95 protein-coding genes and 5 pseudogenes are annotated in these 115,343 nt (G+C 68.3%); 46 read left to right on the forward strand and 54 right to left on the reverse strand.

Translation table 11 applies throughout. The annotated features are described in order from the left end of the window. From sctD to LGN10_RS23565, 5 genes and pseudogenes are all read right to left on the reverse strand, one after another. Positions 1 to 1,237, reverse strand: a pseudogene (gene sctD / locus LGN10_RS23545) (type III secretion system inner membrane ring subunit SctD); the annotation flags it as partial. Beyond that, positions 1,218 to 3,257 carry a type III secretion system outer membrane ring subunit SctC gene (sctC, locus tag LGN10_RS23550; protein WP_226225163.1) on the reverse strand — a complete coding sequence of 680 codons (2,040 nt, stop codon included), beginning with the start codon at positions 3,255 to 3,257 and terminating at the stop codon, positions 1,218 to 1,220. The gene sctC and the pseudogene sctD, both read right to left, overlap by 20 nt. After that, positions 3,257 to 3,535: a type III secretion system export apparatus subunit SctS gene (gene sctS, locus LGN10_RS23555; protein ID WP_226225164.1), complete on the reverse strand. Its 279-nt coding sequence runs from the start codon at positions 3,533 to 3,535 to the stop codon at positions 3,257 to 3,259. The genes sctC and sctS overlap by 1 nt, the downstream gene beginning before the upstream one ends. Continuing rightward, positions 3,532 to 5,739, reverse strand: a complete 2,208-nt coding sequence (gene sctV, locus LGN10_RS23560) for a type III secretion system export apparatus subunit SctV (RefSeq protein ID WP_226225166.1) — start codon at positions 5,737 to 5,739, stop codon at positions 3,532 to 3,534. The genes sctS and sctV overlap by 4 nt, the downstream gene beginning before the upstream one ends. A 249-nt stretch (positions 5,740 to 5,988) precedes the next feature. Next, the gene (locus tag LGN10_RS23565; protein WP_226225168.1) at positions 5,989 to 6,822 is read right to left on the reverse strand and encodes a helix-turn-helix transcriptional regulator; all 834 of its coding nucleotides are present in this window, start codon (positions 6,820 to 6,822) and stop codon (positions 5,989 to 5,991) included. Positions 6,823 to 7,105: 283 nt separating this feature from the next. Between LGN10_RS23565 and LGN10_RS23570 the strand changes: the two genes are divergently transcribed. After that, complete coding sequence (locus LGN10_RS23570; RefSeq protein WP_059585107.1) at positions 7,106 to 8,014, forward strand: helix-turn-helix transcriptional regulator; 909 nt, start codon at positions 7,106 to 7,108, stop codon at positions 8,012 to 8,014. A gap of 114 nt (positions 8,015 to 8,128) precedes the next feature. Here the strand turns inward: LGN10_RS23570 and LGN10_RS23575 are convergent, their stop codons facing one another. Together LGN10_RS23575 and LGN10_RS23580 are read right to left on the reverse strand one after the other, a co-directional pair. Beyond that, positions 8,129 to 9,775: an NRAMP family divalent metal transporter gene (locus tag LGN10_RS23575; RefSeq protein ID WP_226225170.1), complete on the reverse strand. Its 1,647-nt coding sequence runs from the start codon at positions 9,773 to 9,775 to the stop codon at positions 8,129 to 8,131. A 121-nt stretch (positions 9,776 to 9,896) separates the two neighbouring features. Further along, positions 9,897 to 10,034 carry a hypothetical protein gene (locus tag LGN10_RS23580; RefSeq protein WP_185716495.1) on the reverse strand — a complete coding sequence of 46 codons (138 nt, stop codon included), beginning with the start codon at positions 10,032 to 10,034 and terminating at the stop codon, positions 9,897 to 9,899. A gap of 1,079 nt (positions 10,035 to 11,113) precedes the next feature. Between LGN10_RS23580 and LGN10_RS23585 the strand changes: the two genes are divergently transcribed. Together LGN10_RS23585 and LGN10_RS23590 are read left to right on the forward strand one after the other, a co-directional pair. After that, a complete protein-coding gene (locus LGN10_RS23585; RefSeq protein ID WP_059584699.1) occupies positions 11,114 to 11,380 on the forward strand; it encodes a hypothetical protein in 267 nt (88 codons plus the stop codon). Positions 11,381 to 11,465: 85 nt separating this feature from the next. Next, on the forward strand, positions 11,466 to 12,953 hold the full coding sequence (locus tag LGN10_RS23590) for a carbohydrate porin (protein WP_226225172.1): 1,488 nt from the start codon (positions 11,466 to 11,468) through the stop codon (positions 12,951 to 12,953). A 103-nt stretch (positions 12,954 to 13,056) separates the two neighbouring features. Here the strand turns inward: LGN10_RS23590 and treA are convergent, their stop codons facing one another. Together treA and LGN10_RS23600 are read right to left on the reverse strand one after the other, a co-directional pair. After that, positions 13,057 to 14,775: an alpha,alpha-trehalase TreA gene (gene treA, locus LGN10_RS23595; RefSeq protein WP_226225174.1), complete on the reverse strand. Its 1,719-nt coding sequence runs from the start codon at positions 14,773 to 14,775 to the stop codon at positions 13,057 to 13,059. 135 nt (positions 14,776 to 14,910) lie between these two features. Next, positions 14,911 to 15,540 carry a TetR/AcrR family transcriptional regulator gene (locus tag LGN10_RS23600; protein ID WP_089465687.1) on the reverse strand — a complete coding sequence of 210 codons (630 nt, stop codon included), beginning with the start codon at positions 15,538 to 15,540 and terminating at the stop codon, positions 14,911 to 14,913. A gap of 381 nt (positions 15,541 to 15,921) precedes the next feature. On the opposite strand from LGN10_RS23600, the gene LGN10_RS23605 reads away from it, so the two are divergent. The 4 genes from LGN10_RS23605 to LGN10_RS23620 all read left to right on the forward strand — a co-directional run bounded on the left by LGN10_RS23605 (position 15,922) and on the right by LGN10_RS23620 (position 21,158). Continuing rightward, positions 15,922 to 17,310 carry an MFS transporter gene (locus LGN10_RS23605; RefSeq protein WP_059584688.1) on the forward strand — a complete coding sequence of 463 codons (1,389 nt, stop codon included), beginning with the start codon at positions 15,922 to 15,924 and terminating at the stop codon, positions 17,308 to 17,310. Positions 17,311 to 17,707: 397 nt separating this feature from the next. After that, positions 17,708 to 18,478, forward strand: coding sequence for a polyprenyl diphosphate synthase (gene uppS, locus LGN10_RS23610; RefSeq protein WP_059584686.1), 771 nt, complete (start codon positions 17,708 to 17,710; stop codon positions 18,476 to 18,478). A gap of 53 nt (positions 18,479 to 18,531) precedes the next feature. Further along, entirely contained in the window at positions 18,532 to 19,611 is a 1,080-nt protein-coding gene (locus LGN10_RS23615) for a terpene synthase family protein (protein ID WP_099317680.1), read from the forward strand. Between the two features lie 335 nt (positions 19,612 to 19,946). After that, entirely contained in the window at positions 19,947 to 21,158 is a 1,212-nt protein-coding gene (locus tag LGN10_RS23620; RefSeq protein ID WP_059584682.1) for a winged helix-turn-helix domain-containing protein, read from the forward strand. 60 nt (positions 21,159 to 21,218) lie between these two features. Here LGN10_RS23620 and fabI read toward each other — a convergent pair whose 3' ends face one another. The 4 genes and pseudogenes from fabI to LGN10_RS23640 form a co-directional block, all read right to left on the reverse strand. Further along, positions 21,219 to 21,980 (reverse strand): enoyl-ACP reductase FabI, encoded by a 762-nt coding sequence (gene fabI, locus LGN10_RS23625; RefSeq protein WP_059584681.1) that lies wholly within the window; start codon positions 21,978 to 21,980, stop codon positions 21,219 to 21,221. Between the two features lie 28 nt (positions 21,981 to 22,008). Continuing rightward, complete coding sequence (locus LGN10_RS23630; protein ID WP_124657763.1) at positions 22,009 to 23,130, reverse strand: alpha/beta fold hydrolase; 1,122 nt, start codon at positions 23,128 to 23,130, stop codon at positions 22,009 to 22,011. Positions 23,131 to 23,138: 8 nt separating this feature from the next. Continuing rightward, the gene (locus LGN10_RS23635; RefSeq protein ID WP_226225176.1) at positions 23,139 to 24,347 is read right to left on the reverse strand and encodes an acetate/propionate family kinase; all 1,209 of its coding nucleotides are present in this window, start codon (positions 24,345 to 24,347) and stop codon (positions 23,139 to 23,141) included. A 10-nt stretch (positions 24,348 to 24,357) separates the two neighbouring features. After that, a pseudogene (locus LGN10_RS23640) lies at positions 24,358 to 25,356 on the reverse strand (phosphate acetyltransferase); the annotation flags it as partial. 121 nt (positions 25,357 to 25,477) lie between these two features. On the opposite strand from LGN10_RS23640, the gene atpG reads away from it, so the two are divergent. Together atpG and atpC are read left to right on the forward strand one after the other, a co-directional pair. Continuing rightward, entirely contained in the window at positions 25,478 to 26,347 is an 870-nt protein-coding gene (gene atpG / locus LGN10_RS23645; RefSeq protein ID WP_059584676.1) for an ATP synthase F1 subunit gamma, read from the forward strand. Positions 26,348 to 26,357: 10 nt separating this feature from the next. After that, entirely contained in the window at positions 26,358 to 26,816 is a 459-nt protein-coding gene (atpC, locus tag LGN10_RS23650) for an ATP synthase F1 subunit epsilon (protein ID WP_060968671.1), read from the forward strand. A 25-nt stretch (positions 26,817 to 26,841) separates the two neighbouring features. On the opposite strand, the gene LGN10_RS23655 is transcribed toward atpC, so the two are convergent. Both LGN10_RS23655 and LGN10_RS23660 read right to left on the reverse strand, forming a co-directional pair. Further along, entirely contained in the window at positions 26,842 to 27,060 is a 219-nt protein-coding gene (locus tag LGN10_RS23655) for a DUF1653 domain-containing protein (RefSeq protein ID WP_006480837.1), read from the reverse strand. Positions 27,061 to 27,116: 56 nt separating this feature from the next. After that, positions 27,117 to 27,560, reverse strand: a complete 444-nt coding sequence (locus tag LGN10_RS23660; protein WP_226225180.1) for a GNAT family N-acetyltransferase — start codon at positions 27,558 to 27,560, stop codon at positions 27,117 to 27,119. Positions 27,561 to 27,722: 162 nt separating this feature from the next. Between LGN10_RS23660 and LGN10_RS23665 the strand changes: the two genes are divergently transcribed. Both LGN10_RS23665 and LGN10_RS23670 read left to right on the forward strand, forming a co-directional pair. Then, entirely contained in the window at positions 27,723 to 28,346 is a 624-nt protein-coding gene (locus tag LGN10_RS23665; RefSeq protein ID WP_226225182.1) for an HAD hydrolase-like protein, read from the forward strand. Between the two features lie 385 nt (positions 28,347 to 28,731). Beyond that, positions 28,732 to 29,310 (forward strand): DUF4142 domain-containing protein, encoded by a 579-nt coding sequence (locus LGN10_RS23670; RefSeq protein ID WP_059584671.1) that lies wholly within the window; start codon positions 28,732 to 28,734, stop codon positions 29,308 to 29,310. 111 nt (positions 29,311 to 29,421) lie between these two features. Here LGN10_RS23670 and LGN10_RS23675 read toward each other — a convergent pair whose 3' ends face one another. After that, positions 29,422 to 30,021, reverse strand: a complete 600-nt coding sequence (locus LGN10_RS23675) for a GNAT family N-acetyltransferase (protein WP_059584669.1) — start codon at positions 30,019 to 30,021, stop codon at positions 29,422 to 29,424. A gap of 60 nt (positions 30,022 to 30,081) precedes the next feature. Beyond that, the gene (locus LGN10_RS23680; RefSeq protein ID WP_226225183.1) at positions 30,082 to 30,996 is read right to left on the reverse strand and encodes a LysR family transcriptional regulator; all 915 of its coding nucleotides are present in this window, start codon (positions 30,994 to 30,996) and stop codon (positions 30,082 to 30,084) included. Between the two features lie 108 nt (positions 30,997 to 31,104). Between LGN10_RS23680 and lysA the strand changes: the two genes are divergently transcribed. Continuing rightward, a complete protein-coding gene (gene lysA / locus LGN10_RS23685; RefSeq protein ID WP_226225185.1) occupies positions 31,105 to 32,373 on the forward strand; it encodes a diaminopimelate decarboxylase in 1,269 nt (422 codons plus the stop codon). A 131-nt stretch (positions 32,374 to 32,504) separates the two neighbouring features. On the opposite strand, the gene LGN10_RS23690 is transcribed toward lysA, so the two are convergent. Beyond that, positions 32,505 to 33,392, reverse strand: coding sequence for a DMT family transporter (locus LGN10_RS23690; RefSeq protein ID WP_226225187.1), 888 nt, complete (start codon positions 33,390 to 33,392; stop codon positions 32,505 to 32,507). A gap of 124 nt (positions 33,393 to 33,516) precedes the next feature. On the opposite strand from LGN10_RS23690, the gene LGN10_RS23695 reads away from it, so the two are divergent. Next, positions 33,517 to 34,980, forward strand: coding sequence for a PLP-dependent aminotransferase family protein (locus LGN10_RS23695; protein ID WP_226225189.1), 1,464 nt, complete (start codon positions 33,517 to 33,519; stop codon positions 34,978 to 34,980). Positions 34,981 to 35,022: 42 nt separating this feature from the next. On the opposite strand, the gene LGN10_RS23700 is transcribed toward LGN10_RS23695, so the two are convergent. Together LGN10_RS23700 and LGN10_RS23705 are read right to left on the reverse strand one after the other, a co-directional pair. After that, on the reverse strand, positions 35,023 to 36,456 hold the full coding sequence (locus tag LGN10_RS23700; RefSeq protein WP_226225191.1) for a nicotinate phosphoribosyltransferase: 1,434 nt from the start codon (positions 36,454 to 36,456) through the stop codon (positions 35,023 to 35,025). Positions 36,457 to 36,529: 73 nt separating this feature from the next. Beyond that, on the reverse strand, positions 36,530 to 37,570 hold the full coding sequence (locus LGN10_RS23705; RefSeq protein ID WP_027789549.1) for a bifunctional nicotinamide-nucleotide adenylyltransferase/Nudix hydroxylase: 1,041 nt from the start codon (positions 37,568 to 37,570) through the stop codon (positions 36,530 to 36,532). Between the two features lie 191 nt (positions 37,571 to 37,761). Here LGN10_RS23705 and LGN10_RS23710 point away from each other — a divergent pair, with 191 nt between their 5' ends. The 3 genes from LGN10_RS23710 (at position 37,762) to LGN10_RS23720 (ending at position 39,657) form a co-directional block, all read left to right on the forward strand. After that, positions 37,762 to 38,214 carry an SRPBCC family protein gene (locus tag LGN10_RS23710; protein WP_059584660.1) on the forward strand — a complete coding sequence of 151 codons (453 nt, stop codon included), beginning with the start codon at positions 37,762 to 37,764 and terminating at the stop codon, positions 38,212 to 38,214. Between the two features lie 147 nt (positions 38,215 to 38,361). Continuing rightward, on the forward strand, positions 38,362 to 39,249 hold the full coding sequence (locus tag LGN10_RS23715) for a DUF4261 domain-containing protein (RefSeq protein ID WP_060310626.1): 888 nt from the start codon (positions 38,362 to 38,364) through the stop codon (positions 39,247 to 39,249). A 225-nt stretch (positions 39,250 to 39,474) separates the two neighbouring features. Beyond that, positions 39,475 to 39,657 (forward strand): hypothetical protein, encoded by a 183-nt coding sequence (locus LGN10_RS23720; RefSeq protein ID WP_221622688.1) that lies wholly within the window; start codon positions 39,475 to 39,477, stop codon positions 39,655 to 39,657. 78 nt (positions 39,658 to 39,735) lie between these two features. Here the strand turns inward: LGN10_RS23720 and speD are convergent, their stop codons facing one another. The 4 genes from speD to LGN10_RS23740 are packed head-to-tail and all read right to left on the reverse strand — an operon-like array spanning position 39,736 to position 43,241. Next, a complete protein-coding gene (gene speD, locus LGN10_RS23725) occupies positions 39,736 to 40,119 on the reverse strand; it encodes an adenosylmethionine decarboxylase (protein ID WP_226225193.1) in 384 nt (127 codons plus the stop codon). Continuing rightward, positions 40,116 to 41,777, reverse strand: a complete 1,662-nt coding sequence (locus tag LGN10_RS23730) for a DUF4178 domain-containing protein (protein ID WP_226225195.1) — start codon at positions 41,775 to 41,777, stop codon at positions 40,116 to 40,118. The genes speD and LGN10_RS23730 overlap by 4 nt, the downstream gene beginning before the upstream one ends. Positions 41,778 to 41,786: 9 nt before the next feature. Further along, positions 41,787 to 42,827 carry an SPFH domain-containing protein gene (locus LGN10_RS23735; protein WP_226225197.1) on the reverse strand — a complete coding sequence of 347 codons (1,041 nt, stop codon included), beginning with the start codon at positions 42,825 to 42,827 and terminating at the stop codon, positions 41,787 to 41,789. 27 nt (positions 42,828 to 42,854) lie between these two features. Next, positions 42,855 to 43,241: a DUF350 domain-containing protein gene (locus LGN10_RS23740; RefSeq protein WP_099317695.1), complete on the reverse strand. Its 387-nt coding sequence runs from the start codon at positions 43,239 to 43,241 to the stop codon at positions 42,855 to 42,857. 121 nt (positions 43,242 to 43,362) lie between these two features. Between LGN10_RS23740 and LGN10_RS23745 the strand changes: the two genes are divergently transcribed. The 4 genes from LGN10_RS23745 (at position 43,363) to LGN10_RS23760 (ending at position 47,830) form a co-directional block, all read left to right on the forward strand. After that, entirely contained in the window at positions 43,363 to 44,877 is a 1,515-nt protein-coding gene (locus LGN10_RS23745; RefSeq protein WP_069617304.1) for a polyamine aminopropyltransferase, read from the forward strand. Then, positions 44,877 to 46,496: an NAD(P)/FAD-dependent oxidoreductase gene (locus LGN10_RS23750; RefSeq protein WP_059584649.1), complete on the forward strand. Its 1,620-nt coding sequence runs from the start codon at positions 44,877 to 44,879 to the stop codon at positions 46,494 to 46,496. The genes LGN10_RS23745 and LGN10_RS23750 overlap by 1 nt, the downstream gene beginning before the upstream one ends. Before the next feature lie 124 nt (positions 46,497 to 46,620). Further along, positions 46,621 to 47,385, forward strand: a complete 765-nt coding sequence (locus LGN10_RS23755) for an N-acetylmuramoyl-L-alanine amidase family protein (protein WP_226225198.1) — start codon at positions 46,621 to 46,623, stop codon at positions 47,383 to 47,385. 55 nt (positions 47,386 to 47,440) lie between these two features. After that, a complete protein-coding gene (locus LGN10_RS23760) occupies positions 47,441 to 47,830 on the forward strand; it encodes a lysozyme inhibitor LprI family protein (RefSeq protein ID WP_059584645.1) in 390 nt (129 codons plus the stop codon). A gap of 133 nt (positions 47,831 to 47,963) precedes the next feature. Here LGN10_RS23760 and LGN10_RS23765 read toward each other — a convergent pair whose 3' ends face one another. The 3 genes and pseudogenes from LGN10_RS23765 to LGN10_RS23775 all read right to left on the reverse strand — a co-directional run bounded on the left by LGN10_RS23765 (position 47,964) and on the right by LGN10_RS23775 (position 51,330). Further along, positions 47,964 to 49,310, reverse strand: a complete 1,347-nt coding sequence (locus LGN10_RS23765) for a glutamine synthetase family protein (RefSeq protein ID WP_226225199.1) — start codon at positions 49,308 to 49,310, stop codon at positions 47,964 to 47,966. Positions 49,311 to 49,467: 157 nt separating this feature from the next. Then, positions 49,468 to 50,025, reverse strand: coding sequence for a helix-turn-helix domain-containing protein (locus LGN10_RS23770; RefSeq protein WP_059584641.1), 558 nt, complete (start codon positions 50,023 to 50,025; stop codon positions 49,468 to 49,470). A gap of 17 nt (positions 50,026 to 50,042) precedes the next feature. Next, a pseudogene (locus tag LGN10_RS23775) lies at positions 50,043 to 51,330 on the reverse strand (NAD(P)/FAD-dependent oxidoreductase). A gap of 155 nt (positions 51,331 to 51,485) precedes the next feature. Between LGN10_RS23775 and LGN10_RS33825 the strand changes: the two are divergent. From LGN10_RS33825 to LGN10_RS23795, 5 genes and pseudogenes are all read left to right on the forward strand, one after another. After that, positions 51,486 to 51,602 (forward strand): annotated as a pseudogene (locus LGN10_RS33825) (IS5/IS1182 family transposase); the annotation flags it as partial. A gap of 401 nt (positions 51,603 to 52,003) precedes the next feature. Further along, the gene (locus LGN10_RS23780; RefSeq protein ID WP_124657755.1) at positions 52,004 to 52,327 is read left to right on the forward strand and encodes a hypothetical protein; all 324 of its coding nucleotides are present in this window, start codon (positions 52,004 to 52,006) and stop codon (positions 52,325 to 52,327) included. 223 nt (positions 52,328 to 52,550) lie between these two features. Then, positions 52,551 to 53,225, forward strand: a complete 675-nt coding sequence (locus tag LGN10_RS23785) for a hypothetical protein (RefSeq protein ID WP_226225200.1) — start codon at positions 52,551 to 52,553, stop codon at positions 53,223 to 53,225. Beyond that, positions 53,222 to 53,869 carry a hypothetical protein gene (locus tag LGN10_RS23790; RefSeq protein WP_124859842.1) on the forward strand — a complete coding sequence of 216 codons (648 nt, stop codon included), beginning with the start codon at positions 53,222 to 53,224 and terminating at the stop codon, positions 53,867 to 53,869. The genes LGN10_RS23785 and LGN10_RS23790 overlap by 4 nt, the downstream gene beginning before the upstream one ends. Positions 53,870 to 54,032: 163 nt before the next feature. Further along, entirely contained in the window at positions 54,033 to 54,176 is a 144-nt protein-coding gene (locus tag LGN10_RS23795; RefSeq protein ID WP_226225201.1) for a hypothetical protein, read from the forward strand. A gap of 16 nt (positions 54,177 to 54,192) precedes the next feature. Here the strand turns inward: LGN10_RS23795 and LGN10_RS23800 are convergent, their stop codons facing one another. Beyond that, entirely contained in the window at positions 54,193 to 56,475 is a 2,283-nt protein-coding gene (locus LGN10_RS23800; protein ID WP_226225202.1) for a TonB-dependent siderophore receptor, read from the reverse strand. A gap of 505 nt (positions 56,476 to 56,980) precedes the next feature. On the opposite strand from LGN10_RS23800, the gene LGN10_RS23805 reads away from it, so the two are divergent. The 3 genes from LGN10_RS23805 (at position 56,981) to LGN10_RS23815 (ending at position 59,491) form a co-directional block, all read left to right on the forward strand. Further along, positions 56,981 to 57,484 carry a sigma-70 family RNA polymerase sigma factor gene (locus tag LGN10_RS23805; protein ID WP_059585104.1) on the forward strand — a complete coding sequence of 168 codons (504 nt, stop codon included), beginning with the start codon at positions 56,981 to 56,983 and terminating at the stop codon, positions 57,482 to 57,484. Beyond that, a complete protein-coding gene (locus LGN10_RS23810) occupies positions 57,481 to 58,464 on the forward strand; it encodes a FecR family protein (RefSeq protein WP_226225203.1) in 984 nt (327 codons plus the stop codon). Before LGN10_RS23805 ends, LGN10_RS23810 begins: the two co-directional genes overlap by 4 nt. Before the next feature lie 277 nt (positions 58,465 to 58,741). Continuing rightward, a complete protein-coding gene (locus LGN10_RS23815) occupies positions 58,742 to 59,491 on the forward strand; it encodes a response regulator transcription factor (RefSeq protein ID WP_124859838.1) in 750 nt (249 codons plus the stop codon). A 947-nt stretch (positions 59,492 to 60,438) separates the two neighbouring features. Here the strand turns inward: LGN10_RS23815 and LGN10_RS23830 are convergent. Beyond that, positions 60,439 to 60,660 carry a hypothetical protein gene (locus LGN10_RS23830; protein ID WP_226225204.1) on the reverse strand — a complete coding sequence of 74 codons (222 nt, stop codon included), beginning with the start codon at positions 60,658 to 60,660 and terminating at the stop codon, positions 60,439 to 60,441. Between the two features lie 101 nt (positions 60,661 to 60,761). On the opposite strand from LGN10_RS23830, the gene LGN10_RS23835 reads away from it, so the two are divergent. Beyond that, entirely contained in the window at positions 60,762 to 61,514 is a 753-nt protein-coding gene (locus LGN10_RS23835; protein WP_226225205.1) for a thioesterase II family protein, read from the forward strand. A gap of 8 nt (positions 61,515 to 61,522) precedes the next feature. Here the strand turns inward: LGN10_RS23835 and LGN10_RS23840 are convergent, their stop codons facing one another. After that, positions 61,523 to 61,684: a hypothetical protein gene (locus tag LGN10_RS23840; RefSeq protein ID WP_226225207.1), complete on the reverse strand. Its 162-nt coding sequence runs from the start codon at positions 61,682 to 61,684 to the stop codon at positions 61,523 to 61,525. Between the two features lie 89 nt (positions 61,685 to 61,773). On the opposite strand from LGN10_RS23840, the gene LGN10_RS23845 reads away from it, so the two are divergent. Further along, positions 61,774 to 62,436, forward strand: coding sequence for a helix-turn-helix transcriptional regulator (locus LGN10_RS23845; RefSeq protein WP_124657749.1), 663 nt, complete (start codon positions 61,774 to 61,776; stop codon positions 62,434 to 62,436). Positions 62,437 to 62,480: 44 nt separating this feature from the next. Here LGN10_RS23845 and LGN10_RS23850 read toward each other — a convergent pair whose 3' ends face one another. The 4 genes from LGN10_RS23850 to LGN10_RS33745 form a co-directional block, all read right to left on the reverse strand. Then, the gene (locus LGN10_RS23850) at positions 62,481 to 63,737 is read right to left on the reverse strand and encodes an MFS transporter (protein ID WP_226225209.1); all 1,257 of its coding nucleotides are present in this window, start codon (positions 63,735 to 63,737) and stop codon (positions 62,481 to 62,483) included. After that, entirely contained in the window at positions 63,734 to 76,339 is a 12,606-nt protein-coding gene (locus tag LGN10_RS23855; RefSeq protein WP_226225210.1) for a hybrid non-ribosomal peptide synthetase/type I polyketide synthase, read from the reverse strand. Before LGN10_RS23855 ends, LGN10_RS23850 begins: the two co-directional genes overlap by 4 nt. An 88-nt stretch (positions 76,340 to 76,427) precedes the next feature. After that, positions 76,428 to 78,167 carry a non-ribosomal peptide synthetase gene (locus LGN10_RS23860; protein ID WP_226225242.1) on the reverse strand — a complete coding sequence of 580 codons (1,740 nt, stop codon included), beginning with the start codon at positions 78,165 to 78,167 and terminating at the stop codon, positions 76,428 to 76,430. Continuing rightward, positions 78,095 to 80,443, reverse strand: coding sequence for a condensation domain-containing protein (locus LGN10_RS33745; protein ID WP_226225212.1), 2,349 nt, complete (start codon positions 80,441 to 80,443; stop codon positions 78,095 to 78,097). The genes LGN10_RS23860 and LGN10_RS33745 overlap by 73 nt, the downstream gene beginning before the upstream one ends. 218 nt (positions 80,444 to 80,661) lie before the next feature. Between LGN10_RS33745 and gntB the strand changes: the two genes are divergently transcribed. From gntB to LGN10_RS23915, 10 genes are all read left to right on the forward strand, one after another. After that, entirely contained in the window at positions 80,662 to 81,669 is a 1,008-nt protein-coding gene (gntB, locus tag LGN10_RS23870) for a guanitoxin biosynthesis L-arginine gamma (S) hydroxylase (RefSeq protein WP_226225213.1), read from the forward strand. 530 nt (positions 81,670 to 82,199) lie between these two features. Beyond that, entirely contained in the window at positions 82,200 to 83,348 is a 1,149-nt protein-coding gene (locus LGN10_RS23875) for an acyl-CoA dehydrogenase family protein (protein ID WP_226225215.1), read from the forward strand. Between the two features lie 35 nt (positions 83,349 to 83,383). Then, complete coding sequence (locus LGN10_RS23880) at positions 83,384 to 83,788, forward strand: thioesterase family protein (RefSeq protein ID WP_059584619.1); 405 nt, start codon at positions 83,384 to 83,386, stop codon at positions 83,786 to 83,788. Between the two features lie 17 nt (positions 83,789 to 83,805). Further along, complete coding sequence (locus LGN10_RS23885) at positions 83,806 to 84,825, forward strand: NAD(P)H-dependent flavin oxidoreductase (RefSeq protein ID WP_226225217.1); 1,020 nt, start codon at positions 83,806 to 83,808, stop codon at positions 84,823 to 84,825. Then, positions 84,822 to 85,964 (forward strand): prephenate dehydratase, encoded by a 1,143-nt coding sequence (gene pheA, locus LGN10_RS23890; protein ID WP_226225218.1) that lies wholly within the window; start codon positions 84,822 to 84,824, stop codon positions 85,962 to 85,964. Before LGN10_RS23885 ends, pheA begins: the two co-directional genes overlap by 4 nt. Further along, complete coding sequence (locus LGN10_RS23895) at positions 85,961 to 86,632, forward strand: hypothetical protein (protein WP_226225220.1); 672 nt, start codon at positions 85,961 to 85,963, stop codon at positions 86,630 to 86,632. The genes pheA and LGN10_RS23895 overlap by 4 nt, the downstream gene beginning before the upstream one ends. Beyond that, complete coding sequence (locus LGN10_RS23900) at positions 86,629 to 87,153, forward strand: shikimate kinase (protein ID WP_226225222.1); 525 nt, start codon at positions 86,629 to 86,631, stop codon at positions 87,151 to 87,153. The genes LGN10_RS23895 and LGN10_RS23900 overlap by 4 nt, the downstream gene beginning before the upstream one ends. Positions 87,154 to 87,314: 161 nt before the next feature. Beyond that, complete coding sequence (locus LGN10_RS23905; protein WP_226225224.1) at positions 87,315 to 88,760, forward strand: efflux transporter outer membrane subunit; 1,446 nt, start codon at positions 87,315 to 87,317, stop codon at positions 88,758 to 88,760. Beyond that, positions 88,757 to 89,956, forward strand: coding sequence for an efflux RND transporter periplasmic adaptor subunit (locus LGN10_RS23910; RefSeq protein ID WP_059584610.1), 1,200 nt, complete (start codon positions 88,757 to 88,759; stop codon positions 89,954 to 89,956). Before LGN10_RS23905 ends, LGN10_RS23910 begins: the two co-directional genes overlap by 4 nt. A gap of 2 nt (positions 89,957 to 89,958) precedes the next feature. Next, the gene (locus LGN10_RS23915; RefSeq protein WP_059639816.1) at positions 89,959 to 91,497 is read left to right on the forward strand and encodes a DHA2 family efflux MFS transporter permease subunit; all 1,539 of its coding nucleotides are present in this window, start codon (positions 89,959 to 89,961) and stop codon (positions 91,495 to 91,497) included. 204 nt (positions 91,498 to 91,701) lie between these two features. On the opposite strand, the gene LGN10_RS23920 is transcribed toward LGN10_RS23915, so the two are convergent. Genes LGN10_RS23920 through LGN10_RS23940 form a run of 5 tightly spaced genes read right to left on the reverse strand, consistent with a single transcriptional unit; the run spans position 91,702 to position 95,284 of the window. Next, entirely contained in the window at positions 91,702 to 92,013 is a 312-nt protein-coding gene (locus tag LGN10_RS23920; protein WP_226225226.1) for a DUF1330 domain-containing protein, read from the reverse strand. Next, on the reverse strand, positions 92,010 to 92,360 hold the full coding sequence (locus tag LGN10_RS23925; protein WP_089489772.1) for a non-heme iron oxygenase ferredoxin subunit: 351 nt from the start codon (positions 92,358 to 92,360) through the stop codon (positions 92,010 to 92,012). The genes LGN10_RS23920 and LGN10_RS23925 overlap by 4 nt, the downstream gene beginning before the upstream one ends. Before the next feature lie 14 nt (positions 92,361 to 92,374). Next, positions 92,375 to 92,902: an aromatic-ring-hydroxylating dioxygenase subunit beta gene (locus tag LGN10_RS23930; RefSeq protein WP_059639818.1), complete on the reverse strand. Its 528-nt coding sequence runs from the start codon at positions 92,900 to 92,902 to the stop codon at positions 92,375 to 92,377. Next, positions 92,903 to 94,162 carry an aromatic ring-hydroxylating oxygenase subunit alpha gene (locus LGN10_RS23935; protein WP_050018149.1) on the reverse strand — a complete coding sequence of 420 codons (1,260 nt, stop codon included), beginning with the start codon at positions 94,160 to 94,162 and terminating at the stop codon, positions 92,903 to 92,905. 15 nt (positions 94,163 to 94,177) lie between these two features. Beyond that, positions 94,178 to 95,284, reverse strand: coding sequence for a 3-deoxy-7-phosphoheptulonate synthase (locus LGN10_RS23940; RefSeq protein WP_063896793.1), 1,107 nt, complete (start codon positions 95,282 to 95,284; stop codon positions 94,178 to 94,180). Positions 95,285 to 95,491: 207 nt separating this feature from the next. Between LGN10_RS23940 and LGN10_RS23945 the strand changes: the two genes are divergently transcribed. Next, positions 95,492 to 95,932, forward strand: a complete 441-nt coding sequence (locus tag LGN10_RS23945) for an acyl-CoA thioesterase (RefSeq protein WP_060011819.1) — start codon at positions 95,492 to 95,494, stop codon at positions 95,930 to 95,932. Positions 95,933 to 95,973: 41 nt separating this feature from the next. Here the strand turns inward: LGN10_RS23945 and LGN10_RS23950 are convergent. The 3 genes and pseudogenes from LGN10_RS23950 to LGN10_RS23960 form a co-directional block, all read right to left on the reverse strand. Next, positions 95,974 to 96,171, reverse strand: a pseudogene (locus LGN10_RS23950) (LuxR C-terminal-related transcriptional regulator); the annotation flags it as partial. A gap of 306 nt (positions 96,172 to 96,477) precedes the next feature. Continuing rightward, entirely contained in the window at positions 96,478 to 97,416 is a 939-nt protein-coding gene (locus LGN10_RS23955; RefSeq protein WP_059584601.1) for a LysR family transcriptional regulator, read from the reverse strand. Positions 97,417 to 98,442: 1,026 nt separating this feature from the next. Then, positions 98,443 to 98,880 (reverse strand): hypothetical protein, encoded by a 438-nt coding sequence (locus LGN10_RS23960; RefSeq protein WP_059584599.1) that lies wholly within the window; start codon positions 98,878 to 98,880, stop codon positions 98,443 to 98,445. Between the two features lie 297 nt (positions 98,881 to 99,177). Between LGN10_RS23960 and LGN10_RS23965 the strand changes: the two genes are divergently transcribed. Beyond that, positions 99,178 to 99,915: a sulfite exporter TauE/SafE family protein gene (locus tag LGN10_RS23965; RefSeq protein ID WP_059584597.1), complete on the forward strand. Its 738-nt coding sequence runs from the start codon at positions 99,178 to 99,180 to the stop codon at positions 99,913 to 99,915. A 280-nt stretch (positions 99,916 to 100,195) separates the two neighbouring features. On the opposite strand, the gene LGN10_RS23970 is transcribed toward LGN10_RS23965, so the two are convergent. The 5 genes from LGN10_RS23970 to ftrA all read right to left on the reverse strand — a co-directional run bounded on the left by LGN10_RS23970 (position 100,196) and on the right by ftrA (position 105,576). Beyond that, positions 100,196 to 100,774 carry an NnrU family protein gene (locus tag LGN10_RS23970; protein WP_059584596.1) on the reverse strand — a complete coding sequence of 193 codons (579 nt, stop codon included), beginning with the start codon at positions 100,772 to 100,774 and terminating at the stop codon, positions 100,196 to 100,198. A 301-nt stretch (positions 100,775 to 101,075) separates the two neighbouring features. Beyond that, a complete protein-coding gene (locus tag LGN10_RS23975; protein ID WP_226225228.1) occupies positions 101,076 to 101,723 on the reverse strand; it encodes a TfoX/Sxy family protein in 648 nt (215 codons plus the stop codon). Further along, positions 101,720 to 102,829 carry a malate/lactate/ureidoglycolate dehydrogenase gene (locus tag LGN10_RS23980; protein WP_059584592.1) on the reverse strand — a complete coding sequence of 370 codons (1,110 nt, stop codon included), beginning with the start codon at positions 102,827 to 102,829 and terminating at the stop codon, positions 101,720 to 101,722. The genes LGN10_RS23975 and LGN10_RS23980 overlap by 4 nt, the downstream gene beginning before the upstream one ends. Before the next feature lie 60 nt (positions 102,830 to 102,889). Next, entirely contained in the window at positions 102,890 to 104,344 is a 1,455-nt protein-coding gene (locus LGN10_RS23985; RefSeq protein WP_059639823.1) for a M20 family metallopeptidase, read from the reverse strand. A gap of 269 nt (positions 104,345 to 104,613) precedes the next feature. Beyond that, positions 104,614 to 105,576, reverse strand: coding sequence for a transcriptional regulator FtrA (ftrA, locus tag LGN10_RS23990; protein WP_226225230.1), 963 nt, complete (start codon positions 105,574 to 105,576; stop codon positions 104,614 to 104,616). A gap of 114 nt (positions 105,577 to 105,690) precedes the next feature. Here ftrA and LGN10_RS23995 point away from each other — a divergent pair, with 114 nt between their 5' ends. Then, the gene (locus tag LGN10_RS23995) at positions 105,691 to 106,110 is read left to right on the forward strand and encodes a rhodanese-like domain-containing protein (protein WP_226225231.1); all 420 of its coding nucleotides are present in this window, start codon (positions 105,691 to 105,693) and stop codon (positions 106,108 to 106,110) included. A 90-nt stretch (positions 106,111 to 106,200) separates the two neighbouring features. Further along, the gene (locus LGN10_RS24000; RefSeq protein ID WP_059584586.1) at positions 106,201 to 106,527 is read left to right on the forward strand and encodes a superinfection immunity protein; all 327 of its coding nucleotides are present in this window, start codon (positions 106,201 to 106,203) and stop codon (positions 106,525 to 106,527) included. Positions 106,528 to 106,557: 30 nt separating this feature from the next. Here LGN10_RS24000 and LGN10_RS24005 read toward each other — a convergent pair whose 3' ends face one another. The 7 genes from LGN10_RS24005 to LGN10_RS24035 all read right to left on the reverse strand — a co-directional run bounded on the left by LGN10_RS24005 (position 106,558) and on the right by LGN10_RS24035 (position 113,065). Next, positions 106,558 to 107,718 (reverse strand): cytochrome P450, encoded by a 1,161-nt coding sequence (locus tag LGN10_RS24005; RefSeq protein WP_226225232.1) that lies wholly within the window; start codon positions 107,716 to 107,718, stop codon positions 106,558 to 106,560. Between the two features lie 111 nt (positions 107,719 to 107,829). Then, positions 107,830 to 108,096, reverse strand: coding sequence for a YodC family protein (locus tag LGN10_RS24010; RefSeq protein WP_059584584.1), 267 nt, complete (start codon positions 108,094 to 108,096; stop codon positions 107,830 to 107,832). Positions 108,097 to 108,441: 345 nt separating this feature from the next. Then, a complete protein-coding gene (locus tag LGN10_RS24015; RefSeq protein ID WP_226225233.1) occupies positions 108,442 to 109,302 on the reverse strand; it encodes an isocitrate lyase/PEP mutase family protein in 861 nt (286 codons plus the stop codon). 144 nt (positions 109,303 to 109,446) lie between these two features. Beyond that, the gene (locus LGN10_RS24020) at positions 109,447 to 111,114 is read right to left on the reverse strand and encodes an ankyrin repeat domain-containing protein (protein WP_226225234.1); all 1,668 of its coding nucleotides are present in this window, start codon (positions 111,112 to 111,114) and stop codon (positions 109,447 to 109,449) included. 201 nt (positions 111,115 to 111,315) lie between these two features. After that, complete coding sequence (locus LGN10_RS24025; protein WP_059584579.1) at positions 111,316 to 111,741, reverse strand: GNAT family N-acetyltransferase; 426 nt, start codon at positions 111,739 to 111,741, stop codon at positions 111,316 to 111,318. A 54-nt stretch (positions 111,742 to 111,795) separates the two neighbouring features. Continuing rightward, positions 111,796 to 112,656, reverse strand: a complete 861-nt coding sequence (locus LGN10_RS24030; RefSeq protein WP_089465703.1) for a MurR/RpiR family transcriptional regulator — start codon at positions 112,654 to 112,656, stop codon at positions 111,796 to 111,798. Positions 112,657 to 112,711: 55 nt separating this feature from the next. Continuing rightward, entirely contained in the window at positions 112,712 to 113,065 is a 354-nt protein-coding gene (locus tag LGN10_RS24035; RefSeq protein ID WP_060310603.1) for a NirD/YgiW/YdeI family stress tolerance protein, read from the reverse strand. Positions 113,066 to 113,298: 233 nt separating this feature from the next. Between LGN10_RS24035 and LGN10_RS24040 the strand changes: the two genes are divergently transcribed. Further along, a complete protein-coding gene (locus tag LGN10_RS24040) occupies positions 113,299 to 113,961 on the forward strand; it encodes a response regulator (RefSeq protein ID WP_226225235.1) in 663 nt (220 codons plus the stop codon). Beyond that, positions 113,958 to 115,334: a sensor histidine kinase gene (locus LGN10_RS24045; RefSeq protein ID WP_060968636.1), complete on the forward strand. Its 1,377-nt coding sequence runs from the start codon at positions 113,958 to 113,960 to the stop codon at positions 115,332 to 115,334. The genes LGN10_RS24040 and LGN10_RS24045 overlap by 4 nt, the downstream gene beginning before the upstream one ends. Positions 115,335 to 115,343: the final 9 nt, after the last annotated feature.

Consider the following 115,343-nt stretch of genomic DNA (forward strand, 5'->3'; position numbering starts at 1 on the left):
GCGCCACGGGCGGCGCGCTTGCCTGCTCGGGCGCGCTCGCCGGCGCGCCGCCGAGCGGCATCGTGATGCGCTGGCCGTTGCGTGCGAACACCACTTCGTCCGGGCCGATCGACACGACGGTCGCGCCTTCCTTCATCCGCGCACCTTCGAAATAGCGGCTGCCGTCGACCGTCTCGATGTAGCGCTAGTCGCCGTCGCCGGCGAACACGGTCGTGATCTCCGGAATGCCCGCCGTGCCGCCGAGCGTCGTCGCCGTGCGCGGCGCGGCCGCGTCGGCATCGCGCACGTGATCGACCACCTCGAGCGCCGGGCGCGCATCCTTCATGTAGTTGCGGATGCGCGGCTCGATCTGCGCGCGCGCGGCCGCGCCCGTCAGCTCGATCCGGCCGCGGCCGAGATACGTGACCGTCAGCGCCGTGTCGCTGAAATAGGTCTGCGCGGTCGCGACCAGATCGCTGACCACGTAGATGTTGCCGAGCGCCGCGTTGTCGACGCCCGCGACGATCTGCGCGACGCGCTCGCGCGCGGCCGGGTCGCTCACGTAGCCCGACACGATCACGCCGTCGTCGCGCGGCGCGACCGCCAGCTCCGGATACGCGTGCAGCAGTTGCTGCAGCCGGTGCGTGCGCGCGAGCACCGATTCGTGCTGCCACGGCAGCCGCCCCGACCACGCGACGAAGCCGTAGCCGAGCGCGCCGAGCAGCACGCCGACCCACAGCGCGACCAGCGCGATCACGAGCCGCCGGCTGCCCAGCCGCCGCAGCCCGCCCGTGAGCCAGCCGAGCCACGCGGCCTCGCGCGCGGCGTCCGGCGCGTCCGTTTCGTCGGGCACCGCGACGCTCGCCTGCGCATGCCGTGCGATGCCGAGCCGGATCGAGCCGACGGTCACGACGTCGTTCGGCGTCAGCGAGCGGCGGCCGGCGCCGAGCGGCTCGTCGTTGAACAGCACCGGCGCGCCGGTGTCGCCGCCGTGGTTCTGCACGGTCACCGCGAGCGCGCCGACCTGCAGGCACACCTGCTTCGCGCCGATCTCGCGATCGGGCAGGATCACTTCGCAGTCGGCCGCCGTGCCGACCCAGTTCGCGCCGCGCGCGAGCGACATCGTGCGGCCGTACATCGGCCCGCTCAGGAAGCACAGGTTCCACGGCGACGCGAGCGCGGCCGAACCGGCCCCGGCGCCTGCCGCGCCGCCGGGCAATGCGCCGTCGCCGTGCGGATCAATGATGCTCGTCGACATGCGTGACCACTCCTGCGGTCGTCGCCGCCGGCTGCGACGCCGCGCCCACGGGCGGCGGCAACGCGGGCGGACCAAACTTCGTGCCGGGCAGCGGCTTCGGCGTCAGCGGCACCGTGACGTCGTTGTCCGGCGGCCGATACATCGACATCCCTTCCGGGTTCGCCGGACCGTCGACGCCCGGGTTCACGGGCGAGCCGTCCGGCGCATACATCGACGCGTTCGTCACGACGCGCGGCGTCAGCAGGTAGAAGCGCTCCATGTGGTTGCCCGACTTGTCGGTGTACTTGAACAGGTTGCCGATCAGCGGGATGTCGGACAGCCAGGGCACGCCGCTCTTGTTCAGCCGCACCTCGTCGTCGTTGAAGCCGGCGATCAGGAGGCTCTTGCCTTCGTCGATCATCGTCTTGGTGACGATGTTGCGCTGCTGGATCACCGGCACGTTCGACACGGCCTGCCCCGGCACGATGTTGCCGTCCTGGATGTCGATCGACATCATCACGCTCTGCGGGCTGCCGGACACGGCCGCGGCGTTGCGGATCGCCTCGTCGACGATCATCGGCGTCACCTTGATGCTGGTGCCGGTCGTCACGCTGTACAGCGACGAATCCTGGTAGCCGGGCACCTGCACGTAGAACTGCGTGAGGTTCTCGAGGATCGCCTCGGTGTTGTCGAGCGCGAGCACCTTCGGCTTCGATCGCAGTTGGGCCTGACCCTTCTGCGCGAGCGCGTTCACGCGCGTGAGCAGGTAGTTGCGCAGCGACCCGCCGATCGACGCGGTCAGCGCGATGCCGGTCGGCATGAAGGTGCCCGTCTGCCCGGTTTCCGACGTGCCGATGCCGAACGTCAGCGGCGGGTTGCCGACGCCGTTGTACTGCGTGTTGCCGTTCAGCGGGTTCTGGCCGTTGCCGATCTGCACGTCGCCGTGCGTCGTGTGCAGGCGCCAGTCGATCCCGAGGCTGTCGAGCGAATCCTCGTTGATGTCGATGATCGTCACGTTGATCTCGACGATGCGCGGCCGCTCGTCGAGCTGGCCGATCAGCGACTGGTAGCGATACATGTTCTCCGGCAGGTCGCGCACGATCACCGCGTTGATCGCCGGATCGGCGACGATCTGCGGCAGCGTGTCGCCGCCGCCGGTCGAGAACGGCGAAAAGCCGCCGCCCATGCTGCCGTCCGTACCGCCATAACCGCCCTGTCGCAGGCCGCCGGAGATGTCGGGGAAGTCGAGCCGCGGCACCGCGATCGTCAGCCCCGAGCCGAGCTTCACCTGTCGCGCGGCCTGCCCGAGCGGCGTGCTCGCCGGCGCCGCGGCCGTGTCGCCGGTCTTGCCGAACAGCCGGCGCAGGATCGTCGCGACGCCCGGCACCGTCACTTCCTTGCCCGAGCGGTTGATCGTGAAGTCCGACGCCCAGCCGTATTTCAGCCGGAATGCGCGGATATCCGCATGCGCGCCGTTCGCCGACGGATCGCCGACCGAGCCGATCGCCTGCCGCACGAGTTCGACATAGCGGCGCGGGCCGGCCACGTACACGCTGTTCGAGCGGTCGTTGATCACCAGCGTGTAGCGCTTGTCCGGAATCTGCATCGCCTGCAGCGCACGGCCGATTTCGCCGGATGCGTTCGGCGGGATCGGGATCATCTGCGTCTGCGACTGGTCGGCCGGATCGACGTACAGGAACGAGCCGTCGTAGTACCACGTGAGCCCGTAGGTCGAGCAGATCGTGTCGAGCGTCTGCTGCGGCGTGCCGGAAAAGCGGCCGCTGATCACGCCGTCGACCTTCGGGTCGACCACCGCCGTCACGCCCTGCGACGACGCGAGCTCGCGGATGAAGTCGCCGATCTTCTTGCCGTTCGCGACGATCGTGAACGGCTTGTTGCGCCAGCGCAGGTCCGCGGCGCACGCATGCTGCGCGGGCGCCATGCACAGCGACGCCGTGAGCAGCGCGGTCGCGCACACGGCAAGCGCGGCCCGTTGCAGGCTGCGCGGTTGAAACCGGATCGAGGCGACGCGTCGACGCATCAAAGGACTCCTGTTGAAGAAACGAACATGCGTTCCAGCGCCTGCTGCGCGAAGCGCAGCACTTCGCCGCCGAGCCAGCCCGACAGCAGCACGAGCGCGACCATCACGGCGATCAGCCGCACCGCGATGCCGATATTGGCGTCCTGCACCTGCGTGACGGCCTGCAGGATCGCGACGACGAGGCCCGTGACGGTCGCGATCAGCACGATCGGCAGCGACAGCAGCAGCACGAGCATCAGCGCCTGGCGCGTCAGGTCGAGGATCGTCCAGTTCGTCATTGCACGGCTCCCGGCGCGCGCACGTCGGCGCCCGCGCCGACCGTGCCGTCGTCCGGCGGGTTCTTCACCCAGCCGACCGTATGCAACTGCACGTCCTCCTCGACTTCCTGGTACGACAGCACCGCGAGGTCGGGCAGCACCGGCTGCAGGATCGTCTTCACGTAGCGGCGCGCGCCGAGCGCGACCATCACCGCGAGCCGCGCGGCGCCCGGCGCGTTGCCGTGGCCGCCGGGGCCGGCCGCCTGCGCGGCGTGCACGATCGCGCGCACCTGTTCGCCGATGTCCTGCTTGACCGCGCTCGACAACGCGAGGAAATTGCCCTGCTTCGTGCGCATCACCGCGCGCTCGATCCGCTCCTGCAGGTTCTGCTCGAACAGCACGACACGCAGCTGGCGCGCCGTGCCCGCATGACGGTCGGTGATCATCCGGCGCAGGTCGACGCGCACGAGTTCGACCAGCGCGATCACGTCGTCGGGCTCGTTCGGCGCCCACGTGATCAGGCTCTCGAAGATCACGCGCAGGTTGCGGATCGGCACCTGTTCGGCGAGCAGCCGGCGCAGCACTTCGGTCACGCGCTGTAGCGGCACGAGCCGCGTCAGTTCGCCGACGAGCTCCGGATGATCGCGCCGCACCAGATGCACGAGCGCCTGCGTCTCCTGGATGCCGAGCAGCTCGTCCGCATGCTGGCGCACGATCTGCTCGACGTGCGCGGCCAGCGCGCTTTCGCTCGACAGCCACTTGCCGTCCGGCGCCGCGCCGTCGGGCTTGATCCACAGCGCGGTCGCGAACGGGCCGAACGCCTCGGCCGGCTGACGCTCCGCACGCTCCGGCAGCGGCGCGACGCCGTCCCACAGCAGCCAGCCCGGCTTCAGCGCGCCGTGCGCGGCGAGCACGTCCTGCAGGTAGATCCGGTACGTGCCGGCCGGCGCGCCCTCGTCGTCGTTCAGCGTGATGCGCGGAAACACCGTGCCGATGTCCGCGTCGACGCGCGCCTTCGCGCTCGACAGCGCCGCCTGCAGTTGCGCGAGGTTCAGGCCCGTACGCAGGTCGTCGGACAGCGACACCGCGATCAACGACGTGACGCCGGCCGCGTGCGGCACCTTCGCCGGCTGGCCGTCGTCGGCCGCGCCGACGCGCCCCGCGACATGAATCAGGTTGAAGCTCGGCGCGGACGTCTTGCGCTTCAACTGCGTGAACGCGAAGGCGCCGAGGCCGAGCGCGATCAGCGCGAACGACCATTTCGGAAAGCCGGGCACGACCAGAAAGCCGCTCAGCACGAACGCCGCGATCAGCAGCGCGCGCGGGTGCGCGCCCAGTTGCTCGCCGAGCTGTTCGCCGAGCTGGCGCTGCCGCGCATCGCGCGTCGCGACGCGCGTCGTCACGATGCCGGCCGCGATCGATACCAGCAGCGACGGAATCTGCGACGCCATCCCGTCGCCGACCGTCAGGATCGCGTAACGCTGCAGCGCCTCGCCGATGTCCATCCCGTGCATCAGCGTGCCGACCGCGATCCCCGCGACGATGTTGATGAACGCGATCACGAGGCCCGCGATCGCGTCGCCCTTCACGAACTTCATCGCGCCGTCCATCGCGCCGTGCATCTGCGATTCCTGCTCGAGCTTCTCGCGGCGCTCGCGCGCCTCGTCGGCGCTGATGATGCCCGCGCGCAAGTCCGCATCGATGCTCATCTGCTTGCCCGGCATCGCATCGAGCGAGAAGCGCGCGCCGACTTCGGCCACGCGCTCCGACCCTTTCGCGATCACGATGAACTGCACGACCGCGATCACGAGGAACACGACGCCGCCCACCACCACGTTGTTGCCGACCACCAGCCGTCCGAACGCGTCGATCACGTGGCCGGCGTTCGCATGCAGCAGGATCAGCTTGCACGACGCGATGTTCAGCGCGAGCCGGAACAGCGTCGTAAACAGCAGCAGCGCGGGAAACGACGAGAAGCTGACCGCCGACGGCACGTAGGTCGACACCGTCAGCAGCACGACGCTCGCCGCGAGATTCAGCGAGATCATCCCGTCGAGCGCGGCCTGCGGCAGCGGCAGGATGAACAGCGCGACGACCGCGACGATGAAGGTCGCGAGAAACAGGTCGGCGCGCGGCGAGGCGCCTCCGAGGCGCCGTCCGGACACGCCGCGGCCGGCGGAAAACAACCGCTGCCAGTCGCGGGGGAGCGCCTTCGGTTCAGCCATCGTGCCGTTGTCCTGTCGTTATCGCCGGCTGGCACGGGCAACCCTTCCCGTGCTGCGCGGACCGTTGAATGGGACGAGTGTAGCGACGGGAAACCGCGGAAAAAGAAGCGCGCCTCGTAGCGTGAAAGCGCGTTTTCCTCAGACGATCGAATCGGACTACGAAACCCGGCGGCCCGCTCGGGCACGCGCCGCCGGAACCGCTTCCATCGCGCGCCGCGGGCGCCGGCGCGCGTGTCCGGCAGGCTTACGTCAGGACGGCAGCCGCCGCGCGGCGAGGTACGCGAGCTGCGCGCGGTTCTGCACGTTGAAGAGCTTTTCCAGCGAGCGGATATGGTGCCCGACCTTGTGCAGCGACGTGCGCAGCGCGCTCGCGATCTCCTGGTCGGACAGCCCGTGCACGAGCCGGTCGAGCACCTGCTGCTGCTCGTCGGCGAGCGCGAAGCCGCGCATGCGCGCGACGCGCGCCTCGAGGAACGGCAGCGCGACGCGATGCACGGCAAGGCTGACCGACAGCGCGCCGCCGATCACGCGATCGTCGATCCATTCGGTGCCGTGCGTTTCCGACGTCAGGTTCACCGCGACGCGCAGGTCGAGGCGCGGCGCCGACAGGCTGAAGATCACGCCGCTGTTCATCGCATGCGCGCGCAGATGGCCGGCGAGCGCCAGCACCTTGCGGTCGCCGCTGCCGTGCGCGGCCGCCTCGATCTCGTCGAGCCGCCACGCGACCGGAAAGCCGCTCTGCCGCACCTGCGCGAAGCGCGGGTCGCTGTCGTACAGCATCCCTTCGATGAACGGCTGCATGAACGTCGCCGGCGCGAGGTCGCGCAGCAGATGCGCGCGCAGAATGCGCCGCCCGATCATTTCGTAGGCGCCGTAACCGAGCGTACTGAATCCGATTTGCCGCAATCGCGCATGGCATTGCGCGAAATCGAATGACGCGAGGTCGGTTTTACCGGGTGCTATTTGAATACCGGTAAAAAAGTCGCGCTCGATTGCGTGATATTCGTTCGAATAAGCGGCAGCGGCCGCTATATCGGCTTGTGAGAACCATTCGACGCGTGGTGCGCCGTCAGCATATGTCATGAGGAGCCCGCCCTTTCCCAATATGTGAAACTGCGCCCCGTCACGATCTGGTCTTTTCTTTATGATTTTCTGGTCGTCGTTATATGCGCGCGAACATGAACCTTTCGCCGACATTAGTATTACGGCATATTACCCACACACCGGCATTTTTGTACAATGCCCCCGCGTTTCGTCAGGGATGACGGTCGGCGCAGATCACAACGATGCTCGGTCGCACCGCCGCGAATGCCGTACACGATACGGCCGCCGCCAGGCGATGCGCGTCGATTCCGAGGGATGGCTCATGTCCGATATTGCATTGCACGAAGAAGCGGTCGCCCCAACCACCTTGCCGCGCGCGTCGCGCGGATCGGACGCAGGCGCGGACGCGCTGCGCGAGCGCACCGTGCAGGTCGTCTGGTGCGACGACGTCAAGCGCGGCGACGTCGCGCAGCCGCACGCGCCGAAGCTCGGCGTGGCCGATACGCTCGCGCACGCGCAGAGCACGGCCGAGCGCAACCGGATCGTCACGAGCCTGCTGCATCTGACAGGCTTCTCGACGTTCGCGTACTTCGCACTCGAATTCACGCGCGAGCGCGTCGAAAGTCTCTACCTGCACGAGGCGTTCACGCCGGCCACCTATCGCGGCGACTACGTGCGCCACAACCATCATGACGTCGATCCGCGCACGCTCGGCGCGCGCGTGTGCAACATGCCGATCGTGTGGGATCTGCAGCAATTGCGCCGCGAGCACCGCGAGCGCGACGACGCGCCGCGCGTGAGCCCTGCCGCGCTCGACGGCTTCCTGCAGACGATGCAGGACGACGGGATGTGCAGCGGCATCATGTATTCGATGGCCGTGCCGGGCACGCGGCTGCACGCGTTCATGAGCTTCACCGCGCCGCGCCGCACGCGCGAATGGATCACGCCGGCGACGATCGAGCAGGCGCTGTCGATCGGGCTGTCGGTACACAAGTTCGCGTCGCCGCAATTGATCTCGACGTCGCGCGAGCGCGCGGTCAACGGGCTCACGCCATTCGAGCAGGAACTGCTGCTCGGCATCGCCGAAGGCGCGTCCGACAAGGAAATCGGCCGGCGTCTCGACACCAGCGCGCACAACGTCGACTATCACCTGCGCAAGCTGCGCAAGCGCTTCGGCGTCGCGAACCGGATCCAGCTCACCTATCTGACGTCGAAGCTCGAGTTGATCTGACGACGGCGGCGCAGCGCGGTTTCGCGCCGACGAACGCGTCAACGCACATGCCGGCCTCGCGGGCCGGCATGTGCGGGTGGCGGCGCGGCGCCGCTTGCTGGCGGACGATCGCCGTTACTTCATCAGCGTCATCTGCACGACCTTCACGATCACGAGGCCGACCGCGATCACCAGATAGCCGCGCAGCACGGCCATCCAGATCCGCGTCGCGAGCGTCATGTTCTGCGGTTCGAGCGTATCGAGCGGCGGCATGCGCCACGTGTCGCGCAGCGAACGATCGACGGCCGGCTCGACGACGCGCCTGTTGCGGCGAATCAGTACCGTCGCGAGATAGCCGGCGATCGCGAGCACGGTGCCGCCCACCAGCACGTCGACGATCGCCTCGCCGCTGATGTCCGGATACATCACCGATGCGGTCAGGATGATCGACAGCAGCACCAGCACCCAGATCACCGCGCCCGTAAATATGTTGAGCTTCGTCGAGTTGACCCAGGGCCCAAGCACCTGGCGGTCGTTGCACAGCACCAGCAGGAACACCGTCGCGCTCGGCAGCAGCACGCCGGCCAGCGTCTGCACGGCTTCGGTCAGCAGGCCGAGCGGGCTGCCCGGGATCAGCACGAGCGCGGCCGCGGCCGCGACGATGCCGAAATAGACGAGATAGAACCCCTTCGCGTCGGTCACGCCGCGGTGCAGCGAGTGGCGGATCCTGAATACGTCGCCGATCGCGTACGCGGTCGACAGCGACACGGCCGCCGCGCCGATGATGCACGCGTCGAGCAGCGCGACGGCGAACAGCGTCGCGCTCGTGCGGCCCGCATACTTCTCGAGGCCCGCGATGACGCCGCCCGCGTCGGTGAAGTTGCCGGCTTCCGGATGGCCGCCGAACAGCGCCGAGCTGAAGCCGATCATCGCGACCGCGCCGACCAGCACGAACGCGATGCCGATCCACAAGTCGGCCTTTTCATATTTCATGAAGCGCGGCGTGATGCGCTTGTCGATCACGTAGCTTTGCTGGAAGAACAACTGCCACGGCGCGACCGTCGTGCCGACGATACCGATCACGAGCAGCATCACGTCCGACAGCTTCGCGTGCGCGGGCCAGTTCGGCACGAAGAAATCGCGCGTCATCTGCGCGACGGGCGGGTGGATCGACACGAGCACCGGCACGAGCAGCAGGCTCAGCACGCACAGCCCGATCGCGAACCGCTCGAAGCGCCGGAAATCGCCGGTACTCACCGCGGCCATCGTCAGCGCGGCGGCCACGCACACGCCGGCCACCTTCGGCAATCCGAAGAAATCGAGCACGAAGGTGATGCCGATGAACTCGGTGACGATGGTCAGCGCGTTGAGCAGGAACAGGTCGATCACGCTGAACGCGCCCCAGAACTTGCCGAAGCGTTCGAAGATCAGGCGCGCATGGCCGACGCCCGTGACCGCGCCGAGGCGCAGCACCATTTCCTGGTTCACGTACAGCACGGGCACGAGCAGCAGCAACGTCCACAGCAGCGTCGTGCCATAGTTCTGGCCGGCCTGCGTATAGGTGCCGAATGCGCCGGCGTCGTTGTCGCCGACCATCACGATCAACCCCGGGCCGATGATCGCGAGCAGCGTGCGCAGGCGCGCCCACCACGTGCCGCGCGCGCCGGTATCGTGGTGCGAGATGGTGCCGAGCGCACCGCGGATGTCGCCCAGATGGGCTTCGTCGAGCACGGCGCCGCGCTCGACCGCGATCGGTGGAGAGACGTTGGAGGGCGTGGACATGATGTGTTCCGTACGGCTAAGGGTTATGCGATTCGATGAGCGTGCGACCTTGGAATGCGCACGGGGCGGCCGCTCGAAGGCGGCCCGCGTGCGCATGCCGAGGCGCGCTCGGCGCTTCTTTTCAGTGGATCAATGCTTTGAGCTGGTCCAGCAGACGGGCGAACACCCGCGGACGGGCGTCGAGCGTCAGCATCGCGTCGTAGTGCTGGCGCGATTCCGTGACGTGCGGAAGGTTCGACAGCAGAAGGCCGAAGTTCATGGTCTGGCTCCGTGCGGCGACGGCAGCGTGCCGGCCGCGTGATGGGCGCGGGGCCAGTCCGGGGCCTGAACGGCGTATCAGGCTAGTCGGCCGGATTGTCCCCGCGACCCGGGTTCAAAAGGGTCTGCGTATGCAACGGACATAAGGGACAACTGTCACTGTCGTTCATGGCGGCTCCTGTGCGGTGTTCCGGGGAACACGGTTGACCGCCGTCCGGCCGGCGGGCCGGCATTCGCGCGCCCGGAGATCGGATGCGCGAACGCGGCCGCCTGCCTGGCGGCGGCGAAACCGGGCAACGCATGCGAGAACGCATCACGCTAACCGGCGCGAATCAGGGTGCACGTAGGGAATGGCTGCGGAATACTGCTGCGCGCACCGTTTGCCTGGCAGACAAACGGCGGCTTCGATGAGGCGCGGACGTCGGTCGCTCAGGCGGAAATTTCGTTCGAAGATCGACTACTGCAGGCGTCCAAGGCGGCGGCCCCAAGAGTGAAGATGGCGGATTCTATGGATCGCGCGAAAGCGAAGTCAACCCCTTGAAACCCCATTTTTCGAAATAAATTCCCCGCGTGACGCGGCTGAAAGATTTGCCCTTGAATTGACGTTCTGAAACCTTTCAGCGTCGTCACGACGCAACGATGCGCCGATGCGCGGGAGCAACGGCCCGACCTGCGCCGCGCGCCCTCGTCACGCTCGCGGAGCGGGTACGTGGCCGCCGCGCGCCGCTGCGACACGCACACCACGCAGCGCAACCGTCATGCGTTTTTTACTTGCGCCGCAGCAAAAGTCGCGACTACAATCCGCCCCAATTCATTACGGGAGTCCCTCCGTGGACGCATGCTCTAGTTGCAGTTCGATGCCGGTCCAGGCCGGCCAAGCCATCGCGAGATAGCAGCCAGACGCATGTCTTTCGCCGCTAGCTCGCACTCGTCGGGTTAGCGCGCCTCCATCCGGGCCGGCCATCGCCGGTTCGTCAGTCGCACGCTTCGCCATGTTCCACCCTCCGATCGCAGGCCGCGTCATGCACCCGCGCTCGATCACGTCGTCCGGCGTTCGCCGGACGGAACGGAGGCAGCGTCATGTTCTTTCAATCGTTCGCGTTCAAGTTCAAGCGCGTCGTGCACGTCGCGTGCGACCGCTCGTTTTCCGGCTTCTCGCCGCTCGCCCGGGCATTCGGCCGCTGGCGTGGCCTGGCCCTCGCCCACGTCCCCGCGGCGCCCCGCCCGCTCGATTGCGTGCTGATCGCCGCGACGGCGGCCGCGGTCGCGCTCGTCGCGCTACTGTGCTCGGCCGCGTCACACGTCGGCTTCGCGCAGGTGTGGCGCGTCGGCGGCTGGCTGCCGTAAGTCCTTCCCCATGCGGGCCGTCTCGCCATGCGGCCCGCATCACGTTCCCGTTTCTTCAGCCAACCTGATCAAACTGCCAACCCAAATGAAGAACCCGCTCGCTCCCGTCCCGCGCAAGCTTCGCCTCGACGCGCTCGCCGCGCTGCTGCTGTCGCTCGCCACCGCATCCGCATTCGCGCAAGCCTCGGCTGCCGCCGCCGAACCGGCGGCCGGCACGAACGATGCCGCCGCCCCCACGCAACCACCGGCCGCCGATGCCGCCGCGCCCGCGCCCACCGGCTTGTGGGAGCGTTCGAACCTCCTAGGCAACATGGGCGGCCTGCGCGACGTGCTCGACGAACACGGCGTCACGCTGAGCCTTCAGGAAACCAGCGAATACCTGTACAACGCGTCCGGCGGCACGGGGCGCGGCGGCGCGTACCAGGGGCTCACGCAATTCGGTTTCAACGTCGATACCGGCAAGGCGATCGGCCTGCCGGGCGGCACGTTCAACGTGTCGGGGCTGCAGATCCACGGCACCAACCTGTCGCAGCGCTACCTGCAAACCTTGCAGACCGCGACCGGCATCGAGGCCAATTCGACCACGCGCCTGTGGGAGCTCTGGTATCAGCAGTCGCTGCTCGACGGCAAGGTCGACGTGAAAGTCGGCCAGCAGAGCGTCGACCAGGAATTCATGGTGAGCGAGAACGCAGCGACGTTCATGAACGCGACGTTCGGCTGGCCCGTGCTGCCGTCCACCGACCTGCCGTCCGGCGGCCCCGCGTATCCGCTGTCGTCGCTCGGCGTGCGGCTGCGCGTGAAGCCGGCCGACGCGTGGACCGCGATGGTCGGCGTGTTCGACGGCAACCCGGCCGGCCGCACCGACGGCGACGCGCAGGTGCTGAACGCGCACGGCACCAACTTCAATCTGCGCAGCGGCGCATTCGTGATCGGCGAAGTGCAGTACGCGCTGAACGCGCCGCCCGCCGACCCGAAGGCGCCGCAGCCGGCCGGCCTGCCCGGCACGTACAAGCTCGGCGTCTGGTATCACTCGCAGCACGCGAACGATCCGCGCTACGGCACCGACGGGCTGTCGCTCGCCGATCCGGCGAGCAACGGCACGCCCGCCACGCATCGCGGCAACTACGGCTTCTATGCGGTCGCGGATCAAATGGTGTGGCGGCCGTCGGCCGACAGCCCGCGCTCGGTCGGCGTGTTCGCGCGCGTGATGGGCTCGCCCGGCGACCGCAATGTCGTCGATTTCGCGGCCAATGCCGGCGTGACGCTGAAGGCGCCGTTCGCCGGACGCGACAACGACGTCGCCGGCATCGCGATCGGCTACGCGAAGATCGGCTCGCATGCGCGCGGCCTCGACGGCGATACCGGCGTGTACACGACGCCCGGCTATCCGGTGCGCCGCGCGGAAACCGTGATCGAGGCGACCTACCAGTATCAGGTCGCGCCGTGGTGGCAAGTGCAGGCCGATCTGCAGCACTTCTTCCGTCCGGGCGGCGGCATCCCGAACCCGAACACGGTCGGCGCGCGCATCGGCGACGAAACCGTGGTCGGCGTGCGCACGACGATCACGTTCTGATGCGAGCCGCATGAAGACCCGGGCCGGCCGGCCGCTTGCGCGACGGTCCGGCCCGTGCGATGGCTTGCGGTACGGGCATGCGGCCCCTCCCGCGCGCTACACACTATTCGCCGTACAGCCCCAGCAGTTTCAGCGTGACGCCGTTGGTCCAGCCGAAGCCGTCCTGCAACGGATATTCGCCCCCTCCGCCGCCGCCCGTGCCCGTGCCTTCGACCACGTACTTCTCGACCAGCTTGCCTTCGGTCGCGTACACCTGCTTCACGTCGGCCAGGAATCGCGTGCCGATGTCCTTCGCGAGCGCCGGTTCGCCGTAACGGCGCAGCCCGTCGATCGCGATCCACTGCAGCGGCGCCCAGCCGTTCGGCGCATCCCATTGCTGGCCCGTGTTCTCGGTCGTCGTCACGAGGCCGCCCGGCTGCAGCAGCGTCTTGCGCACTTCGCGCGCGGTCGCCTTCGCGCGCTCCGGCCACGCCACGCCCGCGAACAGCGGATACAGCGCGGCCGCCGTCACGCCGTCGCGCGGCTTGCGCAACTGCCAGTCATAGTCGCCGTAATAGCCGCGGCGGTTCCACAGGTAGTGATTGATCGCGGCCGCGCGCCGTCCAGCCCGCGCCGAGAAATCGGCCACGCAGCCGATGTCGCGCGTGAGCGCGCAGCCCTTCACGATGGTCGTCTCGAGATGGAACATCAGGCTGTTCAGGTCGACCGGCACGATCGAGGTCGTGCGGATCGTCGCGAGCGTCTTGCCGTCTCCGAACCAGCGCGAGCTGTAGTCCCAGCCGCTTTCGGCGCCCGCGCGCAGGTCGCGGTACACCTCGTTCGCCGGACGGGACGGCACCGATTTCGCGGTCGTCACGTCCTGGAGATACGATTCGTCGCGCGGCGTGTCGCTCGCATCCCAGTAGCGGTTCAGCACCGCGCCGTCGGGCATCGTGACCACGTGGCGCGCGGCCTGCCCGCGCGGCGTCGTGGTTTCGCCCTGCATCCAGTACGCATGCTCCTTGCGCAGCGCCGGCAGGTATTTCTGGTAGACCTTGTCGCCTTCGACCTGCGCGGCGAGCGTGACCATGTACGCGAAGAACGGCGGCTGCGAGCGGCTCGCGTAGTACGTGCGATTGCCGTTCGGGATGTGCCCGATCGTATCGATCAGGTATGCGAAGTTGTCGAGCATGTCGTCGACGAGGTCCTCGCGCCCCGACACCTGCAGCCCGAGCATCGTGAAATAGGTATCCCAGTAGTAGCCTTCGCGGAAGCGGCCGCCCGGCACGACGTACGGCTTCGGCATCGGAATCAGCGAACTGTACGGGGGCGCCGTGACGCTCGTGCGCGTGAGCTGCGGCCACAGCCAGTCGATGTGCTGGCGCAGCGTCTGGTTCGGCGGCGGCGTCACGCCGCCTGCCGCGGGCGGTGTGAAATGCTGGTCGACGAACGCCTTCAGCGAGAAACCCGGCTGCGATTTCTGTTGCTGATACAACTGCACGATCGTCGCGGGATCGGTGTCGGGCGTGGCGTCGACGAAGGTCTTCTGGTCGGGATAGAGCTGCGCGGTCTGCACCGCGACGAACAGGTCGCCGTAGAGCTGGCTCGGCGGCGGCAGCAGCGTGCCCGACACGGGCGCGGAAGCGGCCGCGGTGGTGGCCGGCAACGCCGACTGGCTGGCCGCTTGCGCGGCGGCCTGATGCGCATTGTCGGCCTGCGCGGCGCAGCCGGCGACGGCGAGATAGGCGATGGCCAGCGCGGCGGCCCAGCGCAGACGCGGCGCGGGCGGCGACTGACGCGACGAGAAACGAGATGCAAGCGGTGCGGCACGACGTGACGTCATGGCGTGTCCCCTCCTTTCGATGGTGGTGGATCGGCACGAGGTCTCGTTCGCGCGCGCGTTCGTCTCGATGGCCTTCGATCGATACGCGTCATGTTGTGGTGTGAATGGGCCCGACTGTCGCACGAAACATGCGTGTCAAGCAAGTTTCGATTCGCGCGACTCCCGCAGATAACCGTGCACCGCCCGCCACGCGCGCACTTCGAGCGCATCGGCATCGGTCTCGCCGCGCGCGCCTGCCGCATCGACGATGCCTTTCACGATCGCGAGCAGATCGTGCGCGACCACGTCGGGCGCGGCGACGCGTGGCGCATCGCGCAGCCCGAGCGCATGCAGCAAGGTCGCGTGGATGCGGTCCGCGACGCGCTCGGTGCGCGCGCCGAGCGGCAACCGCGCCTCCTCGAAATCGATCAGCCGCGCGAGCACCGGCCGGCGCATCTGGTGTGCGACGGCCCCGCGCACCAGCGCGCGCAGCACGTCGTCGCAGGACGACCGCGCGGCCGCGCGGTCGACGTCGTCGAGCAGATGCGCGCTCTCGCGCTCGACGAGCGCGGCCGTCAGCGCATCGCGGTTCGGGAAGTATTGATAGAGGGAGCCGATGCTCACGCCGGCCAGCGCGGCCACGGCATTCGTCGTGTAGCCATCGAAGCCGTCGCGCTCCAGAACGCGGGCGGCGGCCTCGACGATCGCATCGACGGTGGCCATCGAGCGGCGCTGGCGCGGCGCCTTGCGGGGCAAAAGCGGGATGCGCGAGGACGATTCGGACATGGCGGGAAGGCGGCTTTTGAATATGAGCAAGTGCTCATATTTTAGAAACGCACCGCCGCACCGTCAAAAGGAATCGACATGGCCGGCCGACGCGCCGCTCGTCGCATTCAAGCGCAAGCGCGCGGTCGATTTACCGTGCGACACGCGGTTGGGAAATCACCGCGTCGACATCCTGCCCGGTATCGAAAGCGCGCGCGCCCCGCTGCGACGATGCGGGTTTGTTCACCGGGCAAGCAGCGCACTGCTCGCGCGTGCGCAGTCATCCCTTCCGCGCCACCCGTCAGAAAAGACGACTGTTGCAACATGCGGAACAACTGTTGTCATACGTGACGCAGCGCTCACATTATGGGCATAATGGCGTCTTTACCGCGCCCCCTCCTCATGTCGCCCGTCTTTCTAGCACCGCTCATCGTTGCCTGTGCGTTGTTCATGGAAAGCGTCGACGCGAACATCATCGTCACCGCACTGCCTGCGATGGCGAGGGACTTCGGGCACAACCCCGTCACGCTGAACATCGCGATCACGGCCTACGTGGTCGGTCTCGGCGTGTTCATCCCGATCTGCGGCTGGCTCGCCGACCGCTTCAGCGCCCGCTCCGTGTTCCGCACCGCGATCGGCATCTTCGTCGTCGGCTCGCTGATGTGCGCGGCATCCAACTCCCTCGGCGTGCTCACGTTCGCGCGCTTCATCCAGGGCGTCGGCGGCGCGATGATGGTCCCGGTCGGCCGCATCATCATCTTCCGCGCGGTGCCGCGCGCCGATCTCGTGCGCGCGATGAACTACCTCGCGATTCCCGCGCTGTTCGGGCCCACGGTCGGGCCGCTCGTCGGCGGCTTCATCACGACCTACCTGCACTGGCGGATGATCTTCTTCATCAACGTGCCGATCGGCCTTTACGGAATCTACCTCGCGAGCAAGCACATCGCGAACACGCACGAACCCGATCCGGGCCCGCTCGACTGGTTCGGCTTCCTGCTGTCGGCCAGCGGTGCCGCACTGCTGCTGATGGGCCTCACGCTGATCGACGGCTCGCTCACGTCGCGCTCGAACGCGATCATCATGTGCGCGGCCGGCGCCGCGATGCTCGCGCTGTACGTGCCGTACGCGCGCCGCAAGACACGTCCCGTGCTCGACCTCGGTTTCCTGAAGATCCCGACGTACCACGCGAGCGTCGTCGGCGGGTCGCTGTTCCGCATCGGCCTCGGCGCGGTGCCGTTCCTGCTGCCGCTCGCGCTGCAGGAAGGGCTCGGCATGAGCGCGTTCCACTCGGGGCTCATCACGTGCGCGTCCGCGCTCGGCGGCGCGGTCAGCCGGTCGACGGCCACGCATACGCTGCGCCGCTTCGGCTTTCGCACGGTGCTGATCTACAACGCGGCATTCGCGGGCCTCGCGATCGCCGCATACGGTGTATTCCATCCCGGCATGGCGACCTGGGCGATCTGGCTGATCGTGCTCGTCGGCGGCATCTTCCCCGCGCTGCAGTTCACGAGCCTGAATTCGATGATCTATGCGGACATCTCGCCGCGCGACGCCGGCCGCGCGACGAGCCTCGGCAGCGTCGTGCAGCAGATGTCGCTCGGCCTGGGCGTCACGGTGGCCGGCCTCGTGCTGCACGTGTCGCACTGGCTCCAGGGCCATCAGGCGATGGTGTGGTCGGATTTCTGGCCCGCGTTCCTGGTGGTCGGGCTGTGCTCGTTCGCGTCGATTCCGATCACGCGGCGGCTGCCGCCCGGCGCCGGCGACGAAATCGCGCGCGGCAAGCGGCAGTAAACGGTCGCCGGTCGATTGCGGCCGAAGCGTTTTTGCCACAATCGATCGTCCGGGTATTACGTCGCTTTTATTTTCCAATTCCGCGATTTATTCAATCGCGTGAAACACACAAACCGCTCGCCGAATCCTCTTGCCGAAATAACATCGGCTCGAAAATCGATCGCGCATCACCGCTTTCGATATCCGCCGGCGCCGCGCCACGCCTGCGCGGCCGCTTGCGCGCCCGGGCGCCCCGATATCGTGCATGCGAACGACTTGATAATCCGAAATCCATTGATCGATAATGGTCGCTCGCATCGGCGCGAACAGAATCCCCCCGCCGGATTGCAGCAGTCGCGATAACCATCCCATCCGCTGTTTCACGTTTCGATCGCTATCTCGCCTCGAAGGAGTCTCCATGACTCGAGAGCTGATTCTGCGCGCGCCGGAAACATTCGCCATCGACTCGCCCGCTGAACCGGATGCGGCCCGGCCGCCGTTGCCGACCCATCTTGCCGTCATTCTCGACGGCAACCGGCGCTGGGCGGAGCGCCTCGGCCTGCCGGCCGCCGACGGCTATCGGGCCGGCGGACGCAACGTGCATGCGCTGCTGTCGTGGTGCGAGGAAGCCGGGATCCCGCTCGTGACGCTGTGGCCGCTGTCCACCGAGAATCTCCAGCGCGACGCCGGGGAATTGCGCGGCCTGCTCGCCGTGATCGCCGACGTCTTCGACGAGCTCGCCGCCAGCGGCCGCTGGCGCCTGCACGTGATCGGCGACCTGACGCAGCTGCCGCCCGCCACGGCCGAGCGCATCGGCGCCGCGCAGCAACGCACGGCCCGCGCGCGCGGGCTCGACGTGAACATCGCGGTCGCCTATAGCGGCCGCCTCGACCTGCTGCACGCAGTCCGCTCGCTGATCGCGGAGCACGTCGCGGCCGGCACCGTCGATCAGTTGCTCGCGCAACTCAGCCCGGAGTCGATCGCGAGCCGGCTGTATACGGCCGGCCAGCCTGAGCCGGACCTCGTGATCCGCACGTCGGGCGAACAGCGCCTGTCGAATTTCATGCTGTGGCAAACCGCTTTCTCCGAGTTCTATTTCACGCCGACGTGCTGGCCCGATTTCGGACGCGACGATTTCGAACAGGCCATCGATGCGTACGGCAAGCGCGCGCGCCGGTTCGGCAAGTAGCCCGGCGCGCTCCTCACGACACCTGTTGTCACCCGCCATCCGCGAGGTACGCCATGTCCACCGTCGAAACCGTTGCCGCCGAAGCCGCGGCGCCCACGCTGGTGCTGCCGCACCTGTTCCACCCGTTCGAAACACCCGTGCATCCCGATGCCGAGCGCGCCGAAGCCGACCTGTACGCGTGGATGAACAGCCACGGATTGCTCGACGATCCGCGCTGGGCGCACGGCATCCGTCACGGCAAGGTCGGCGAATACTGCGCGCGCGTCTATGCGCACTCGTCTTTCGACGGACTGTGCACGACCGCCCGCGCATACGGCTGGATCTTCGCGATCGACGACGGCCTGTGCAGCCTGCACGGTGTCGCGCGCGCCCCGGGCGAGCTCGGGGCGCTCTACTTGTGGCTGTACGAAATGATCGCCGATCCGACCGGCCATGACCCCGCGCCGCTGCGCGCCGCGCTCGCGGCGCGCCTGCCGCACCTGGCCGCGTTCCTGCCCGCCCTGCAACGCGCGACGCAGGACATATGCGCGCGTATCGCCGCCGTGTCCACGCGCGTGCAATACGCCCGCTGGGTGGCGGGGATGATGACGTTCCTGTTCTCGACGCTGTGGGAAGCCGGCCGGTTCGCGACCGACGTCGTGCCCGGCGAGGCCGAATACCTGTCCGGTCGCACGTACAACGGCTGCGGCGAGGGTGCGTTCGCGCTGATCGATATCGCCGCGGGCTACGAAGCGCCGGCCGCGTTCTACGCAGACGAAGCGGTCGAGCGCCTGCGCAGGCTGTCCAACGCGATCCTGTGCCTGTGCAACGATATCTTCTCGTATCCGAAGGAGGCCGGCGAGTCGAGCAGCAATCTCGTGTGCGTGCTGATACACGAACGCGGGCTCTCGCCGCAGGCCGCGCTCGACGCGGCGGCGGACATCCACAACGGCTATCTGGCGCGTTATCTCGATCTGGAAAAAAAGGTGCGCGCGCGCACCGACGATCGTGCGTCGCTGCGCCTGCTCGACGAGGCCAGGACGTACATTCGCGGCAACTACGACTGGCACTTCGGTTCGCCGCGTTACGGCGCGGCGAAACACTACGACCTGTCCCGCGCGCTGCGGCCCGGACAGACGAGCGCCGCGGCATGACCTGTCGCGGGCAATGGAGGAAAAACCGGAAAAACAAAAAAATCAGCGGACATCCACACGGGGCCGGTGCATAGCCGCATGGATGTCCGCTCAGGGCTCCGGGTCTCCCGATGGGGGTTGGGAAACCCGAATTCGCTTCCTGCGTGCCATGGACATATGTGCGTCGGAAGCGGAATCGTTGCGCGCACGTGTCGTCGCGCCATGAACCGCACTATAGGGAAACTTGCGAAACGTATCTGTCAACCATTGTCAGACGCGTTGCACCCGCACGTCGCGCGCGCGCGCTGCTTTCGCGCTAAAGTGGTTCCCGATCGCCACCCTCGACCGTCCTGCCGATGCTCACGCTTTCGTCCGCCGCCGCCCGCGCCCTGCATCTCGCCGCACAGGGCCTGCTCACGCCACCCCGCCGCAAGGCGACCAAGTCCGACGTGCTCGACACGATCCGCCGGATGGCGCAGTTGCAGATCGACACCATCCACGTGGTCGCGCGCAGCCCGTATCTCGTGCTGTACAGCCGTCTCGGCGATTTCCCGCCGCACTGGCTCGACGAACATCTCGCCGAGGCGCGCCTGTTCGAATACTGGTCGCACGAAGCGTGTTTTCTGCCGATCGAGCAGTTCGGGCTGATGCGCTACAAGATGCTCGACCCGTCGGGAATGGGCTGGAAATACGCGGCCGAATGGCACGAGCAGAATCGTCCGGAGATCGAACGGCTGCTTGCGCGGATTCGCGAAGAAGGCCCGGTGCGGTCGGCCGATTTCGCACGCGAAAACGGCGTGAAGGGCAACGGCTGGTGGGATCGCAAGCCCGAAAAGCGTCATCTGGAAGTGCTGTTCACGACGGGCGACCTGATGGTGTCGGAGCGCCGCAATTTCCAGCGCGTGTACGACGTGCGCGAACGCGTGCTGCCCGACTGGGACGATGCGCGCGACCTGCCGCCGCGCGAGGCCGTGCTGCCCGCGCTGCTCGACTACACGTGCCGCGCGCTCGGCGTCGTGCGCGCAGACTGGGTGGCCGACTACTATCGGCTGCCGCGCCGCTCGTACCGCGCGGAGCTGGAGCGGCTCGCCGAGGCCGGCGACCTGATTCCGGTGCGGATCGACGACTGGAAGGAGCCGGCCTACGTGCATCGCTCGCTTGACGCACTGCTGCCGGCGGCGGCGGCCGACACGCTGCGCTCGACGGTCACGACGCTGCTGTCGCCGTTCGACCCGGTCGTCTGGGACCGGCGGCGCGCGTCGACGCTGTTCGGGTTCGATTACACGATCGAGTGCTATACGCCCGAGCACAAGCGGCGCTACGGCTATTTCTGCCTGCCCGTGCTGCATCGCGGCCGGCTGGTGGGCCGCGTCGATGCGAAAGCGCATCGCACGCTCGGCACGTTCGAACTGAAGGCTGTGCACGTCGAGCCGGGCGTGCGGTTCGGCGCCGGGCTCGCGGCCGACGTCGCAAAAGCCGTGAAGAAACTCGCGGCGTGGCACGGTACGCCGGAGGTGACGGTCGCCCACGCGCCGCCGGCCCTCGTGCAGGCATTCGCGCGCACCTGAGCGCTGCGTGCAGCCGGCGCGTCAAGCCCTGTTCACGCCAATAACGGGCTTGCGTCGACCCTAGCCGAGCATGTGCATGCCGGCGTCGATATAGTGCGTACCGCCCGTGATCGCCCGTGCGCCGTCGCCGGCAAGAAACGCGCAGAACGCGCCGACGTCGTCGATGTCCAGCGCGTGATGCAGCGGCGCGCGGCGCGCGGTGTCGTCGAGTAGCCGGCCGAAGTCCGGCAGGCCCGACGCCGCGCGGGTCGGCAACACGCCCGGCGAAATCGCGTTGACGCGAATGCCCGCGCCGCCGAGTTCGGCCGCCAGATACCGCACGCTCGCTTCGAGCGCGGCCTTGACCGGCCCCATCACCCCGTAATTCGCGACGACCTGCTCCGCGCCGAGATAGCTCATCGCCATCAGGCTCCCGCCGCGCGTCATCAGCGGCTCGGCGAGCCGCGCCATCCGGATGAACGAATGGCACGAGGTATCCATCGCGAGCGAGAAGCCTTCCGGCGAACTGTCGACCACGCGGCCGTGCAGGTCCGCCTTCGGTGCATACGCGACCGAATGCAGCACGAAGTCGATCTCGCCCCATTGCGCCGCGATCGCGTCGAACACCGCCGCCATCTGGTCCGGCCGCCCGACGTCGAGCGCCATCCGGATCGGCGCGTCGAGTTGCGCGAACAGCGGCTCGACGTGCGGCAGGGTCTTGTCGGACTGCCACGTCACCGCGAGCGTCGCGCCCGCCCGGCAAAACGCGCGCGCGCATCCCCACGCGATACTCTGTTCGTTCGCGATGCCGACGACGAGCCCGCGCTTGTGTCGCAACGTCATGTCGCTCTCCGTAACGATCCGCGCCGGCCTAGCGCTGCGCCGCGATCCATTGCGCGATGTCCGGCCACACCGTCTTCAGCGTGCGCGTCCCCATGAACAGGCCGATATGGCCGCCCGGCACGAGCCGGCTCTCGATGCGCGACGCGGGCGTGCCGAGACGATCGCGCGCCCCGAACACCTGCTCCGGCGTCGTGATGTCGTCGGCCTCGCCGGCGAGCAGATAGACCGGGCACGCGACATCCTTCAGGTCGAGCGTGCGCCCGAGCGCGACGAACGTGCCCTTCGCGAGCCGGTTCTCCTTGAAGATCTGCACGATCGCCTGCAGGTACCAGCGCCCCGGCAGGTCGATCGGGCTTTCGTACCAGTTCGCGAACACCTCGCGCTTGCGCAGGTATTCGGGATCGTCGAGATGCTCGTACAGGTCGACGTGCTCGGCGAGATAGTGCTGGTCGGGATGCATGTTTTTCCAGCCGCGCAGCATGAAGCGCCCGCGCATCAGCCCGCCGCCCATCGTGACGAGTTCCTCGTAGAACGACGTCGGATACGTGTGCACCATCTGCCTGATCGGGCCGTCGCCCGCGTCGGTGTCGATCGGCGAGCCGGCCAGCACGAGACTCGCGACCTTGTGCGGGAAACGCGCCGCGTACATCGCGGACATCCAGCCGCCCTGACACAGCCCGACGAGATTCACGCGGCCGCCGAGTTCGTCGACGCACACGTTCAGTTCGGCCAGATACTGGTCGATCTCGAGATCCTTCATGTCCTCGGTGGCCGAGCGCCAGTCGGTCAGGTACAGACGCGTCACGCCGTGCTCGCCCAGCGTCTGCATCAGGCTCTGCCCCGGCTGGTAGTCGGCGATCATCGCGCTGTGCCCCGCGTACGGCGCATCGACGATCGTCGGCAGCCCGTGCGCCGGCGCGGCCGAATAGTCGCGAAACGTCATCGTGCGCAGTTCCAGCAACGGCCGGTTCGGCGACGCCAGCGCCGGATGCGCTTCGAAATGGAGCTTCTCCTCTTCCGCAAGGAAGCGGAGATTGCGCGCCGCGATCTCGGCGCCGGCCGCGAACATCGCGTTGGCGGCGGCCATCGGCCAGAAAATCGGCAGCGCGAGAGCGCTGGCGGCAGGGGAAAGCGTGTCGCGTGCTGTCATCGAAGGTCTCACCGGGTCGGATACGGCGTGGAAGGGATCGCGTCGTCCAGCACACGGCGCGTGTGCCGCGCGATCATCAGATTCTCGTCGGTCGGGATCACGCGCACCGTCACGCGCGACGCGTCGCCCGAAATCACCGGCAGGCCGGCGGCGTTCGCCGCGTCGTCGAGCACGATGCCGAGCCACGCCGCACGGCTGCAGATCCGTTCGCGCACGCGCGGCGCGTGCTCGCCGATGCCCGCCGTGAACACGAGCGTGTCGAGGCCGCCGAGCACGCCGGCCAGCGCGGCGAGCTCGCGCGCCGCGCGATAGGCGAACAGTTCGACCGCATGCGCGGCCGACGGCGCGTCGCTCGCGAGCAGCGCGCGCATGTCGCTCGACACGCCGGACACGCCGAGCAAGCCCGATTCGGCATAGATCAGATGCTCGACTTCGTCGAGCGACCGGCCCATGTGACGCTGCAGGTACAGGATCACGCCGGGGTCCAGCGCGCCCGTGCGCGTACCCATCGGCAGCCCGTCGACGGCCGTGAACCCCATCGTCGTCGCGACGCTGCGGCCGTCCGCGAGCGCACACAGGCTCGCGCCGTTGCCGAGATGCGCGATCACCGTCAGGTGCCGCCCCCACGATGGATCGAGGGCCGCGAGCGCCGTCGCGATGTACTCGTACGACAGCCCGTGAAACCCGTAGCGCACGATGCCCTGCTCGGTCAGCGCGCGCGGCAGCGCGAACTCCCGTTCGAGCGCCGGCACCGTCGAATGGAACGCGGTGTCGAAACACGCGACCTGCGGGAGGTTCGGCGCGACCGCCGCAACCGCGCGAATCGCGTCGACGTGATGCGGCTGGTGCAGCGGCGCGAGCGGCGAAAGCGACGCGATCGCATCGAGCACGCGCGCATCGATCCGCACCGGCGCGGTGAAATACGGGCCGCCATGCACGACCCGGTGCCCGACGCCGTCGAACGCGGCCTCGCGCCCGACATGAGCCGCGAACCACGCGTGCAGCGCCTCGATCGCGCCTTGATGCCCCGGTTGCGCGACGGGGCTGTCGGCGAGCGTCGTGCCGTGCGCGTCGGCCACGAACAGATGCGGCGTGTCATGCAGGTTCTCGACCTGCCCGTGCAGGCCCGCATCGAGCGAACGATCCTCGCGCGTGTCGTAGACCGAGAACTTGAGGCTCGACGAGCCGGCGTTGAGCACGAGGACGGGATGTCGCATCGCGGCCCCGTCAGCGTGCGTCGGCGGCAAGCGCCGGCGCGGCCAAGGGCGCGGCCGTGGCGCGCGCCGCCGCCGCGACGAGCGCCGCGACCGCGCAGCTCGCCAGGCGCGTGCGTTCGCTGTCGGCGCGACTCGTCAGGATCACCGGCACGCGCGCGCCGAGCACGATGCCGGCCGCATCGGCATTCGCCAGGAACGTCAGTTCCTTCGCGAGCATGTTGCCGGCCTCGAGGTCGGGCACGAGCAGGATGTCCGCATCGCCCGCCACCGCGGAACCGAGATGCTTGAGCCGCGCGGCCTCCGGGCTGATCGCGTTGTCGAGCGCGAGCGGCCCGTCGAGCAGCGCGCCGGTGATCTGGCCGCGCTCGGCCATCTTGCACAGCGCGGCCGCGTCGAGCGTCGACGGCAGCTTCGAGCTGACCGTCTCGACCGCCGACAGGATCGCCACCTTCGGCCGGGCGATGCCGAGCGCATGCGCGAGATCGATCGCGTTCTGCGCGATGTCGGCCTTTTGCTCGAGCGTCGGACGGATATTGACGGCCGCGTCGGTGATGAACAGCGGCTTGTGGTAAGTCGGCACGTCCATGATGAACACGTGGCTCAGGCGCCGCCCGGTGCGCAGCCCCGTATCGGCGCGCACCACTTCCGCCAGCAACTCGTCGGTGTGCAGGCTGCCCTTCATCAGCGCCTGCGCGTCGCCCGCGCGCACCAGTTCGACCGCGCGCGCCGCCGACGCATGGCTGTGCGGCGCATCCACGAGCCGATAGCCGGACAGGTCGACACCGAGCGTCGCAGCGAGCATCGTGATCCGCGCCACCGGGCCGACCAGCACGGGCACGACGATACCGGCCCGAGCGGCGGCGGCCGCCGCGCGCAGCGATACCTCGTCGCAAGGATGCGCGACCGCGACCGTCACCGGGCGCAATGCGCGGCAACGCGCGATCAGCGCTTCGTATTTCTGATGCGTGCGGAACTCGGTCATCGGCTGCCCCTTCGCAAGGATCACGTGAACGGATTCTGGTGCGGGACCGGGCGAAGTCGTTTGATTTCAGTCAATCGTTTCAGGTGAAGTCCCGATAGCATGAAGTCGCACGATGACATCCGGATGGCCGCGACGCCTCCCCCCTGACATGCACACACGCGAAATCCGCGCGAAGATCGCCAGTACCTCGTCCACGCGCAAGATCACCAAGGCGATGGAGATGATGGCGCGCACCAAGATGGCGAGCGCGCAGCGACGCGCGCGCGAGTTCCGCCCGTACGCGGCGCGCATCGGCGCGATGGCGGAACGCGTGCTGCGCGACCGCCCCGACCACGTATCGGCGCTGATGGCGCGACGCGATACCGTGCGCCGCGTCGGCCTGATCGTCGTCAGCACCGATCGTGGGCTGTGCGGCCCGCTCAATGCGCGATTGCTCGTCGAATGCGTGAATGCGCTCGAACGCTGGGACCGGGCCGGCGTCGCCTGCGAACTGAGCGTGATCGGCGCGCGCGGCCTCGCGCCGCTGCTGCGCCACGGCGCGACCATCGCGGCCCGTGCGGGCGGCCTGGCCGCCGAGCCGCACTTCGAGCAGTTGCTCGGGGCGCTGCTCGTGCCGCTGACCGCGTTCGTCAACGGCGAGCTCGACGAAGTGCACGTCGCGTACAACCGGCTGACGAGCCCGCTCGCGTACGAGCCGCGCATCGACGCGATGCTGCCGATCGCGGGGCTCGACACCGGCGCGCCGACCGACGGCGCGGCCGCGTCCGATTATCTGTACGAGCCCGCGCCCAAGCCGGTCGTGGACACGTTGCTGCTGCGCTACGTCGAGGCGACGCTCTATCAGGCCGTCGTCGAAAACTACGCGTGCGAGCAATGCGCGCGGATGTTCAGCATGCAGACCGCGACGGACAACGCCGACCGCGTGTTGCGCGAACTGCGGCACCTGTACCAGAAGACGCGACAGGCGCAGATCACCACCGAGCTGTGCGAAATCGTCGCCGGCGCGGCGGCAGTCTGAAGGAGTACGCATGAAGACGTCGATGCGGCTCGACATCGTGAGCGTGGAAGCGGTGCTGTATGCCGGCGACGCGCATTTCGTCGTCGTCCCGGGGGAAAGTGGAGAACTGGGGATCTACCCGCACCACGCGCCGCTGCTCACGCGGATCCGGCCGGGCGTCGTGATGCTCGTCGATGCGCCGACCGGCGAGCATCGCCGCCTGCTCGTCGCGGGCGGCGTGCTGGAAGTCAGCCGCGAAGGCGTGACGCTGATCGCCGATCACGCGCTGCGCACGCCCGAACTCGACGATCTGCGCGCACGCGAAGCGCGACATGCGGCCGACGACTGGCGCCGGCGCTACGCGCACGAAAACCGGCGTGCGTTCGATTTCGCGTCGGCCCGCGCGGAATTGATGGAGGAAATCCGGCGCTTCTTTGCGATGGCGCTGCGGCAACAGGCGCCGCACGACAAGCCGGGCGGCGCCGGCTAGACGCCTGCTCCGGTGACGCGCCCGCTCAGTCGCGCAGCTTGCGAAAACGCGGCGTGCCGTCTTCGAGATTGCCGTTGAACATTGCTTCCGGCCGCACCCAGAGGCCGCGCGCATGCGGCCACAGATGCTCGTAGACGACCACCGATTCCTCGGTTTCGGAATGGCGGGCAACGCCGATGTAGCGGTACAGGCCGCCCTTGTAGTGGCGGTGCGTCGCGAGCTGTTCGGCTTCCTGTTCGGTCATGGGGGTTTCTCTTCGGCAAAAACGGAAAGCGCGTATTGTATGCGCTGCGCCGCACGTCAGCGTTTCGTGTAGATATCGGGGCGGCGAATCTCCATCAGCCGCTCGGGGTTCGCGGACGGACCGAAACCGACCGGCCGGTACAGTTCGTGTGCATCGGTCGTCACGAGCATGATGCGGCGCAGGCGCTGCACCCACTCCTGCGCGAATATATGGTCGATCAGCGCGCGGCCGTAGCCGTTGCCGCGTTCGGCCGGCAGCACGAACACGTCGCACAGGTACGCGAACGTCGCATGATCGGTGACGAGCCGCGCGAAACCGACGAACCGGCCGCCGACATACGCGCCGAAGCACAGCGAACCCTCGATGGCCCGCTCGACCACGTCGCGCGGAATGCCCTGCGACCAGTACGCGTCGCGATGCAGGAAGTCGAAGATCGCGTCGACGTCGAGTTCGCGCTTGTCGGTGGAAAATCTCAGCGTGGCGGGGGTGGCTGCGGGCACGTCTGTTCTCCGGTTCGAGGGGCGGAAGGCGGAGCATCGACGATACCGCGCTGTCGGGTGGGGGACAAGGGGTACCAGGGTCCGCCGTGGACGAACAGCCGCACTGCCCACCCTCGATTCGGCGACAATGGGATCCGCCCAATAAACCCGCGACGCTGCTTCATGACCTACCGCCTCATCGCCTTCGACTTCGACGGCACACTCGCCGATTCGCTCGACAGTTTTCTCGCCGCGCTGTCGGAAGCGTCACGCCTGCACGGCTTTCGCGACGCCACGCCCGAACTGCGCCCGGCGCTGCGCGGCATGTCGGCGCGCGAAATCATCCGCGCGCTCGACGTGCCGATGTGGAAAGTGCCGCGCGTGACGATCGACATGCGCCGCCTGATGCGGCCGCGCGTCGCGAACGTGCAGTTGTTTCCCGGCGTCGACGCAACGTTCGACGCGCTCGCCGCGCGCGGCATCCGCATCGCGATCGCCACGTCGAACACCGAGGAAATCGTGCGCGACCGGCTCGGCCCGCATGCCGGCGCGCGCGTCGACCATTTCGCATGCGGCATTCCGCTGTTCGGCAAGGCGCGCCGGCTGCGCGCGCTCGTTCGCGAGGCCGGTGTGCGCGCCGACGAAGTGCTGTACGTCGGCGACGAAATCCGCGATGCCGACGCGGCACGGCGCGCACGTATCGCGTTCCAGGGCGTCGCGTGGGGTTACACGGCGCCCGACGCGTTGCAGGCGCATTGCGCGATGCCGTTGCTGCCGCGCCTCGATGCGCTGCTCGAGCGCGTATAGCGCTTTCACGCACGCCACGCACCGACGCAGCCCGCTCGCGCGACGCCATCACGCCCGTCAAATGCCGATGACACGCACGCGCATCTCATGCATTGCATGCGCCACGCGCACGCAAAAATTGCCGCCACGGCATGCGCATCAGGTACGCGCTACCTGCCTGCGCGCATGCCGACCGAATCGTCTTACCAACCGTTACACAAGCCACAGCACGGTTGCACCTGCTACCCGACCGCTCTCCTAGAATCAGTCGGGCCGGGAAACACTTCGACCGACGCCGCGGCAGAGCGGCGGTCGACTCCGGTCCGGGCGCGCCCGGTCTCTCTCGCACAGCGACGGATCGCACGATCCGTTTTTCAACCAGAGCCCCGATCGAAAGGAGGTCCCCATGAACCGCTTCCCCCACATTTCGCGCGTTGCCTTGTCTGCCGCCGGCCTGCTTCTCGTCGCCGTGACGGCGACCGCGCAAACCGCGCAGCCGGCGCCCGGCGCATCGGCCGCGCCGGCCGCGACCGCGACGCGCATCCACGAAGCCGACCAGACCTTCATCACCGACGGCACGAAGACCGTGTCGACGCAGCACGACGCCGCGCGCATCGCCGATTCGCGCACGTCGGACAGCCAGGTCAAGGCATTCGCGCAACGCGTGTCGACCGACGATGCGAAGATCATCCAGGCGATGCGCGCGGCGAGCCCGCGCGGCGTCGACGTGCCGGCCAACGACCCCGACACGACCGTGCTGAACAGCATCAAGAGCCTGCGCGGCGCCGAGTTCGACAAGGCGTATATCGAACAGGTCGCGCTCGCCGGCCAGCAGAAGGCGATCTCGGCGTTCCAGGCCGAAATCGCGTCGGGCCGCGACACCAAGCTGAAGGAAGTCGCCCGCCAGGCGCTGCCGATCCTGCAGGCGCACTACGCGGACGCGCAAAAGCTCGCGCAGCGTCATCACCTCGCATCGGCGCAGTAACCCCCGCGATGCCGCGCCGCGCCACGTGCGCGGCGCACCGTTTCCCCCGCCGTCGCGCGGCCGCCTCCCCTGCCGGCAGCGCGACGCACGTCAAGCATCAAGCGTCCCGCGTTACGTCGCCAGCTTCGCCTCGAGCCGCGCCCGCACTTCCGGCCATTCGTCGTCGATGATGCTGAAGCGTACCGAGTTGCGCTTGCGGCCATCCGGCATGATCCGTTCGTGACGCACGATGCCCTCCTGTTTCGCACCGAGCCTCAGGATCGCCGCGCGCGATCGCTCGTTCAGTTCGTCCGTCGTGAACTGCACGCGCACGCATTGCAGCGTGTCGAACGCATAAGCCAGCAGCAACCACTTCGCTTCGGTATTCGCACGCGTACGCTGCGCCGATTCGCTTAGCCACGTATGGCCGATCTCGAGCTTGCGGTTCTTGCGATCGATCTTCCAGAAGCGCGTGCTGCCGATCGCGCGGCCCGATGCGCGATCGACGATCACGAACGGCATCACGGTGCCGGCCGCCCGCCCCTGCAACGCCGTATCGATGTACGCGTCGACCGTCTGCACACCCGGCACGACCGTGACCTTCAGGTTCCACAACGCGCCGTCGGCCGCGGCGTCCAGCAGCGCCTGCCGATCGGATGCGTCGAGCGGGCGCAGGACGACACGTTCGCCGGTAAGGGTCGGTTGTTCGAGGAAAGACGATGCGTCGGTCATGACGGGATTCCGGAGAAATGACGGCGATGGCGGTGAAGCGCCCATCATACGGCGATGCCGCTAGCCGAGGTGTGCGGCGAGCCGGCGGCGGATCGCCTTCGCTTCGCCGCGCAGTGCATCGGCGAACGCGTCGACGAGCAGGTTCTTCGGCCGGTGCTCGGGCACGATCAGGCTGACGCGGTACGGAAACGAACGCGTCAGCGGCCGCACGTGCAGGTCCCGGCCGACGAAATCGAGCGCCGTGAGCGGGTTGACGATCGCGGCCCCGAGCCCTTGCCGCACGAACGCGCATACCGACACGGCCGACGGCGTGTCGACCACCGAGCGCGGCGCGACGCCGAGCTGCGCGAACGCCTCGTCGATCAGGATGCGGTACGGATCGTTCAGTGACAGGCTCACGAACGGACGGTCGGCGAGATCCAGCAGGTCGATCGCGTCCTGCGCGAGCAACGGATGACCGTCGGGCAGCACGCACACCTCGTCGACTTCCAGCAGCGGCGTGAGCACGGTGCCGGCCGGCGCGACATCGTGCTCGGTCAGCCCGAGGTCGTAACGCTGCGCGGTCAACCACTCCTCCAGCACCGGCGACTCCTGCGTCGCGACCGACACGCTGACGTCCGCATGCGCGTCGTGAAAGCGCCGGCACGCACCGGGCAGGATCGCATGCGAGAACGCGGGCAGCGCGATCACCGACAATTGCCCGTCGCGAAACTCGCGCAGGCGCGCGGCCGTCGCCGCGACGCGTTCGAGCCCCACATACGCGAGCCGCACGTCGTCGAACAGCGTGAGTGCGGCCATCGTCGGGCGCAGCCGACCGTGCGCGCGCTCGAACAGCGCAAAGCCGACGACCTGCTCCATCCGCGCGAGCTCGCGGCTGATCGTCGGTTGCGACGTGTACAGCATCTCGGCCGCCCGGGTCGTGCTGCCGGTGACCATCAGCGCGCGGAAAACCTCGATATGACGGTGCGTCAGCATGATCGTATATATCAGAAATGAATCGAGTATCGATATATAGGCATTTTACTGTATAGGCGATCAGGCGCATCATCCGGCTATCCGTTCATTCGATCCGATTCATCCGCCATGTCCCTCGATTCCCGCCAGCTCGCAGCGCTCGCGCAGCAATACGGCACCCCGCTGTGGGTGTACGACGCCGACGTCATCCGCGACCGCATCGCCCAACTGCGCCAGTTCGACGTGATCCGCTATGCGCAGAAGGCGAACTCGAACGTCCATATCCTGAAGCTGATGCGCGAAGAAGGCGCGTGCGTCGACGCCGTGTCGCTCGGCGAGATCGAGCGCAGCCTCGCGGCGGGGTTCAGTCCGGCAGGCGATCCTGCGGCAGGCGGTCCTGCGGCAGGCGAGCCGGAAGGCGTCGTGTTCACGGCCGACCTGATCGACCGTCCGACGCTCGCGGCGGTGCTCAAGCACGGCGTGACCGTGAACGCCGGTTCGCTCGACATGCTCGCGCGCATCGGCGAGCACGCGCCCGGCCACCGCGTGTGGCTGCGCGTCAATCCGGGCTTCGGCCACGGCCACAGCAACAAGACCAACACCGGCGGCCCGCAGAGCAAGCACGGCATCTGGATCGACGACGTACCGCGCGCGATCGAGATCGTGCGCCAGTACGGGCTGAAGCTGGTCGGCATCCACATGCACATCGGTTCGGGCGTCGACTACGGCCACCTGTCGCAGGTGTGCGATGCGATGGTCGATCTCGTCACGTCGCTCGGCCACGACATCGATGCGATCTCGGCCGGCGGCGGCCTGTCGATTCCGTATCGCGACGGCGAGCCGCGCGTCGACGTCGGCCACTACTTCAGCCAGTGGGACGCCGCGCGCAAGCGCATTGAACGGCATCTCGGCCACCCGGTGCGCATCGAGATCGAACCGGGCCGCTTTCTCGTTGCCGAAGCCGGCACGCTCGTCACCGAAGTGCAGGCCGTCAACCGTCGGCCGAAGCACGATTTCGTGCTGATCGACGCGGGCTTCAACGACCTGATGCGCCCGTCGATGTACGGCAGCTACCACGCGGTGTCGGTGCACGCGCATGATGGCGCGCTGCCTGCCGGCCGGCCGCTCGTCGACCTCGCGATCGCCGGGCCGCTGTGCGAATCAGGCGACGTGTTCACGCAGGATGCGGGCGGCGTGGTCACGCACCGCAAGCTCGCGCAGCCGCAGATCGGCGACCTGCTGTTCCTGCACGACGCGGGCGCGTACGGCGCGTCGATGTCGTCGAACTACAACAGCCGGCCGCTCGCGCCGGAAGTGCTCGTCGATCGCGGTACGCCGCGGCTGATCCGCCGCCGGCAGACGATCGGTGAATTGCTCGCGCTCGAAACGTTCGAGTAATCCGCGTCCGGCGTGGCGAACGCCCACGGCCAGGCTTGCCGCGACCGGCAGCCTGCCGTTCTGCGTTGGGTCGCCGCCAGCCGCGCACCGGGTGATGTCAGCCCGATGTCCGGCAAGCCGCGGTACCTGCGTCAACCCGCGCGCTGCACGGGCGCCATCTTCGAGAAATACTTCGCGCCCGCCACGCAGCCCACCACCACGACCGTCACGACGACCATCGACGGCGGTACCGTCTCGTGCAGCAGTCCGGCCGCGAGCAGGAAGCCGAAGAACGGCTGCAGCAGCTGCAACTGGCCGACGCCCGCGATCCCGCCGAGCGCGAGCCCGCGATACCAGAACACGAAGCCGATCAACATGCTGAACAGCGACACGTACGCGAGCCCCCACAGCGCGGCGGCATCGACGCCGTCGAACGACGCGGGCCAGGTCAGCCACGCGAGCGGCAGCATCAGCGGCAGCGACAACACGAGCGCCCACGAGATCACCTGCCAGCCGCCGAGCTGGCGCGACAGCCGCGCGCCTTCCGCATAACCGAGCCCGCACGCGACGATCGCGGCCAGCATCAGCGCATCGCCGACCACCGACGCCTGCCCGCCGTTGCGCAGCGCGAACGCGGCCACCGCGCCGCTGCCGACGATCGAAAAGATCCAGAACGGCAACCGCGGCCGTTCGCCGCCGCGCCACACGCCGAACAGCGCGGTCGCGAGCGGCAGCAGCCCGACGAACACGATCGCATGCGCCGACGTCACGTGCTTCAGCGCAAGCGCCGTCAGCAACGGAAAACCGACCACGACACCGAGCGCGACGATGGCCAACGAGGCGGCCTCGGCGCGCGACGGCCGCCGCTGCTTCAGCACGACGAGCAGCAGCAGGCCGAGCGCGCCGGCGATCGTCGCGCGGGCGAACGTAAGGAACAGCGGGTCGAGCCCTTGCACCGCGACGCGCGTCGCGGGCAGCGAGCCACTGAAGATGATGACGCCCAGCAGGCCGCTGAGCCATCCGTCGGTCGTTTTCTGCACGGTCGATCCTGATGGGAAAGGGGATGACCGATGATCCGCCGCCGGCCAAAACGGCGTAAGCTACAGCCCAATACAATTCAGACAAACTGTACTGGACAACCGGCCGTACAGTTCATCGTTCGCCATGCGCCATTCCGCCCCGCTTCCCGTCCCGATTCCCGCTCCGCCCGCGCCGTCGCGCACGCGCGTGGAAACCGTCATGGACACGCTGCGCGCGCGGATCGCAAGCCGCGCGCTGATGCCAGGCGCGCGCGTGCCGTCGATCCGGATGATGGCCGACGCGCTCGGCGTGTCGAAATCGACGGTCGTCGATGCGTACGAGCGGCTCGCGAGCGAAGGCGTGCTCGTCGCCCGGCGCGGCTCGGGCTTCTACGTGTCGGGCCACGCCCCGCCGCTCGCGCTCGCGGAGCTCGGCCCGCGCCTCGATCGCGAGCTCGATCCGCTGTGGCTGTCGCGCCAGTCGCTCGAAGCGGCGCCGACGTCGGTGAAGCCCGGCTGCGGCTGGTTGCCGTCGTCGTGGCTGCCCGACGAAAGCCTGCGTCGCGCGCTGCGCGCCGTGTCGCGCGACGAATCCGACGCGCTGACCGACTATGCGACGCCGCTCGGCCTGCCCGCGCTGCGCCAGCAGCTCGCGTGGCGGCTCGCGCAGCACGGCGTCCACGCGGAACCCGCGCAGATCATGCTGACCGACGGCGGCACGCACGCGCTCGACCTCGTGTGCCGCCTGCTGCTGGAGCCCGGCGATACGGTCGTGCTCGACGATCCGTGCTACTTCAACTTCCAGGCGCTGCTGCGCGCGCACCGCGCACGGATCGTCAGCGTGCCGTTCACGCCGAACGGCCCCGATCTCGTGCGCTTCGAACAGGTGCTCGCCGAGCATCGGCCGCGCCTGTACATCACCAACGCCGCGCTGCACAACCCGACCGGCGCGACGCTCGCGCCGCCCGTCGCGCACCGGCTGCTGACGCTCGCGGCCGAGCACGGGCTGCTGATCGTCGAGGACGACATCTTCGCGGATTTCGAGAGCACGCCCGCGCCGCGCCTCGCGGCGTTCGACGGGCTGTCGCGGGTCGTGTCGATCGGCAGCTTCTCGAAGACGCTGTCGGCCGCGATCCGCTGCGGCTATGTCGCCGCGCGCCCGGAATGGATCGACGCGCTCGTCGACCTGAAGCTCGCGACGTCGTTCGGCAACGCGCAGATCGGCGCGAACGTCGTGCACCGGCTGCTGATCGACGGTACGTACCGGCGCCATCTCGACAGCCTGCGCGCGCGTCTCGCGGATGCGATGTGCGAAACGATCCGGCGTCTCGCACGGGCCGGGCTCGAAATCTGGACCGAGCCGCGCGGCGGGTTGTTCGTGTGGGCGCAATTGCCGGACGGGCTCGATGCCGCGCGCGTCGCACGTCATGCGCTGGACCACGACGTGGTGCTCGCGCCGGGCGACGTGTTCAGCGCGTCGCGCAGCGCGACGTCGTACATGCGCTTCAACGTGTCGCGCTGCAAGGGGCCGGCGGTATTCGATGCACTGGCGCGCGCGATGGAGGCGGCGCGAGTGGTGGCGCGCGGCGACGTGCCGGCCGGCAATTGACGCAAGCCGGCGGCGCAGCGGCGGGAGACCCCGCCGCCCGCGTCACACCTCGCCCGCATGCGCCCTCGCCCGCACCTCGGCGAACGACGTATCGACGAGCAGACGGCCGGTGTCGAACACCGTCTCGAGCGCTTCGTCCCATTCGCCTTCCAGCGTGCGATCGTCCCACGCAACCGGCAGCGTCACCGTCCGATACTCGCCGGTGCGGCGATTGCGCAGCAGCGTGAGCCGCCCCTTCTTCGAGCGCTTGCCCTGATCGGTGGCCGGGTCCTTCCGGACGTCATGCCATACGTCGCCACGCCGGATCGCCGAGCACTTCATCGCGAAGCGCTGCGTATCGCGGTTCACGCGCTGCAACAACGCGCCGCCCATGCCGAACACCACGTTGCCGGCCGCGTAGCCGGCCTCGTCGAGCGCGACGAGGATCGCCTCGATCGACTGCTCGTCGACCCCATCGCCCTGGATCACGCGCACGCGGTTCAGCACGCGCCGCCCCTTGCCGTTCACGGTCGAGCCGAACGACGCGTCGAGCGCACGCATGGTCTGCAGCACGATCGTCACCGGGTCGCCGGAATCGGGACGCACGACGAGCGTCGCGCCCGAATCGATCACCGCCTGGCGCAGCGGGCCGCCCCACATCTCCAGCGCGGCGAACAGATCGTAGGAGTCCGACACGACCGATACGATCGCGCCCGGCAAACCGAAGCGGGCGATCATGTTGCGGTACGCATCGGCCTCGCCTTCGCGCCCCCACGACGTGATCGTGCTGTGCTCGGCCGCCGGCACCGAGTACGCGGCCATCGGCTCGCGATAGAAGCGGTTCGCGGCCAGCACGCCGAGCACCGTGTCCGAACCCATGAAGCTCACGAGGTGCGCGGCGCCGCCGATCGCGGCCGATTCCGCGCTCGACACGCCGCGCGCGCCGAAGTCGTGCAGCTTGAACGGCAGTTGCGCGAGATCGTCGTCGGTCTTGTCGAGGAAGCGGCGAATCGTCTGCCGCAGGTGCCAGCTGCGGGTCGCCACCGTCACCGGATACCAGACGCGCAACAGCATCGTCTCGAGATACGACGCGAGCCAGAACACCTGCGGATCGTCGCATTCGACCGTCATCAGCACGTTGTGCACCGGCACGATCGAACCCTCCGGCACCGCGCGGATCTTCACCGGCAGGTAGCCGTCGTAGCGTTCGACGATATGGCGCCATCCGGCTTCGTTGAACGGCTCGCCGTGCACGGTGAAGAAATCGCGCGCCTCGTCGATCATCACGTGCGTAACGGGCTTGCACAGATACTCCTTCAGCAGCATCTGCAGGCCGAAGAACAGCGTGCGGTCGTAGCGGCCGCCACGCGATTCGACGTACGAGAACATCGCCGATGCGTCCGGCGGATATTGCAGGAAGTGGGAAGCCTTGTACGAATCCGTGTTGAGAATCGGATTGGCGAGAACCGCGGCAAAGCCGCCGGGAACGTTTTGCATGGCTAGAGCTCCTCTAGGCCGTTGAAGTGCCGCCGCGTCTGTCGCGGCGGACCGGATGCGGGGAATCAGCGCGTCACAGCTTCCCCAGGAAGTGATACGCGATGTCGAAGTGATCCTCGAACATCACGTTGCGCATCTGCGCGAATTCGTTGAGCGGGACCCAGCGCGCCTTGTCGGCGTCGTCGCTGCCCTTCACGCGCGGCAGCTCGCCGGTCGGAAAGTTGAACAGGCACGCATGCGTGATCGTGCGGCCGCGCAGCGAGCGCGTCGGGTGATCGAACACCTGGCGATCCTTGATCGAGCCGCGCAGCACCGGCTCCGGCAGCTTGAGCCCGGTTTCCTCGCGCAATTCGCGGATGCAGGCCGCATCGAGCCGTTCGTCCTGGTTCACGAAACCGCCCGGCAGCGCCCACAGGCCGCGGCCCGGTTCGCTGCGGCGGCGCACGAGCAGGATATGCCCCGAGTGCACGACCACCGCGTCGACCGTCACGAACGTGACGGGATACGGCGCGGCCGCCCACGCCTTGCGATACGCGGCGATGAATTCGGCTTCCGACTTCAGTTGCGCGAATTCCGGCTGCGTGCGGAACCGCTCGAGCCAGCCGAACACGGGTTCCGGCACGGCCCACTGCACGAAGCTGTTGGTTCGTTCGGCGAAATACTGGTCGCGGATTTCGGTCGCGGAAATGTCTTCCGTCGCGTCGACGTCGACGAGCTCCCATTGCGGGAACATCCGCAGGTAGTACGACGTGGCGTCCTTCTCGTGGCCGATCAGCCCAACCTTGCGCTGCGCGACGTCGCCGAGCGCGGAGGCAACCGCGTCCTGCACCCAGCGCACCCAGTCGCCGTCGTTGTAGGTCGAATCCTGCAGCGGCGCGATCGTCACGCGATCGCGCTCGGACGCGTCGAGCAGCGAAGCCAGCATCTGCCGGCGCTCGTCGAACGAGAACGGATCCTTGATGGTGCGGGGCTTGTCGGTCGACCCGATCAGCACGCACACGCGCTCGGCCCGGCTCAGTGCCGACTTCAGCACGTTCAGGTGACCACGATGCGGAGGCTGGAAACGACCAATGAAAACGAGCGCGTCGAAGCGCCGGTTCTGTTGCGTACTCATGAGGCTCCCTCAAGAGATTGAAACGCTCCGGGTCTGTCCCGAAGGGTTGAAACGAATCCTAGGGGAAATCCCGAGGTACGTCAATCGAGCAGGGTCGAGCCCGCACTCGACTTGACGAAGTCTGACGAAACACCGTTTATTGGCGCGTTACACTCAATTGCATCCCAATCCGCACCCTGGCGCCCGCCCTCATGAGGATCTCAGTCAGCCGGACCGTCGACGTCGATCGCAGGCGCCTCTTCACGTGGTCGCAGGACTACGGCCGGCGGCTCGTGTGGGACAACTTCCTCATCGATGCGTATCTGCCCGACGGAACGACCGCCGACGTCGGCGTCGACGCGTTCTGCCGCAGCCGGTCGGGCGCGACGATGGTGTCGCGCTACATCTCGTACCGTCCGCCGCAGGTCGCCGCCGTCGAAATGGTCGAAGGACCGAAGGTGCTCGAACGCTTCAGCGGCAGCTGGAACTTCACCGAGCACACGCCCGGGTCGACCGAGGTGAAGTTCACGTACCACTTCCGGGCGCAGCCGTCGTGGCTGCGCTGGCTGCTGGAGCCGCTGATCGGCGCGTTCTATCTCGTGCAGACGCGCCGGCGTCTCGATTCGTTCAAGCGCTGGGCCGAAGCCGAAGCGCTGCCGCGCTGATCGGTGCCGCCGCCGCGCGCCCGCGCCATCAGACATTTGCCAGATTCGACGAAGCCGGGGAAACTACGGGCCACCGTCATCCCGCGTCATGCCCTGACCGAGAGAACAGGGCGCTCACTGTAACGACATCGACACAAACACAATCCGATGAGCCTGATATCCCGATTCTTTGGCCGCAAGGAAGCGCCCGAAAACCCCGTCGCACTGGTCGCCGCACCCGAAGTCGAGAATCCGCTGAGCGTGACGGTCGTCTTCGACGGTCCGCTGCAGGTCGACATCGCCGCACTGACGGCTGCGCTGCGCGCGTACCACCCCAGCATGAAGCAGGCACGCGTCGAAACCGAGCCGACGCTGGAGCAGGTATTCGGGCTCGCCGGCTGGGGCAACCATGTCGTCCGGCTGGTCGGCTTCGATGCGCCCTATCCGTCCGACGCGCTGGAAACGTGCGTCGCGCCCGCGCATTACGGGCAGGACCTGAAGCAGCAGGTACGCGCGAGCCGCAGCCACGTGATCCTCTATTACGCCGGGCATGAAGCGAATCCGCTCGACCAGTATGTCGCGCTGGCGGCCGTCGCCGGCGCGCTGGCCGAACAGAACGGCGTCGCGGTGCTGAACGAGCACGCGCACACGTCATTGCCGGCCGGCGTCTTCAACGCGAAGGAACTCGGCGAAGAAAGCCTCGAAGTGCTGCGCGACATCCCGCTGAACCTGTTCTTCTGCGGCTTCGTGAAATACGAGGTCGAAGGCGTCGAAGGCGTATGGATGCGCACCTACGGCGCCGACGTGTTCGGCCTGCCCGATTTCGCCGCGCTCGCAGCGGGCCATCACGAAGGCGAACGCTATTCCGGCATCTTCAACAACGTGATGCACTACCTGCTGGACAGCGGCGCACGGATGCAGGCGGGCGAAACGATGCAGATCGGCACGGAAACGTTCATGAAGCTGCGCGAGCCGCTCGAGAGCGAGTACTACCTGCAAGGGCCCGCACAGGTGCTGGTGGCCGAGCTGATCTCGGCGGACGAAATCAATCGCTGACACGCACATTGATGCGCGGCGTGCGGGGTCGAACGTGCTCTAACCAATCCGCGCGCCGCCACGGCGCATGGCGGCTGCGTGACAGTCGCTCGCCCCACCCCGATGAGGAGATGCCCATGTTCGGCGTTCGCGTTGCACTCACGTCGGCCGTGATCGGCCTGTCGTTGCCGGCCATGGGGCATCCCGCAGGAAGTCGAACGCTTCTCCGGCCCTGGCTGGCGCGGCATGCACGCGACGATGACGTGCGGCGTCAGTGACCCGGAAACGGGCTTCCACGCGGCCGGCGGCGAATGCTACTGGGCCGTGCCGGGCAACGGCAAGCGCGCGGCCATCGCGGGAAGCGACGGCATCGTCGGCACCGACGATGCAACGCTGCGCAGCGTGTCGACGTTCCGGTTCGGACGCTAGCGCGTCACGAACGATTCCGCGCCCGCTTCGCGGCGCATCATCGTTGCGGTATTGACGACCAAGGCGCGAAATGCCTGTTCAAGCCGGCACGCCGCCGCGCACCACCTGCTGCCGAACCTGCGCATGCGTGCCGAGCGCCGTGGCGATCGCATCGACGGCATCGGCCGCGCGCGCCGCGCCGCACATGAACGCGTCGACGGCCGCGAAACGATGCTCGGGCCACGTATGGATCGTGATGTGCGACTCCGCCAGCAGCACGACGCCCGTCACGCCATGCTCGCCGCCGAAATGGTGGAAGTGCGCGCCGATCACGCGCGCGCCGGCCCGTTGCGCCGCGTCGGTGAGGATCGCCTCGAGCCGCGCGGCGTCGCGCAGCAGCGCCGCGTCGATGCCGGCCAGGTCGGCCAGCACGTGCGAGCCGAGCACCGCGCAGGGCGGCGCGATCCCGTCGCGCGCGGTCATTTGTGCGACCCGTACGACGAGTAGCCGCTGCGCGCCGAGGAACTGCCCCACCCGCCGCCGCCCGAACCGCCGCCGCCGATCGACGCGCAACTGAACAGCGTGACGACGATCAGGCCGTAGATGCCGTAAAGGATGTACCGAATCACGCGTTGCCCCCCGTCCGACGCAAAACGCGCCCACAGCCATTCCGGCAGCCACAGCACCAGCAGGCCGACCAGCACGTAGACGGAGCGTCCGGTAAACGAGAACAGCGAACCCAGGTTGAAGATCACGAGCAACGCGCTGAACATGAACGGCAGCGGCGCGAAACTGTGCGGCCCCTTCCTGCCGAACAGGCCCGTCGATTCGGTGGCGCCCGCGGCAGCCGCGGCGGCTGTCGCAAGCGCCGGCGTGCCGAAACGCTCGGCGAGCGCGCTGCCCGACAGCGGCCGCGCACGCGACCAGACGATCTCCGCATCACTGCGCTCGCGCGTCAGCTTGTCCTTCTGCCAGCCGTAGTCGACGATCGACGTGCGGTCGCCCGCCTGCACGCGCCAGTTGAATGCCCCGACCACGTAGACGACCTCCGATTCGTATTCCTCGCGCAAACGGTAGGTCTTGCCGCCATCGGTCACGCTGGATTCGCCGCCGATCGTCGGCCAATGGTCGAGCACCTGCACGCGCTCCCAGCGCCCTTCGCTTTGCACCAGCCACAGGAAGCCGCGCTTCGGGTTCAGCAACAGGTATTCGTCCCATGTCTCGGCGTCGCCCGGCACCCGGCAGCGCATCATGCCGATCACCGTGTACTTCACGCCGTCGAACGTGCCGATCGCGCCGAGTTCGAGCGCGCCCTTCACCGATTCGAGCTTGCGCTGCGCCGCGAACACGGTCTGCTGCTCGGCCGTGCACTGCACACCCGCATGGCAGTTGCCGCACACGACGTAGTCGGCCACGTTCGGCGCATAGGACAGTGGCGCACCGCAGCTCGGGCACGCGAACGGCACCATCTCCGCGCCGCGTTTCTCGCGCGTATCGTTTTCGCTATCGCGCAAGCCCGTGAACGCGAGCGCATCGAATTCCAGCGCCTCGCCCGAATAGACGGCCGGGATGCCGCCGTTCGACTCGGCGTCGGAATAGTCGTAGGTCGCGAATGCATTGCCGGTGCGCAGGTCGACGACGCGCGCTTCCCACCCGGCATCGACGCGGAACGGCAGCTCGCCGTCGCCGCCCGTGCAGCGTGCGGTACGCACGTCGGACACCAGATACGCGCGGCCGCCGTGGTCGATCCGCATGCCCGGTTCGAGCGTGCCGAATGCGGGCCACGCTCGGCCTGCCGCATCGTCGGGTTCGCGCACCGTGATCGCGTACTGGCCCGACGCATCCGACAGCCATCCGAACGCGCCGTCGTCGAACACGACGTACCATTCGCTCCACGCACCGGCGTCGTAGGTCATCTGGAGGCAGCCGAGCACCGTGAACACGCGGTTACCGTAGCGCCCTGCCGTGCCGATCTGGATCGGCGATGCATCGTCGAGCACCGTGGCCAGTTCGCCGATACGCTCGACGTCGGCGCCGCGCTTGAGCAGCGTGCTGCGGCAGAACGCGCAGACGGCCATCACCGCCGCGGCCGAGCGAAACTCGACCGGCGCGCCGCATTGGGGGCACGAGGTACGGAACATGCGCGACGCTTACCGCGTGAGCTTCGCGAGGATCTCGGCCTTCGCGCGCGAATATTCGTCTTCGGTCACGAGGCCCTTGTCGAGCAGCGCCTTCAACTGCTCGAGCCGCTGCACGTAATCGGTGCCCTCGGCCGCTGCCGCGGCTACCGGCGCCGCAACGGGCGCGGGCGGCGCAGCCTGCGCCGGTTGCGCGGCGCCCGCGATCTGGCCGGCCATCGCCTGGCCGATCGCCGCACCGGCGGCCAGCCCCGCGCCGACCCCGGCGATGCCGCCCGGGTTTTGCGCGGCGAGCGGAATCGCCTGCGCGGTCTGGTATTGCGTGGCGCGCGCGAGATCGCCGGCCATCCCCGCTCCGATCCGCAGATCGAGGGCCTTTTGCAGCTCGGCCGGCAGCGACACGCTCTCGACCGCGAACGCGTCGAGCGCGAGCCCGTAGCGCGTGAACACCGGCACCAGCGCGTCGGCGACACGCTGCGACAGCAGCGACTGGTTCGCGGCCATGTCGACGAACGGCACGTCGGCCGAGCCGAACGTCGTGCTCATCGCGGTGACGACCAGGTTACGCAGTTGCTGCTCGAGATCGTCGACCGTATAGGCCGCGCGCGTGCCGCTGACCTCGCGATGGAACGCGGCCGCATCGACGATCCGGTACGAGTAGATGCCGAACGCGCGCAGTTGCACGAAGCCGAATTCGCGATCGCGGATCGTTACCGGCTGCGCGGTGCCCCACCGCCGGCCGAGCTGCAACCGCGTGCTGAAGAAGTAGACGTCCGACTTGAAAGGCGACTGAAAGAATTTGTCCCAGTTCTTCAGGTTCGTGAGCACCGGCAGCGTGCGCGTTTCCAGCGTATAGAGCCCCGGCTGGAACACGTCGGCAACCTTGCCCTCGTTGACGAAGATCGCGACCTGCGTTTCGCGCACGGTCAGCTTGCCGCCGTACTGGATTTCCTGGTCTTCCATCGGATAGCGCCAGGCCAGCACGCCGTCGGCGTCTTCCGTCCATTGCAGGACGTCGATGAACTGCTTGCGGATGAATGAACCCAGACTCATGTCGGTCTCCTCGAAGCGCGTGGCGCGTCAGGTCAGGCAGGCGGCATTGATGATGCCGACGACGAGCGACGCGGTGCCCATCAGGCCGCCCATCGCGACGTTGCGATCCTCGATCGCATGATTCATGCCGGGCATCACGCGCGTCAGCACCACATAGGTGATCAGTTGCACGATCATCGCGCCGACGGCCCAGATCACGACTTCGCCGAGCGTGGAATTGTGCGCGATGCTGGACGCGAGCGTCAGGCAGAAGCCGATCAGCGCGCCGCCGAACGACAGCGTCGCGGCCGCGTTGCCGTCGCGGATCAGCGCGAGTTCGTCGAACGGGGTGACCTTCAGGTACACTGCCGCGAATACGAGAAGCAGCACGAACGCCGACAGTAAATGAACCGCATAAAGATAGGCACTATTCATTCTTTTCCTCGGATTTTGTGCTCGGTTCGCCGCCCCGTCGCCGGTCGGCCCGCGCGGGGCCGCCAGACGAAAATCCGCGCCAGTATATCCACATTGCCGAACACTGCACAACGGATGCGCGATGCTGCATAAGCGTGCGCTCGTCCTGTCGATCCTCGTGCTCGCGTCGTGCGGGCTCGGCTACGAACTGATCAGCAGCGCGCTGTCGAGCTACCTGCTCGGCGATTCGATCCTGCAGTTCTCGTCGGTGATCGGCTGCTACCTGTTCGCGATGGGGATCGGCTCGTGGCTCGCGAAGTTCGTCGAGGACGACGACGTGCTCGACCGCTTCGTCGACATCGAGCTGCTCGTCGGCCTGCTCGGCGGCGTATCGGCCGCGCTGCTGTTCGTCGTGTTCGCCTGGCTCGCCGCACCGTTTCGCGCGGCGCTTTACGCACTGGTGCTCGCGCTCGGCCTGCTGATCGGGATGGAAATTCCGCTCGTGATGCGCGCGTTCCAGCAGCGGCGCCAGGCGTTCCGCCATACCGTCAGCGAGGTGCTGACCTTCGACTATCTCGGCTCGCTCGCCGTGTCGCTGATCTTCCCGCTCGTGCTGGCGCCGCGTCTCGGCCTGCTGCGTACGAGCTTCCTGTTCGGCCTCCTGAACGCATTCGTCGCACTGTGGACGACCCACCTGTTCCGCGACGAAATCCGCAACGTGCGCGGCAAGCTGATGCGCGCGTCGCTCGTGATCGGGCTGCTGATCGCCGGGTTCGCGCTGTCGGAGCGCATCACGCACTGGGCCGAGCACGGCGTATACGGCGACGAGACGATCTATTCGGAAACGACGCCGTACCAGCGCATCGTGCTCACGCAGTGGCATGACGACATGCGGCTGTACCTGAACGGCAACCTGCAATTCTCGTCGCGCGACGAGCACCGCTATCACGAAGCGCTGATCCATCCGGCCATCGAGGCGCTGCCGTGGGCCAAGCGCGTGCTCGTGCTGGGCGGCGGCGACGGCCTCGCGGTGCGCGAACTGCTCAAGCACCGCAATCTCGAACGCATCACGCTCGTCGATCTCGATCCCGCGATGACGAAGCTGTTCTCGACGTCCGCGCCGCTCGTCAAGCTGAACCAGGGCGCGCTGAAGGATCCGCGCGTGCAGGTGATCAACGACGACGCGGTGCGCTGGCTCGAATCGAATGCCGACGTGTACGACGCGATCGTCGTCGACTTCCCCGATCCGACCAACTTCGGGCTCGGCCGCCTGTATTCGGTGCCCGTATTCCGGCTGCTCGCGCGGCACCTGTCGGAGAACGGCTACACGGTGATCCAGTCGACGTCGCCGTATTTCGCGCCGCATGCGTACTGGACCATCATCGCGACGCTGCGCGAAGCCGGGTTCAACACGTGGCCGTACCACTGCTACGTGCCGTCGTTCGGCGACTGGGGCTTCGTGATCGCCGGCAAGCGCCGCGATTTCACGGTGCCGACGCACTACTCGGTGCCGACGCGCTGGCTCGATCCGCAAACGGCCGCCGAGATGTTCCACTTTCCGGCCGACATGCCGGCGCTGCCGATGTCGCCGAACGAACTCAACGACCAGCCGCTCGTGCGCCGCTTCGACGACGACTGGAAGCACGTACTGCGCTGATGGACCGTCGCACGTTCCTCGTCGCGTCGGCGGCCGCGTCGCTCGCCGCCTGCGGCCGCACCGGCTGGATCGAGACGACGCCGCGCATCGACTACCCCGGCATGCGCGAAGGCCATGCGCTGCGCGACCATGCCACGCTGCCGCCGCCGTCCGGCACGATCGAGACGGACGTCGCGATTCTCGGCGCCGGCGCGGCCGGGCTGTCGTGCGCATGGCAGCTCGCGCGCGCCGGCCATACGCGCTTCACGGTGCTCGCCGGCCCCGAATTCGGCGGCAACGCGGCCGGCGGCCGCTTCGGCGAGCTCGGCTATCCGAAGGGCGCGCACTACCTGCCGCTGCCGTCGCTCGAATCCGTGCATCTGCGCGACATGCTCGCCGATCTCGGCGTGATCGAATCCGCGCCGTTCTCCGCGCGCCCCGTGTACGACGAGCGTGCCCTCGTCCACGCACCGGACGAACGGCTGTTCATCGGCGGGCAGTGGCAGGACGGCATCGTGCCGACCGCCGGCCTCGACGCCGACGCACTCGCGCAGCAGGCGCGCTTCTTCGCGTACACCGACGGGCTGCGCACCGCGCGCGGCACCGACGGCCGCAAGGTGTTCTGCATCCCGATCGCGGAATCGTCGCGCGACCCGCGCTGGCGCGCACTCGACCGGCGCTCGTTTCGCCAGTGGCTGCGCGACGAGGGCTACACCGCGAAGGCGCTGCACTGGTATCTGGACTATTGCTGCCGCGACGACTACGGCGCCGGTTACGAGCACGTCTCCGCATGGGCCGGGCTGCACTATTTCTCGTCGCGCGGCGGCCATGCGGGCGACGCGGGCGACGGCGCGGTGCTGACCTGGCCCGACGGGCTGCACACGATGGTGACGAAGCTGGGCGATTCGATCGCCGCACGCACCGGCTCGAACGCATGGTCGCGGGACGGCTTCGCGGTGCGCGCGACCGAACGTGCGGGCGGCGTCGACGTGCTGTGCGCCCGCGTCGGCCACGACGGCGCGCTGTCGACGTTCATGCTGAAGGCGCGCCGGGTCGTTTCCGCGATGCCGCTGTTCGTCGCGGCGCGCGTGTTTCCGCAGATGCCCGCATACGGCTTCGATCCCGCACGCGACCTGCCGCCGCGCGCGCCGTGGCTCGTGTCCAATTTCCTGCTCGACGGCATGCCGGCCGAGGAAGCCGGCGTACCGCTCGCGTGGGACAACGTCGTCTACGACAGCGTGGGGCTCGGCTATGTCGTGTCGACGCACCAGTTGATCCGGATGTCGCCGCCGACGCGCTCCGTCTTCTCTGCCTATCAGGCATTGAGCACGCAAACGCCGGACGATACGCGCCGCTGGCTCGCGCAGGCGAAGCCCGACGCGTTGCGCGAGCAGGCGGCAATCGACCTGCAGGCCGTGTACGGACGCGAGCTGTGGAAGCATGCGACCGCACTCGAGATCACCGTGCGCGGCCATGCGATGGCGACACCCGACGTCGGCTTCCTGAGCCGACCGGGGCTGCTCGCGCTGCGCGATGCCGACGGCCCCGTCGTGTTCGCGCATGCCGACCTGTCAGGGCTGTCGCTGTTCGAGGAAGCGTCGTACTGGGGCATGCTGGCGGCCCGGCGCGTGCTGGCCTGACAACCGCCGTTCGTCATTGCGGCGTCACCGCCACCCGCTATAATCGCGCGACATTCCGACTGCATTGAGCAGGCCGACGGTGGCGCGCCGTTCGACGCGCCGCACGCCCTTCTCGACAACAACAATGACGAACCGAACCCTCCGACGCCTTCGCCCGCTCGTGCGCGCCGCCGCGCGCGTGCTCGCGTGCGCTCCGCTGCTCGGCGCGCCACTGGCGCTGCATGCGGCCGACGCCGCCGGCACGACCGCTGCCGTGCCCACGTCCGGGCGCTACATCGTCGTCGACACCGGCCATACGCCCGCGCATCCGGGCTCCATCGGCGCCAGCGGCCGCGTCGAATACCTGTACAACCTCGACCTGTCCGGCGCGGTCGCCGACACACTCGCCGCACACGGCGATCGCGTGCTGCGCACGTCGGCGGACGGCCGCGAGATCGCGCTCGATCGGCGCTCGACGCAAGCGCCCGACGCGAACCTGTTCGTATCGATCCATCACGACTCGATGCAGCAACAGTTCATCGACGCGGGCCGGCAGCGCGAATTCCGCGGCTTCTCGGTGTTCGTGTCGGCGCGCAACCCGCACTATGCGGAAAGCCTGCGTTGCGCAAAGGCGATCGCCGAACGGCTGGTCGCGGCCGGCGAACGGCCGTCGCTGTATCACGCGCAGCCGATCAAGGGCGAGAACCGCCCGCTGATCGACCCGCCACTCGGCATCCATCGCTTCGACGATCTCGTCGTGCTGCGCACCGCGCCGATTCCCGCCGTGCTCGTCGAGGCGGGCGTGATCGTCAATCCGGACGAAGAAGCGCGGCTCGCGCGCCGCGAGACGATCCAGCGCCTGTCCGCCGCGATCGCGGGCGGCATCGACGCGTGTACGACGCCCGGATAAACGACGGTATCGCCCGCCCGGTTCACCGGTTTTCACCCCAGTCAGGAGACTCACCATGAAGAAAAAGAATCTGCTCGCGTCCTGCGCGTTGCTCGCCCTTGCCGTTCCGTTCGCCGCGCATGCGGCCGGCTGCGGGAAGCCGCGCAGCGCGTTCGACCAGGTGTATTGCACGAGCACGCAGTTCTCGCAGTCCGACCGCGATCTCAACGACGAGTACGGCCGGCTGCGCAAGCAACTGAGCGGCGACCAGCAGGCAGCGCTGAAGTCCGGGCAACTCGCGTGGCTGAAACAACGCGATGCGCAGTGCAGCGAGACGCGCGGCAGCAGCTACCTCGTCGATATCCAGTGCGCGAACGACATGACGCAGGCGCGGCTGTCGTTCCTGCGCGAGCGTGAGCGCGAATGCTCGAGCACCGGGTGCGTGACGTCGAAGCTCGGGGAGTAAGGGCGCGACGCATGCGATGCCGCGACGCGTTTCGCGGCATTGCACCCCGAAAGGAATCACACGAGGGCGCTTGACGTCGAACACGACGACGATCGCCCCCTTCCCTGATCGACTTTTCCGACGCGCGCGGCAATCACAGAAACCACCGATACTCCCGCGCGCCGATCTCGTTGCGGAAATCCAGCTCCTCCTGCCGCTTGTTCTCGCAATACACCATCACGAACTCGCTGCCGAGCCCTGCGCGCACGGCCGGATGATCCTGCATCGCGGCGACCGCCGACGGCATCTCCTTCGGAAAATCGATGCCGCTGCCGCGATCGTCGTTGAGCGGCGCGATCGGCTCGAGCCGTGCATCGAGCCCGTGCTCCATCCCGCTCAGGATCGCCGCCAGCACCAGGTACGGGTTCGCATCCGCGCTCGCGAGCCGGTGCTCGATCCGCAGGTTGCGTGTGTCCGACGCCGGAATCCGGATGCACGCGTCGCGATCCTCGAAGCCCCAGCTCGCGCGGCTCGCCGCGTTCACCATCGACCCGTAGCGGCGAAACGCGTTGTGATTCGGCGCGAACACCGGCATGCAATGCGGCAGCAGCGCGAGGCAGCCGGCCACCGCGTGCCGCAACGGCCGCTGCCCGTCTGCCGCAAGCACGTTGCGTCCCGCATCGTCATACAGGCTCACGTGCACGTGCATCCCGCTGCCCGGCGCATGCAGATACGGCTTGCCCATGAAGCTCGCGCGATAGCCATGCCGCAACGCGACGCCGCGGGTACTGCGGCAGAACAGCGCCGACCAGTCTGCTGCGCGCAGCGCGTCGTCGGTATGCCCGAAATTGATCTCGAACTGGCCGGGCCCGAGCTCGGCGGTGATCACCGTCGCATCGACACCCTGGTCGCACGCGGCGTCGACCATCTCGTGCAACACCTCGGAGAAGCGCGACAGGCGCTCGATATGCATGTTCGGCTGATCGTCGCGGTCGTCGCTGAGACGATCGCGCGGATACTGCGGCATGCCTTCCACAAGCTGCGCGGCGAACAGGTAGAACTCGAGCTCGAATGCGACGACCGGCCGGATGCCGCGCGCCGCGAACCGCCGCAGCACGCGCGCGAGCACCTCGCGCGGCTCGAATTCGATCGGCGAATCGGTACCGTCGGAGCTGATCAGCATCTGCGCGAGCGGCTGCCGCTCCCACCGCACAGGCTTCAGCGTGCCGGGGATCAGGCGGCGCGGCGCGTCGGGATCGCCGTCGTTGAAACAGTAATCGCCGATCTTGTAGAGGCCACCCTGCGTGCCGAGCAGCACGCAGTTCTGCGGCAGCTTCAGCAGCGAGCCGGACGCGACTTTCTCGAGCGCGTCGATCGGATAGCGCTTGCCGTAGAAATGCCCGGGCAGGTCGAGGCATATCAGGTCGACATAACGGATCTCGGGATGCGCCTGCCGGAATGCGCGGACTTCACCGACCAGCGCGGGAACGACGTCAGTCATGTCTCATCCTTTCCATGTCTTGTAGGGCGGTGCCGCAACGCGGCGAACCGGATTCATGCGGCGCACGGCGCAACGCATGCCGCATGTCGATCAGTACTGCAAACAGGCCGTGTGGCGCGACGGACTGCGGAGGCGCCCGCCCCGCCGACCATTCAGCTCAGGTAAATACCCAGATCACGCGCGTCGGCGCGTCGGTCAGGTTCGCATACCGGAAGCGCTTGTGCGCGGGAAGCTGGAATGCATCGTTCGGGCCGAGCGTGACGGGCGTGTCGTCGCCGTCGATCCAGATCGTCAGCGCTCCTTCGAGCACGAAGCCGCCCTGCTCGTCGCTGTCGTCGACCGGCCGCTCGCCGCTGCTCGCGCCCGGCGCGAGATGGCTTTCGAGGATCGAGAAGCGCGAACGCATGTTCGGCGACACGAGAATGTCGGTAATGCCGGCTGCGTAATGCACGGTGCGGCGTTCGTCGGGCCGCGTGACCCACGGCACGCTGCGCGGCTTGCTCAGGCTGTAAAAATACGTGGTCGGCACGCCGAGCACCTCGCCGATCGCGGTGAGATCCGCGACCGTCGGACGCGACAGCCCGCGCTCGACCTGCGACAGAAAGCCGACCGAGCGGCCGATCCGTTCGGCGAGATCGCTCAGCGTGACCTTGCGATGCTTGCGCAGGTCGCGGATCAGGATCGCCAGACTTTCTATCTCTTCCTGTTCGTTCATGAAGGATTCCGATGCAATCAAACGGTATCGCGCAGGCGGTACCAGACCTTGCCGATCGCCTCCAGCGGCGCGGCCAGCCGGTCGCCGCCGGGAAAGCGCGGGTTGCGAATGCGCTGATACTGCGCGAGCAGATGCGCGTCGCCGAGCACGGCATCGGCCACCGCGCGCGCCGGCGAGCGTCGGCAGCACGCCATGCCCCGAAAAGCCCTGCAGCCAGAAGCGCTGCCCGTGGCGGCCGATGTCCGGCGTGCGGCGCATGCTGATGTCGATGTGACCGCCCCACGCGTAGTCGAGCGGCACGCCGGCCAGTTGCGGGAACACGCGTTCGAGGCGCGGGCGCGTCGCCGCCGCGATATCGGCCGGAATGCCGCCGAGATACGTGCAGCCGCCGCCGAACAGCAGCCGGTTGTCGGGGCTCAGGCGGAAATAGTCGGGCACGAACTGGTTGCCGATCACGCAACTGTTGCGCGGCAATAGCGCCCGCGCGACGTCGGGTGCGAGCGGCGCGGTTGCGACCTGGTACGTGCCGACCGGCAGCAGCCGGCGCGCAAGGTCGCGATCGAGCCGGTCGACGTATGCGTTACACGCGAGCACCAGCACGTCCGCCCTCACTTCGCCGCGCGCCGTGCGGGCGACGTGGCCGCCGGCCGTCTCGCGACAGTCGAGCACGCGGCTCTGTTCGAAGATGCGGCCGCCCGCGCGCTCGATCGTTCGCGCGAGGCCGAGTGCGAGCTTGAGCGGATTCAGGTGGCCGGCCTCCGGATCGTGAAGCGCCGCGAGATAGCGCGTGCCGCCGATCCATTCGGGCATCTCGTCACGGCCTATCATGCGCAACCGGTCGTAGCCCCAGCGCTCGGCGGCCTCGTCGCGCGCCTGCGCCAGCATCGCGACGCGCCGCGGCCGCACCGCGGCCCACAGGCTGCCGGGCCGGTAGTCGATGTCGAAACCGTGTCGCGCCGGCAGTTCGCGCACTTCGGCCGCCGCCCAGCGCATGCTGTCCCAGAGCAACCGGGCGCCGTCGCGGCCGAGCGCATCCTCCAGCGGCCGCATGTCGCACGACCAGCCGAGCAGCGCCTGTCCGCCGTTGCGGCCCGACGCGGCCCACGCGACGCGGCTCGCTTCGAGCATGACGACGCGCCTGCCGGCGAGCGCGAGCCGCAGCGCCGTATGCAGCCCGCTGAAGCCCGCGCCGACGACCAGCACGTCGGCGTCGACACGTTCGCCCAGCGCCGGCCGATGCGGGATCGGCGCCGGGTAGGTACCGGCGTAGTAGCTTGCGACGTGACGGTCGGACTGCACGAACATGCGAGCTTCCGTGAAAATTTTGCTGCGAAATTTCATGAAAAACTAGCACGACAATTTCACGGAAGCAACGCCAAGAAATTCCAACAGAATAAATTGCGAAGGCCACTAACCCGTCGCGCGTTCCGTTAACCGCTTCGTTGTTTCGCCGAGAGGCCATGGCCAAACCGATACTCGATGACGAATCGTGGTCACTCACCCAACCGCTGTTGTCACCACCGAAGCGGCGTCCGACGCGATACCCCGGACGCAAGCGTCTCGACGATCGCGGCGTCGCCCTCCATTCATACAGTGGGATCGGGTCGAAAGCAGGACCCAATCCCACTGCGTATCCGGTTCGAACGCCTCGCCACCATACATGAGGCGTTCATGAAAATCGCCGTCTGAATCATCTGCTGGAGGCACGTTCAAAAATCGTTCTGTTAGCGTTCCTTAGCGGATGGGATCGCAACCAACCGGAGCAACGAAACATTCGCTCCGGTCAAGGCTTCGCACGCACTTCCTTGTGAGCATTTTTGAGAATCCACAGTTTCTACACCTATATATTTTCACCACGCGTTCGATAACAAGGCGGGTTCGCCGTCCCCGGCATACGCGCGCAAGCGAAAACGTTTGCCGCCGCCGCGCGAGAGTTTCGTCTCCGCGTGGCCAACATTACGGACGTAACGATACGAACATGAGCGATACGAAACATCGACTTGAAGCGAGTGCTGGCCTTTCCCGTCGCACGTTCCTCTACAGCCTCGGCGCACTCGCGCTTTCGGCGTGCGGCAGCGGCCCGGATACGAGCGAGGCGGCCGCCGCCGGCCGCGCGACAGGCACGGCAGACGCAGCGGCGGGCAATCGCGCGCTTGCGCGCGTCGCGACCGGCACCGACGCCGTCATGACGAGCCAGGCCTTCGTAACCGCCACCAACCGAATATTTTTACGCCCAGGATGTGGGCCGACGTCAATCGAAAGAACATTCCTATATTTTTCAGAAACGAAAGATGCCATCTAGCCCGGCGTTATTCCGCTTTCGAATGTTCGATTTTGTTCGATATCGCATTACCTCCGAGCGAAGTCACGCTCTTTAAATATTTATCATTTAAAAATCGCATGCCACGAATCCGAATGGCGGATACTTTACCAAGACCTATCCAAATCGTCCAACATAAAAAGACATGACATTTTGCATTTCATAGCATCAATTCCAGACGAAGCAAATTACCGAACCATCGGCCATGACATTTTTTGAGGATCGAATGTTAAATACCACATATATTTCAGGTTTGATTCTGCTTGTTTCTTCTATTTTGCAGGGATGCTCCGGCGGCGACGCCTTGCCGTCAAAGCCGGCTCAGAACTCAACAGATCAAAGCTTGAATCAGCAAAATGTCGCGCAAAATCTGCACTCTACGCCTCCGCCTCCGCCTCCGGGCAACACGGTACTCGTAGCCAGCGGGTCGATGCCTCAACAGAAAGTCCGAAATCTGGGATCGGGGACGGGGTTCGTTGCGTCGGCACTGTCTGAGAAACTCCCGCCGGGAACGGCCGGCGACTACGATGTTCTGGTCGTTTCCAGCGACCAGACTGCAAATCCGGGCGTAATGAAGGAAATTGTCGACGGCCTGGGAAATGGCAAAGAGATAGTCATCGATTCCGCCGGTAGCGGAAAGCCCGGGGGCGCGACCGTCAATTCCGCCGTAGAACAAATTGTCGGCCCGGGAACCGCGGTTGCCGGCGACGCAGTCCGAATTCAACGAGGCCCGAACGGCGACGGCTATCTGATCACCCCGATATTCAACACCGGCGGCGGAAATACCAACGGAGGACCCGACCAGAAGGTTTCAGGCATCGATGCGACACAAAACAACGTCGCGAATATTTTTCAAACCAATGATGGGGGTAACAAGTGAAGTCGAAATCGCTTTTCAATTCCGCGATTGCGGGCGTCGTTTGCCTGTTTCAGGTCGGCCATGCCGTTGCCGGGACGACGTGCCTGCTCGATAGCCAAACCAACCAGGCAAATCTGGTGGGAAACAGCTCGTCCTGGTCGATTCCTATTCAGCAAGCAACCAATACGTGGCAAGACTGGATATGGAGAGGTGATACCTTCCTGTGCAATGGCGTCCGCAATGTAGCTGCCCCGTGTACGTATACATGGACGAAAACCCGTTCCAATGGATACACCGTCAGCGGCAGTGCCAGTTTGAATCCGGAAAGTATTCCGATCGTGGGAGGCATCTTGAATCTGCTTCACGTTGACGCCTCGTATGGGCGCACCGTGACTAATACGGAATCGACTGGCTGGAGTCAACAGGTTCCGGCGGGGAAATATGCCACGTTCGTCGAGGTTGTCGTGCGTCGCTGGAAGCAAGGCGTGTTTCAAGGGGCGTATCAAATCACAAGCAAGCGATGCACGATCGACGAAATTGGGGATGGGCATTTCGCGTGGGGGCATGTGTATTCCTGGAATGGATCGGCCAGATACGGAAACTGGACGGCGAACCAGGCGGTCAATGGTTCCAATTCCGCGTACGGCATGGTCTGGATTCACTGACTTTGTTGCAAGGGTCGTCCGTGATACGCCAAGCCTCAACCGAGGAACGGCTTCAATTCCCGGAAGGAGAGCCGGTTTTTCGTTAACACCCAAGACAGGTCATCACGGCGGCCCGAAATTCGCTCTTTTCGGGCACTTTGGCGCCTCCTGACCGGGCCCGATATTGTCTAGTCGTCCTGATTATTCCGCGCTGAAGTTGGGCGGCGCGCGGATGGTCGTCACCGGCACGGCCGACGCCGAGCCCGGCTTCGCGCTCGAAGGCCTCGGCTACCGGCCAATCGAACGCGTGTACGGCACGCAGCCGTGAGCGCGGCGCAAGATATTCAGCCCGGCGAGAACGTCGTCGTCAGCAAGAACGTGCGCCCGGGCAGCACGGGGATGAAGTTCGGGTAAAGCGCGGCGCCGTAAAGCTTCCGGTCGAACACGTTCTTCACGCCAAGCTGCACGGCCCACTTCTCCGCTCGGTAGAACACCGTCGCATCGACGCGCGCATCGCCGGGCACGACGTAGCCGGGTGCGCCTGTCGCCCGCTGCGAGCGGAAGAACACGCCGCTGCCGACGCCCCAGCCGCGCCACGCCGGCGCCTGCAGCGCGTAGGTCATCCACAGACTGCCGGCGCGCGCCGGCGTGCCCGGCGCCCGGACCTGCGTACCACGCGGGTCGACCGCCACGCCCGAATCGGACACCGTCAGCGAGCCAATCACGTCCAGTCCCGTCAGAACCTTCCCGGCCAAGTCGAACTCGACGCCGCGGTTGTGCTCGCCCGGCACGCGTGCGTAAAAGCCCGGATGCGTCGGATCGCCGATGATCTTGCCATCGTCGCGCAGCTGGTACGCGGCGGCGGTCGCGGTCAGCGCATCGCCGAAGAGCGTGAACTTGATGCCGGTCTCGATCTGCTCGGTGCGGGTGGCCTGCAGGGTCTTGCCGTCCCACGACACGGTGTCGAGCGACGGCCGAAAACCGCGCATCCAGTTTGCATAGATGCTGACCGACGGCGTGATCGCATAGCTGGCGGCGACGCTCGGCGACCAAACCGAATTGCGCACCAACGGCGAGCTTAGCGATTTGTCCAGCAGCGCGTTCGTGTGCCGCAGCGATGCGAGCAGCGTCACCCGATCGGCGATCAGCGCCTGGAGCTGCACGTAACCGCTCAATTGCCGCATCGCCGAATCGGATTCGCGCGCGAGCGGACCGGACGGAATCGACGGCAGCGGATGCGGCGCATACAGGTTCTGGACGGCGGACGCGTACGGTGCGATGTCGGCCGTCGACGACAGCCGCCAGTGCTCGACGCCCGCGAGCATGGTGCCGGACACACCGCCCGCGCGGAACGTGCGCAGCAGTTCCGCCGCCACATCCGATTCATGCCGCCGCTCGACGGAATGCAGGCCGTAGAGTGCGATGTCGCCGGAGCCGTCCAGCAGCGCGTAGGGCACGTGCCAATGCGACACGGTTTCGTATTTCAGCCAGATCGCGCGCACGCGCGCCTGCCAGCCGTCGCCGAACGCACGCTCGGCGTTCAGCGACGCGCGCAGCGAATCGGTGCCCATGTGGTCGTCGCGCGCGCCGGCGGGCTCGAGCGACGTTTGCGGTAACGGATTGCCGTCGTCGCCGCCGACCGAATACGGCAGGACCGGCATGCGCTGCCGGTAATGCTCGAGACGCAGCGTCACATCGGTGTCGGCGTCCCGGTAGCGCACCGACGGCGCGACGAAAAAGCCGCGCTGCCCATCGTAGCCGCCATAGCTGCGTCCGTTCAGGTTGCCGCTCGCTACGAACCGGTAGCCGACCTGCCCGTCGCTCGACACGTCACTCATGTCGAGCATGCTCTCGCGCCGCCCGCGCGACGACAGCGTCGTCTGCAGCGTCGCATGGCGCGCGAACTGCGGCCGCTTCGTGACCAGGTTGACGATGCCGCCGTTTGGCGCGCCTCCGACGAGCGCCGTCGCAGGGCCCTTGACGACCTCGATGCGTTCGATGCCCGCGAGCGGCGGGTAATCGGCGGATTCGACGACGCTCCCGTCGACGAGCAGCGCCTGCGCGGTATAGCCGCGTATCCCGATGCCGTAGTTCGCGTTGTTTTCGTCGAACACCGACGTCGCGCCGCTGACGTTCGCGATCGCGTCCGCGACCGATTCCGCCTGCTGGCTCGTCAGCACGGCATGGCTCACGACGCCGACCGACTGCGGCGTGTCGACGAGCGGCAGGTCGAGCCGAGCCGCGGCCGACGAGCGCGTCTCGGCGAAGCCGCCGTCCGCGCCAACCCGAGCGCGCATGCGAATGGGCGGCAACATGATGGTCGCCGCGCCGGCATCCGGTGTACGGGTGCGCTGCAGCGTCCACGTGCCGCCCGCGACGCTGGTCGGTTCGAGCGGCGTGCCCGCCAGCGCGCAGGCGAGCGCGTCGCGCGCGGTCATCGTGCCATCGACCGGCCCGGCCCAGCGGCCGGCCGTCAGTGCGCTGTCGAACGACAGCACGACGTGCGCCTGCCGCGCAACCTCGAGCAACACGGCATCGAGCGCGCCGCCCGGTACGTGAAAGGTGACGACGCCCTCGTCGGCGCAGGCGGCGGCCGTCGCCGCGCCCCACCAGACGCCCGCCAGCATCGCTCGTCCGACGATGTCGTTTATTTCGAATCGACTAAACACACTAAACATGCTTACTTCTCTGCCAGGTCGGAGCGCGAGCATACAGGGTCCGCGTGAACGTCAAAAAAAGCGGTGGCCGGCATGCATTCACGGCAATAGGATGTGTAGCATCACGAAGAACAGCGGCGGCGCACCGCAGAGCGATTGCGAAGCCGTGTCGGATTCGCAGCCTGCGACACGCAGGCTCCGGCCCTCGGGCACGCACGCCTGGGGGGCGCTCCCGCTCGACGCGATACGCCCGTGGACGGGCTGTACGGGCCGGCCGATAACCCGACACGCGCAGCCATGCGGCGGCCGCGCGACCGTCACGGCAACGTCGCCACACCGCAGCGAATTCGTCTTGCGCGAATCGCGGGTAAAAATGCGCACCGGCATCGAGGTTGAGTGCTCGTATATTCTTTGCTAGCCTGCGTGCAAGGCGCTCCTGGCCGCTCCAACCGTTCGATGCAACATGGAATTCAGCATGACGACGCTTGCCGCTGTCCCACCCGTCGACGCAATCTTCCGCAACGACTACCCCTGGCTGCTCGGCCGTCTGCGCTACAAGCTCGGCTGTGCGTTTACGGCTGAAGACATCGCTTCCGAAACGTTCGTGCAACTGATCGCGCAAGCCGGCACATCGTCCGTGCGGGAGCCGCGCGCGTTGCTGACGACAATCGCCCACCGCCTCGTCTACGACTTCTGGCGCCGCCGCGACCTCGAGCGCGCGTACCTCGCCGTGCTCGCCGCACGCCCGGAAAGCGTCGCACCGTCCGAGGAGGAGCGCGCGCTTGTCGTCGAAACGCTGCATGCGATCGACCGGATGCTGGCCGGGCTGTCCGCGAAGGCGCGCAACGCGTTCATCTACAGCCAGTTCCACGGGCTCACGCATGCCGAAATCGCCGACCGGCTCGGCGTATCGAAGCGCACCGTGCGCGACTATCTCGCGCAGGCGCTGCGCGCGTGCTATCTCGCGTCTTTGCAGTGAATCTGGCCGATCAACCGAAAGTGGTCGACGCGATCGACCCGCGCGTACTCGACGATGCGATCCGCTGGATGGTGCTGCTGCGCTCGGGCGATGCGACCGGGCGCGACCGCGCGCGCTTCGACGCGTGGCTGCGCGCCGATCCCGCACACGCGCGCGCGGTCGCGCGGCTCGACGCATCGCTCGGCGCGCTGACGCCGCCGGCAACGCACGGCCTCGCGCCGAGCGCGCTCGGCGATGCGCTACTGGCCGTACCCGCACGCCGGCGCGTCGTGCGCGGCGTGCTGTCGTTCGGCGCGCTCGTCGCCGGCGCGGGCGCGCTCGCCGATCGCTTCTCCCCCATCGCCGAGTGGTCGGCCGACCTGCAGACGAACACCGGCGAGCAGCGCACCGCGACGCTTGCCGACGGCTCGTCGCTGATGCTCGCCGCGCGCAGCGCGGTCGACGTCGACTACCGGGCGGACGAGCGCGGCGTGCGATTGCGCGCGGGCGCGCTGCTCGTGCGCGCGGCGGCGAACACGCGCCCGTTCGTGGTCCGGCATGCCGAGCGCATGGTGCGCGCGCGCGCCGGCAGGTTCGCGGTTCGCGTGGACGGCCCGTGGCTGCACGTCGCCGCGCTCGATGCGCCGGTCGGAATCGCGGTGCCGGGTGGCGCGACGCTGTCGCTGCGGCCCGGACTCACCGCGCGCGCCGGCGCCGACCTCATCGAGCCACTCGCCGCCAACGCGACGGACGAAGCCGCATGGACCGGCGGCCAGCTGGTCATACACACCGAGCCGCTCGGCGCGGTGATTGCGCGGCTGCGTCCGTACTACCCCGGCGTGATCCGCGTGACCGACGCCGCCGCCGCGCTGCCCGTCACCGGCGTGTTCCGACTCGACGATCCGCCGCGCACCCTCGCCGCGCTCGCCGCGACGCTACCGCTGGAGGTCCGGCGCTATGCGGGATGCGTTGTGCTCGTTTCGCTCGCGTCGCAAGCCTGACGCGCACCGGGAGCGCGGCGCGATTGCCCGGGTGATCGCCCGATTGCCCGTGGTAACCCATCCAACGCCAGACAGCAAAAATTTTTTGCGGAAGGCACGTCACTTTTCGTCACTCGTCGCACAAGCAATCTGAAACACCGCAAAGTCGCGACACCGCAGGCGAACGGCAAAACCGTCCCGTGCGTGCAGGCACGGCCCGTCCCGGCGAACTGCCGGGCGCCGCCGCGCGACGACGGGCGCGGACGCCGATATTCCGTTTCGATTTGAAGAGGTCACTTTGGACTATGCCCTCCTGACCCGCGACCTGCGTCTGGCCGACCGCATCGCGGACAGCCTCGGGCGCGGCGAGCGCCGCGGCGACCGGTTCGCCGACGAGCTGACGATGCTGCGCGCATTGCGCCACCGGCCGTACGACCTGATCGTGTTCGACGCGCGCTGCGTCAATGCGACCCACAATCCGGTGCTGTCGTGGCGCGCGTGCCACGCGGACAGCCGCGCGCCGGTCGTGGTGGTCGGCTCGTTCGACGGGCCCGCCGAGATGTTCCTCTGGTACGACCTCGGCGCGGCCGACGTGTTGACGCTGCCGTTCGATCCCAACGAGCTGTACGTGCGCGCGACGCTCGCCCGGCGCGGGCAGGCCCGCGCCGCCTCGGCCCCGGCCCGCCTGTCGGTCGGTCCGTATGCGCTCGATCGCGATACGGGCACGGTCAAGCTGCACGGCGGCGCGATCGCGCTGACGTCGCGCGAGTTCGCGATGGCCTGGCTGTTCTTCTCGAACCCCGGCACCTGCTTCAATCGCGGCCAGGTCGCAAAATCGATCTGGGGCAACTACCGCGACTGCGCAGACCGGACGATCGAGCAACACATCTACAAGCTGCGCAAGAAGCTCTCGCTCGGCATTGCGAACGACGTCGCGCTGCGCACCGTGTATGGCTTTGGCTACAAACTCGAAGTCGGGTCGTGCAGCGACGCGCATGAGCCGGAATTCGCGACGCCGACAGCAGCCGGCCGGCCCCCGGCCGCGTGAGGTAGGCTGTCGAACGCGTGCGCGCGGCGGCAGGTTCGTCGCGCATCGCGTCCGGCCGCCCGCCGTCACCGCGAACCGGTGGCTGCGGCCGCTGCCCGCAGGCGCGACCGGTCCGCGACGCGCCGCGCCGCGCCGCGAAGAACGCGATGCCTTGGTCTATCGCGCACACATAGCCGACGCGGGGCGCGAGCCGGTTGTCCGTAGGCGGCGAAAACGGACCGGCCGAAAACGCGACGGTCTGGCCGGGCTTCACCCGACAGCGGATGAACCTCCAGACCGGCCGCCCCGACTCATCGACCATCGCGGGTTCGTCGGCGAAGCTCAGCGTGCCGTCCGGCGTGATCCGCTACGCGTTGATTCGCAGCCCGCCGCATGTCGTGCCCGGCGCGGTTGCCGTGCCGGCCGGCGCGCATTTCGGCAGATCGCCCTTGAAGGACACGCCCGCGCGCTGGTTCAGCGTGTTTTCCACTTCGCTCGGACCGGACAACCGTATCGTTGGCCCTTGTGGGCGGAAAGGCATGGCGCGTCCGCGGCCCCTCGCCGCGCAGTCGCCCGGCGACTCGCTTGACAGCTCACCACGAAAGTCAACATTCTCGATGAGTGTTTTTGAAATCGTCTCTTAGCAAAAATCCAACTATCCATATCAATTCAGTTAGCCGTATATCTAAAAATTTTTCGATTTTTTGTGCTTATTTGGTGCTTTTTAAGCGATTTTCATCCATATAATCCGGACATCGGCCGTCCATCGATATTCGAATGACCAGGAATTCCGCCGCGATTACGACAACACTTGATGCCTTCCATGAGATTTTTTGAGGATTCCGGCGCGATTCACCTTATATATTTTCGTCCTGCGTTCGTTAACCCGATGAACTCGCCGTTCTCCGCATACGCTCGCAAGCGCAAACGTTTGCCGCCGTTGCGCGAATCGCTTATCGCTGCATGAATCAAGTTATGGACGACAGAACGATACGAACATGACCGACACGAAACATCGACTCGAAACGAATGCCGACCTCTTCCGACGCACGTTTCTTCACAGTCTCGGTGCGATCGACAGGTTCCGCCTCCATCACGACGCGCCGCCCGCCGATCACGCCGCGGTGCTCGCCTGCGGGATCTGATGCGTCCTCGCGACGGCTCACTCGCCATCCGGACGTCACGCTCACGTCGGTATGGGGCGATTCCGCCTCCTCTCGAAATGCGCGTCCCGTGCCCTCTACACACGCTGTCCACCTGCGCTGCGCCGTGATTTCCACTCCGAATCCGCATGCTCATCAATCACACACCCTGGTTCGTCCTGCATCGCCCGCGTCCCCGGGCAACCCACCGGCTGTTCTGCTTCCCGTATGCCGGCGGCGGATCGCTGCTGTACCGGAGCTGGGCGTTTGACCTGCCAGACTGGCTCGAGGTCGTCGCCATCGAACCACCGGGGCGCCAAACCCGCTTTGCGGAAGCGGCGCTCACGTCGCTCGACACAATGTGCACCGCGCTCGCGACGGCGGCGGCCGGCCTGCTCGACAAGCCGTTCGGCACGTTCGGCTACAGCTTGGGCAGCGTCGTCAGCATCGAATGGACAAGGGAACTCGCTCGGCGCGGCCTTCCCACCCCTTCGCACGCATTCAGCGCCGCACACCGCGCGCCGCACGTGGCGCCAAGCGGGCCGCCGGCCCATCGGCTATCCGATCCGGAACTGATCGAGTGGCTGAAAGCGATGGGCGGAACGCCGGCTGCCTTGCTGTCGGAGCCCGAATGGCTAGGGCACTTCCTGACGTCGCTGCGTGCCGATCTCGCACTCGCCGACGGGTACCGGGTGGATACGCCATTCGTGTTGCCGTGCGGGCTGACGGTGTTCGGTGGTCTGCGCGATCCCCATGTCGCGAGCGATGCATTGGCCGAGTGGGCCCGCTACAGCGGGGGGCCATTCGCGCTGCACCGGTTCGACGGCGGGCACTTCTTTCTCCAGGTATGGGAACAGGAGATTCGGAACCGCGTCGTCGCAGCGCTGACCGACCCTACGTAGCAGTCCCGTCAAATCGGCACCAGCATGCCGCGGGGAAATCTGCCGGCCAGTGTACGCCCGGTGCCGCGCATCGGTCGCACCTGCCGGCATTTGCGGCATTGCATGCCGACATCAGGATTGAACAGGAGAACGACCTCGATCGACACGATCAGTATGAGTTGAAAGTCCATAACGATGAATAAGCAAGCGCTATCGGTCAGCGGGAGACACCTTCAGTAACACCGGCCGAATTTATTCAAATTTCATCGGGTATCGAACCATGACGACTCAATGGCATGAAATTTACTTGGGCATAGAGAATGCGAAGACCATGTCCGATCTTGCCGATACAGCCTCGCGCGCTGTATCGAGGATCGGCTTTTCCAACTGGCTTTTCGAAGTCAAATCCACATGCTCCGGCAACGACTCGGAATTCTTTTCCGACCGCGGGCAATACGAAAGCTGGATCAAGTATTACAAGGATGCGGATTTCCTTCCGGGTGGCAGTCCCGTCTATGCCGCACTCCGAACCAAAGGCCTGGCAGAATGGAGCGACGGCGCACGCTTCGTTCTTACCCAGTGCAGCTGGATCGGTGCCGATTTACCCGCCCTGTTTTCGGTCGGACGAGAAATCACACCTGTAAGAGCCGAGGAAAAGGCGACGAATGCCCCGTACATCGCGTGGCTCGCCGGCGCGATCCATGCGAAGTTCATCGCGCTGTCGGCGCCGACGCCGAAAACGGGCGACGTGTGCAGTCTTACGGACCGCGAACGGGAACTGCTGCGGTGGACCGCGCTCGGCAAGACGGCCGGCGAAGTCGCGTCTATCGTCGGGCTCACGACACGCACCGTCTATTTCCACCTGAAAAACGCGATGCTCAAGATGAATGCGACCAATACACTGCAAGCGGTCGTGAAGGCGATGGTACTCGGCCTGATCTGAGGCCGTACCATGCCGCGCGACATGCGCCGCGCGGCATGGCCCGCTCAGCGAGCAGCGGCGCGCCCCGCCGGCGCACGCGCCACGATGGCAAGCGCGCACGCGTACGACGCGACGCCCAGCGCGAACGGCCATCCCGCCGCGGCCGCGCCGCCGCCCGTGCGCGCGGCCGCGGCGAGCGCGGCCGACCCGAGGAGCGGCGCGATCGCCCCGACCAGACTGACGAGCGACGCGAGACCGCCCTGCAGTTCGCCTTGATGCCGGTCGGACGCATGGCGCGACAACTCGGCGCGCAGCGCGGGGTCGGCCACGAGTCCCAGTGCCTGGGCCATCATCCCCGCGTACGTGAGCCATGGAGACGAAGCAGCGAAATAGCACAGATACGCGACCGCACAACAGCCGTAACCCAGTGCGAGGATCGCTCGGTTGTCGACGCGCGCGGTCAACCGCCGCACGAGATAGCGTTGCGACAGGGCCATCCCGACAGCGAGCGCGGCGAGCGCCCGCGACGCATCGATCACGCTCCATCCGTAACGCGCCTGGTTCGCGAGCACGAAGCAGCTCTGGAACACGCCGTATGCGGCCCAGGTCAGCAGTAACGCCAGCAGGTACGGACGCAGCGTTTGGTTGCCGAACAGCGCGCGCAGGCTGCCCAAAGGCTGCGCACGGCGCCAGTCGAACGTTCGCCGGTGCGCGGCAGGCAGGCTTTCCGGCAGCCACGATGCGACGTACGCCGCATTCAGCGCGGCCAGCGCGCCGGCGATCGCGAACGGCAGGTACGGGTCGAACGACGCGAGCCAGCCGCCAGCGACCGGGCCAGCCACGAGTCCGACCGCGATGACCCCGCCCGCGCTGCCGTACAGATGCGTGCGGCGCTTGCCGTCGCTGACATCGGCCAGATACGCCATCACCGTCGACACGTTCGCGGCGGCGGCACCGCCGAGCGCGCGGCCGATCAGCAGCGACGCCAGACCGCCACCGAACGCGACGGTCCAGTGGCTCGCCGCGATGCCGACGAGCGCGGCCAGCAGCACCGGGCGGCGTCCGTACCGGTCGCTGAGCGCGCCCAGCATCGGTGCGCACAGGAACTGCATTGCCGAGTAGGACGCGATCGCCGCGCCCAGCACGAGCGAAACGCGCGCGGGCGACAGGCCCGCGAGCCCCGCGACGAGCGTCGGCAGCACCGGCATCGCCAGCCCCGTGCCGAGAACGTCGAGCGCGAGGATCGCGAGCACCACGCGCACCGCGCGCGTGCCGCCGTGCCCGGCAGGCGGCGCGCCGTTGACGTGCGGTTGCGCGCTCATCGCTCGAACGCCTGCAGGCGATCGGCCAGCGGCAGCGCGATCGCATGGGCATGCACGTCGGACAGGCACGTGAAGTGATCGCCCGGCACGTCAATGCATTCGACCGGTGCGCGACTGAATGCCTCCCAACCCCACGCGGGCGTCTGCCGGATCTCCGGCAGATTGATGCCCGACGGCATCGAATCGACCGCCCGGAACAGCACGAACGACCAGTCCGACGGTTGCTTCGGCGGGTCGTAAGCCATTCCGAACGCCGCGGCCGCGCGATAGACGTTGAAGATGCCGCCGATGCTGCCGTCGTCGGCGCGCGCGTCGATCAACCCGTGAGCCTGGAGCTGCGTCTTCAGGAAGCGCAGGCGTTCTTCGTGCGATGCGGCTTCGAGACGCGCCAGCATATCGCGCGTCACGTCGACTGGCTTGCCCGAGTAGCGTCCGAAAATGCCCAGCAGCGAACCGACTACCTGGGCATCGGTCGGCGTCGTCATGCGCAGATACGGCGGCGCAGCGGAGTCGAACAACGCGATCAGGCCGGGGGGCTCCCCTTCGGCGTCGAGCCGTCGCGCCATCTCGAGCGCGACCTTGCCGCCGAGCGAATGGCCGCCCAGCAGATACGGCCCGTGAGGCTGAACGGTGCGGATGCAGCGCACGTAGTGCTCGGCCATCGCCTCGACGCTATCGTGCGGTTCGGCCTTGCCGTCGAGCCCGAGGCACTGCAGACCGTAGAACGGCCGCGCCGCTCCCATCGCGCGTGCGAGCGGCAGCACCTGGGTAACGTTGCCGCCCATGCCCGGTACGCAGAAGAACGGCGTCCCGGCACCCGTACGCTGCACGGGCACGAGGCAGTAGCGCACGTGCGCGTCATCCTCGCCGCGGGCCGTATCGGCCGCGTCCGGCGCGCCGAGCGACCGCGCCATCCGTTCGATCGTAGGCTCGTCCAGAAACTCGGCAAGCGTCAGGCAATTCGCAAAGCGCTCCCGCACGCGCGATATCAGCTGCGCGCCGAGCAACGAGTGCCCGCCCAGCGTGAAGAAATTGTCGGTCACGCCGGGCAGTTCGCCGCCCAGCAGCTCGCGCCAGAGTTGCGCCAGCTCGCGCTCGACGTCGTTGCGCGGTGCGATCCGCTCGTCGACGGCCGGCGCCGCATGCGCGTCGCCGCGCTCGCCGCGCGCATCGGTCCCGCCCGCGAGGCGGCGCAGCCACACCTCGATGTCCTCGGCCTTGTTCACCGCGATTTGCGCGCCATCGTGCGCGAGCGCGATGTCGAACACGCGGCAGCCCTCGTCGTTCAGCAGACCGTGGGCCGCGTCGATCGGCGTCTGGTTCGGATGAGCACGATCGTATGCGACCCGCATGCCGACCTCGGCCCAGGCATCCCAGTTGATCGAGACGACCGGCAGCCCGTCGTGGCGCGCCGCATGCGCGACCGCGTCGAGATACGCGTTCGCCGCCGCGTAGTCGGCCTGACCGAGACCGCCGACGAGCGCCGCCAGCGACGAACACAGCAGCACGAAATCCGGCCGGTGCGCACGCAGCGCATCGAGCAACGCGTCCGTGCCGAGCGTCTTCGGCGCCAGCACGCGCGCCCATGCTGCCGGCTCGCCGAGCTGGACAGGCCCGCTGGCCTCGATCCCCGCCGCGTGGATCGCTCCGTCGATGCGGCCGCAGCGTGCGGCGATATCCGCCAGCGCCGCGGCCCACGCGCGAGGTTCGCCGCAGTCGGCCTGCACGAGCGTCACGTCGGCGCCGAGCGCACGCAGCGCGGCAGTCGCCGCCGCGACGTCCGGCCGCGACGCATCGACCGTGCGCGATACCAGGAACAGGCGCGGCGCGGCGACTCGGCGCGCGATATGCTCGGCAAACGTCAACCCCATGCCGCCCAGGCCGCCCGTGATCACGTACGCGCCACCGTCGACCAGCACAGGCGTCGCGTCCACGTCGGGCAGCGCCCGGAAGCCCGGCTCGTGGAACGTGCCGTCGCGCAGCGCGAGCGTCGGCACGAGCGTCGGCACGAGCGGCGCCGGCGAGCCGGCGTCGGCGCGCGCAAGCAGCCCGCGCAGCGCCGCATGATCGGCATCGCCCGGCTCGGCCGGAAGATCGACGTGGCGACAGCGCAGATGCGCGAACTCCCGGCTCGCTGCACGCAGTGCGCCGACCAGCGCGGCTTGCACGCCGCTCGGCCGTTCGCCGGCACGCACGGCGCAGGCGCCCGTGGTGACGAGCGTCAGAACCGTGCCGGATGCGGCTTGCGGGCCGAACGTCTGCAACAGGCGCATCAGATCGTCGAAGCGCTCCACCGCCGAACCGCGATCGTCGGCGCCGACGCAATAGAGGATCTGCGCCGGCCGGGAATTCCGTTCGAACGCGCGCGCATGGCCGTAACCGTCGCCGGCCTCGGGCGCGTGCGTGCCGCGCGCATCCTCGTCGACCAGGATGCTGCCGTGCGGTGCATGCGTCGCGATCGCGTCGCGCATCGACTTGCCGCGTGCGACGATCGTCCAGGCCGCATCGGGCAACGCATCGCCGCGCGGCGGCAGTGCGGGCCGCCATGCGGGGCGCGAGCACCATGCGGCCGGCGACGAGCGGTCGGCCGCCGCCGCGGGCGCACGCTCGTCGCGCAGCGTGAAGCCCTCCACCTCGACGAGCGCGGGCCCGACGCCTCCCGCCTCGTCGAGCGCGAACAGCGTCACATCGAAGACGTTCTCGCGCACGCGGCGCGCATGGCTGAACAGCCGCGCGGTCAACGGTGCATGGAGCGACAGCCTGCGATAGTGGAACGGCAGCCGCGCGCCGCGGTTTTCCAGCGTCGACAGGAAACCGGTGGCCATGTCGAGCAACGCCGGGTGCAGCGGCGCATTCTCCAGGTCGGCCGCGAACGCGGGATCGAGCTCGAGCTGCGCGACCCCTTCGTCGTCGCCGAGCCACAACGCGCGGAAACAATGCCAGCGCGGGCCGAACAGCGCGAGCCGGTCGTCGAGCGCGGCGCGCGCGGCGGGACTCGCGAGCGTGTCCGCACGCTGCGCGCGCACGTGCTCGAACCGGGCCGGCGGAGCCGGCATCTGGTCGGCATCGGCGATCGTGCCTTGCGCGTGCACGGTCCACGCCGCCGCATCGTCCGCGGCGGCGGAGGTGACTGCGAAGTCCTGAACACCGCCGTCCGCGCCGCCGAAGCTCACGCGCACGATACGTGCGCCGTGCGCGTCGTCGAGCACGAGCGGCGCCGGGAAATAGACGTCGCTCAATGCAATCCGCGGCCCGTGCCCCATCCGCTCGAATGCGCCTCGCACGAGCTCGAGACAGCCGGTGCCGGGCAGCACCGGCTTGCCGTCGAACACGCGATGCTCGTCGACGACCCACCACGACGGCGGCAATGCAAGCTCGTACGTGCGCCGCCCGCCGGCAACACGCCACCAGTGACGATAAAGCGCAGGCGGCCCGCTTCGCTCGACCGGCGCGTCGATCCAGTGCCGCGTGCGCGCGAACGGATAAGCCGGCAGCGGCACGCGCCGCGCGGCGTTGCTGCCGCACGCGCGGCGCCAGTCGACGCGTGCACCCAGCCGCCACAATGTGGCGATCGCATGCGCGAAGGTCGACACGTCATCCGAACGATCGCGCGGATGACGGCCGCAGCCGAGCACATCGTATGCCCGGCCGTCCGCCTCCAGCGCGGTGCGCAGCGTCCGCCCCGGGCCTACTTCGACGAGCAGCGGCGCATCGAACGCGTCGTGCAACGTCGCGATCCCGTCGGCGAAACGCACCGTGTCGCGCAGGTGCGATGCCCAATAGCCGGCGTGGTTGGAGGCGTCGAGCGACAACCAGGCGCCGGTGCGGTTCGATATGACGGGCACCGTGCTCGCCTGCACCGGAATCCGGGCGACGAAGGCCTCGAGCGCCTGCGCGGCCGCCGCCATCCGATGCGAATGAAATGCGTGCGACGTCGCAAGCGGCTGGCTCTGCACGCCTGCCTCGGCAAGCGCTTGCCGCAGCCGCTCGATCGCCTCGGTCCCGCCGGCCAGCACGCACTGGTTGCGACCGTTGACGGCCGCCAGCTCCACGTCCGCGTCGAGCCAGCGCGCGCATGCGTGCTCGTCCAGCGCGACGGCAAGCATCGCGCCGCGATCGGCGGCCTGCATGAGGCGTCCGCGCGTCGCGACGATTGCGAGCGCATCCGCCAGCGTGTAGTAGCCGCCGACGCACGCGGCGACCAGCTCGCCGAGACTGTGGCCGATCAGCGCGTCCGGCTCGACACCGCGAGCGCGCAGCAGCATCGCGCACGAATAGTCGACGGCGAACAGCGCCGGTTGCGCGATACCCGTCTCGCGCAGCCCGGCGGACGCATCGGTCTCCCTGCCGGGGTCCGGGTACATGGCCGCGAGGATGTCGAGCCCGTGCTGCGTGCGCAGCAGCGCCGCGCATTCGTCCAGCGCGTCGCGGAATGCCGGTTCGCGTTCATAGAGCCCCTTCAGCATCCCGATATGCTGCGCCCCCTGACCGGGGAACATGAACACGACCGGGCGATTTTCCCGCGGCTCACCCGCCGGCGCATCCCACGGCGCGTCCAGCGCCGTGCATGCGGCCTCGCGCGTCGCGCACACGATCGTGTCGCGCACCGGCAATCGCGCACGGCCCGCGCCGAGCGAGAACGCGACGTCTGACAGCCGCGCGGACGACGCGCGCAGGTGCGCGGCCAGGCGGCGACGCATGCGTCGAAGCGCGGCCGGCGTGCGGGCCGACAGCGGCAGAACCTGCACGCCAGCATCGGGTGCGTCGGGCGACGGCGACGGCCGCGGCGGCGGCGCCTCGACGATCACGTGCGCATTGGTGCCGCCGATCCCGAACGAGCTGACGCCCGCGCGACGTGGCCAGGGTGCATCGGGCCACGTGTACCGCTCGGTGTTGATATGAAACGGGCTGCCCTCGAGATCGATCTCGGGATTCGGTTTCGTAAAATATGGCATCGGCGGCACCTCGCCGTGCTCGACGGCGAGAACGGCCTTCACGAAGCCGACGATCCCTGCCGCCGCATCGAGATGCCCGAGGTTCGCCTTAAGCGAGCCGAGCGCGCACCGGCGGCCGGCCGGCCATGCGCCGTTCGGGGCATAGGCCTGCGTGAGCGCGCGGAATTCGACCGGATCGCCAAGCCGCGTGCCGGTACCGTGCGCTTCCACGTACCCGACCGTGTCGGCCGGCACGTCGGCATCCCGCAGCGCGGCCGCGATGACGCCGGCCTGCCCGGCGACGCTCGGCGCGGTGTAGCTCACCTTGCCGGCGCCGTCGTTGTTGATCGCCGAGCCCCGGATCACCGCATGCACGTGATCGCCGTCCTCCAGCGCCTTCGCGAGCGGCTTGAGCATGACGACCGCGCAGCCGCTGCCGCCCGTCGTGCCGGACGCATCGGCGTCGAACGGCCGGCACCGGCCGTCCGTCGAGATGATGCTGTCCGGCATGGGTCGATAACCGTAATACTCTGCCTCGAGCGACACGCCGCCGACGAGCGCCATCTCGCAGTCGCCCGCGCGCAGGCTCGCGCAAGCGGCATGCACTGCCACGAGCGAGGACGAGCAGGCGGTCTCGACGGTCACGGCCGGGCCGGCCAGGCCCAGCTTGTACGCGACGCGGGTGGCGAGGAAGTCGCGGCCGTTGCCGAGCAGCCACTGGATGTTCTCGAGCTTCAGTTCGCGTCTGCGCGGATAGACGTTGTCGAGCAGATAGTGGCTCGTGCCGGCGCTCGCGAACACGCCCACCCGGGCGCCGCGCGCGGCACCATAGCCGGCCGCCTCGGCAGCCTCCCACGCACACTCGAGAAACAGTCGCTGCTGCGGGTCCATCAGCGCCGCTTCGCGAGCGGAGTAGCCGAAGAACTCGGCGTCGAAGCCGTCCACGTCCTCGAGCCGGTTGCCGAGCCCGACGAAGTCCGGCTGCGCGCGCGTCTGCGCATCGACGCCGTGTTCGGCGAGCAGTTCGTCGCTGAAGTGCAGCGTCGACTCGACGCCGTCGAGCAGGTTGTCCCAGAAGGCCTGCAGATCGGGAGCGCCGCAGAAGCGGCCCGCCATCCCGATCACCGCGATCGCGCGCTCGCTTGCCGGCGGCACGGCGGCCGGCGCATCGGCCGCGGCCGGAGCCTGCGCCGGCGCATCGTCGGCCTCGGCTTCGGCCACGCTCACGCGGTTGCGCTCCAGGTGCGCGACCAGTGCGCGCAACGTCGGATGCTCGAACAGGTCGGCAATCGCGATCCGAGTCGCAAACGCGTCCTCGAGGCGCTTGCGCATCTCGACGATCCGCAGCGAATGCCCGCCGAGATCGAAGAAATTGCTGTCGGGCTCGACGTCGTCGCGTTCGAGCACGGCTTGCCAGATCGCTTTCACGTGCGCGAGGAGCCGGCGGCCGCCGGTCGGCACACGTTCGCCCTGCACCGGAGCAGTTGCTGCCGGTGGCGCCGAAGCATCGCCGGCCGGTGCGTCCGCGACGGGCGCGACGGGCGCGACGGGCGCGACCGGCCCGGCCGCCTGGGCGGCGAGCGCGTTGCGGTCCACCTTGCCGGTACGCGCGCGCGGCAGATCGGGCAGCCTCACGAGGCGCTCCGGAACAAGATGGGCCGGCAATTGCTGCGCAAGCCGCGTGCGCACCTCGCCTTCCGCGGGTTCGCCCACGTAGTAGCCGACCAGGATCCGATGCCCGTTCGCATCGAACGGCGCGAGCACGACGCCCTGCGTGATCCCAGGCAGCGCGTTCAGGCGCGCCTCCACCTCGCCCGGTTCGACCCGGAAGCCGCGGATCTTGACCTGCGCGTCCGCGCGTCCGACGTACGTCAGGCTGCCGTCCGGCTGGCGGATCACGTAGTCGCCGGTCCGGTAGCGGCGCGCGCCGGGCTCGCTTGAACGCGGATCCGGCACGAAGCGGCGCGCGGTCTCCTCGTCGAGGTTCAGGTAGCCGGCCGCCACGCCCTCGCCGCCGATGTACAGCTCACCGGGCACGCCGCACGGCAACGGATGGCCGTAGCGATCGAGCACCTCGAACGTCACGTTCGCCAGCGGTCGCAACACCAGCGCGCCGCGGGCATCCCAATAGTCGGTCGCCGATGCGTAGATCGTCGTCTCGGTCGGCCCATAACCATTGATGAAGCGCCGGCCTTGCGCCCACTCCCGCGCGATGTTCGCCGGACAGGCCTCGCCCGCGGCCACGATCGTCGCAAGCTCCGGCAACTCGGCGTACGGCAGCAGGCGTAGCGCGGTCGGCGTGATCTGCAGATGCGTGATCCGCTCGGCGCGCAGCAGCCCGAGCAGCTCGGGCCCCGGCAGCAGCCGGGCGGCGGGCGCGAACACGAGCGTCGCGCCCGACACGAGCACCGGAAACACTTCGCCGCACACGCCGTCGAAGACGGGCGAAAAATACTGCAGCTGGCGCGCGCCCGGATGCAGCCCGACGGACGCTGCGAATGCGTGCGCGGTATTGAGCAGGTTGCGCCGCGTCACCATCACGCCTTTCGGACGTCCGGTCGAGCCCGACGTGTAAAGCACGTACGCGAGATCGGTCGGCGCGTGCACGAGACCCGGCGCGCGCACGGCCGGCGCGCGGTCGTCGTCGATATCGTCGGCGATCAGTGTCGTCACGCCGAGCGCGGCGCAGCGCGACGCGAGGTCGCGCTGGGCGACGACCAGCCGCACGCCGGCGTCGGCCACCGTGTAGCCGAGACCTCCGTCGACCGTGTCGTCGGGATTCAGCGGCACGAACGCGCAGCGCGCCTTCAGCGCGCCGAGCATGCCTGCAACGAGATAGGGATGGCGTCCGGTGAACAGCCCGACATGCGTGCCGGGCGTCGCGCCGTGCGCGCGCAGCGCGCCGGCGATCCGGTTCGCGAGTTGGTCGAGCTGCGCGTAGGTCCAGCGCCGTGCGTCGAACTCCAGCGCAATCGCGTCCGGCGTCGCCGCCGCATGCGCTTCCAGTTGCGCGATCACGTCACCCGTCGCGCCGAAATCGCGCCGCGTCCCACGGCACGCGTCCGTCAATGCCGCGTATTCGTCGGCCGGCAGCATCATCACGTCCGACACGGTCTGGCCGGCATCGGCCAGCAGATTGCGCAGCAATTCGCCGAAATGGCGCGCGAGCCCGCCCACAAATGCGCGCGCGTAGCGTGACGTACGGTACTTGAAGCTGCCGCCGAGCGATGCGCCGTCGAATGCGCGCACTTCGACCATCAGGTCGAGCTTGACGTCGGCGGGCGCGACCGCGAGCTCGTCCACCGCCAGCCCCGCCAGGTCGAGCGCGTCGGGCGCCGCACTCTGCACCACCAGCCCGATCTGGAAGAACGGGTGCCGACCCGGCGCGCGAGCCGGATTCAGCGTTTCGACGAGATGATCGAGCGGCACCGACTGTCCGGCGTCGGCCTCGAGCAGCATGCGCCGACTTGCTGCGATAACGTCCGCGAGTCGCATGGGCGCGTCCAACTGCAACCGTATCGGCAACAGATTGACGAAGAACCCCATCAACGCTTCGGCATCCGGATGATCTCGTCCCGCGAACGGGATGCCGATCACGATATCGTCCTGCCCGGTGTAGCGATGCAGCAGGACCGCGAGCGCCGCGTGCATCACCATCGTCGGCGTGCAGTTCAGCCGCTCGCACAGCCGCTTCAGCTGCGGTGCGCACGATGCGGGCAACGCGAAATCGACGTAATCGGCGCCCGGTGCGCCGGCGCCCGGCGCGTCGGTCCGCTCCGGCAGCGGCAGCGCGGACGGCAGATCGCTCAGGCGCTCCCGCCATGCGGCGACGGATTCCGCAAAACCGCTCGTCGCCGTCCGTGCGCGCTGCCACGCCGCGTAGTCCTGATACTGCAACGCGGGCTCGCTCGACACGAGCGCCTCGCCTGCGGCGCATGCCCGATAGGCTTGCGCCAGCTCGCGGCGCAACAGCCCGCTCGACCAGCCGTCGTACGCGATGTGATGCAGCACGATGCACAGCACGTGTTCGTCCGGCGAGACGCGCAGCAGCAATGCGCGGATCGGCCACTCGCGGTCCAGCTCGAACGGACGCGCCGCTTCGCGCGCGAGTCGCTCGTTCACGCGCCCCGGCTCGATCGGCTCGACGACGAACGGCACCGGCGCCGGGGCGTCGATCTGCGCAAGCGGCTCGCGGCGCGGATGGCCGGCATCGTCCACCCACGCCTGCACGTCCGCGGTGAAGCGCGTTCGCAGCACCTCGTGGCGCCCGACCACGCGGTTCAGCGCCGCTTCGAGCGCGTCTCGATCCAGGCGGCCGCGCACACGGAACACTTCCGGCATGTTGTACGCCGCGCCCGGCTCCGCCTGCCGGGCGAACCACATACGCCGCTGCGCGAACGACAGGCGCCGGCGCTCGTGGCCGTCCGCGCGCGGAATCGGCGCATCCGCGCGAGCGGCCACGCCTTCCCGGGCAGCCGACATCATTTGCTCCATCACGCGCTCGGCAAGCTGCTCGATCGTGGGCCGCTCGAACACGTCGGCCACCTTCAATTTCACGCCGAACGCATCGTGGACGCGCGTCAGCGCCTGCGTGACGAGCAGCGAATGGCCGCCTCGCTCGAAGAAATTGTCGTGCACGCCGATGCGCGTCGTGCGCAGCAGCGCCTCCCAGTCCCGCGCAAGCCGCGCCTCGAGCGGGTTTCGCGGCGCGACGTACGCATGCGCGAGCGCATCCCAGTCCGGATCGGGCAAGCGCTTGCGGTCGATCTTGCCGTTCGGCGACAGCGGCAGCCCCGGCAACAGGACCAGCGCACGCGGCACCATGTGCTCGGGCAGCCGCGCGCGCAGATGCTCGAACAACGCGTCCCGGGTCGCCCCCGCATCGGCATAACCGACCAGTTCGAGCTCGCCGCCCGGCGCCCCGCGCGCCACGACCGCGCATTCGCGCACGTTCGGATGCTCCGCGAGCACGCTTTCGATCTCGCCGAGCTCGATCCGGAAGCCGCGAACCTTGACCTGGTTGTCGAGCCGGCCGATGAACTCGATCGTGCCGTCCGCCAGATGCCGGCAAAGATCGCCGGTGCGGTAGAAGCGGCGGCCGCCCGGATCGGACACGAAGCGCCCGTCGGCATCGAACCCGCCGACCGGGAAACGTTCGCGGGTCAGCTCCGGCCGATTCAGGTAACCCGACGCGACGGCGCCGCCGCCGATCAGCAGTTCACCGGGCACGCCGAGCGGAACGAGATTCAGTGCGTCGTCGACCACGTACATCGACGTGTTCGGCAACGGCGTGCCGATCGGCATGCTGCGCTCGGACTCGTACCACGCGTCGCGCGGTTCGAAGGTCGCGCTTTCGCACGTGGCTTCCGTCACGCCATACACGCTGAGCACGCGAGTATCCGGCGCGCACAGCGCGCGCAGCTTGCGGTACTCGTGGACGAACCAGACGTCCGCACCGCACGTGACCGCCTGCACCCCGTCCAGGCGCTTGCCGCTGCGTTCGAGATATTCGATCATCTGGCGCACGACGGCCGGCACGAATTCCATCACGGTCGCACGCTCGCGCTCGATCAGCGCATGTAGCGCCTGCGCATCGGTCAGGCTCTCCCTTGGGCACATGATCAGCCGCCCTCCCCCGCCGAGGCCGCGAATCACGTCGCTCATGAACACGTCGAACGTATGGTTCGCCATCTGCAACACGGCCGTCACACCCGGCTGCGTGCGGCCGTAAGCTGCCTCGAATGCATGAAACAGCGACATCCAGCTCCCGTGCGAAACCTCGACGCCTTTCGGGCGACCGGTGGAGCCCGACGTGAAAATCACGTAGGCGATGTCGTCGGCGGTCGTCATCGCTCCATCGGGATCGAAGCCCGCGAGCGGTGCGCCCGGCTCGCACACAAGCGCTTCCATCGCGATCGCGGTGCAATCGAACCCTGCGCCATCGCACGGATGTTCGACGACGATTGCCGCCGGCGCCACGTCGGCGATCAGTGCATCGCGTCTCGCATCGTCGGGCGACACCGGCACGAACACGGCGCCGGCCTTGTGGATCGCGAGCAGCGCGACGACCACGTCCGGACCATAGCGCCGCAACACGACGACGCGATCGCCGCGCCGCACGCCCGACGCCCGCAATTGCGCGGCCAGCGCCGTCGCTCGCGCGTCGACGTCCGCGTAGGTGGCGCGCCGCTCGCCGTATACCAGCGCCAGCGCACCGCCGTCGCGCTGCGCCGCCTGCTCGAACGCGCGGTGAAACGGCACGAATGGGCGGCCCGGGTCTCGCGCGCCGTCGTTCGCGAGCGCCAGCATCGCGGCCGCGGCCTCGCGCGACAGCAGCGGCGCCGCGTCGATCCGCGCGTCGGGGTCGGTCACCAGACAACGCAGGATGCGCACGAGGCTGTCGGTCATCTGCTCGACGAGCGCGCCGCCGAGCAGGTCGCAGTCGTACTCGAACGCTGCGCGCATGCCGTCGCCGGCGAGTGCCAGCGTGAGGCTGAGATCGTACTTCGCGGTGCAGGAGTCCAGCGTATGCATCCGCGCTTCGATTCCGGCGCCGAAGTCCACCTCGAACCCTTCGGCCGCGAAATCGAACAGCACCTGGAATATCGGCGCATGAGCCAACGAACGCGGCGGCTGGACGGCTTCGACGATCTTCTCGAACGGTACGTATGCGTGCTCGAGCGTGTCCAGCACCGTCGCACGCACGCGTTCGAGCACGTCGGAAAAAGTCGGCGTGCCCGATACGTCGACCCGGTTGGGCAGTGTGTTCACGAAATAGCCGATCACGTCGTCGCGCTCGAGCGCATAGCGATTCGAAATCGGCGATCCGATCACGATGTCGCCCTCGTGCGTATAGCGGCGAAGCAGCACCGCGAACGCCGCGAGCCCGACCATGTACATCGACAGGCCGCGCGCCCGCGCGACCTCCTTGAGCCCGTTGGCCACATCGAGCGGCACATCGAATTCGATCCGGCGCCCGTTGAAGCGCCGCGCGGCCGGCCGCGGATGATCGAGCGGCAGCGGCAGCACGGCAGGCGCGCCCGACAGCCGGGCCTGCCAATGCGCGAGGCCGGCGGCGAGATCCGCGGATGCGGCGTTCGCATCGGCATGCAGGCCGTCGTCGAGCGGCGCGGCGTCCGGTTCGCGGCCGTGTGCGAGTTCGGCATACGCCCGCGCGAGTTCATCGAGGAACAGCTGCAGCGAACGGCCATCGAACACGATGTGATGCACGGTCGCGACGAGACGGTAGTCGTCGTCGGCCACCCGCGCGAGCGTCGCGCGCAACGGAGCATCGCGCTCGAGGTCGAACGGTGCTCGTGCCTGCTCGCTCTCGAGTTCCGCCACGCTCGCCGCCGGATCAGGCAGGCTCGAGAAGTCGACGCGCGTCAGTGCGGCCGGCGCGTCGACGATCTGCACGACCGGCTGGCCGCCGCGGCTCGGAAACCGGCAGCGCAGCGCGGGATGCCGCCGCTGCACGACGTCGAGCGCGCGCGCGAGCGCATCGGGGTCGACACGGCCGGACAGGCGCAACGAGAACGGGACGTTGTAGGTCACCCCGCCACGTTCGAACTGATTCAGGAACCACAGGCTCTGCTGAGCCGCGGACATGCCGGTCGGGCCGGCGGCGATGGACTGGACGGACGTTTCCGCCGGACTTGCGAGATCCATGCATTGCTCCAGGATGGAAGGCGCGCGCCGGTCGGCGCGCGCGGAGGTGCTTCGAGGATGGGAAAGGTTCGGCCGGGCCGGCCGCGGGTCAGACAGCCTGGCCGGCCGCCACGGCGGCGGCCGGCGTCGCGTGGGCCGGGCTGTCGGACAGCGCGCCGGCGAACGACGCGACCGTCGGGAAGCGGAACAGCGTGTCGAGCGACACGCGCCGGCCGAGCGTCTTGCCGAGGCGCGATACGATCCGCATGCCGGCGAGCGAATGGCCGCCGATCGAGAAGAAGTCCTGCTCGCGCTCGATCACGTCGAGTTTCAGCACGTCGGCCCAGACCGCGGCAATCGCCTCTTCCAGCGCACCGGTCGGCGCGGTGCGGCGCACATCCTGCTGGGCGCCCGCGTCCGTTTCCACGGGCGCGAGTGCGTCGCGCAGCGCGCGCTTGTCCAGCTTGCCGCTGGCCGTCATCGGCAGGCGCTCCACGACGTGGACACGCGCGGGCACCATGTAGTCGGGCAGGATATCGACCAGTGCGTCGCGCAGCACGGCCGCGGAGGGCGTCGCGCCGCGCGTGGCCGTGACGAACGCCTCGATCCGCTTGTCCGCCCCTTGCGCGGCCACCACCACCGCGCACTGGGCGACGCCGTCCAGTGCCCGCATGGCCTGCTCGATTTCGCCCGTCTCGATCCGAAACCCGCGAATCTTGATCTGGCTGTCGCGCCGGCCCAGGAACTCGACGCAACCTTCGGCGGTCCAGCGGCCGATGTCGCCGGATCGGAACAGCGTGCGCCCACTCAACCACGGCAGGCTGACAAAGCGTTGCGCCGTCAGGTCGGGCCGCTTCAGATAGCCGTCCGTCACGCCGCCGCCCACGTACAGTTCACCGGGCACGCCTGGCGCGGCCAGATTGCCAAACACGTCGATCACGTACAGGTCGCGATGCGAAATCGGCCGACCGATCAGCGCGCGCGCATCGATATCCTCCGGGCGTTCGAGCGTATATGCCGTCGTGAACACGGTGCCTTCGGTCGGCCCGTAGCACACCGTGAGCGCCCGCCCGCCTGCCGCGAAGAAACCGCGCATCGCGTCGGTCGACACGACGTCGCCGCCGGTCAGCACCTGCCGCGCGTGCCGCAGCGCTTGCGGATGCTGCGCGACCATCTCCTGGAACAACGCGGAAGTGAGCCATATCACGCTCGCCTGCGACGACACGAGCGTATCGGCAAGATCCTCGAGGCTCGCGTGCGTGCCAGGCTGCACGATCAGTTGCGCGCCGTTGAGCAGCGCGCCCCAGATCTCGAACGTCGACGCGTCGAACGCGAGCGGCGCGAACATCAGCACGCGGTCGTCCTGCCCGATCTTCACGCAGCTGTCGCTCGTCAGGAAATTCACCACGTCGCGATGGCGGCTCGGCGTCGCCTTCGGCTCGCCGGTCGAACCGGACGTGAACATGTAGTAGCACGGCGCGTCGATGCCTGCGTCGGGCCTGCCGGCATCGCGGATCCCGGCGTACGATCCGAGCGGCACGCGATCGACGCAGTGGGTCGCGACACCGTCTGCGAACGGCGGCGCGTCCGCGTCGACCAACACATGCGCGACTCCGGCTGCACTGACCTGCCAGTCGCGACGCGCGGCGGGCAGTGCCGCATCGAGCGACAAATAGCAGGCCCCCGCTTTCAGGATGCCGAGCAGCGCACCCACCTGCGCGGGCGAGCGGGCCATGCTGACGCCTACCACATCCCCAGGCCGCACACCGCACGCGATCAGGTGCGCGGCGACCTCGCTTCCTTTCGCATCGAGTTCCGCATAGGTCCATACGGTCTCGCCGCACCGCACCGCGGGCGCATCGGGCCGTTCGGCCGCCCAGCGCTCGACGAGCGCATGCAGCGTCGCTTCCCGGTACGGCGGCCGCGCGCCTTCCGCCTGCCGGCGCAGTGCGGCGATCTCGCCCGGCTCGCCCACAGCGTCGGCGGCGCCGATGCGCATGTCGAGCGACAGCGCGGCCGCATCGACCAACCGTTCGACCGCCCGCGCGAACGACGCGACAGTCTGCGACGACAACCCTTCGGAGGTATAAACCGGGGTCGGCGTCGTGCCGCCTGGCGTAAGACACAGCAGCGCGTCGATGCGGGTGCGCCCCCCCCCTGCGTCGCGGCGTGCGACGCGGGCGAGTCGTACGTCACGGCGAACGTCGACTGGAAGCCCGGCGCCGTTGCATGGCCCGTACCCGCGCGCCATTCGGCCGTCGCGACATCCAACGCCTGCGGTGCGCGTGCATGACGCTCAACCGCCTGTCGCCACGCGCGCCCGGCCATTCCGGACAATTCGGCGAATGAGGCGGACGGGTCGACGTGCAGCGCGACCGGCAGCGGCACGGGCAGTGTGCGGCCGTCGATGTCCGATGCAAGCCCGATCACGACATCGAGACTGCCGCTGAAGCGCGCGAGGGCCGCCGCATGCAGCGCGAGCGACGCAGCGGCCGGCGCGATCCCGCTCGCGTCGCATGCCGCGTCCAACTGCATGAGCGACTCGGCGCCGCTGGCCGGGTCCTGCCGCCCGGTGTAGAACTCGACGGGCGGTGTCCCGGCGGGTGCATCCGCGATCAGCTCGCCCACCTCCGTGTCGAGTTGCGCGCGCCAGAACGCGACGTCCGCGTCGCCCGCCATGGGCTGCGCATCGTCCGCGCCACCGGTCGGCGCGCCCGCAAGCGCGCCGAGACGGCGATCGGGATCGTCGAGCCAGGCATTCGCGGTCGCGAAGAACGCGTTCATCAGCGCGAGCACATCCGCCTCGGCCGCCGCGGACGTCGAATATTCGAGCATGAAGCGCCCACCGGCTTCGGGGCGCGTCTCGTCGTCGAACACGACTATCACGTTCAGATCGAACTTGGCCGAACCATTGCTGAGCCCTTCGAGAATGTCGACGTCCAGCCCGTCGAATTCGAGCTTGCGCGTCATCGAATTATGGAAACTGAACGCGACCTGAATGTACGGCAGCAGATTCGTCGCGCGTTCGGGCTGAAGATCGGCGACCATGCTCGAGAACGGCACGTGCGAATGCGAGCATCCGGCGCGGATCTCGTCCTTCACGCGGTCGATCAGGGCAGGCCATTGCATGTCGGGCGACAGTTCGACGCATACCGGCAGCATGTTCACGAGCATGCCGATCGTGTTCTGAATCCCCTGGACGTCTCGATTGGCGACGGCCGTGCCGACGATCTGGCGTGTATTGCCCGAGCGCGCGGCAACCACGGATGCAAACACCGAGAACATCGTCTCGAACAGCGTTGCCTTGCGCTGCGCCGCGTAATGCTTCAGGCGCGTGGCCAGCGCGGCGGGGAACGGCACCGATACCGAACTGCCAACGAAATCGAGATTCGCGACCGGCGCGCCGGCGCGCGGGAACGGCGAATGGCCGTAAGGGGACCATGTCCGCAGGCGTTCCCGCCAGTACGCGCGTCCCGCGAGGCCGGCCGTCGATTCGAGCCACGCACGTTCGAACTCGCAATAGTCGATGAACTGAATGACCGGCTCGAGCGGCGCAAGGTCCTGCCTGCCACGCTCCGCGTTGTAGAAGTGACTCAATTCGCGCAGGAACAGACGAAACGACCAGCCATCGTGAATCAGGTGGTGCTCGATGTGCAGCAGCGCATGATCATGCTCGCTGCGCTTGAACAGAACCCAGCGCACCAGCGGCAGCGTGCCGACGTCGATCTTGGCGCCCGTTTCTACCCTGATCAGCGATTCGATGTACGCGTCGCGCGCGTGCTCGGCCGTCTTCGACATGTCGACGACTGGCACCGTGACGGGCCATGCGGGTTCGATGCGCTGCACCGGCTCGCCGTCGTGCTCGACGAATACCGTCGACAGGCTCTGATGGCGCTGAACGAGCCGCCCGAGCGCACGCTCGAGCGCGCCGATGTCGAGAGCGCCGCGCAGGTTGAGGACCGCCTGGAAGTTGTACGCGATGCTGTCCGGCACCAGCATCTCGAGAAACCACGCCTGCTCCTGCGACATCGACAGCCGCGCCTCCGTTCCCGCCGGGTAGCTGCGGCCGGCGGATTCGCTCAACCGATCAAGGACATTGCCCGTCTCATCGAAATGTTTGCTCACGACCACTCCCTTGTTTTCTCGTTGCTGAAAATTGGCATGCGACCGTACTCGATCGACATGCCTGAAAGTCCGAATCACAATGGAAGAAGAACACGGGACATGGCCGTCTCACAACCTGCGAAATTTCACTGTCAATTTCCACAGCGAAATTTCACAGATGCTGTGCAAAACACGTTCGTATAACTTGGTTCGCACTTCAAAACAGGCAAGGAATCGATATGCGCGAACAGAATACGGGCGTGTTGAGGAAGTTCCGGATAGACGCCGTACTCAAGGCCGATCTCGACCCGCTGTACCGGAAGAACAACTGGCGCGGGCTACTGGGCTGGATGGGCGACCTTGCGACGATCGCCGGCGCGATCTGGATGACAAGGCTGACGCCGTACGCGTATCCGCTGACCGTGCTGATCGTCGGATCCCGCCAGCGCGCACTCGCGTCGCTATTGCACGAAGCGGCGCATTTGACACTCGCACGCAATGGCCGCTTGAATCGTTTCATCGGCGAATATCTTTCCGGTCTCCCGGTTTTTCAGGATTTCGAATCGTATCGCCAGTCTCACGTCATGTCGCATCACCGGTTTCTCGGCGATCCGACGCGCGATCCGGACTACATCTACTATATCGACTCGGGGCTTCAGCGCGCCGAGGATCGATTCGAGTTCTGCTTCGGCCACGTGCTTCGTACCCTGATGTTGCTGAACGTGTTCAGCTACGCCAACTACCTCGTCCGTCATCGCGTTGCGTCGCTGCTCAAATCGCGGCGTGGCGCGATAAAGCTGATCCTGGTCCATGCCTTCCTGTTCGCACTCCTTGGCATTGCCACGAACCCCGCAGGGTACCTGCTCTTCTGGCTGATTCCGTACCTGACGTCGTTCCAGGTCATCGGGTGGCTATCCGAGGTATCCGAGCACTTCGGCCTGTTCGGCAGGGAAACCGACGAATTGCTGATGACCCGCAACCGATTTCCGTCATGGTGGGAACGCTGGTTCATCGGCATGCATGGCGACAATCTACACCTCACGCATCATCTTCTCGCGGCCATCCCGTACTGGAACCTGCCTGCGGCCCACCGAATCCTGATGCGGGACGAACACTATGCGCGCGCCAACGCCCGCACCGGCGGAATCGTGTCGCGCGGAAGCCACCCGCTGTCGGTAATGGAACAGATCCTCGAAGGCTACAAGGCACCGGCCACCCCGTCTCACGCACCGCAGTCGAACTCATGAGCGTACGTGCAATCGTCCTCGTCGCCCGCATCGCCGCGGCCATGTCCACGCGGTCCTGCCGACAGGATCGACCGATCATGGCGGCACGCATGCGATCCCGTCGTGGTTTGCGCGCGCGGCAGCGTCGTTAGTCGAGAAGTCCGTCGGGCACCTGGCACGCGATTTCAGTCGCGATGCGGCACGAACACGGTGCCGTGTCGGTACCGCACGCTCGGCGAGCGGCTCGCGCCGCGAGTATCGGATCGACCATGTACGCCCGCCGGCGGCGCATCACGTCGGCCTGCGCGAGGTCGGCCCTCCGGTGCCCGGCGGGCGTTTCAAAACAAAGAGACCATCCGCGAGCGCCGATGTACGCGACGCGCGTCAAGATCCCCTCCGGCAATCGCGCTCCGCCGCGCCCATCGCCTCGCCGATCACGCTCGCTTCACTCCCCGCTGCGCGCCGCGCCGAAGTGCAATAACTGACAGTTTCTCGTCCGGGCGCTTTTCATTAGATTGGCGACACGATCCCTGCAAAGCCCGCGCCCCGACATGACTCTCACCGCCAGCGAAGCACAGCACACGACGACCGCCGCGTACCGGGACATCGCCGAACGCCATGCGCATTCCGCCCCTTGCGGCGCCTTCCATCGCGACGCATGGGATGCCTTGTCGGACGCGGGACTGTGGCGCCTGCCGGTACCGCGCGAACTCGGCGGCGCGGGCGGCACGTGGCACGACTTCGTCGATGCCTTCGAAGCGGTCGCCGCGGCGCTGCGCTCCGTCGGCTTCGCGATGGCGCTCGCCAATCAGGCGACGCTGATTCGCGCGATCGTCGCATACGGTTCCGACGCGCAGCGCACACGGCATCTGCCGTCGCTGCTGTCCGGCGCCATCGGCGCCACGGCGATCTCCGAGAAAGGTACCGGCACCGAAGTGCGCGCGCTCGAAACGTGCCTCGTTCGCGACGGCGACCACTACCGGCTCGACGGCCACAAGTACAACATCAGCCACGCGCCCGAAGCGCGCCTGATGATGATCGTCGCGACGCTGACCGGCGACGGCAAGCCGGCCACCGCGCTGGTGCTGATCGATCCCGAACGCGCGGGCGTGCGGCGCAGCGCCCCGCAGGCGACGTTCGGCGTCGCGGATCTTCCGATCGGCGATCTCGCGCTGTCCGGCGTGCGCGTCGACGCCGACGAACTGCTCGGCACGCCCGGCGACGGGCTGCGCCTGCTGATGGACATCGCGTCGATGAATCGCGCGCTGTTCGGCCTGCTGTGCGCGAACGTCACCCAGCCGTTTCTCGCCGACGCGCTCGCGCATGCCAGCGGCCGCAAGACGCTCGGCGTCGCGCTGGACGCCCATCAGCACGTGCAGCGCCGGCTGGTGGACGTCCAGGTCGGCATCGAACGCACGCGCTGGACGGCGCGCGCGGCGCTCGATCAACTCGTCGGGCAACGTCCCGAGGCGCTCGCGAACTGTTCGATCGCGAAGCTCGCGGGCGCGCGCGATCTCGCGCAGGCCGCGCTGCACCTGCTCGCGATTCACGGCAGCGACGGCTACCGGCGCGGCCCGCTCGCCACCTTCGTCGCCGACGCGCTGGCGATGGGCTCGGCCGGCGGCACCGAGGAAATGCATTACCGCAACATCTTCAGCCAGATGCAACGACGCGCGGCCGCCACGGCGCGCGCGGCGTGAGCGTTCACCCTTCCATCCCCCTTCAGGAGCTGCCCTTGACTATCCAGACTGGCCTGCGCGCCCGCGCCACTCACCGCGTCGACACGATTTCGCTCGCCGATCAATGGGGAGGCGAAGCGCACGCGCTCGCGAGCCCGATCATGATCATCTTCATCGAACAGACCTGCATGCAGGCGACCGACCATCTGCTGCCGGCCGGGCAGATGACGGTCGGCTACAACTTCGAGATCAAGCATCTCGCGCCGACGCCGCCCGAATGGGAGGTGACGGTCGACGCCGAACTGATCGAGGTCGACGGCCGCATGATGACGTACCGGGTCGAGGTGCGCGACGCGGTGGGCGTCGTCGGCGAAGGCGTGCATACGCGCTGCGCGGTCAGCCGCGACGGCTTCCACCGCCGCCTGGACGAGCGGCGCGACAGCGCGGCGCTCGTGCGCTGACGAGCCGGAGCCCGACCATGATTCCGCTTCCGCTGCAGGGTCTCCGGCTGCCGGTGATTGCGTCTCCGATGCTGATCGCGAGCTATCCCGAGATGGTGCTCGCCCAGTGCAGGAGCGGGATCGTCGGCGCATTTCCGGCGCTCAACGCGCGGCTCAGCGCGCAGCTCGGCGACTGGATCGACACGATCGACGGCACGCTGCGCGCGTACCGGGAGGCCCATCCCGATGCGCCGGTCGGCCCGTACGCGGTCAACCATATCTGCCATCCGTCGAATCCGCGCGTCGAACAGGATCTGCGCATCTGCATCGAGCGCCGCGTGCCGCTGATGATCACGAGCCTGCGCGCGCCGTCGCGCGACGTCGTCGACGCGATCCACGCCTACGGCGGGATCGTGCTGCACGACGTCACGACGGTGCGACATGCGCAGAAGGCGCTGGAAGCCGGCGTCGACGGCCTCGTCCTCGTCGCGGCGGGCGCGGGCGGCCACGCCGGCACGCTGTCGCCGTTCGCGCTGGTCACGGAAGTGCGGCGCTTCTACGACGGCTTCATCGCGCTGTCCGGCGCGATCGCGACGGGAGACGCGATCGCCGCCGCGCGCGCGCTCGGCGCCGACTTCGCGTACATCGGCACGCGCTTCCTGGCGTCGCACGAAGCCAACGTGGTGCAGCGCTACAAGGACACGATCGTCGAAGCCAGCGCTGCCGACATCGTCTACACCGATGCATTCACCGGCGTCCACGGCAACTACCTGCGCCAGAGCATCGAGGCGGCCGGGCTCGACGCGCGCCGGCTCGCACGGGTCGACGGCACGCAGCTCGATTTCTCGCCGGACGGCGGCGCGAAGCAGTGGCGCGACATCTGGGGGGCCGGCCAGGGCGTCGGCGCGATGGACGCGGTGCTCAGCGTGGCCGACATCGTCGAACGCCTCGCGGCCGAATACGCGCGCGCCGTCGCACGCATGCAGCCGGGCGCGGCGGCGCACGTCGCCGCGCACCGGCCGGCCGCTTCCCCCGCTTCACGGATCGACACGCCATGACGCCCACCGAACTTGCCGCCCCGTCGTCCGTCGACGATGCGATCGCGCGACGCCGTGCGCAGATCGACGTGATCGACGACCAGCTTCTCGAGCTGATCGGCCAGCGCATCGCTCACGCAACCGAGATCGGTCATCTCAAGCGGCATGCGGGGCTCGCGGTGCGGCAGCCCGCCCGCGAAGCGTCGATCGTGGCCGAGCTGTGCACGCGCGCGCCGTGGGGGCTGCGCGACCGCGACCTGCGCGCCATCTGGCAGACGCTGTTCAGCGCGAGCCGTGACGCGCAGGCGCTGCCGTCCGTCGCGTTCCTCGGCCCGTCAGGCACCTACACCGAAACCGCGATGCTCCGTCATTTCGGCGAGTTCGCCCGCGGGCAGGCGCACGAGACGATCGACGCCGTATTCGACGCGCTCGCGCGCGGCGACGCGGAATGCGCGGTCGTGCCGATCGAGAATTCGTCCGAAGGCGCCGTGACCCGCACGCTCGACCTGCTGATCGCGCAGGCGGCGAGCGTCACGGGCGAGATCGAACTGCCGGTCGCGCACTGCCTGCTGAGCGCCAGCGGATCGCTCGCCGGCGTCGACAGCGTGGTCGGCCATCCGCAGGCGCTCGCGCAATGCCGCGCGTGGCTCGACGCGCATGCGCCCGGCCTGCGCCGCATCCCGGTGTCCAGCAACGCGGTGGCCGCGCGCGAGGCGGCGCACCTGTATGACTGCGCGGCGATCGCCGGTGAGCCCGCGGCCGCGCTTTACGGACTGCGAATCGTTGCCAGCGCGATCCAGGATCACCCGGACAACCACACGCGCTTCGTGATCGTCGGTGGCCAGGCGCCCGCGCCGACCGGCCACGACCGCACGAGCATCGTGCTGCGGCCGACCGACGCGCCCGACGCGCTCGCGCGCGTATTCGATGCGCTCGCCCGACACCGCGCCCCGCTGCTGTGGGTCGGCGTGCGCCCGGCACGCGGCGCCGGCCATGCGTATCGGTACTGCATCGATTTCGGCGGGCACCTGCTCGATCCGAACGTGCGCGCGGCGCTCGACGAGATGGCGCCCGCCGCGTCCGAACTGCGCGTTCTCGGCGCCTATCCGCGAGCCGCGGGTTGTCCCGACCGGCACGCCGACGGCCCGGCCGCATCATGACGACGGCGCCCGCTTCGTCCCGCGTCGCCGCCCGGCTGCTCGCGATTCGCGACGGTCGCGACGATCGCCTGCTCGTGCTGTGCGGCATCGCCGCGGCGGACTGCCTGTCGCTCGCCGCCGGGCGATGGCTGCGCGCGTTGCGCGCCGAATACGACGACGAACTGGAGCTGCTGCCGTTCGTGCGCGGCACACCCGACGCCGCCGGCACCGCGTGCCTGCTGCGGCGCTGCGAGCGCCTCCGGCTTCCCGCGGTGGCGATCGGCGACAGCTTGGCGACCGCCTATGGCCGCTGGCGCGCATGCCTGCCCGCGGCGCCGCTGACCTGGCGGGTGCTGGAGACATCCGCCGCACGGGCCGCGACGCCGCTGCCCGGCGGCCTGCTGGCGCGCTGGCCGGTACGCCCGGCCGAGCCGGTCGACTGGCCGCGCTCGCGCCGCGTCGTTGCAGATCTCGGCGTGGCATCGCCGGCGCTCGGCGCACGAATCGGCGCGCTCGCCGACGCACTGTGCGACGGCACGCTCGTGGTCGCCGGCATTGCGCTGGACACGGCTCCGGGCGCGCCTCACACCTTCGTCACCGATACGCTGGACCCGCTCGCCAACTACGTCCGGATGCAGCGCATCGCCGCCGTGACCCGCCGCGCGCCGTCGCTGCGGAGCCGCCTGTGAGCCCGCGCCCGCAAGCCGGCCCGATGCGCATCGCGCTCGTCGGCATGCCCGGCGCCGGCAAGACGACCGTCGGCAGCGCACTGGCCCGCGCACTCGCGCTGCCGTTCGTCGACGTCGACCGCGAACTCGAACGCCGCTTCGGCGCGCCCGTCGCCGCGCAATTCCATGCGGGCGACTTCCGCGCACGCGAAGCCGACGTCATCGACGCGCTGACCCGCGGGCCGGCGCTCGTGCTCGCGACCGGCGGCGGCGCCGTGCTGCGCGACGACACGCGCGCCCGGCTCGGCCAGCGCTGTTTCGTGATCCATCTCGCGAGCGATCTCGACACCCTGTGGCACCGCACGCGCGGCGACGCGTCCCGCCCGCTGCTGAACGTCGCCGACCCGCGCGCCGCGCTCGCCGCGCTGCACGACGCGCGCGAATCGCTGTACCGCGCGTGCGCGCACCGCCGCATCGATACCTCCGGCCAGTCCGTCGCACAAACGCTCGCGGCCGCGCTCGACGCACTCGCCATCGCGTAACCCGCGCCTCTGTCCTTCCCCTTCCGCTTTTCGACGATGCCGGCCGCCGGTGCGGCCGGTGCGGCCGACTGCCATTTCTACCAGTTGCCGACCGTCTAATAATATCTAAAGATATATTTTTAGATACAGATCGTTCGCCTTCACGCGACAGGAAACCGACCATGCCTCTACTCATCGACCGAGCGTGCGGCGCCCGCCGCCTGGTTCCCGCCCTCGCCGCGCTCGCGATCGCCGGCTGCGCCCCGTTCGGCCCGCAACGCCCGGCGGCGCGGATCACGCCCGTCGAGCAACTCGATGCGGGCGCCGCGATTCGCTCCGCCGGCACCGGCTCGCCGACGATCGCCGAACGCTGGTGGACCGCGTTCGGCGACGCGCAGCTGGATCACCTCGTCGACGATGCGCTGGCCGGCGCACCGACGCTGCAGGCGCAGCGCGAACGTGTCGCGCAGGCGCTGGCCGACGCCGACGTCGAAAACGCCGCGCTGCTACCGCAGCTCGGCGCGACGGCGAGCGCGGTGCCGACGCGCCTGCCGGGCAGCTATCGGACGCCGCCGCCCGCGGCCGGACACTGGCAGGTCGACGCGCAGGCGCTCCTCGGCGCGTCGTGGGATCTCGACATCGCCGGCCGGCAGCACGCGCTGGCGCGCGCCGCCGCGCTGCGCGCGGATCAGCAGCGCGCGCTCGAGCATGCGGCCGCCGTGTCGCTGCAGGCGGCGATCGTCGAAACGTACCTGCAGCTCGCGCTCGAACAGCAACTGCTCGCGATCGCGCGCGATACGCTGCAGCAACACAGCTATCTGCTGCGCCTCACGTCGCAACGCGCCGACGCCGGCCTCGACATGCAGGTGGCCGTGCTCAGGGCGAGCGAACCCATTCCGCACGCGCAGGCCGACATCGACACGCATGCGGCCGCCTCGGCCCGGCTGCGCCATCGGCTCGCCGCGCTCGTCGGTCGGGGGCCCGGTTACGCCGACGCGCTGACGCCCGCCGCGCCGCCGGCGGCGGCGTTGCCGATGCCGGCCGTCCTGCCCGCCGCGCTGATCGGCCGCCGGCCGGACGTCCTGGCCGCGCGCTACCGGGTCGAAGCCGAAGCGGCGAACATCGACGCCGCGCGCGCCGCGTTCTATCCGGATGTCAATCTGCTGGCCTTCGCCGGCGTGCAGAGCTTCGGGTTCCGCGCGCTGTTCCACGGCAACAGCGGCACCCTCGGCGCGGGCCCCGCGATCACGCTGCCGATTTTCGAGGGCGGGCGCCTGCGCGCCGGCCTGCGCGCGCAAACCGCCGCCTACAACGCCGCCGTCGCGACGTACGACGACACGGTCGTCAACGCGCTCGCGCAGGTCAGCGACACCCTCGTCCAGATCGACACGCTCGGCCGGCAGCGGGCGCTTCAGCGCGAAGCGCTGGCGCGCGCGCAACGGACCTACACCATCGAAACGCAGCGCTACCGGAAAGGCATTTCCGGCTATCTCGACGTCCTGCTCGCCGAAGGCCGGCTGCTCGAGGATCGCGCATCGGTCGCCCGCGCGGATGCGTCGTTCGCGATCGAGCACGCCCGCCTGATCGCCGCGCTCGGCGGCGCCACTTCCACTGGAGTCGCACAATGAACCGTCCCGAATCCCCCGCCGCCGAGCCCTCGCTGCAACGCGCGCGCCGGCGCTATTTCCGCTGGTTCTTCATCGCGCTCGCCGGCGCGGCCGGCCTCGCCGCCGCCGCGTGGGCCACCACGCGCGGCACCGAGACGACCGACGACGCATACGTGTCCGGCGACGTCGTGCAGATCTCGCCGCAGATCGGCGGCACCGTCGACGCCGTGCGCGTGCAGAACGCCGACTGGGTCCGGCCCGGCGACCTGCTGTTCAGCGTCGACAAGACCGATGCCCGGCTCGCGCTGGACGAAGCGGTCGCGCAACTCGCGCACGCGGTGCGCCAATACCGCACCGCGCATGCGGACGTGGTGCGCGAGGAAGCGCAGATCCGGGTGCGGCGCACCGAATGGGCCAAGGCGAACGACGACCTGCAGCGCCGGCTGAGCCTCGCGCAAGACGGTGGCGTGTCGCGCGAGGATCTTCGCCATGCACGCGACGCGATGGACGGCGCGGCAGCCGCGCTGAACGCGCAGCAGGCCGCCTACGACGCGACGCTCGCGCGCACCGACGGCACGTCGATCGACACGAATCCGCTCGTGCGCGCGGCGGCGGCCCGCGTTCGCAGCGCGGCGCTCGCGCTGCGCCGCACCGAAATACACGCGCCGCTCGGCGGGCTCGTCACGCGCCGGGTCGTGCAGGTCGGCCAGCACGTGTCGCCCGGCACGCCGTCGCTGGCGCTCGTGCCGCTCGATCACGTGTGGGTCGAGGCCAACTTCAAGGAATCGCAACTGCGCGGCATGCGCGCCGGGCAGCCGGTCGAGCTGTTCTCGGACCTGTACGGCAGCGACGTGGTGTTCCACGGGCGCGTCGTCGGGCTCGAAGCCGGCACCGGCGCCGCCTTCGCGGCCGTGCCCGCGCAGAACGCGACCGGCAACTGGATCAAGGTCGTCCAGCGCGTGCCGGTCCGGATCGCGCTCGATCCCGCCGAGCTGCGCGCGCACCCGCTGCGTATCGGCCTGTCGATGACGGCCTCGGTGCCGGTCGATCGCGGCCCCGGCACCGCGTCGGCGTCGCCGCCCGCCCGTGCGCCCGAAGCGCGCCGGTCGATCGACGCCACGTCGATCTATCGTGAGGATGACGAAGCGGGCGACGCGCTCGTCGCCGAGACGATTCGCGCGAACAGCGGCGCCCGTCCGCTCGCGCCGGGAGCCTGACGATGCGCTTCTTCTCCAGGAACGCGGCGCCGAAACTGCCGCTGGAGCCGCTTGCCGGCATGCCGCTGGCGCTCGTCGCGATCGCGGTCAGCGTCGCGAATTTCATGCAGACGCTCGACCTGACGATCGCGAACGTCGCCGTCCCGACCATCGCGGGCGATCTCGGCGTCGCACCGGACATGGGCACGTGGATGCTCACCTCGTTCGCGACGCCGCTCGCGATCACGCTGCCGCTCACCGGCTGGCTCACGCAGCGCTTCGGCCAGGTGCGGCTGTTCCGCGTGTCGGTGCTGCTGTTCGTGGTCACGTCGATCCTGTGCGGGATGGCGCCGAACTTCGAGTCGCTGCTGGTGTTTCGCGCGCTGCAGGGCGCCGCGTCGGGCCCGATCACCGCGCTGTCGCAGGCGCTGCTGATGGCGGTGTTCCCGTCGACGCGCCGCCACGTCGCGCTGGCCGTGTGGCAGACCACGACGTTCGTCGCGCCGGTGCTCGGGCCGATCGCCGGCGGCTGGATCACCGACAACCTGAGCTGGCCGTACATCTTCTACGTGAACGTGCCGCCGGGCGTGCTCGTGCTCGGCGTGCTCGCACGGCTGCTGAAGGGGCGCGACAACGCGACGCGGCGGCTGCCGGTCGACGTCGTCGGGCTGCTGCTGCTCACCGCCGCGTTCGGGTCGTTCCAGTTGCTGCTCGATCGCGGCCAGAACCTCGACTGGTTCGCCTCCGACGAAATTCGCATGCTGGCGGTCGTGGGCATCGCGTCGTTCGTCGCGCTGGTCCTCTGGGAGCTGACCGACGACCATCCGATCGTCGACTTGCGGCTGTTCGCGGACCGCAACTTCACGACGAGCACGCTCGCGATCACGGTCGGCTTCGGGCTCTACTTCGGCGCGCTGGTGCTCGTGCCGCTGTGGCTGCAGACCCAGCAGGGATACACGGCCACCTGGGCCGGCATCGCCACCGCGCCGCTCGGCGTCGCGGGGATCGTGATCGCGCCGCTGCTCGGCCGCTTCCAGGGCCGCACCGATCCGCGCCTGCTCGCGACCGTCGCGCTCGTCGGCTGGGGCGCCGCGTCGTTCTGGCGCATGCATTTCAACAGCGACGTGACCCTCGGCGACATCGCCGCCAATTCGCTGCTGATGGGCGCCGCCACCGCGTTCTTCATCACGCCGCTCGTGTCGCTTTCGCTCGCCGGGCTGCCCCGCGAGCGGCTGCCCGCGGCATCCGGGCTGCAGAACGCGCTGCGCCGGATCGGCACGAGCGTCGCGACCTCGGTCGCGCCGACCTACTTCGAGCGTCGTTCCCGCGTGCACAACACCTATCTCGTCGACCACATCACGCCGTACGATTTCGCGTCCGCCGACTGGTTCGCGCGGCTCGATCACGCGGGGCTGTCGCCGTCCGGCGCACTCGCGTCGGTCTCGCATGCGATCGACGTCGAAGCGCACATGCTCGCGCTGAACGATTTCTCGTTCGGCTGCCTGCTGCTGTTCGGCGCGACGCTGCTGGCGGTCTGGTCGATCCGCTCCCGCCACGCGTGACGCGCGACGGAAAACATCCGGAAGCCGTCTCGCCCGGCAGGAGCGACTGACCGGCTAACCGGGCGGCGGGCGGCGCAAGCCCCTGCCGGACCGCATCGCCGTCATCGGTGAATCGGCCTGGCGGGCCGCGCTCGACGGCACCGCGAATGAAAAAAGGGGCTCCGCGCCGATCGACACGGCGCGGAGCCCCTTCAACTGCGCCGCTTAACGCGGATCGCCGGGCGCCGGCACGTATCCTTCGGCGAGGATACCGTTCGTCCGGGCGGCCGGCTCGCGCAACAGCTTCGCCGCCTGATAGCCCTCGGACCGATACCACGCGCGGGCGCGCTCCGCCGACTCGAATTCGAGCACGACGACGCGCTTCGGCGACCATTCTCCTTCCAGCGTTTCGACTTCGACGCCGCGCACCAGGAAGCGCCCGCCGTACTCGGCCACCGTCGGCGCGCCGAGCCGGCGATACGCCTGGTATGCGTCGACGTCGTGTATGTCGATATCGAACACCACGTATGCGCTCATGACCGCGCCTCCGCCGGCGCCGCCGCGTCGGCCGGCGCGAGCTGCACGAACACGCGGCCGTTCTCGATCTTCACCGGGTAGGTGTGCACGCACGTCGTCAACGGCGCGCACAGCGCCATGCCGGTCCGCACGCTGAAGCGCCCCTGGTGCAGCGGGCATTCGATCTCGTCGTCGAGCAGGAAGCCGTCGCTCAATCGCGCGTCGCCATGCGTGCACTGGTTCTCGGTCGCGAAGATCTCGTCGCCGACCGCATACAGCGCGATGTCGCGGCCGCCCACCCAGACGCCGAGTATTCCGTCGGCGCGCACCGTTTCCGGCGCGACTGCATCGATCCATTCCGTAGTCACGTTCGGCACCTCGTTCAGATCGGGTAAATCAGCGAGTTCGGAATCATCTCGCTGTCGTAGACGCAGATGCGCGACTCGAAACGCAGCCCCTGCGGCGTACGCAGGATGCGGTCCAGGTAGCGCCCGGTGTTGTACACGTCGCTCATCTGCTCGGTCTTCGTGCGCAGCACCGCGTAGTTCGTCTCCGCCTCGATCACCGTGTCGTCGAGATACGTGACGAGCGGCAGCCCGATCACGTGGCGCTGATAGTACGGATCGAAGAACAGCGTCTCCTTGATCCCGTAGACGCGATCCTTCAGCATGCCCTTGCTTTCGAAATCCATCACCGCGAGCGGCAGGTTGCGCTCGTGGTTCTCGCGCGGCACCACCGTGTACCGGCATTGCTCGATGAAGAATTCCGGCCACGCGTCCCAGTCGCCGCCGTCGAGCACGGCCGCATATCTCGCGTTGAGCTGGACGAGCGAATAGAAATCCTCGAAGGTCGCGCCGCCCGCGTGCGGCTCGGCGGCCGGCCGGGCCGTTCTTGTCGTGATCGTGCTCATTCAGGCCTCCATCACTTGGCGCCAGTACTGGTACATGCCGCGCACCAGCGTTTCGCTGACCATGTGTTCGGTCTGCTCGTCGATCTGCCGGCCGCCGAGCTCGTTGTATACGTTGCCGTGCTGGATCTGCTCGAAGCTCTGCTGCACGCATTCGATGACTTCGCCGTCGTCCGCCGACACGAAGCCGGCCGGCCCGAACAGATTCGCCTGGCGCAGGCGGCGCCGCGTCATCTCCTCGGTGTCGGTCTCGAAACCGAAATGCGTCCACACGTAGTCGAACACGCCCGGGCCGATCGGCCGGATGCGCCGCGTCGACAGCGCATTGACCTGCTGCTGGATGATGACGCTCGGCATCAGCGTGAGCATCACGACGGTCGGATCGCCCCACCACGGTTCGTGCACGACGTCGAGGAAGCGGTCGTCGTGCAGCGTCATGCGTTCCTTGAAGCTCGTCACGTTGTGGGTCACTTCTCCGCCGCCGCCGCCGCTGCGGATCGACACCATCGCGCCGTGCCGGTGATGCGCATCGGTCACGAGCCGAGCGGGATTGTCCGCGCGCCACAGGCCGAAGTTGACGAACCAGGTGTGCAGCAACCCAGCGTGATACGGATCCTTGATGTTCTCGACCATCAGCTTCCAGTTGCTCGGCACGCGCTGCCGCGTATAGCCGAGCACGGTCAGCTTCGGGCCGTGGAACAGGCGGTCGTAGTAAGGCAGGATGCGCGGGCCGAGGAAATCCTCGAACGATTCGACGTTCTCGTCGAACGACGCGAACACGGCGCCGCCGCGCGTCGACACGCGCAGGCGCCGCAGCGCATGCTTGCCCGGCTCGAAATCCGCCGGCATGCCGCCGTTGATCGTGCCGCCCTGACGCACGCCGCGCCGGAACGGCACGCCGATCAGGTTGCCCTTCAGGTCGTAGTTCCACTGGTGATACGGGCAGTGGAAATCCTTCGCCTTGCCCGAGCGCTCGCGGCAGAACTGCATGCCGCGGTGCGCGCACGCGTTTTCGAAGACGACGATCTCGCCATCCTCCGTGCGCGTCATCACGACGGATCGCTCGCCGACTTCCGTGCGCTGGAAATCGCCGGGAGACGGCACTTCGGCTTCGAGGCCGATGTAGCACCAGTGATTCGCATAGAACAGGCGCTCGAGTTCCCGCTGGTACAGCGCTTCACTCGTATACGCCTCGTATGGCGTGCGGCTGGCGCCGTCGCCTTTCCAGTCGAGCGCGCGGGCGATGTCGATGGGTGAGTTCAAGAGAGCTCCTTTCATTCAGTAAGAAACGGCCTGCCTCGCGACGGCGGCACCGTGCGCGATGAAGCCGGCTGGCGAACGCCGCCGCGCAACCGCCGCGGCAGCCAACTGCTCGATGAGTTCGGCCGTGTGATCCCAGCCGAGACATGCGTCGGTAATGCTTTGGCCGAACACCGGCGGCGTGCCCGGCACCAGGTCCTGCCGCCCCTCGACGAGAAACGACTCGATCATCACGCCCACGATCGCGCGTTCGCCGCGATGCAGTTGCGCGGCGAGGTTGCCGCAGACGTCGATCTGCGCGCGGGTCTGCTTGCCGCTGTTGCCATGGCTCGCGTCGATCACGACGTACGGGGGAAGATGCGCGTCGCGCAGCGCGGCGCAGGCGGCCGCGACGCTGGCGGCGTCGTAGTTCGGGGTCTTGCCGCCGCGCAGGACGATATGCGTGTCGGGATTGCCGGACGTGGTCGCGATTTCCACGCTGCCGGAAACGGAGGGCCTCAGGTAACTGTGCGACACGCGCGACGCGCGGATCGCGTCGATCGCGACCTTCACGTTGCCGTCGGTGCCGTTCTTGAAGCCGATCGGCAGGTCGAGCCCCGAGGCCGCCTGGCGATGGATCTGCGATTCGGTCGTCCGCGCGCCGATCGCGCCCCAGGACACGAGGTCGTCGAGATACGGCGCGGTCATCGGATCGAGAAATTCGGTCGCGGCCGGCAAGCCCAGCGCATTGATGCCGAGCAGCACCTTGCGCGCGACGCGCAAGCCGTCCTCGATCCGGAAGCTGCCGTCGAGATACGGGTCGTTCACGAGCCCTTTCCAGCCGACCGTGGTGCGCGGCTTTTCGAAATAGACGCGCATCACGATCTCGAGTACATCGGCGTACCGCTCGCGCAGTGGCGCGAGCCGGCGCGCGAACGCCAGCGCGGCGTCCGCATCGTGGATCGAACACGGGCCGACGATCAGCGCAAGCCGGTCGTCCTCGCCCGCGATGATGCGCGCCAATGCGCGCCGCGCATCGCCGATCGACCGTGCCAGGCCGGGATCGCACGGCAACTCGGTGCGCAACCGCTGCGCACTGATCACCGCCACGCCTTGCGTCAACGCTGCCTCAACGGGTTTTTCCATTTAACGCTCCACTCTCGCTGATCGGATGCCGATTTACGGAGGCAATTAGAGCGCGGTCAAATCCCCGGTGATACTGTCATTTATCTCAGAAGCATTTCACATGGTGGATATCTGTGATTTCCGACAGTATTCCGATATGCGGATCACGTCTAACTTAACTCCTGACAAAACATGTTCTCACCTGCTGTTCTGCCAAGGAGCCTCGTAATGACAAGAAAATATTTTGAAACGCGAATCGACGTGAAGTATCGGGAAACGGACGCGATGGGCCATGTGAGCAGCCCCGTCTATTACGACTATCTGCAGCACGCGTACCTGACCTACATGCACGATCTGCTCGAGCTGCCCTATTCGGAAAAGCTGCCGCACATCATGGTCAAGACCTCGTGCGAATATCTGAAGCCCGCGCAGTACGGCGATACGATCACGGTCCGCAGCAGCGTCACGCGCTTCGGATCGAAGAGCTTCGAACTGGAATACCTGATGGTGCGCGACGGGCAGGCGGACGCCGACGATTCGGCCGACGATCATGCGGTGGTTGCGCGGGCCGTATCCACGCACGTGATGTTCGACTACGGCAGCAAGACCACGGTGCCGGTGCCGGAAGAGTTCAGGACGCGCGTGCTGTCGTTCCAGGGCGCGATCTGATGCCGCAGCCGGGGGTCCACGGACGGACACCCCGGCGCCGTTCAAGCAAACACGATCAGGCCCATCAACACGGCTTTCACGACCGCATTGGTCTTGTTGGACGCGTTGAGCTTGACGATCGATCTCGAGATGTGGAAATTGATCGTCCGCTCGGTCAGGCCGAGAATGATGCCGATCTCATACGCTGTCTTCCCCTCCGCCGCCCATCGCAATACCTCGCATTCGCGCATGCTCAACGCGACATCCACGGGAGCCTCTATATTCGCCGCACACTGAATCATTCGTTTCTCCATCCAGAATAAGACGCCAATGTTTCAGATTCATTTCCGCCGCTCATCTCGATTCACATGCCCCTCGGATTGGATGTTTATTATTTAAAGGCGTCACGAATATTCGGCGAATTCAAAAGCAACGATCTTCCCACCCATTATCTCCGGTGTTGTCACAATGGAATCGAGCATACCCAATCGATTTACGCTTCGGAAGATGCACGAGACGCAATGTATCAATGACGTTGACGCACGCCACCAGAGTTGCACGACACGTCATATCGAAACGGCCGCACGACTGGCGGGCGCGATCGCATCGGCCACGCGCGGCGCGCAGATACTGCGCACGCAATCGCGCAGCCAGCGATGCGCGGGGTCGCGATCGAAACGCGGGTGCCAGATCTGCGAGACGGTCAGGTCCGCGATCGGCAACGGCAGCGTGAAGCTGTACATGCCGGCGCGGGACCGCTCGGTCTGCCGCTCCGGCACGCTGGCGACGAAGTCCGAGCTGCGCGCGAGCGACAGCGCGGTCGGGAAGCTCGACACGACGGTGGTCACCGAGCGCACGATGCCGAGGGAATCGAGCAGCGTATCGATCGGGCCGTTGAACTGCCCGCGGCGCGACACGCCCACTTGCGGGAACGACGCGAAGCGTTGCGGCGTGATTTCGCCGGTCGCCAGCGGATGATCCGCGCGGACCACGCCGATGAAGCGGTCGCGAAACAGCGCCTGCACGCGCAGTTCCGGGCCGGCCTGGCCGATCACGCCGACTTCGAGGTCGATGTCGCCGTTGCGCAGCGCATCGACATGCTTGTTGGGTTTCGGCGCGAAGCGCAGCCGCACGTCGGGCGCGACGCGCGACGCGTGTTCGAGCAGCGCCGGCGCGAACGTCTCGACGAAGGCCTCGTTCGCGCGAATCGAGAACGTGCGCTTGAGCGTACGCATGTCGACCCGCTCGCACGGGCACATGACCGAATGCGCCTCCACGACGAGCGCATGCACCCTGTCGCGCAACTCGAGCGCGCGCGGGGTCGGCACGAGATCGCGCCCGGCCCGCACCAGCAACGGATCGCCCGTCATCACGCGCAGCCGCGCGAGCGACCGGCTGAGTGCGGACGGACTGAGGCCGAGCGCGTTGGCCGCGCCCACGACGCTGTTCTCGGACAACAACGCGTCCAGAACGACGAGAAGATTGAGGTCGATGGAAGTCGCCATGTTGCGCTCTTGCTGTACTGTCGGGACCGGCCGGCCGATGGGCCAGCGGCATCGTGCCTCGGGCGTATGTGCTCCGTGATTCGCGATAGACCGGAAATCGGCAGTCGCGCCGCCGAGCCCGACGCACGATCGTGCGTCCGCCGAAATGGCGGGCAGTGAATGGCGGGGAGTATTCGTGCCGCTGAGAAAATCCGCTGCGGATTTATTGCACTTGTGAACGATTGTGCACCGCGTTGCAATAAATCGCAACCCGACACGATGCGTATCAGGTTTAAATGAAACGATGAACGCGAATGAACAATAAAACAAAACCGATTCGATTGCGTCGCGCCGCGCATCGCGCACGCAAGCAGGCCGGTGAAGCAAGGCCTGCCGCGGCGGAGCCCGCGCGAGCCTCGGAAGGCGCTGCACGGCCGGCCGGCACGGCGTGCGCGCAAAGCACCGCACGGTTCGCTCATCGCGATCGAATAACAGAACTTTTAGACTCTTCTATTGACTTTCTCGTCAATATTCCGTCGTGGCTCGCATACGTTTCACGAAACAAATCCCGATCAACCGATTTTGCGAAAATCTTCCGGCGATTCGAGAAAACCGGCTGGAGTGTCCGCCGCGCCCGTTTTGCGACTCGATCGGCATTTCACCGGAGTTCGGTGATGTTTCGTCCGACTCGCCCGGCTGGAATGTCCACCGTTGTCAAAACCGCGCTTCAATCTGGCCGGTCCGGCCGCGTATGCAATCGGCGCCGCACTCGCCCCACCTTGCTGCTGCAGCTTGCCCGTGCGCTCTCCCGCGAACCGTCGGCCCCAGGGTGAGCGGTTCCGCTGTGGCCCCTCCCGCACCGAAAACAACAGGAATCCTCATGAAATTCGTCGACGCCGGATTACCCGGCATCCGTCGCGATTCATGCTTGGCGATCACGGAGGCTTGCCCGGCCACCCGGCGCCATCGGCGCTTGCCGGCGGACGTGCGAAACGACGTCGCGACGATGTGCGCTCGACCCATCGCCGCTCGCGGGCGAACCGCCGGTCAGTCGTCGTGCTTGTGGCGCTTTTTGTTCTTGTGCTTGTTGCCGTGGTAATGATCGCTGGAACGCGAGTTGTTGCGCGACACGTGGCCGCCCAGCGCCGCACCTGCGCCGCCGCCCACGGCGGCGCCGACGAGGCTGCCGGCCGTGCCGCCCATCGCGTTGCCCGCGGCGGCGCCGGCGCCGCCACCCAGAGCGCCGCCGACGACCGCGCCCGTGCGTTCCCGCTTGTTCGACGTCACCGCACCGCCTGCGCCACCGCCCACGGCCCCGCCGATGATCGCCCCCGTGCTCCCGCCGACCGCGTTGCCGACCGCCGCGCCTGCGACGCCACCCAGCGCGCCGCCCAGTGCGTTGTTCGTGTCGCCTGCCACGGCAGGCAGCGACGCCACCGCAGTCGCACCGACCACCACTGCCATCCCGGCCAATTTCTTCAGCATTTTTTTGCCCCTTCCGCTTGATGAGATATCGGTGCGCGAATCTAGCACCTTTCCGCTAAGCCCATCGTAATGAAGCGTTAAATCGGGTGTTTTTTCTGATCGAGATCGCCGCGACGGCGCATCCCGTCGGCACGTTCGCCCCCTGCCACGACGCGACGGACGCTTCGTATCGCAGCCCCGGCCTCTCCCGCCGCGTCGGTCCTTCCCGCGCCCACGATCCTGCATTACCATCGTGCGTCCGCCGCGCCTGCCCGCTTCCGGCTGGCGAGCCCAGCCACGTCCCCGTTCCCGCAACCGATGCTTGCCCTCATCATCCTCGCCGGCCTCTGGGCCGGCCTCCAGAACGCCCTCGCGGGCGGCGGCTCGTTCATCACGCTGCCCGCGCTGATCGTGTCGGGGATGTCACCGCTCGCGGCCAACATCACGTCGACGGTCGCGCTGTTTCCCGGCCAGGTCACGACGGGCTGGGCGAGCCGGAACATGGTGAGCGGCGTCGGCAGGCTGCCGTTTCGCGCACTGTTCGCGATCAGCGTGGCCGGCGGCGCGCTCGGCGGCCTGCTGCTGCTCAAGACGCCGTCGTCGATCTTCTCGCACCTGGTGCCGTGGCTCGTGCTGTTCGCGACGGTCGTGTTCGCGTGGGGCAGTTTCTTCCGCAAACCGGGCGCGGGCGCGCAACATCTCGGCCCCGTCGCGGCCGGGGTCTCGCAGTTCCTGATCGCGGTCTACGGCGGCTACTTCGGCGGCGGCATCGGGTTCCTGATGATGGCCGCGCTGACGATGGCCGGCCTGCCGCCGCGCCACGCGATGTCGACGAAGAATGCGCTCGCGGGCGTGATGAACGCATCGGCCGTCGTGCTGTTCGTGACGTCGCCCGAACTGCACTGGCGCGCGGCGATCGCGCTCGGTGCGGGCGCGATCGTCGGCGGCCTGCTCGGCGCGTGGGCGCTGCATCGCGTGAACGAACGCGTGCTGCGCATCGCGATCGTCTGCATCGGCGCGCTGCTGACCGTCGGGTTGTTCGTCAAACCGATCTGACGCACGCCCGTTGCCGCCGCGATCGCGGCAATCGACGCGCAAACCGCAACACGTCTTTCGCGATCCGGTGCCGAACCGGGTCGCGCTGCCAGCGCTTGTCGCCGTGCCGGAGTCGCAGGCGTTCAACCCGGATTCGCGCGTCCCGTGTCGGTTCGCGGTCCTGACGGCGCGCGCGAACGTCGCGGCGCATTGCTTGCGGCGAAGGCAGCCGTCGTTCGGGCCGGCCGCCGGCGTGAAGGATCGCAGGCCGGCGCAAGGCCGACCGGCGTTCGCACTCCGTTCAGCCGAACGGCCGCACGCCGATCAGCGGGCCGTGCAGGAACCGCGCGAACACGGCCCAGGCGACGAGTCCGGCCACAACGGCCGCGACGTCGCCGGCCAGCCCGCCGGCCGGATAGCGGACACCGTCGCGGCGATCCCGCGCACGCGACACGACGAAATCGACGATCGACCACACGAAGAACGCGCCGAACAGCACGACTGCGTGCACGGTACCGTTCACCAGCAGGTGCGCCACCGCCCAGACCATCACGCCGGCCAGCATCGGATGGCCGACGTGCGTCTTGATCCGGTTGCGCGGCACGTACGACGCGGCGATCAGCACGAACGCGACCGCGGTCAGCATGCCCGTCAGGTGGCGCACGCCGACCGGCGACACCCACAGCAGCGTCGCGCCCGCCCGGGCGACCCCGTACCCCCAGATGATCAGCGCGAAACCGACGATCGACGCGATCGCGTAACCGCCCTTCCAGCCCTTCTCGCCGATCCGCTCGATCGTCGCGGACCGCCAGCCGTCGGCGACGATCCGGATCGAGTGCACACCGAGGAAGATCGCTAAACCGAGAATCAGGACGAGCATCGGCTGTCTCCGTCTGGGATGGTGAGTGGGGAAGCGTTCCGCGCGGCGTACGGTGCGCCGTTCGCGGGGCCGGCGGCGAGGCCGGTGCGGGTCGCCAGGCACGGGCGCAACCCGCGCCGATCATAAACGCCGGGGCGGCGGTTGTGAAGCATGCAGGACGTGCGGTGCGTCAAGCTCGATGCATTCGTGCGCCGGATCGTGCGGGCGAGTCGGCACGCGCAGCGTGCGGGTGGGCCGCGACGGGCACACCTGAAATTCAGGAACGCGAAAATCGCGACGCCGTCGCTTCTCGTAACCGGTACTACGCCTGCTTGCGCTTCGCCGCAGGTTTCGGTGCCGGCGCGGGCGATGATTTCGATGCCGGTTTCGCTTTCTGCGCCGACACCGGTTTCGATGCGGATTTCGCCGCCGGCTTCGTTTTCTGTGCCGACGCGGGTTTCGTTGCCGGTTTCGTTGCCGGTTTCGTTGCCGGTTTCGTTGCCGGTTTCGTTGCCGGTTTCGTTGCCGGTTTCGTTGCCGGTTTCGACGCAGCCTTCGCAGCAGCTTTCGGCGCGGCCTTCGGCCCCGCCCCGGCTACCGTCTTCGACGCCGCCCTCGCCTTGCGCTTCGGCGGCCCGGCCAGCAGCGCCGCGCGATACGCGCCGCGGCACCAGTCGAACAGCGCGCCCGCATCCTCGAGCACGTCGGCCGGCGTTTCGTAATAGCCCTCGAGCGCGACGGTGCGCGTGGGCCGCGCATACGAGAACGGCCCCATCCCCGCCGCGACGAACGCCGGCCGGTTCACATCGTCCACACGCAGGAACAGCGACCCGCGCGACAGGAAGCCGAACATCACGCCGTCGAGCCGCAACGCCGCACCGCTGAAGAACCGTGCAACGGTGACCGTGCCGAGCGGCGCAAGCCGATACGCGATTTCCTCACCGTGCGCCTTCTCCGCCTGCCAACTCATGCGGACACCTCGCAGCGCCGCGTCCACGCATCGAACTCCGCCGCGTCGACACCCACGGCCGCCGCGCTCTCGCGAATCTGCCGCCACGTCGCGCGGTCGACCGGAATGCCGGTCGTGCCGCGCGCGGCGCGGCTCGCTTCTTCAGGTTCTCCAGGCATCCGCACCGGCGTATCGCCGGCCTGCGGCGACGCCTTCGCCCATGCAACGAATGCATCGGCTTCGCGTTCGGCATCGGCCGCGTCGAACGCGTTCGGATCGATCAGCACCGACAGCATCCCGTTGACGATCGCACTCGTCTTCTGCAGCGTATCGCCGTACGTCGTATGCCCGCCCACCAGCGCACCGCCGAAGATCTCGCACATCGCCGCGAGTGCATAGCCCTTGTGCAGCCCGAACGGCAGCAGCGCGCCGAACGGCTGCTCGTGCATCACGGCCGGATCGTCGGTCGGCTGGCCGCGATGGTCGATCAGCGAGCCGGCCGGCACGCGCTTGCCCTGGTTGTAGGCGACGCGCGTCTTGCCGTACGCGATCGCGCTCGTCGCGAAATCGAGCAGCAGCGGCGGCTTGCCCGCTCGCGGATACGCGGCGCAGAACGGGTTCGTGCCGAAACGCGGATCGGTGCCGTGCAGCGGCGCGACCAGCAGGTCGCCCGGCACGTTGACGAAATGGAACGACACGAGCCCCGCGCGCGCGCACTGTTCGGCCCAATGCCCGATGCGGCCCAGGTGGTGAACGTCGCGCAGCCCGATCGCGCAGATGCCCATGCGTCGCGCGCGCTCGATCCCTTCGACCATCGCCTCGAACGCGATCACCTGGCCGAAGCCGCGCCCGCCGTCGATCGTCAGCACCGCGCCGCCGTCGCGGACGATCGACGCGTGCCCGTTCAGCTGCAACTGCCCTTCCCGCCACGACGCGACGTAATTCGGGATCATCCCGATCCCGTGCGAATCGTGGCCGGCGAGATTCGCGCCCACCAGATGATCGGCGACGAGCGTCGCCTCGCGCGGGTGGCTGCCGGCCCGTTCCCAAAGTGCCGCGACGAATGCATGCAGCGGTTCGGCGCGCATGCGCAGCGGTTCGGTATCGGGCGTCGGCAATGCGGTCATCGGCAACACTCCATCGAGTCGGTTCGGGTCGGGCAATCGATACGTCGAACGCTGCGACGATCAGCGCGCGGTCGCGATCACGTCGGCCACCGCCGCCGTGAGCTTCTTCGCGTACGGCACGTGCAGGAACTCGTTCGGACCGTGCGCGTTCGACTTCGGCCCGAGCACGCCGCACACCATGAACTGCGCCGCGGGAAAGCCTTCCTGCAGCACGTTCATCAGCGGAATCGTGCCGCCGAGGCCCATGTACGCGCAGTCGGCGCCGAAGTGGCGGCGCGACGCGGCGTCGAGCGACGACGCGAGCCACGGCGCGAGATCCGGCGCGCTCCAGCCGGTCGCGGCGCCCGCGTCCGGCTTGAACGTGACCTTCGCGTTGTACGGCGGATCGAGTTCGAGCAACGCCTTCAGTTGCTGTACGGCCTGCGCGGCGTCGACGAGCGGCGGCAGACGCAGCGACAGCTTGAACGCGGTGCGCGGACGCAGCACGTTGCCCGCATCGGCGAGCGCCGGCATGCCGGCCGCGCCGGTGACCGACAGCGACGGACGCCACGTCGAATTCAGCAGCGCCTCGCGCGGATCGGTCGTGGTCGGCAGCACGGGCTTGCCGTCCTGGCCGCACGCCCACGGCAGCCCCTTCCACACCGTGTCGCCAAGAATCGCTGCAGCGGCCTCGGCTTCGCGCACGCGGCTGGCCGGAATCTCGCAATGGAACGCGCCCGGCAGCAGATTGCCGTTCTTCGCGTCCTCGAGGCGTTCGAACAACTGGCGCATCACGCGGAAGCTCGACGGCGCGATGCCGCCATAGACACCCGAATGAATGCCTTCTTCGAGTACCTCGACCTGCAGGTCGCCGGACACGAGGCCGCGCAGCGACGTGGTGAGCCACATCTGGTCGTAGTTGCCGGCGCCCGAATCGAGGCACACGACGAGCGATACCTGGCCGAGCCGGTCGCGCAACGCGTCGACGTACGGCAGCAGGTCGTAGCTGCCCGACTCTTCGCAGGTCTCGATCAGGCCCACGCAGCGCGGCCGCTCGATGCCCTGCTCGTCGAGCGCGCCGAGCGCCGCGAGGCTCGCGTAGATCGCGTAGCCGTCGTCCGCGCCGCCGCGGCCGTACAGCTTGCCGTTCTCGAACTTCGGCGTCCACGGGCCGAGGTCCGCGCGCCAGCCGTCGAATTCGGGCTGCTTGTCGAGGTGGCCGTACAGCAGGATCGTATCGGTGCTGCCCGAGCGCGTGGCCGGCGACTCGAAGAAGATCACCGGCGTGCGGCCCGGCAGACGGACGATTTCGAGCTTCAGGCCCTTCACCGGCTGCCGTTCGGCCCACTGCGCGGCGTCGGTGACGACGCGCTCGAGATAGCCCCGCTTCGCCCAGTCGGGGTCGAATGCGGGGCTCTTCGCGGGAATCGCGATGTAGTCGGTCAGCGCGTGGAGGATTTCATCGTTCCACTTGCGCTCGATGAAGGTCACGAGCTTGTCATGGTCGAGGACGCGGGTAGTGTCGACGGATGTCATGGTGGGGGTGCCTGGATCGGGCTGACGAAAACCCAGATCATACGCCGATGCTTCCCCGCCGGCGCCCCCTTCCCGGCTGTTCGGACCGCGTCCGGCAACGCGTCGCGCAGCCCGGCCGCGCAGGCGAGCGCGTCGCGCCACAGCCGCCGCGTCGGTTCACCCGCATCCTTCTTCGCGTGCGGGACGGCATCGTTGTTCGGAATGAGCGGCCGCCGCCACATGAGTCGCGCTTTTCATCGTCGCGCACGCGCGGCCCTGCCCGGCGCGCGCTACGTGCCGCCGCGATCCATCCCGCGCCGGTACGCGGCCGGGCTCGTCGCCGCGACGCGCCGGAAATGCCGGCGCAGCGATTCCTCGGAACCGAACCCCGCGCGCGCCGCGATCTGCGCGAGCGACAACGCGGGCTGCGCTTCGAGCATGTCCTTCGCGACGTTCACGCGTTCGCGGATCAGCCACGCGAGCGGCGACATCCCCGTCGCATCCGCGAACTGCCGCTGCAGCGTGCGCGTGCTCATCGCGGCCTGCGCGGCGAGCGATGCGAGCGTGTGCGGCTCGGCCGCATGCGCGCGCATCCAGTCGATCAGCTTCGCGAGCCGGTCGGTGCCGCCCGGTGCGACCGGACGCGGCACGAACTGCGCCTGCCCGCCGTCGCGATGCGGCGGCAGCACGAGGCGCTGCGCGACGCGGTTCGCGATCGCGCCGCCATGATCGCGGCGCACCAGATGCAGCAGCATGTCGAGCCCCGCCGCCGAGCCGGCCGACGTGACGATCCGCCCTTCGTCGACGTACAGCGCATCCGGATTCACGCGCAGCGCCGGATAACGCGCCTGCAGACGTTCCGCATACCGCCAGTGAGTCGCCACGGTCAGGCCGTCGAGCACGCCGGCCGCCGCCAGCACGAACACGCCCGAACAGATCGAGCAGAGCCGCGCGCCGCGCCGGTGCGCGGCCCGCAGCTTCTTCAGCAACGGCTCGGGCGGACGCTCGTCCGGATCGCGCCAGCCGGGAATCACGATGGTGTCCGCGCGATCGAGCATCGCGAGCCGGTAGGGCGCGGCAACGGTAATGCCGCCTGCCGCGCGCACGGGCCCCGGCTCGCTCGCGCACACCGCGAAGCGATACCAGTCGACCCCGAGTTCCGGGCGCTCGAGCGCGAACAGTTCGACCACGCAGCCAAATTCGAACGTGCAGAGGCGATCGTAGGCGAGCGCGACGACGAGATGATTGTGCATGGCGCGATGTTACCGGAACTTGTCGATCGCGCCACTGCCGCGAAACGCGCGGAACCGCGATACTGCCCTTCATTGCGGCGCGTTTCCTGCCCGTTCAACCCGGAGAGCCCGACCATGTCCCACGTCACCGACATCCCCGCCGCCGACAGCCCGGCCGCCCTCGCGCATTTCGACGCATCGCTGCGCTTCGAGACCGACTGCTGGGACGTACACGATGCCCTCGCGTCCGGCACGCCCGATTTCGTGCTGCTCGACGTGCGCGGCCCCGATCTGTTCGCCGCCGGCCACGTGCCCGGCGCGCGCAACCTGCCGCACCGCAAGATCATCGAAGGCAAGCTCGCCGGTTACCCGGCCGACACGCTGTTCGTCGTCTACTGCGCGGGGCCGCATTGCAACGGCGCCGCGCGCGCGGCGGTCCGGCTCGCGCGCCTGGGCCGCCCGGTCAAGCTGATGATCGGCGGCGTGACGGGCTGGCTCGACGAAGGTTTCGCGCTGAGCAACGACGACCAGCCGGCGGACGCCGAAGCCGCCTGATCGTCACTAAAAGCGCAACAATCAATTGCCTGCACACGAACGGAAAAAGCGCGACAATCAGCCTCATTGCAGTTCGGACGGAGCAGCACCATGCATGATGCAGTCCTGATTCAAGTGGCCGGTTCAGTCGCGGCGATCGCGCTCTATTTCCTGCCGGCCGTCATTGCCGACCGGCGCGGCCGGCACGACAAGCTGACGATCGCGATGTTCAACGCACTGTTCGCATGGACGGGCATCGGCTGGCTGATGACGCTGTACTGGGCATGCCAGCCGAACCCGCGCACCGACGTCGCGCAGGCGATCCTCGCGAAGCGCCGCGGCGTCAGCATGCGGACCTTCTCGACCGGCCTCGTCGAACGCGTGCAACGCCGCGTCGCCGCGCAGGAGCAATGGGCGGAAAAGCAAGGCTGCCGTTAAGCCCCTGCCGTCAAGCCGCTCTTCCCCGCTTCACCGTATCGCGTCGAACTTCGGCATCCTGACGTTGGTCGACGCGCGGTAATCCCACTTCAGCGCGTCGCGCGGCGGCCAGCCGCCCGCACGCAGCCGCGCCGCGAACGCCCCCGCCGTCACCGCCCGTGCGATCCGCTCGCCCGGACACCCATGCGGCCCCGTGCCGAAGCCGAAATTCGGCCCCGACACGCGGCCCGGCATCAGCCGGTGCGGATCGCGATGCACGGCCGGATCGCGGTTCGCCGCGGCAAGCACGACGAGGATGGCATCGCCGGCTTCGACGCGCACGCCTTCGATCGTCGTGCGCGCCGCGACGAAGCGGCGCGTGTTCTGCACCGGCGCATCGAAACGCCCGACTTCGGCGACGAATGCGTCGAGCGCGGCGGCATCCGGCACCGTGCCCGCTTCGCCGTTCCATGCCACGAGTGCATTGCCGAGCCATGCGGCCGTCGCCTCGCACGTCTGCGACAGCAACCCGACGAGATTCGCGACGCGCGCGCCGCTCGCGTGCCAGCCCGACGCACGGGCCGCCTGCTGTACCGCGGCGACCAGCGTGCCGTCGTGCGCATGCGACCGCGCGAAGCGTTCCGTCATCCGGTCGAGCAGGTGCCGCGCCGCGTCGCTCGCGCGCGCCAGCGCCGCGGCATCCGATAGCGGCGACAGCGCGGCGACGAACTCCACGACCCGAGCGGCAATGTCGTCGAGCTGCGTTTCGTCGAAGCCGAGCAGATCGGCAACCGCGCACACGGGCACCGTCATGCACCACGCGTTCAGCGCGTCGACATCGCCGGGCGCCGGTAACCGCCGCGCGGCAAGCGCGTCGGCGCGATCGCGCAGCACATCCGTATCGATCGGCGCGAACGCCGCGCGCAACGCCTGCTTCGGTACGTCGTGTCGCGACGGGCCGTCGTTCATGCGCACCAGTTCGCCAAACAGCGCGCCGGCCGTCGTGCCGCGCAACGCGGGCGGCACCGGCGCGTCCAGCGGCCGCACGCGGCAGGCCGGATGGCCGAGCACGGCCGTCACGGCGGCCGCGCGGCTCGCGACCCACAGGCCGAGCGTCGCGTCGAACGCGAGCGGCGGCCCGTCGACGAGCGCTGCGTAATAGGGATAGGGATCGCGGTGCGTGACCGCGGCAACAGGATCGGTCGGGTTCATGCGCTCAGTATCGGCGCCGCGCGCCGCCGCATGTTTCGGGATGGCGTGAAATGTCGTCGCACGGGCGCCGCGCGCCACGCGTGACACGTCGCGGCATCGCGGCGGCCGGCGTCAGGCCGCCGACCGCGAGCGGAGCGACTGCATGCGCAGCCGGACCCGTCCGGCCGAAATCGCGCGCGGCTCGGGCACCACCGTGTCGTGATGGAACATTTCCTGCCGGAACTCGCCGCTTTCGTCGAACCACTGGCAGATCAGCCAGTCGCCGTCGTCGAACACGACCGGCCCGGCATACGTGACGGTCATGCGCGGCCCGCCCGTTTTCAGCGTCACGACATCGCCCACGCGAAATCCGACGCGGTGATTTTCTCGGATCGTCATCGCTCTCTCAGCTTTTTATATATTCAATATATTGATATTCCCGGCAGGCACTCGCCGATCATTGGAACGTGCCGCAGATTATCAATCAAAAAAATCATCCCGCAACTCCCACGCACTGAAACGTTCTGAACTGGAACCTGCAACAATGCGCGGTATCGGCACGGATGGCGGCTCGCCGCGCGTCAGGCCCGGCGCGGTTTGCGCGCCGGCGGCAGCCGATCGGAGCGGAATGCGGAGAATAAACGACGATTTTCGCGTCAGCGTCTGCGATTAATGCGGACGCGAAACCGATTGATTATCGTCAACCAATGCTTAAGTGGAAACGATTCCGGATTTTATTGGGGCTCATTCATCGAACAAAACCGGCGAATTATCCGGCGCCGCAAACCAGCGGTTGATATCGCGCCCCGGCACGGCTGCCCGGCTGAAGGTGAACGTGCCGTCGCGCCGCATCTCCGTCGCCGCGCGCAGGAACGCACCGAACGCGGCCCGCGCCAGCGCGCCGCCGACGCTGACACGCTTCACGCCGAGCGCCGCCAGCGCGTCGAGGCTCAGCAACCCGCCCTGCAGACCCATGACGACATTGACGGGCGCGCCGACCGCCCGCGTCACGGCCGCGATTTCGTCGGGATCCGTGATGCCGGGCGCATAGAGCACGTCCGCGCCGGCGTCACGATAGGCGACGAGCCGTGCGATCGTGTCGTCGAGGTCGCGGCGGCCGTGCAGGTAATTTTCGCAGCGGGCGGTCAGCGTGAACGGAAACGGCAGCGCGCGCGCCGCGTCGACGGCCGCCGCGATGCGCTCGACCGACGCGTCGCGCGCATAAATCGGCGTATCGGCGCGGCCGGTCGCGTCCTCGATCGAGCCGCCGACCGCGCCCGCCTCGGCCGCCAGCCGGATCGTTTCGGCCACCGTGTCGGGCGCGTCGCCGAAGCCGTTCTCCAGATCGGCGCTCACCGGCAGGCCGCCCGCGGCGACGAGCTCGGCGATATGAGCGAGCATCGCGTCGCGCTCGATCGCGTTGTCGGGGCGCCCTTTCGAAAACGCGTAGCCGGCGCTCGTCGTGGCGAGCGCCTCGAAGCCGGCCATCGCGAGCAGGCGCGCGGTGCCGGCATCCCACGGGTTCGGGATGATGAACGCGCTGGGGCGCGTGTGCAGCGCACGGAAAGCTTCGGCGTGGCGGGCTTGCAGGTCGGAACGGGTCATCGCGAACTCCCGGGAAGGTGTTGACGGATGAGCTTACGCCGGTCGTGCACGCGACGTTTCAGCTTTCGCCGAAATGTCGTCGCGCAACAGGAAAGACGCTGGCGTCCGGGCTGCCGGCCACCACGCCGGGCGGCCCGCGTCGGTTCACGTCGATGCGGGCCGCCCGCCGTCGATGCCGAGCAACACGTCGGTGACGGCCTCGGAGAACCGCATCGCGCGACCGTCGATCAGCACGCCCTCCGGATTCGACGGATCGCGTACCGCTTGCGGCACGCCGTGCGCGATCAGCACGCGTGCGCACGCTTCCCAGTCGGGATCGCCGACGCCCTCCGGTTCGTTGACGGACGCCCAGGACAGCGTACCGAGCGCGTCGCTGCCGAATCCGTGCATCTCGCGCCAGCTTGCGCCGTGCGCGAGCAGGAACGCCAGCAGCTCGGCATCGCCGCGGAACACCGCGTGATTCAGCGCGCTCGCGTCCCAGTCGCCGCCTCGCGCGGCGATCGGCCAACCGAGTTCGACCATCGCCTTCACCGCGTCGCGCGAACCCCATGCGGCGGCGTCGGGCAGCAGCCGCAGCCGGTCGTCGGACAGTGCGCCGGGCAATTCGGGATGCTTCGCCTGAATACGCCGTGCGTCGTCGGCATCGGCGCGCGCGCAGGCCGCCATGAACGCGTCTTGCGCATCGAGCGCCTCCTGCGCGCCGGCCGCGCGCAACAGCGCCGCGACCTCGGACAACCCGGTCTGCATCGCGAGCCGATACGCGCTGACGCCCGCGGCGGTCCGCGCGCCGGGATCGGCGCCGGCCGCCAGCAGCGCGGCGACGTGGCGCGCCGGGCAACGCACGGCGATCGCGCGCAGCAACGGCGCGCCCCACGTCTTCGTCGGCCCTTCGCCGGCCGGCTCGTTCGGGTCGCCGCCATGCGCGAGCAGCAGCTCGAGCGCGGCCGCGTCCGGCATGTCGAGCGCGCGCCGCAACGCATTGGTCCCGCCCACCCGGGCGCCGTGCTCGAGCAGCAGGCGCGTGCATGCCGGGTTTTCCACCGAGTGATACAGCGATTCGCCGTCGTTCGGATCGGCGCCGGCTTCCAGCAGCATCGCGGTGAGCGCGGGATCGCGATTGACGCCGGCGGCGCCATACAGCGCCGACAGCGGCGCCGACTCGTCGGGCTCGGCGAGCGAGGCCGGCGGATACCGGTTGCCGATCCGCTGGTTCGGATCGGCGCCCGCGTCGAGCAGATGGCGCGCGCACGCACGCAACCTGGCCGCGAATTCGGGAAGCTGCCCGAGCCGCGAATGCGTGACGGCGACGAGCGGCGGCAGCTTCAGCACACCGCCGGCGCGCGCGACCCAGCCGGGATCGGCGGCCAGCGCCGCCTTCACCGCGGCGAGATCGCCGGCCGCGCATGCGATCGCCGGGTCCGCCGACACGAGATCGGGATGGTCGTGCAGCAATTGCGCGGCCACCCGCGGCCGGGCTGCGTCGACGCCGCCGGTCACCTCCGCGCCGTACGCGTGGTCGAGCCAGCGCCGCATCAGCAGCGACCGCGCTTGCCGCGCGAGCGCATGCGTTTCGACGAACGCGCCGAGATCGGCCCAAGAAGCAAAACCGTACTCGCGCGCGATGCACGACTGCGCGTCGTGCAGACGAAGCCCGAGCGCGAGCGTTTCGTCATGCGTGCGGTTCGCGGCGGCGGGCAGGAATGCGACGAAGCGTGCGACGGCATCGGCATCGCCCTGCCGGTACAGGCGCAACAACGCCTTGGCCTGCTTTTTCAGATGATCGGGATGAGCGTCGGGAGGCAGCTTTTTCATGCGGATCCTTGTGCATGGATGGCCGAAGGTCCGCAATACCGCCAGCACGAAGGATGGGGAAGACTGGATTGGCTGCGACAGGTGGGTTGAACCCTTTCCGCGGACCCGGAAGCGACCTGCATCGCTGCCCGGTATCGTAGGCGACGGCCGTCGGCATCGTCAATCGCGCGGCATCGCGCATGCGCGCAGCAGCGACGCCGTTCAGCCCGCGAGTTTCTTCGTCAGGAAGATGCGCGTGTGCCCGACCGGATAATCTGGCAGCTCGCCGAAGCGGACATAGCCGCGCTTCTCGTAGAACGGCCGCGCCTGGAAGTCGAACGTGTCGAGCCATGCGCTGTGACAGCCGCGCGCGACGGCCTCCTGTTCGGCCAGATCCATGATGCGCGTGCCGGCGCCCTGCCCGCGCGCGGCCTCGGGCACCACGAGCAGGTCGACATGCAGCCAGCCGAACGCCGTGCCGCCCCACAGGCCGCCGACCACCGCGCCGGCCGCGTCGGTCGCGATCACGGCCAGCGGCCGGAAGTCGACCGGGCCGGCCTGGCTTTCGTTGAAGCGAATGAGCGGCGCGACGATCTGCTTGCGCACGTCCGCGTCGCCCGCGTCGGTCACTGCATAGGTCAACGTCATCGATTGCGTCGGGTCATCAATGAAGGTTCGCTGAAACCGCACATCCCGCGCCCGTCAAACGACGTACGCGCCCTTCGCGTGCAGTTCCGCCTCGGTCCGCTCGAGCGCGGCGATCGCATCGCTGCCTTCGAGCGCCAGCAACTGCGCGACCAGCGCCTCGGCCATCGCGTGCGCGGCCACCAGCGACGGAAAGAACGACGGGCTGTCGTGCGTGAAGATCAGTTGCGCGTCCGCGTGCAGCGCGATCGGCGACACCGCGCTGTCGGTGATCGCGACGATCCGGCTGCCCTGCGCCTTCGCGGCCTGCGCGACGCGCGTCGCCTCGGCCGAATACGGCGCGAAGCTGACGATCACGGTCACGCTATGCTTCGCGATCGTCCGCAACTCCATTTCGAGCGAACCGGCGACGCCGTTGAGCAGCGACACGGTCGGACGGAACAGCCGGTAGCCGTAGACGAAACCGAACGCGACCGGATAGCACGAGCGAAAGCCCGCCACGTGCACGTGCGATGCCTTGCGGATCAGCCTCGCCGCATCCGCGAGCGCGTGCTCGTTCTGCGCGGCGGTCGCCGACAGGTTGTGCTGCTGCGCGGCGAGCAGATCGTGCGCGAGCGACGCCTTCGCGTCGGGCCGCACGAGCGAGCGCGCGCGCTGCGTGAGCGGCTCGGGCCGCGTGCGCACGCGCGCGACGCACAGGTCGCGCAGCTCGTTCCAGCCGGGAAAGCCGAATTGCTGCGCGAGCCGCACGAGCGACGCGGGCTGCACCTGCGCGCGCTGCGCGACCTTGCGCATCGACGACGTGGCGACTTCGTCGGGATGATCGAGCAGGAAGGCGGCGCCCGCCTGGAATTGCGGGCTCAGCTCGGAAAATTGCGCCCGGATCCGGGACGCGAGTTCGTCGAAATTGGCGGCCATCTTGGTGGGAACGGGAACCGGTCGTCCATGGTATCACCGGCCCCGCGCCCACCGGTCAGCGCAGCACTTCGACGTGATCGGCGTCGACCTTCACGCTGCCCGACCATTTGCGCTCGAATTCGCCGGTCAGCTTCACTTCGTTCTTGTCGCTGACGGGCTGGCCGGCTGCCCACAGCTTGTGGTCTATCTCGACGCGGATCGTACCGGTGGCATCGGCGAATTCGTAATCCTCGCCGCCGACGTGCTTGACGATGCGCCCCTGCAACTGCACGTGCTGGTCGTCCTTGCCATTCGCGAGCAGTTCCTTCACGGTCGTCGTGGTCAGTGCGGACGGCCCCGTGTATTGCGCATGGACGGCGGCAGGCAGCGTGGCGAGTGCAATCATCAGGATTCTGGCCAGGTGTTTCATGATCTCGTTCCTCTTCTTCGATGTGGCGCCGCGCTTCGTTGAACGCGACAGCGCCAGATTACGGACCGTAAGATTAAGCAAACCTGAAGGGCATGCCGAAGTGACACGGCGCCGCATCGGACGAGTACGAAACGAGGCCACGCACCGCGCGCATTTAAGCCAGACCTAAGATGCGCGCGCTTATCATGGGAACCCCGGGCGCCGCGGCGCCCCCGTTGAAGAGACACGAATCCATGCGCGTACTGCTCGTCGAGGACGATCCGCTGATCGGCAGCGGGCTCGAACAGGGCCTCAAACAGGAAGGCTTCGCGGTCGACTGGGTGAAGGACGGCGACGCCGCGTCGCTCGCGCTGCGCACGACCGGCTACGGGCTGCTGCTGCTCGATCTCGGGTTGCCGAACCGCGACGGCCTGTCGGTGCTCGCCGCGCTGCGCCGCCGCGACGAAAACCTCCCCGCGATCATCATCACCGCGCGCGACGGCGTGCCCGACCGCATCGCGGGCCTCGACAGCGGCGCGGACGACTATCTCGTCAAGCCGTTCGAGCTCGACGAACTGCTCGCCCGCATCCGCGCGGTCAACCGCCGCCATGCGGGCCGCGCGCAGACGACGCTCGCGATCGGCCCGCTGCGGCTCGATCCCGTCAAGCACCTCGTCTGGCTCGACGACGACGAAGTGCCGCTGTCGCCGAAGGAATTCGTGCTGCTGCACGAGCTGATGCGCGAACCGGGCGCGGTGATTTCGCGCGAACAGTTCGAGGAACGGCTGTACAGCCGGGGCGAGGAAATCGAGAGCAACGCGGTGCAGGTGCATATCCACAACCTGCGCAAGAAACTCGGGCACGACGTGATCCGCACGGTGCGCGGCGTCGGGTACCGGATCGGTGACGGCACGTGACGCGCGTGCAACGCGCTATCGCGCGCTGGCGCAACGCATCGCTGCGGCGGCGCCTGCTGACGTGGCTGATGCCGGCCGCCTGCGTGATCGGCCTGGTCGCGAGCGCCGGCACCTACTGGGGCGCGCTGCGCGAACTCGACGACCTGCTCGACGACCAGATGCGCAGCATGTCGAAACAGATCGTCGTCGGCCCGAACGGCGAGCTGTCGTTCAGCAACCGCGCCAGAGGCAAGCACGGCTTCGAGGCGAGCGACCCCGATGCGGTGCTGCTGCAGGTGTGGCGCAACGGTACGCTCGTGTATTCGACCGACCGCGACTCGAAGCTGCCACCACCCGCGCAGCAGGGCATCGCGAGCGTCGACGTCGGCGGCCAGCCGTGGCGCACCTATGTGACGGAGCGCGGCGGCACGACGATCCGGCTCGCGCAGGCGCGGCATGCGCGCTGGGAAGCGATCGCGGGCATCGCCGTCCATCTGCTGTGGCCGGTGTTCTCGATGCTGCCGCTGCTCGCGCTGGGCCTGTGGTTCGGCATCGGCGCGGGGCTGCAGCCGCTGCGGGCGATCGCGGCAGGCCTGAAACGCAGGAATGCGAACAATCTCGAGCCGGTCGACGTCGCATCGATGCCGAACGAGGTCCGCCCGCTCGCCGAGGCGATCAACGACCTGCTCGCGCGCCTCGACCGCTCGTTCACGCTGCAGCGGCACTTCATCGCCGATGCCGCGCACGAATTGCGCACGCCGATCATGGGGCTGTCGATCCAGTCCGAACTGCTGCGGCGCGCGGCGACCGCGGAGGAGCGCGAGCGCATCCTCGCGCAGATCCACGCCGGCACGACGCGCCTCGGCCACCTCGCCGAACAGTTGCTGACGCTCGCGCGCCTCGAACCCGATGCGCAGGCGGCCGTCGCCGCGTCGGCGCCGGTCGATCTCGCCGCGCTGTGCCGCTCGGTGGTGTCGGACCGCGCGCGCGTCGCCGACGCGCACCGCATCGATCTCGGCGCGATCGTCGACGCACCGGTGATGGCCGCGGGCAATGCCGACACGCTGCGCGTGCTGCTGAACAATCTCGTCGACAACGCGATCCGCTATGCAGGCGAAGGCGCGCGCGTCGACGTGTCCGCGCGCATCGACGGCGCGACGCCCGTGCTCGAGGTGGCCGACGACGGCCCCGGCATTCCGGAGGCAGAACGCACCGACGTGTGGGAGCGCTTCTATCGCGGCGAAGGCGCGCAGGCAGTCACGTCGTCGGGAAGCGGGCTCGGGTTGTCGATCGTCAAGCGGATCGCCGAACAGCATCGCGCGACCGTCGCGCTCGCGACCTCGCGCGGCGGGCGCGGGCTGACCGTCACGGTGCGCTTCCCGCGGCCGGCCTGATGCGCGGGC

Origin of the sequence: Burkholderia sp. AU32262 (genome assembly GCF_020419985.1) — a bacterium.
GTDB classification, from domain to species: Bacteria; Pseudomonadota; Gammaproteobacteria; order Burkholderiales; family Burkholderiaceae; genus Burkholderia; species Burkholderia semiarida.

Bases quoted from the DNA above. Each gene is read 5' to 3' on its own strand.
- LGN10_RS24000 (WP_059584586.1), top strand. From the start codon at position 106,201: ATGCATGATGCAGTCCTGATTCAAGTGGCCGGTTCAGTCGCGGCGATC.
- LGN10_RS23605 (WP_059584688.1), top strand. From the start codon at position 15,922: ATGTCGCCCGTCTTTCTAGCACCGCTCATCGTTGCCTGTGCGTTGTTC.
- LGN10_RS23760 (WP_059584645.1), top strand. From the start codon at position 47,441: ATGAAGAAAAAGAATCTGCTCGCGTCCTGCGCGTTGCTCGCCCTTGCC.
- LGN10_RS23970 (WP_059584596.1), bottom strand. From the start codon at position 100,774: ATGCTCGTCCTGATTCTCGGTTTAGCGATCTTCCTCGGTGTGCACTCG.
- treA (WP_226225174.1), bottom strand. From the start codon at position 14,775: ATGACGTCACGTCGTGCCGCACCGCTTGCATCTCGTTTCTCGTCGCGT.
- LGN10_RS23905 (WP_226225224.1), top strand. From the start codon at position 87,315: ATGCCTCTACTCATCGACCGAGCGTGCGGCGCCCGCCGCCTGGTTCCC.
- LGN10_RS24005 (WP_226225232.1), bottom strand. From the start codon at position 107,718: ATGAACCCGACCGATCCTGTTGCCGCGGTCACGCACCGCGATCCCTAT.
- LGN10_RS23940 (WP_063896793.1), bottom strand. From the start codon at position 95,284: ATGGAAAAACCCGTTGAGGCAGCGTTGACGCAAGGCGTGGCGGTGATC.
- sctC (WP_226225163.1), bottom strand. From the start codon at position 3,257: ATGCGTCGACGCGTCGCCTCGATCCGGTTTCAACCGCGCAGCCTGCAA.
- gntB (WP_226225213.1), top strand. From the start codon at position 80,662: ATGCGCGAACAGAATACGGGCGTGTTGAGGAAGTTCCGGATAGACGCC.
- LGN10_RS23570 (WP_059585107.1), top strand. From the start codon at position 7,106: ATGTCCGATATTGCATTGCACGAAGAAGCGGTCGCCCCAACCACCTTG.
- LGN10_RS23720 (WP_221622688.1), top strand. From the start codon at position 39,475: ATGCACGCGACGATGACGTGCGGCGTCAGTGACCCGGAAACGGGCTTC.
- LGN10_RS23805 (WP_059585104.1), top strand. From the start codon at position 56,981: ATGACGACGCTTGCCGCTGTCCCACCCGTCGACGCAATCTTCCGCAAC.
- pheA (WP_226225218.1), top strand. From the start codon at position 84,822: ATGACGCCCACCGAACTTGCCGCCCCGTCGTCCGTCGACGATGCGATC.
- LGN10_RS23750 (WP_059584649.1), top strand. From the start codon at position 44,877: ATGGACCGTCGCACGTTCCTCGTCGCGTCGGCGGCCGCGTCGCTCGCC.
- LGN10_RS23615 (WP_099317680.1), top strand. From the start codon at position 18,532: ATGTCCACCGTCGAAACCGTTGCCGCCGAAGCCGCGGCGCCCACGCTG.
- LGN10_RS23755 (WP_226225198.1), top strand. From the start codon at position 46,621: ATGACGAACCGAACCCTCCGACGCCTTCGCCCGCTCGTGCGCGCCGCC.
- LGN10_RS23915 (WP_059639816.1), top strand. From the start codon at position 89,959: ATGCGCTTCTTCTCCAGGAACGCGGCGCCGAAACTGCCGCTGGAGCCG.
- LGN10_RS23575 (WP_226225170.1), bottom strand. From the start codon at position 9,775: ATGTCCACGCCCTCCAACGTCTCTCCACCGATCGCGGTCGAGCGCGGC.
- LGN10_RS23565 (WP_226225168.1), bottom strand. From the start codon at position 6,822: ATGACATATGCTGACGGCGCACCACGCGTCGAATGGTTCTCACAAGCC.
- LGN10_RS23965 (WP_059584597.1), top strand. From the start codon at position 99,178: ATGCTTGCCCTCATCATCCTCGCCGGCCTCTGGGCCGGCCTCCAGAAC.
- LGN10_RS24010 (WP_059584584.1), bottom strand. From the start codon at position 108,096: ATGACGATCCGAGAAAATCACCGCGTCGGATTTCGCGTGGGCGATGTC.
- LGN10_RS23735 (WP_226225197.1), bottom strand. From the start codon at position 42,827: ATGAGTCTGGGTTCATTCATCCGCAAGCAGTTCATCGACGTCCTGCAA.
- sctV (WP_226225166.1), bottom strand. From the start codon at position 5,739: ATGGCTGAACCGAAGGCGCTCCCCCGCGACTGGCAGCGGTTGTTTTCC.
- LGN10_RS23910 (WP_059584610.1), top strand. From the start codon at position 88,757: ATGAACCGTCCCGAATCCCCCGCCGCCGAGCCCTCGCTGCAACGCGCG.
- uppS (WP_059584686.1), top strand. From the start codon at position 17,708: ATGACTCGAGAGCTGATTCTGCGCGCGCCGGAAACATTCGCCATCGAC.
- LGN10_RS23955 (WP_059584601.1), bottom strand. From the start codon at position 97,416: ATGGCGACTTCCATCGACCTCAATCTTCTCGTCGTTCTGGACGCGTTG.
- LGN10_RS23835 (WP_226225205.1), top strand. From the start codon at position 60,762: ATGCTCATCAATCACACACCCTGGTTCGTCCTGCATCGCCCGCGTCCC.
- LGN10_RS23715 (WP_060310626.1), top strand. From the start codon at position 38,362: ATGAGCCTGATATCCCGATTCTTTGGCCGCAAGGAAGCGCCCGAAAAC.
- speD (WP_226225193.1), bottom strand. From the start codon at position 40,119: ATGACCGCGCGCGACGGGATCGCGCCGCCCTGCGCGGTGCTCGGCTCG.
- LGN10_RS23875 (WP_226225215.1), top strand. From the start codon at position 82,200: ATGACTCTCACCGCCAGCGAAGCACAGCACACGACGACCGCCGCGTAC.
- LGN10_RS23895 (WP_226225220.1), top strand. From the start codon at position 85,961: ATGACGACGGCGCCCGCTTCGTCCCGCGTCGCCGCCCGGCTGCTCGCG.
- LGN10_RS23655 (WP_006480837.1), bottom strand. From the start codon at position 27,060: ATGACCGAACAGGAAGCCGAACAGCTCGCGACGCACCGCCACTACAAG.
- LGN10_RS23740 (WP_099317695.1), bottom strand. From the start codon at position 43,241: ATGAATAGTGCCTATCTTTATGCGGTTCATTTACTGTCGGCGTTCGTG.
- LGN10_RS23705 (WP_027789549.1), bottom strand. From the start codon at position 37,570: ATGAGTACGCAACAGAACCGGCGCTTCGACGCGCTCGTTTTCATTGGT.
- LGN10_RS23680 (WP_226225183.1), bottom strand. From the start codon at position 30,996: ATGCTGACGCACCGTCATATCGAGGTTTTCCGCGCGCTGATGGTCACC.
- LGN10_RS23675 (WP_059584669.1), bottom strand. From the start codon at position 30,021: ATGACCGACGCATCGTCTTTCCTCGAACAACCGACCCTTACCGGCGAA.
- sctS (WP_226225164.1), bottom strand. From the start codon at position 3,535: ATGACGAACTGGACGATCCTCGACCTGACGCGCCAGGCGCTGATGCTC.
- LGN10_RS23580 (WP_185716495.1), bottom strand. From the start codon at position 10,034: ATGAACTTCGGCCTTCTGCTGTCGAACCTTCCGCACGTCACGGAATCG.
- LGN10_RS23590 (WP_226225172.1), top strand. From the start codon at position 11,466: ATGAAGAACCCGCTCGCTCCCGTCCCGCGCAAGCTTCGCCTCGACGCG.
- LGN10_RS23985 (WP_059639823.1), bottom strand. From the start codon at position 104,344: ATGACATCCGTCGACACTACCCGCGTCCTCGACCATGACAAGCTCGTG.
- LGN10_RS23730 (WP_226225195.1), bottom strand. From the start codon at position 41,777: ATGTTCCGTACCTCGTGCCCCCAATGCGGCGCGCCGGTCGAGTTTCGC.
- LGN10_RS23770 (WP_059584641.1), bottom strand. From the start codon at position 50,025: ATGAACGAACAGGAAGAGATAGAAAGTCTGGCGATCCTGATCCGCGAC.
- LGN10_RS23850 (WP_226225209.1), bottom strand. From the start codon at position 63,737: ATGAGCGCGCAACCGCACGTCAACGGCGCGCCGCCTGCCGGGCACGGC.
- LGN10_RS23670 (WP_059584671.1), top strand. From the start codon at position 28,732: ATGAACCGCTTCCCCCACATTTCGCGCGTTGCCTTGTCTGCCGCCGGC.
- LGN10_RS23980 (WP_059584592.1), bottom strand. From the start codon at position 102,829: ATGACCGCATTGCCGACGCCCGATACCGAACCGCTGCGCATGCGCGCC.
- LGN10_RS24030 (WP_089465703.1), bottom strand. From the start codon at position 112,656: ATGGCCGCCAATTTCGACGAACTCGCGTCCCGGATCCGGGCGCAATTT.
- LGN10_RS24040 (WP_226225235.1), top strand. From the start codon at position 113,299: ATGCGCGTACTGCTCGTCGAGGACGATCCGCTGATCGGCAGCGGGCTC.
- LGN10_RS23855 (WP_226225210.1), bottom strand. From the start codon at position 76,339: ATGGATCTCGCAAGTCCGGCGGAAACGTCCGTCCAGTCCATCGCCGCC.
- LGN10_RS23710 (WP_059584660.1), top strand. From the start codon at position 37,762: ATGAGGATCTCAGTCAGCCGGACCGTCGACGTCGATCGCAGGCGCCTC.
- ftrA (WP_226225230.1), bottom strand. From the start codon at position 105,576: ATGCACAATCATCTCGTCGTCGCGCTCGCCTACGATCGCCTCTGCACG.
- LGN10_RS23620 (WP_059584682.1), top strand. From the start codon at position 19,947: ATGCTCACGCTTTCGTCCGCCGCCGCCCGCGCCCTGCATCTCGCCGCA.
- LGN10_RS23975 (WP_226225228.1), bottom strand. From the start codon at position 101,723: ATGAGTTGGCAGGCGGAGAAGGCGCACGGTGAGGAAATCGCGTATCGG.
- LGN10_RS23785 (WP_226225200.1), top strand. From the start codon at position 52,551: ATGACATTTTTTGAGGATCGAATGTTAAATACCACATATATTTCAGGT.
- LGN10_RS23665 (WP_226225182.1), top strand. From the start codon at position 27,723: ATGACCTACCGCCTCATCGCCTTCGACTTCGACGGCACACTCGCCGAT.
- LGN10_RS23845 (WP_124657749.1), top strand. From the start codon at position 61,774: ATGACGACTCAATGGCATGAAATTTACTTGGGCATAGAGAATGCGAAG.
- LGN10_RS23960 (WP_059584599.1), bottom strand. From the start codon at position 98,880: ATGCTGAAGAAATTGGCCGGGATGGCAGTGGTGGTCGGTGCGACTGCG.
- LGN10_RS23635 (WP_226225176.1), bottom strand. From the start codon at position 24,347: ATGCGACATCCCGTCCTCGTGCTCAACGCCGGCTCGTCGAGCCTCAAG.
- LGN10_RS24020 (WP_226225234.1), bottom strand. From the start codon at position 111,114: ATGAAAAAGCTGCCTCCCGACGCTCATCCCGATCATCTGAAAAAGCAG.
- LGN10_RS23745 (WP_069617304.1), top strand. From the start codon at position 43,363: ATGCTGCATAAGCGTGCGCTCGTCCTGTCGATCCTCGTGCTCGCGTCG.
- LGN10_RS23930 (WP_059639818.1), bottom strand. From the start codon at position 92,902: ATGAGCACGATCACGACAAGAACGGCCCGGCCGGCCGCCGAGCCGCAC.
- LGN10_RS23780 (WP_124657755.1), top strand. From the start codon at position 52,004: ATGAGCGATACGAAACATCGACTTGAAGCGAGTGCTGGCCTTTCCCGT.
- LGN10_RS23920 (WP_226225226.1), bottom strand. From the start codon at position 92,013: ATGAGCGCATACGTGGTGTTCGATATCGACATACACGACGTCGACGCA.
- LGN10_RS23800 (WP_226225202.1), bottom strand. From the start codon at position 56,475: ATGCTGGCGGGCGTCTGGTGGGGCGCGGCGACGGCCGCCGCCTGCGCC.
- LGN10_RS23630 (WP_124657763.1), bottom strand. From the start codon at position 23,130: ATGACAGCACGCGACACGCTTTCCCCTGCCGCCAGCGCTCTCGCGCTG.
- LGN10_RS23585 (WP_059584699.1), top strand. From the start codon at position 11,114: ATGTTCTTTCAATCGTTCGCGTTCAAGTTCAAGCGCGTCGTGCACGTC.
- LGN10_RS23600 (WP_089465687.1), bottom strand. From the start codon at position 15,540: ATGTCCGAATCGTCCTCGCGCATCCCGCTTTTGCCCCGCAAGGCGCCG.
- LGN10_RS23840 (WP_226225207.1), bottom strand. From the start codon at position 61,684: ATGGACTTTCAACTCATACTGATCGTGTCGATCGAGGTCGTTCTCCTG.
- LGN10_RS23885 (WP_226225217.1), top strand. From the start codon at position 83,806: ATGATTCCGCTTCCGCTGCAGGGTCTCCGGCTGCCGGTGATTGCGTCT.
- LGN10_RS23765 (WP_226225199.1), bottom strand. From the start codon at position 49,310: ATGACTGACGTCGTTCCCGCGCTGGTCGGTGAAGTCCGCGCATTCCGG.
- LGN10_RS23945 (WP_060011819.1), top strand. From the start codon at position 95,492: ATGACAAGAAAATATTTTGAAACGCGAATCGACGTGAAGTATCGGGAA.
- lysA (WP_226225185.1), top strand. From the start codon at position 31,105: ATGTCCCTCGATTCCCGCCAGCTCGCAGCGCTCGCGCAGCAATACGGC.
- LGN10_RS24015 (WP_226225233.1), bottom strand. From the start codon at position 109,302: ATGACCCGTTCCGACCTGCAAGCCCGCCACGCCGAAGCTTTCCGTGCG.
- LGN10_RS23695 (WP_226225189.1), top strand. From the start codon at position 33,517: ATGCGCCATTCCGCCCCGCTTCCCGTCCCGATTCCCGCTCCGCCCGCG.
- fabI (WP_059584681.1), bottom strand. From the start codon at position 21,980: ATGACGTTGCGACACAAGCGCGGGCTCGTCGTCGGCATCGCGAACGAA.
- LGN10_RS23995 (WP_226225231.1), top strand. From the start codon at position 105,691: ATGTCCCACGTCACCGACATCCCCGCCGCCGACAGCCCGGCCGCCCTC.
- LGN10_RS24035 (WP_060310603.1), bottom strand. From the start codon at position 113,065: ATGAAACACCTGGCCAGAATCCTGATGATTGCACTCGCCACGCTGCCT.
- LGN10_RS23700 (WP_226225191.1), bottom strand. From the start codon at position 36,456: ATGCAAAACGTTCCCGGCGGCTTTGCCGCGGTTCTCGCCAATCCGATT.
- atpG (WP_059584676.1), top strand. From the start codon at position 25,478: ATGCACACACGCGAAATCCGCGCGAAGATCGCCAGTACCTCGTCCACG.
- LGN10_RS24025 (WP_059584579.1), bottom strand. From the start codon at position 111,741: ATGACGTTGACCTATGCAGTGACCGACGCGGGCGACGCGGACGTGCGC.
- atpC (WP_060968671.1), top strand. From the start codon at position 26,358: ATGAAGACGTCGATGCGGCTCGACATCGTGAGCGTGGAAGCGGTGCTG.